This window comes from Pseudomonas sp. FSL W7-0098 (assembly GCF_005930585.1).
Classification (GTDB): Bacteria; Pseudomonadota; Gammaproteobacteria; order Pseudomonadales; family Pseudomonadaceae; genus Aquipseudomonas; species Aquipseudomonas bubulae.
Map to the genome: position 1 here is coordinate 1 of NZ_RXHW01000014.1, position 115,343 is coordinate 115,343.

Below are 115,343 nucleotides of genomic sequence, written 5' to 3' on the forward strand. Positions count from 1 at the left end.
CCATCCAACTCATTGAAACTCAAGGAGTTTTCCGTTTCGACTGCGCCGGAAGTGGGGCGAATTATAGACAGTTACAATTCCGAGTCAAGGGTTAATTGAACAAACCTATCAATTAACCCTAAACCCCAGCATTACTCGGCTTTCAGGGTGATTCGCGCGAAAGCCTTCTTACCTGCCTGACACACATGGGTGGAACCCAATGCATATATATAGGTGCGATCAACCACTTCACCATCTATACGCACACCACCCGACCCCAACAGGTCGCGCGCCACTGCAGAGTTCTTCACCAGGCCCGCTTTATTAAGGACAGCAGCAATAGGCATATCCTCAGTAGCAGTCAGTTCAACCTCCGGCAGATCATCAGGCAGCTCGCCATCCTTCATCCGGTTACCGGCGCCACGATGCGCATTGGCAGCAGCCTCCTCACCGTGGAAGCGGGCAACAATCTCTTCAGCCAGCTTGATCTTGATGTCTCGAGGATTGGCACCGGCTTCGACTTCAGCCTTGAATGCATTGATTTCGTCCATGGAACGAAAGCTCAGCAATTCAAAGTAACGCCACATCAGAGCATCAGGAATGGAAACCAGCTTGCTGTACATCACGCCTGGCGCTTCCTGGATACCGACATAGTTACCCAGGGACTTGGACATCTTCTTGACGCCATCCAGACCTTCGAGCAAAGGCATGGTCACAATACACTGAGCTTCCTGACCGTAGCCGCGCTGCAACTCACGACCCATCAGCAAGTTGAACTTCTGATCAGTACCGCCCAACTCAACGTCTGCCTTGAGCGCAACCGAGTCATAACCCTGCACAAGCGGATAAAGGAACTCGTGAATCGCGATAGGCTGATTGGTGGTGTAGCGCTTGTCGAAGTCATCGCGCTCAAGCATGCGAGCAACGGTGTATTGAGAGGTAAGCCGAATGAAGTCGGCAGGCCCCATTTGATCCATCCAGGTGGAGTTGAATGCCACCTCGGTTTTTGCCGGATCAAGGATCTTGAACACCTGAGTCTTGTAGGTCTCGGCGTTCTCGAGCACCTGCTCACGCGTCAGCGGTGGACGGGTTGCGCTTTTGCCACTTGGATCACCGATCATCCCGGTGAAATCACCAATCAGGAAGATCACCTGATGACCCAGTTCCTGGAACTGGCGCAGCTTGTTAATAAGCACGGTATGACCCAAGTGCAGATCGGGCGCCGTAGGGTCGAAGCCGGCCTTGATTCGCAACGGCTGACCGCGCTTGAGTTTCTCAACCAATTCAGACTCGACCAGTACCTCTTCGGCACCCCGCTTGATTAGCGCTAGCTGCTCTTCTACCGACTTCATATCAGACCCGTAAGGCTCAAATTCAAAGGGAACCAACGATACAAGATCAGGGACTAATTACAAGTTCCGGCAGGCATACGGCCGACTATCCGCGCGCGAATGGTTCGCAGACTTGCTTCAAGGGCGATTTGGTTATATTTTATACAGTTATTTCATATTCATTGTGTCAGTCATCTTTTCCAATTCATCCTTATCTCAAAGTCAAAATCATCTATGACCAGTCAACCGCCTAAAGCGCCACCGCTTTATCCGAAGACCCACCTGCTTGCCGCAAGTGGTATCGCCGCCCTCTTAAGTCTGGCCTTGCTGGTCTTTCCCTCCAGCGAAGTAGAAGCCAAAAGAACGACCCTGAATCTGGAGCTGGAAAGCCCGGCAGAACAACTGACACAAGATCAAGACGCCGCAGATCTCGTTCAAGCCACAAATGAAGCGAATCCATCGCCATTTGCCCAGATCGAACAGCAGGACAGCGCCCCGGTAGCGACCGCCAAAGTCGAGCCAGAAGCTGCCCCTGCCCCAAGCCACCGCGAAGTGATCGTCAGCAAGGGCGATACGCTTTCAACCCTGTTCCAGAAGGTCGGCCTGCCTGCGACCTCCGTGCATGAAGTACTGGCAAGCGACAAGCAAGCCAAGCAGTTCAGCCAGCTCAAGCACGGCCAGAAACTCGAATTTGAAATGAGCCCCGACGGTCAGCAGCTGAACAAGCTGCACAGCCAGGTCAGCGACCTGGAGACCATCACCCTCAACAAAACCGCCAAAGGCTATACCTTTCGCCGCGTGACCACCCAGCCGACCATGCGTTCGGCGTATGCACACGGCGTGATCAGCAGCTCCCTGTCTGTTTCGGGTCAGCGCGCAGGCTTGCCACACAGCACCACGATGGATATGGCCAAAGTATTCGGTTACGACATCGACTTCGCCCAGGACATTCGCCCTGGCGACCAGTTTGAAGTGATCTATGAGCAGAAAGTGATCAACGGCAAAACCGTTGGCACCGGCAATATCCTCTCTGCACGCTTTACCAACCGCGGCAAAACCTTCACCGCAGTGCGCTATACCAATAAACAGGGGATCAGCAATTACTACACCGCTGATGGCAGCAGCATGCGCAAGGCATTCATCCGCACACCGGTGGACTTTGCCCGTATCAGCTCGCGCTTTTCCTCAGGCCGCAAGCACCCGATCCTGAACAAGATCCGCGCCCACAAAGGTGTGGATTACGCAGCGCCACGCGGTACTCCAATCAAGGCTACCGGTGACGGCAAAGTGCTTCTAGCCGGCCGTCGGGGAGGCTATGGCAACACCGTGATCATTCAACACGGCAACACCTACCGTACCCTTTACGGGCACATGCAAGGCTTCGCCAAGGGCGTGAAAACCGGCGGTTCGGTCAAGCAGGGCCAGGTGATTGGCTATATCGGCACTACCGGCCTTTCGACCGGCCCGCACTTGCACTACGAATTCCAGGTTAACGGCGTACACGTTGACCCGCTGGGCCAGAAACTGCCGATGGCCGACCCGATCGCCAAGGCCGAACGCACCCGCTTCCTGCAGCAGAGCCAGCCGTTGATGGCGCGCATGAACCAGGAAAAGGCCACTCTTCTGGCCTCGAGCAAGCGCTAAGCCATGGCCCTCTATATAGGCGTGATGTCCGGAACCAGCCTGGACGGTATGGACATTGCCCTTATAGAGCTGGAGGCAGGCATCAGGTTGCTCGCCACCCATTACACCCCCATGCCGAAGGCCTTGCGCAGCGAGTTGCTTGGCTTGTGCGCCAGCGGCGCAGATGAAGTGGCCCGCTGTGCAATTGCCGAAAACCACTGGGTCGAGCTGGCGGCTCAGGGCGTCAACACCCTTCTCGCACAGCAACAACTCTCCCCTGCTGATATCCGCGCAATCGGCAGTCATGGTCAGACCATTCGCCACGAGCCCGCCCGGGGCTTTACCGTGCAGATCGGCAATCCGGCACTGCTGGCCGAACTGACTGACATCTGCGTCGTCGGTGATTTCCGTCGTCGCGATGTGGCTGCCGGGGGCCAGGGCGCGCCCTTGGTTCCTGCGTTCCACGAGGCCTTGTTCACAGGTGAAGGCGGCAACCGCGCGGTACTGAACGTAGGCGGCTTCAGTAATCTGAGCCTGATAACCCCCGCCCTTCCCGTTGCAGGATTCGACTGCGGCCCCGGAAACGTCTTGCTGGATGCCTGGATACAGGAAAAACGTGGCGAACTCTATGACCGCAACGGCGACTGGGCAGCCAGCGGCAAGGTTGAACCGCTGCTGCTCAACGCCCTGCTCAGCGACCCGTTCTTCCAGACCCAGGGCCCAAAAAGCACAGGCCGTGAGGTATTCAACCTCGCATGGCTGAAGCAGCACCTGTTCAATCTGCCGACCTTTCCTGCCGAAGACGTTCAAGCAACCTTGCTGGAACTCACCGCACAGACCATCGTGCAGTCGCTGCAAACAGCCCAGCCACACACGGACGAGCTGCTGGTATGCGGTGGTGGCGCCCATAACGCAGCCTTGATGGCCCGCCTTGGCGATTTGCTTGCACCCGCTCGAGTGAGCAGCACCCAGGCCAAGGGGGTTGACCCTGACTGGGTTGAAGCCATGGCCTTTGCCTGGCTTGCCCACTGCTGCCTGGAAGGCATCCCCACCAACCGCCCCAGCGTTACCGGCGCACGCGGCCTTCGCGTGCTGGGCGCCATCTACCCCGCCTGACTCCTCCGCCAAACGCCAGACAGCAAAACGCCGCGAATCGACGCGGCGTTGAGTTTAAAGCCTGTTAATGCAATCAGATCGAGAACGACGAGCCGCAACCACAGGTGGTGGTGGCATTCGGGTTCTTGATTACAAAGCGCGAGCCTTCCAGACCTTCCTGATAATCCACCTCGGCACCCGCCAGGTACTGGAAGCTCATGGGATCGACCACCAGGCTAACGCCTTCGCGCTCAACCAGGGTGTCGTCATCGGCCACTTCTTCATCGAAGGTGAAGCCATACTGAAAACCGGAACAACCGCCGCCCGTAACGAATACGCGCAACTTCAAACGATCATTACCCTCTTCATCGACCAGGCTCTTCACCTTGTGCGCAGCACCTTCGGTGAATTGCAAAGCCATGGGGGTGAAGGATTCGACGCTCATGCTGACTATCTCCCGGCGTTATGCCGCCATAATGCGTGATGACGCGCATTATCCGCTTCTCCTAGAAAAGCGGTCAACTATTCATAAGTAGCAACGGCAAGCGAAGCACTGCCCGCTTGCCGTTTGAAGCCGCAAATCTACGCTGCAGTCAAGGCAACATCCCAGCATGGGACAAGCCCAGACGCTCATCCAGACCGAACATGATGTTCATGTTCTGCACGGCCTGGCCAGACGCGCCCTTGACCAGGTTGTCGATCACCGACAACACCACCACCAGGTCGCCATCCTGCGGACGATGCACCGCAATACGGCATACGTTGGCACCGCGAACGCTACGGGTTTCAGGGTGGCTGCCAGCCGGCATCACATCGACGAAAGGTTCGTTGGCATAGCGCTTCTCGTACAAGGCCTGCAGATCAACGGAGCGATCAACCACGGTTGCGTACAGCGTGGAATGGATACCACGGATCATCGGCGTCAAATGCGGAACGAAGGTCAGCCCCACATCCTTGCCCGCTGCGCGGCGCAGACCCTGACGAATTTCTGGCAAATGACGATGACCTTTAACGGCATACGCCTTCATGCTTTCTGACGTTTCGGCATACAGCGCGCCCACACTGGCACCCCGACCGGCACCGCTCACACCTGACTTGCAGTCAGCAATCAACTGCGTCGTCTCTGCAAGACCGGCCTCCAATAGCGGCAGGAAACCCAACTGCGCCGAGGTCGGATAGCAACCTGGCACAGCGATCAAGCGGGCCTTTTTGATTTGCTCGCGGTTCACTTCCGGCAGGCCGTATACGGCTTCGTCCAGTAATTCTGGCGCACCGTGGGGCTGACCGTACCACTTGGCCCACTCTTCGGCATCCTGCAGACGGAAGTCAGCAGAGAGGTCGATAACTTTGGTGCCTGCGGCCAGCAGTTCACCCGCCAGGGCATGGGCTACGCCGTGAGGTGTAGCGAAGAACACCACATCGCACGCGCCCAGGGTTTGCGTGTCCGGCACGCTGAAGGCCAGGCCGTCATAGTGGCCGCGCAGGTTGGGATACATATCGGCAACCGGCAGGCCCGCCTCGGATCGAGAAGTGATGACTACCACTTCTGCCTGCGGATGCTGTGCCAGCAAACGCAGCAATTCGACCCCGGTGTAACCCGTGCCGCCGACAATACCGACCTTGACCATAACCTGCCCTCAACGAAACCACTGGAAAGCCTTTGATAATAGGGTCAGCGCGCCCCTGCGACAACCGCCAAGGTGACTCACAGACGCTCTACTACTACTATTTGATCTACCGTGAACCTGGGAATAACTAAAAATGCTTTATCTATGGCTAAAAGCCTTCCACATCATCAGCATTGTCTGCTGGTTTGCAGGCCTTTTTTACTTGCCCCGCCTCTTTGTTTACCACGCACAAAGCGAAGATTCCGTCAGCAAAGAACGCTTCAGCATCATGGAACGCAAGCTGTATCGCGGCATCATGGGGCCTGCAATGATTGCGACCCTGATCTTCGGCGGCTGGCTATTGTGGCTAAGCCCAGGCTTTCTCAGCCAAGGCTGGATGCACGCCAAGTTGACACTGGTGTTTCTGCTGATTGGTTATCACCATATGTGCGGCGCACAGGTAAAGCGTTTTGCCCGTGGTGAAAACAAACGCACTCACGTGTTCTACCGTTGGTTCAACGAAGTGCCGGTGGTGTTCTTGCTGGCTATCGTAATTCTGGTGGTGGTCAAACCGTTTTAAACTCACATCCTGACTAGCCGAGGTTATCCAATGTCGCTGCCCGCCCTGCTTGAACAACGCTTGCGCCTGCCGGTAGTTGCTGCGCCCATGTTTCTGATTTCCAACCCGCAACTGGTGCTGGCCTGCTGTCGCAACGGGGTAGTGGGCAGCTTCCCTGCACTCAACCAGCGTGAAAGCAGCGGGTTCAAGGCCTGGCTGGAAGAGATCGAAGCCGGGCTCGCCACATTGGATAACCCTGCGCCCTACGCCGTGAACCTGATCGTGCACAACAGCAACCCACGGCTACAGGCCGACCTGGCGATCTGCATCGAGCACAAGGTGCCCATCGTCATTACCAGCCTGGGCGCAGTCAAAGAGGTGGTGGATGCCGTCCACAGTTATGGCGGGCTGGTGTTCCACGATGTCACCACCCGTCGTCATGCCGAAAAAGCCGCAGAAGCCGGGGTCGACGGGCTGATTGCCGTCGCCGCCGGAGCCGGTGGCCATGCGGGCACCTGGAGCCCGTTTGCATTGCTGGCCGAAATTCGCCAGTTCTTCGACAAAACCGTATTGCTCTCGGGTTGCCTGAACCACGGCCACGAGATCCTGGCCGCGCAGATTATGGGCGCAGACCTTGCCTACCTCGGCACGCGCTTTATCGCTACACAAGAGAGCCAAGCGCCTGATGCCTACAAAGAGATGCTGCTGGCATCCCGCGCTGCCGATATCATCCACACCCCGGCAGTGTCAGGGGTACCCGCCAGCTTTATGCGCCAAAGCCTTGAAAATGCAGGTTTCGACCTTGCGGCACTCCAGGGCAAAAGCGAAGCCAGGCTCAAACCGCTGACCGATGAAGCCAAAGCATGGAAAACGGTCTGGTCTGCGGGCCAAGGCGTAGGAGAAATCCACGATCTACCCACCACCGATCAATTGATTGCACGCCTCGATGAGGAATACCGCAAGGCGCATAACCTCACTTCGACGCTGGCCCGACATTGGCCGCATCACTGACAGCACCAAGCCCGCCAATCCCGGCGGGCTTTTGTTAAACACATCCGGACAAGGAAGCCACCATGCCCGAGCTGAGCCTGGACAAAACCCCTCAAGAACACTACGCACCGCTTGACCCTTTGGGATTCAGCGGCCGGATCGGGCGTTTACGGCTACTGGCCTGGAGCATGATCATCAGCATCATCGCCATGATCACGTCACTGCTGGTGCTGCTTGCCGTCAAGGTTTCCCCCACGCTTGGCATTACCTGTGGTGCAACGCTCACATTGGCCTACTTCATCATCAGCCTGAGAATCAGCGCCCAGCGTTTACACGACATAAACTGGTCTGCCTGGATGCTGTTGCTGCATCTGGTGCCAGTGGCCAATCTGGTTCTGTCCCTCATGATGCTGCTGATGCCCGGCACGCCCGGCCCAAATAAATATGGCCCGCCGCCACCGCCCAACAGCCGGGCCGTCAACGTGCTGGCGGCAATCACGATCTTTTTGATTGGATTGGGCATTTGCGCAATGGTTGCCGTGCTGGCTTTGGGCCTGATGACTGCGGTGATCAACGCAGTGAACAGCAACAGCCTGTAGACTGCGTGCCTTAATGAACGCGTTAACGCCAGGGACATCATTGTCACCGGACTGTACCGTTGCAATGGAGAACAGCATGACCCGTTACGCTTTAATCACTGGCGCCACCAGCGGCATTGGCCTGGCCCTGGCTGAAGCCCTTGCCCGACGTGGGCGCAGCCTGATTTTGGTGGCCCGCCAACGGGATGCGCTGGAAACCATTGCCCTTGAGCTGACCCAGCGTTTCGGTATCGAGGTGTTGTTCCGCGCCTGTGATCTTGGCGAGCCCCTGCGCCTGTCCGGTTTTTTGCTCGAACTCGAAGAAGGCGATCGTCAGATCGATCTGCTGGTCAACTGCGCGGGCATAGGCACCTGCGGGCCGTTCCTGGCCCACGACTGGAGTGCCGAACAAGATCTGATCGAGCTCAATGTGCTGGCGCTCACCCGCTTGTGCCACGCCGTCGGCAATATGATGGCCGTCCAGGGCGGCGGGCAAATTCTCAATGTAGCTTCGATCGCCGCCTTCCAGCCCGGGCCCTGGCTCAGTACCTACTTTGCGAGCAAGGCCTATGTGCTGCATTTTTCCGAAGGTTTGCGCGAGGAAGTGAAAAAAACCGGCATCAAGGTTTCAGTCCTTTGCCCCGGCATCACCCGCACCCGCTTTTTTGATGCAGCCAACATGAATACCGACGCCATCAAGCAAAGTACCAGCGCCATGACCCCAGAAGAAGTTGCGCTCTACACTGTGCGCGCACTCGACAAAAACAGGGCGATCATCATTCCCGGGCGGCGCAATCGCTGGATAACTCGCTTGCCACGCCTGCTCTCACGCTGGATGACGCGAAAAATAGCCGCCTCAGTCAACAAATCCTACTGCCCTCGTTAACGAGGCTGGGCGTAACTGACTGCCCTGAGTACACTCAGACCGGACTTCACTCACGGAGACACAGCTTTGGATACTCTGTTCACCAAGATCATCAACCGCGAAATACCCGCCAAGATCATCTATGAAGACGATCAAGTGTTGGCTTTTCACGATATCGCCCCACAAGCACCGGTCCACTTTCTGGTTATCCCGAAAAAACCGATCCGCACGCTCAACGACCTGACCGAAGAAGACAAGCCGCTGGCAGGCCATATCCTGTTCACGGCACAGCGTCTGGCCAAAGAGCTGGGCTGCGAAGACGGCTTTCGCGTGGTGATGAACTGCAATGAAAAGGGCGGTCAGACCGTCTACCACATTCATATGCATGTTCTGGGTCAGCGCCAGATGAACTGGCCGCCGGGTTGATTGATCAATAACTATGACGCGTGAGCCCGATGGCTCTCGCGTTCACCCGTGATCCAACGCAAACCCCGGCTGCGGGATTGGGGTAAACTGACCGCCGTGATTTTTTCCGGAGGTAAGCATGACTACCCAACGTCACTACTCGCCGATTGACCGTCTTCTGTTACAAGCCGATACCGCCTTGCGAACACTGCTGCCGTTCAGCGGTCAGCCGCATCGGCCGTCGCCTGCCATCGTCAAACCTGAACACCCTTTGGACCCACAGGCCAAGCGTCATGTTGCCGGTCTGATGCGTATCAACCATACCGGCGAAGTCTGTGCTCAAGCCTTGTATCAAGGCCAGGCGCTGACAGCCAAGCTTCCCCATGTGCGTGAGGCGATGGAACATGCCGCGGAAGAAGAAATCGATCATCTGGCCTGGTGTGAACAACGCATCCGTCAACTGGATAGCCACCCCAGCGTGCTGAACCCGTTATTTTACGGCATGTCCTTCGGGATAGGCGCCGCTGCCGGCTTGATTAGCGACAAAGTCAGCCTGGGGTTCGTGGCAGCGACTGAAGATCAGGTGTGCAAGCATCTGAACGAGCATCTTGAGCAACTGCCGCCTGAGGATGAAAAGTCCCGGGCAATTCTTGAGCAAATGCGTATCGACGAAGAACAGCACGCAGAGTCCGCGCTCAATGCCGGCGGTTTTCGCTTCCCTGCCCCGGTGAAGTTCGGCATGAGCCTGATGGCCAAGGTCATGACCAAAAGCACCTACCGGATCTGACAGCACAGTCTTTGTGCAAGCAGGCCAGTTTGCGATTCAAGCGCCGCGGCCTTTCTGTCTAACCGTGGTCAGGCCATCGCGAGCAAGCCCGCTCCCACAGGGGTTCTGCGAAGCACAAAAAAAGGCGGCTACCGTGAGGTAGCCGCCTTTTTATATGCCGAGAATTTACGCCATGTTGCGCGCGTAGAAAATCTCGAGCATTTCGTGTTTCACCCGTTCAGTGACCTGGGCGCGCTGTTCAACCGACAGATTGCTGGTGGCATCGCCGAACAGGTAGTTATCCAGTTCGAACTCCTTGAGCAGCATCTTGGTGTGGAACAGGTTTTCCTGGTACACATTTACGTCGGTCATCTGGTAACCGTCGCGGGTGTCTTCGGAGAGGTAGTTCTGGATCGAGTTGATCTCGTGATCGATAAAGTGCTTTTTGCCTTCCACGTCACGGGTGAAACCCCGTACACGGTAATCGACAGTCACGATATCCGAATCAAACTGATGGATCAGATAGTTGAGAGCTTTAAGCGGTGAAATAACGCCGCACGTCGACACGTCAATATCCACACGGAATGTTGCAATCCCATCAACCGGATGAATTTCCGGGTAGGTATGCACCGTGATATGGCTTTTGTCGAGGTGAGCCAGGATGGTCTCGGGCAGCGGGCCTGGGGACTCTTCGATCTGGCTTTCGGTAGGTATTACCGGCTGCTCGGAGATCAGAATAGTCACGCTGGCGCCTTGGGGGTCGTAATCCTGACGGGCAATGTTCAGGATGTTGGCACCAATGATATCAACCACATCTGTAAGGATCTGCGTCAGGCGCTCTGCGTCGTACTCTTGATTGATGTACTCAACATATGCCTGCTGGTCTTGCGGGGTTTCCGCATAACAGATGTCATAGATGTTGAAGCTCAAGGTCTTTGTCAGGTTATTGAACCCGTGGAGCTTGAGTTTGCTTTTCACCGTTATAAAACTCTCTATGTCGATGCGGCTCGGCCGCGTGATCCAGCATGCCCGTCAAGTGCGTGGGACGCACCTGCGTAGGACGGTTAACACCTCTTCGCGATGGCGATTTTGGTTATCTGTTCGGACATGCGGCCGGGAATCAACCCCGCCACTACCCTGAAAAAAGTGGCGCATTATGCAGACGTCAGCGACTGATCGCCAGAGTCTGCATCGCTTTTATGAAAATTGAATGTCCGCTCAGGCCAGTTCAATAATTTCATAGTCATGGCTGATGGCAACACCCGCAGCGCCGAGCATGATCGAAGCCGAACAATACTTCTCGGCCGACAGCTCGATGGCGCGCTTGACCTGGGCTTCTTTCAAACCACGACCCTTGACCACAAAGTGCAGGTGTATTTTGGTGAACACCTTTGGATCTTCGGTGGCGCGCTCAGCCTCCAGAAACGCTTCACAGCTCTCAACCGCCTGACGCGACTTCTTGAGAATGCTGACCACGTCAAAGTTGCTGCAGCCGCCGAGGCCCAACAGCAGCATTTCCATCGGACGCACGCCCAGGTTGCGACCGCCACTCTCAGGCGGGCCATCCATTACAACAACGTGGCCACTACCGGATTCGCCCAAAAACATGGCTTCGCCAGCCCATTGAATGCGTGCCTTCATCGCCCAGACTCCACTGTTTTAAAAGGGGCGCCAGCTTAGCACAGGGCCAGAAACTCATAACTCGCCGCACTGAAGCGTTTCTCCGATAAGCCACTCTGAAAATTCTACTAACCACACAGAACCTGTCTGGTAAGCTGGCGCCAAATAGCCGGCGCCAGCCAGCTAGCACTCTATATAAAAATAGATCTGACCCTTACTGTGCCAGCTTTCCGGGAAACAACCATGGTTGCTCTTACTCCCATACCCAAGATCAAAAACCTCGACAAGTTTTTGACTTTTTGCCAGCGCAAACGCTACCCCGCCAAGAGCAATATCATCTGCGCTGGCGAATCTTCACACACCCTGTTTTTCATCATCAAAGGCTCGGTAACGGTTTTGATTGAAGACGAGGAAGGTCGTGAAATGATCATTGCCTACCTCAATAGCGGCGACTTTATCGGCGAGCTGGGTCTGTTTGAACAGGCAGGCCAGGAGCAGACGCGCAGTGCATGGGTTCGAGCCAAGACCGAGTACGAAGTTGCTGAAATCAGCTACCCAAAATTCCGAGAGTACACCCAGCAAGAACCAGAAATTCTTTACGCGATGAGTGGCCAAATCGCACAGCGCCTGCGCAACACCACACGCAAGGTCGGTGATCTTGCGTTCTTTGATGTCACCGGAAGAGTGGCTCGCTGCCTGCTGGAACTGTGCAAGCAACCGGACGCCATGACCCATCCCGATGGCATGCAAATCAAGATCACTCGGCAGGAAATCGGCAGGATTGTCGGCTGTTCGCGAGAGATGGTAGGACGCGTACTCAAAAGCCTGGAAGAACAGAACCTGGTAAGCGTCAAAGGCAAGACCATGGTGGTGTTCGGTACGCGCTAAACCTTGAGCAAGGGCGCCAGGAGCTGTTGATAACTGGCACTCAGGCGCTCAAAGAAATCGGGAGCGGCAAAGGCCTCGTGCAGCGCAATATGGCTGTCGGCCATGCAATGTTGCTCCAGATCGCATAACCGATTGAATCGATTGACTGCAGCCACCATCGACTCACGTTCGTTATCCACCAGCAAGGCACCGTGCACAAGACCGACAGGGCGCTGCCCGCCTTTGCTCTGGCGCCAGCGCTGGGCGGTGCCTACCAGTTTTCGGGCATTGAGATTGACGTTGAAGCGACCATCACAAAACGCGCCTTCAACCTCCCCCAAAGACGCCTCCCCACCCAATTGCGTCAACAAATCACAGATGGGCTCGCACAAACGGCGATAAGCCGTTTCGATACGCCCATGATCGCCTTCACTGGGTAAAGGTGCGTAAACCAGGGCAATATTGACGGTCGATGCCGATTGCGGAACGGGTTCGCCACCGGTTTCACGCAGCAGGATTGGCCAGCCACTGGCAGCCAGTTCGACACTGGCCTGCTCAAAACCGGGCAGGCGACTCAAGCGCCGTGGCATGACCAGCGCCCGGTCGGTGGGCTGCCAGAACAGCACACCCGCCTCGCACTCACCGGCACACACAGATGCCAATAAATCCTGTTCGGCCTTGAGGCCGGCTTCGACGGTGAGTTGCTGAATGGGTGTCATGGGATTCCTTATCAGACACTGAGCCCTTGTGGGAGCGGGCTTGCCCGCGATTCATGCGCCGTGGCCTGACAGGCAAATCGCACTGATGCTATCGCGAGCAAGCCCGCTCCCACAGGGGGGGATTGGGTCAATCCAGGGTCGAGCCCGTCACTGCAGTAGCACGCTCAGGGAAGAACAAGCGCTGCAGTTCATTGCCTGGGTTTTCGGCACGCATAAAGGCTTCGCCCACCAGGAACGAATACACTTCGCTGATTTCCATCAACTCCACATCCGCCCGGTTGAGAATGCCGCTTTCGGTAATCACCAAACGGTCACGGGGAACGCGCGGCAACAGGTCCAGCGTGGTTTCCAGGCTGACTTCAAAGGTGTGCAGGTTGCGGTTGTTGATACCCACCAGCGGTGTGTCGAGGGTTTTAAGCGCACGTTCAAGCTCATCGCCATCATGCACTTCAACCAGCACATCCAGCCCGACGCTTTTGGCAACAGCCGCCAGCTCGGCCATTTTTACGTCGTCCAGGGCAGAGACGATCAACAGCACACAGTCGGCGCCCAACGCCCGGGCTTCGACGACCTGGTAAGGGTCGATCATGAAGTCCTTGCGGATAACCGGCAAAGTACTCGCGGCACGTGCCTGCTGCAGGTACGCATCGGCACCCTGGAAGTAGTCGATATCGGTCAGCACTGACAGGCAGGTAGCGCCACCTGCCTGATAGCTTTTAGCAATCTCGGCAGGCACGAAGTGCTCGCGAATCACACCCTTGCTCGGCGATGCCTTTTTGATTTCAGCAATCACCGCGGGCTGTTTTTTCCTGGCCTGCGCCAGCAAGGCACTGGCAAAACCACGAACAGGATCAGCCTGAGCGGCCAAACGCTCAAGTTCAGCCAGGCTTACCCGCGCACTGCGCTCGGCAACCTCCTGAACTTTACGCGCCAGAATATTTTCCAGAACGGTTGGCACACTCATGCTTCATTCTCCTGCTTGAAAATCGCGGTAAAGGCGCCGAGCTCTTCGAGCTTTTCCCGGGCCAGCCCGGTATGCAGCGCGTCGTGGGCCAATTCCACACCTTCTTTGAGTGTGTAGGCAAGGTCCGCGGCGTACAGAGCAGCACCTGCATTGAGTACAATCATTTCAGCCGCTTTCTGGCCTGCTTCGGTTTTGCGCCGCCCCAAGGCATCACGGATCAGCTCCAGCGATTGCTCCGGGCTGTCGACCACCAGGCCAAACAGGCTTTGGCTCTTGATGCCAAGGTCTTCAGGCTGAACCCAATACTCCTTGATTTCACCTTTATGCAATTCCGCTACAAAGGTCGGTGCTGCCAGGCTGAACTCATCCAGGCCATCCTGCGAGTGCACCACCAGCACGTGCTTGCTGCCCAGACGCTGCAACACTTCAGCCAGGGGCCGGCACAGCGCCTGATTGAACACGCCGACCACTTGATGCAATACACCAGCCGGATTCGTAAGCGGGCCAAGCATATTGAACAGGGTACGCAGGCCAAGATCGCGACGAGGGATGGCCGCATGCTTCATGGCGCCATGATGGCATTGTGCGAACATAAAACCGATGCCCACGCTGTCAATGCAGCGGGCAACTTGAACCGGGGTCAGGTTCAGGTACACACCGGCCGCTTCCAGCAGGTCGGCACTGCCGCTTTTACCGGACACCGCGCGGTTGCCATGCTTGGCCACCGTGCAGCCAGCGGCCGAAATCACCAACGCCGAAGCGGTGGACACGTTGAAAATATTCGCGCCGTCGCCGCCGGTACCAACGATATCGACCACGCCGTCCAGGGTCTTGAGTTCAACCTTGTCTGCCAGCTCGCGCATCACGGTCACGGCACCGACGATTTCGTCGATGCTTTCGCTCTTCATGCGCATGCCCATCATGAACGCGCCAATCTGCGCCTCGGTGCATTGACCGGTCATGATGTCGCGCATCACATCACGCATTTCATCGGTGGTCAGGTCGAGGTGACCGACGATACGGTTCAGGGCTGTCTTGATATCCATTTGAAGTCCTTAGCGCGTGCCGCCGGTTTGTTTAAGAAAGTTGGCAAACAGTTCATGACCCTGTTCGGTCAGGATCGACTCAGGGTGAAATTGCACCCCTTCGATGTTCAGCGTCTTGTGGCGCAGGCCCATGATCTCGTCGACCGAGCCATCTTCAAGCTGGGTCCAGGCCGTCAGCTCCAGGCAATCCGGCAGGGTGTCGCGCTTGACCACCAACGAGTGGTAACGGGTCACGGTCAGCGGATTGTTCAGACCCTGGAACACTCCGGTATCGAGGTGATAAACCGGACTGGTCTTGCCGTGCATCACCTGGCGCGCGCGTACCACATCGCCGCCAAAGGCCTGGCCGATGGACTGATGGCCCAGGCACACGCCCAGGATCGGTAGTTTGCCCGCAAAGTGCTTGATGGCTTCAAGAGAGATGCCCGCCTCATTCGGCGTGCATGGACCGGGCGAGACCACAATGCGCTCGGGCTGGAGCGCTTCGATCTGGGCCACGGTCAACTCATCGTTGCGCACCACCTTGACCTCGGCACCCAACTCGCCGAGGTACTGCACAACGTTGTAAGTAAAAGAGTCGTAATTATCGATCATCAGCAACATGTTGCTAAACCTCTGAATTCACTGACATTCAAAACTGTTTTCAGAATGCATTACCCGCAGTTTCGATTGCTGGATTGAACACACCAACCGAGGGGTAGCCATTCAGGAAAACGCAGGGGGCAGGTCCGGCGAGGCCGGCAGAGAAATATTAGGCGCGCCAACGCCAACGGCCATGGGCCTTGAGAACTCGCATAAAGAGTTTGCTGATGATCAACACAGGAAGGGTCTCATTTCTACGTCATGGCACAGTAACGTAGCCTTGCAACAGGTGCAACACGGGGCAGCACATACGGGGAAAAACACCTGTTAAGTACTTTGTGACTTTGTTTTTCATGAAACATTTAATACAGATTGTCTTGCTAAGGTCTGTAACCCAAATAATAAAAACAGGTCGTCACATGCGCAGGTTTTCCCTAATTATCCCCCTGGCGGGATGTATCTTGTCCATCGTCAGTGAACGAGCAGTTGCAGCACCCTCCCCGTACTCCACCATGATTGTGTTCGGCGACAGCCTGAGCGACTCGGGGCATTATCCAGGGGTAGGCAGTGGCATGCGTTTCACCAATCTCACCGGACCGACATACAAGGAATACCGGGGTGAGGAATATGCTGGCGTTGCGCCCACTCGGCTGGGCATAAAACTGGGTATCGCACCCGCAGATCTGCGCCCGTCCACATCGCCGGGTAACTTTCTTACCGGGGAACCCGACGGCAACAACTGGGCGGTGGGCGGCTATCGCACAGACCAGATACTCAATTCCATCAAGACCGAGTCAAAGGTCGCCTTCCCGGATGACTGGGCCTTGGTAGGCGGCTACGTCCTGCGCAGCAAGCCTGGTTACCTTGTGCAGAACAGCTTCACGGCTGACCCCAAGGCGTTGTATTTCATTTCAGGTGGCGGCAATGACTTTCTCCAAGGCAAGGTCACCAACCCCGCCGAAGCAGGCCAAGCCGCACAAAGGCTGGCGGCAAGCGCCCACACCCTGCAACAGGCAGGGGCACGCTACATCATGGTCTGGCTGCTGCCCGATCTGGGCCTCACGCCAGCCGTTTACGGTACACCCACACAGGCTGGCACCAGCGCCCTGAGCGCTCTGTTCAATCATGAGCTAACCCAGCAACTGGCGCAGATTGACGCCGAGGTGATCCCCCTCAATATCCCGCTGCTGCTGCGTGAAGCCATCGCAGACCCCACCCGTTATGGCCTGGCACTGGGGCAGGACCTTGTCGCGACCTGTTTCAACGGCGAAGAGTGTACGGAAAACCCGCAGTACGGCCTCAACAGCGCAACCCCCAACCCGGCCAAACTGCTGTTCAACGACTCGGTACACCCCACCGAGACAGGGCAACAGCTGATTGCCGACTATGCCTACTCATTGCTGGCCACCCCATGGGAGCTGACCTTGTTACCCGTCATGGCCCAAGGCTCGCTAAACGCCCATCAAGACCAACTGCGTCACCAATGGGCTGGCGATAACGGCCATTGGCAAGCCGTTGGCCAATGGAGACCCCTGCTCGCCGGTGGCGGGCAACGCCTGGAAATCGACAAGCAGGCCACGTCCGTGAGTGCCGATGGCAAAGGCTACAACCTGAACATCGGCACCAGCTACAGGCTGGATGAAACCTGGCGATTTGGCGTTGCAGGCGGGTTTTACCGGCAACGCCTGGAGACCGGAGCCAATGAATCGGACTACAAGCTCAACAGCTATATGGGCAGCGTGTTTGCCCAATACCAGCACAGTCACTGGTGGGGTGATGCCGCACTGACTTTGGGCAGGTTGGATTACGACAGCCTAAAGCGTAAATTCGCGCTTGGTGTGGGTGAAGGCATGGAGCAAGGCCAGGCCGACGGACATCTGCGGGCATTAAGTACACGCCTGGGGTATGAAATCGCACAGGCTGCAGATCTGTGGCAGCTGTCGCCTTTTATCAGCGCCGACTACTCGCGGGTGGAAGTTAACCGCTATGAAGAAAAGGGCCGACGTTCGACTGCATTGAACTACGAAGAGCAGACACTGGTTTCAAAGCGCCTGGGCGCGGGTTTGCTTGCCAGTTACCAGTTGACCCCGCAGATCCGCGTGTTTGCTGAAGCCGCCCATGAGCATGAGTTCCAGGCCCGCACCCAGCGCCTGGACATCGCGCTCAACAGCCTGCCCAACAACCGCTTCAAGCTCGAAGGCTATACGCCACCAAGCAGCCTTGACCGCATAAGCCTGGGGTTCACCCGCACGCTGACCGCCGACCTTGTGCTGCAGGCGACTTATCACGTGAGAAAGAGTGATGGCGTGACGCAACAGGGCGCCAATATCGGGCTAAGCCTGAATTACTAAAACCTGTGGGAGCGAGCCTGCTCGCTCCCACGAAGTCTGCAGCAGGCTTTAATCCCGCGGGGTTTGTTCGGCCAGGGCCACGGCACGGAACATTGCTCGGCGCTTGTTCAGCGTTTCTTCCCATTCCAGGGCCGGGACCGAATCAGCAACAATGCCGCCACCGGCCTGCACATGCAGCTCTCCGTCCTTGATCACTGCAGTACGGATCGCAATCGCTGTATCCATATTGCCGTTCCAGGCGAAGTAACCCACAGCCCCGCCATACACACCGCGCTTGACCGGTTCCAGTTCGTCGATGATTTCCATCGCACGAATTTTCGGTGCGCCAGACAACGTACCCGCCGGCAGAATCGCCCGCAGTGCATCCATCGCTGTCAGCCCGCTTTTAAGCTGGCCGGTGACGTTGGACACAATGTGCATGACGTTGGAATAACGCTCGATCACCATTTTCTCGGTGAGCTTGACCGAACCGACTTCAGATACACGACCCGTGTCATTACGGCCCAGGTCGATCAGCATCAGGTGCTCGGCGATTTCCTTGTCATCACTGAGCAGGTCTTCTTCAAGCGCCAGATCAGCCTCTTCGGTTGCGCCACGCGGACGCGTGCCGGCAATCGGGCGTACGGTAATCAGATTGTCTTCAACCCGTACCAGCACTTCCGGCGAGCTGCCCACAACATGGAAGTCGCCAAAGTTGAAGAAGTACATATACGGCGTAGGGTTGAAGCAGCGCAGAGCGCGATACAGGTCGATGGGCGCAGCCTTGAAGTCGATGGACATTCGCTGCGAGGGCACTACCTGCATGCAATCGCCCGCAAGGATGTAGTCCTTGATGGTATCGACGGCTTTCTCGTAATCGCCCTGGGTGAAGCTGGAGCGAAACACCGGGTCAGCCGACTGCTGCGCTGTAAAGTCCAGGCCGCGACGCGGGGTAATCGGTTGACGCAGTTGTTCAAGCAGCGCCTCAAGCCGGGCCTGGCCTTCTTCATAAGCCTCAGGCTGAGCCGGGTCGACCAGCACAATCGCGTGCATCTTGCCCGCCAGGTTGTCGAACACCACCACGGCGTCCGATACCATCAGCAAAATATCCGGCACACCCAGAGGATCGGGGTTCGGGCACTTGCCCAGGCGTTTCTCCACATAACGTACGCAGTCATAGCCGAAATAGCCCACCAGGCCACCGTTGAAACGCGGTAAGCCGGCGATGGTCGGCACGTTGTAACGGGCCTTGAACTGCTCGACGAAGGTCAGTGGATCCTCAACCTCACAGGCTTCGATCTCGACACCGTCATGGGTCACGCTGACCTGATGATCATGCACACGCAACACAGTGCGGCATGGCAAGCCAATAATCGAATAACGCCCCCACTTCTCGCCGCCCTGCACCGACTCCAGCAAATAGGAGTTGGGCTGATCGGCCAGTTTCAGGTAGATCGACAACGGCGTGTCGAAGTCAGCCAGGGTTTCGCGTGCAAGGGGGATACGGTTATAGCCGGCAGCGGCCAAACGCAGGAATTCTTCGCGGATCATGAGGTGCCTCGTGGTCTGAGGGTAAAACGGTCAGGTATGCAAACGTGCCGACTGCGCGGCCAGATTCAAGTCAGGCGCGCCAACGCCAGCGGGCCAGGGCCTTGATGACTTTCATCCAGAGTTTGCGGGTGACCACCACGATGGAATCTCTTCGAGAGGGGGAAACAGAATTGCCCAACGTTATCTCAGGCGCAGATTCTAAGCAACCGGCTATCAGCTCTTGCAGGTTACCAATCACCATATCCGGTGACTCTTCTTCAATCGGGCGACCGTGGTTGTAGCCGTAACTCAGCGCTACGCAACGAACACCGGCAGCCTTGGCGGCCAGCACGTCATTTCGCGAATCGCCGACAAATATCGATTGCGCGGGAGTGGCGCCAGCCATTTTCATTACAAACAGTAAGGCGGCAGGGTCGGGTTTTGTCTGTGGCAGGGTGTCGCCACCGATAATCCAGCGAAAAAACCGTCCCAGTTTCAACTCATCCAGTAATGGCGCCACGAAGCGTTCGGGCTTGTTGGTGATCAGGGCCATTTCAACACCCTGCTTTTGCAGCCACTTGAGGCTTTCACGCACACCGGGGTAGACCTTGGTGTGTGCATGGCCACCATCGTAGGCTTCCATGAAAATTTCCAGTGCCTGTTCGGCCTCTGTGTCATCAACACCACTGCCGTCCATATTCCCGGCCAGGGCACGGCGCACCAGCATGGGCGCGCCGTTACCGATCCACAGCCGTACGTTTTCAATCCCGGCGGGCGGACGACCGAGCTTGAGCAGCATGGCCTCCACGGCAACGGCCAAATCCGGTACCGAATCAATCAGGGTGCCATCCAGATCGAACATCACCAATTTTGGCAGCTGCCCCTGGAGTAGCTGCTCAAAGCGGCTCATGGGCGGGCCAACGCAAGCTCGGCACGCATTTTCTGAATCACTTCTTCATAGTTTGGCGTGTTGAAAATGGCGGAGCCGGCGACAAAGGTATCGGCACCGGCTTCAGCGATTTCACGGATATTGCCAACGTTTACGCCGCCGTCGATTTCCAGGCGAATCTCGCGACCGCTGGCATCGATCAGGGCACGGGCTTCGCGCAGTTTGTTGAGCGTGCCGGGAATGAATTTTTGCCCGCCAAAGCCCGGGTTCACGCTCATCAGCAAGATCATGTCGACCTTGTCCATCACGTACTTGAGCACATCCAGCGGGGTGGCCGGGTTGAACACCAGACCTGCCTTGCAGCCGCCTTCGCGGATCAGTTGCAGGGAGCGGTCGATGTGCTGGGTCGCTTCGGGGTGGAAGGTGATATAGGTGGCGCCGGCTTCGATAAAGTCGCCGATGATGCGATCGACCGGGCTGACCATCAGATGCGCATCAATCGGTGCGGTGACGCCGTACTTGCGCAGGGCGGCGCAGACCATCGGGCCGATGGTCAGGTTGGGTACGTAATGGTTGTCCATGACATCGAAGTGAACGATATCAGCACCCGCGGCGAGTACGTTGTCCACTTCTTCGCCGAGACGGGCGAAATCGGCGGAAAGAATCGATGGGGCAATAGCGAAGGGCTGCATGACGCACCTTTTAGTGGGCTAAACACGGTGGCGCGCATTGTATACCGCTGGCTATGTGCCGCACACCGTAGCAGCGATGATTGGCCATTTGTAGCAGCTGCCGAAGGAACGAGGCTGCGTTCGGTTGCGCAGCGACCGTAAACCCTCAACCCCGGTTTTAGATGACACACCGTGTTGCCTTTTTTTACGACGGCTTCGCCGCCGAACGCAGCCTCGTTCCTTCGGCAGCTGCTACGCAAAGTGCAATATCCGGTTAAGTGTTCACTTTGATACTTGCCGATGGCTGATCTAGCGTTAGAAAAAAACAGACCGAGGGCAAAGGATTGCCAATTTCAAACAACGCTTGTCACCTGCGCACCGGGCGCTACTCCGAACCCGGCCACATATACCTGCTCACCGCCGTCACCGAGCTACGGCGACCCGTATTTACCGACTTCCATCTAGGCCGTCTTGTGGTGAACCAACTCCGGCATGCTCACGACGACGGCATCGTCAGGTCCATCGCCTGGGTGGTCATGCCTGACCACTGCCACTGGCTCGTAGAGTTACGTACCAAAACCCTGGGCGAGTTGATGTGCCGATTCAAGTCACGCAGCAGCATTACGGTCAATAAAGCATGCCGATCCAGTGAGCGAATCTGGCAAAGGGGCTATCACGACAGGGCTGTCAGACAGGAAGAGGACATTAAAAACATCGCCCGCTACATCATCAAAAACCCGATCCGCTCTCAACTGACCTCGCGGATCGGTGATTACCCCCTGTGGGATGCCTGCTGGATCTAGACCCGAGCCGTACGCATTTTCTCGCTACGCCCACGCAACCACACCAGGAGCCGATAACTCACAGAGAGCAAAAACATTTCATCTCAACCGTCATACCCTGACAAATACTGATCAACCCATTACGCTGCCGGTACTACTTCTGGCCTGGAATAACCGATGTTTTCTTATCGTCTGGCACTACCGGCTTTGTGCCTGTCGCTGATATTGCCGTTCGCCCTGCCAGTGCTTGCAGCCGATACCAAGCCCCAAGTCGAGCCAGAACCCGCAGTTCGCGCGCCCCTGCCCGAGCGCAGTCTGGAAGATGCGGCGGCCCTTGAGCGGCAATTGCCGCAACATGAGCAACAACAACTGCAAGCACCCAATGACAGTTTTCTCGCCCTGTGGAAGCCCGCAAACAGCAGCGCCCCCGAGGGTGCGGTCATCATCATCCCCGGAGCCGGTGAAACCGCTGACTGGCCACTGACCGTCAGCCCTCTGCGCAACAAGCTGCCGGACGCCAACTGGGCCAGCCTGAGCCTGAGTCTGCCGGACATGCAAAGCGAAGCCAGCCAGCCGCGCGAAGCCGAACCAGAGAAACCTCCTGCTGCAATTGCGACAGACAGTAGCAGCAAGGCAGCCACCACCACGGCCAAACCCATCGAGCAGGCCGCCAGTGACGGCACCGAAAGCACGGAATCCGAAGCGGCTCAAACCGGGCAAGACCTGGACAAGGCCGATGCCGAGCGCATCTTCGCCCGTATTGATGCAGCGATTGCCTTTGCCCAGCACCAGAACATGCGCACTATCGTTCTGCTCGGCCATGGTTCCGGGGCCTACTGGGCGTCGCGTTATATCAGTACCAAGCATCCTGCCCAGATCCAGAAACTGATCATGGTGTCTGCCCGCAAACCTGTGTTGGCAGAGCCGGACCTGAGCCAGTTGACCCCGGCCCTCAACGTGGCGCTGCTGGATATCTTCTATAAAGACCAACCCCTGGCCCGCGAAGCCGCCCTGCAAAGATTGCAGGCCAGCAAGCGAGCCAACGGGTCGAATTTCAAGCAGGTCGGATTGTTCGCCACCCCGGGCAACCGGGATGGTGAACAGGAGCAGTTGTTTCGCCGTGTACGCGGCTGGCTCAGCCCGCAACCTGTGGATAAGTAAACTGCGCTAAAAACCACGCCGTTCACGGATCGAGGCGTAGGCCTGGTGCAGTTCACGGGTTTTTTCCGTGGCCTCGCGCACCTGCGCCGGGCCCGCACCGCTGCCGGCAACCTTGTCCGGGTGATGACGACTGAGCAGGCGGCGATAGGCTCGCTTGATTTGCTCAGGATCACTGGCCTCGGTCACCCCCAGCAGAAGCAGCGCTTGCCGGTAGGTACCGCCACGGGTCGCCAGCGGTTTGGGCTGAGGCTCATGTTCGCCACCCAACACCAGAACCTGTTGGCGGGTCCAGCCCAGCCAGCCCCCCCAAAGCACTATCAGCTCACGTTCCTGGGGAGCCACCCGGCCATCGGCCAGGATCATTCGCCAGCAGGCACGCAATACACCTTCTGCCGCATGAGGCTGAGCCTTGAGCCGTTTCAGGTAACCGCGCAGCGAATCAGTACCGGATTTGCCACGGTTGAACGCGGCAATGGCACGCTTTTGCGCTGCAGGCTCCATATCGAGCTGACGCATTTCCAGCCGCGCCTGCTCGATATGCTTGCCCACCACCTGTCCGCCGCTTTTGGCCAGACGACCGAGCAACACAAACAACAACTCATCGTTGCGCAGAACCGGCCGGGCACCAAAACGCTCAAGCAGATCGGCCCAACTGTGCAGTTGCAAGCGCCGGTCGAGCGCCTGCCCCAGTAAAGCACCGAGCATGGCCCCCGGAATACTGGCTATGAAAAAGCCTGCTCCGGCTCCGATCAGAGTCCCTGGCCACAACATGCTAGCGCGCGTCCTTGATCAACGACTCGACCTCGGCCAGGCGCTCGTGCGTCCCTACATCCACCCAATGCCCTTGCAATCGCTCACCTGTCACTTGCCCTGCCGCCATGGCGTTACGTAATAGCGGTGCCAGTTTGAATGCACCCGCCGTACAGCCCCTGAACAGATCGGGGTGAAGCACGGCGATACCGCTGTAGGTCAGCGTATCGGCACCCGACATGCCATCTTGAACCTGTCCGCCGCTCAAGCTGAAATCACCGCTCGTGTGGTGTGCCGGGTTATCCACAAGAACCAGATGAGCCAGCCCGGTCAACGGCTGACGCAAGGCAGCAAACTCGTAATCGGTCCAGATATCACCGTTCACCACGGCAAAGGGGTCATCGCCAAGCAACGCCAGCGCCTGGAAAATTCCGCCACCGGTCTCTAGCGGTTCGCCTTCCGGGGAGTACTGGATGCTGACACCAAACTGCGAACCGTCGCCCAGATGATCTTCAATTTGCTGACCCAGCCAGGCATGGTTGATCACAATGTCGGTAAAACCTGCCGCGGCCAGCGCCCGCAAGTGGTACTCGATCAACGGCACGCCACCCACACGCACCAAGGGCTTTGGTGTATGCAGGGTCAGTGGCCGCAAGCGCTCGCCCTTACCGGCGGCCAGAATCATCGCCTTCATGCATCGACCTCGCTGACCAGCCCCAGACTGCTGAACAACTCACCCAGCTCTGCCAGCTCGGGACGTCGCGCCAGCACAGCTTCTATATAAGAGAAGAAGCGCGGTACATCGGCCAGATAGCGTGGTTTGCCATCGCGATGACAAATGCGGGCAAAAATGCCGATCACTTTCAAATGCCGCTGCACACCCATCAGGTCGCTGGCGCGCAAGAATTCTTCAAAATCGCGCTGCACCGGGATGCCCAACGGCAGCGCCAGCTTCCAGTAATCCTGCAGCCAGTTGCGCACACGCTCTTCAGGCCAGCTCAAGAAGGCGTCCTTGAACAGGCACGTAATGTCGTACGTCACCGGGCCATACACTGCGTCCTGGAAATCCAGCACCCCAGGATTGGGAATGCTGAGCATCAGGTTGCGCGGCATAAAGTCGCGGTGCACCAGCACTTTGGGCTGCGCCAGGGCACTGTCGATCAGCAGCGTACTGACTCGTTGCCAGACGGCCTGTTGCTGCTCATTGAAATCCACCCCCAGGTGAGCTCGCACGTACCACTCGGGGAACAGCTCCAGCTCGCGGCGCAACAAGGCCACGTCATAGCTGGGCAAAGGCTCGGTCATCGGCAATTGCTGAAAGGCCAGCAAGGCTTCAATGGCATCCTTGAACAACTCGTCGGCGTTGCTGCTGTTGATCACGTCCAGGAAGGTCTTGTTGCCCAGATCGTTGAGCAATAGAAAGCCGCGATCAAGATCCTGAGCGTAAATTTTCGGTACGTTAATCAGGCAAGTTCGCAAAAAATCAGCAATATCGACGAAAGGTTTGCAGTTTTCCTGGGGCGGCGGCGCGTCCATGACAACAAAACTGCGGCCCTCGCCCTCCCAGCGAAAATAGCGTCTGAAGCTCGCATCGCTACTGGCAGCAGTCAACGTGGCCGGGGGCACAGCTCCCCAACCCTCATTCTCGAACACGGTTGCCAGCTGCTCATCCAGCCAAACTTTCAGGTGTTGCAGGCGTACATCTTGGTCAGGCATTACAAGGGTCTCCGACGGCGCTAGCCGTCAAGCGGGTCATGCTTTATTATCCAGAATCTTTTCCAGACCATCGATAGGCGTGCGGTCCCCCACCGCGGGCTGATGGCACGCAGGAAGCCCGGACTAATAAGATGGCATTGAAATCCCCCGCGTTTCGTAAAAAATTTCCGTTGCTGGTAACCGGCAGTTTGCTGGCCATGCAACCTCTCGCCACGCCGTTCGCGTTTGCCGAGGAGCAGTATGACTGTTCCGTGTCGGCTACGGGGGGCTGGGATTGCGCACCAAAAACCAACGTGGCGCAACTGCCACCGCGTCCTGCGCACGGTGACGGGTCTGTGGGTGCCAGCGGTGAAACCAGCGAGCAGGCCAAACAGGCCCCGCTGGTCACCGAGGCCAAAGGCCGTGGGCTCAAGGCGCGCAGTGACGATTACAGTCACCTCGACTGGGTGCCCCGGGACAAGCTGACCGCTGCCCAGTTGGCCGAAACCGGCCCGTACTGCTCCGGTTCGTACGTAGAGCCCATCCGTCCGGGCATGAACGACCCCACCAGCAAAAGCGACGCCCCGACCTTTATCGGCGCCAAAGCCTCCCGCTATGAGCAGGAAGAGCAGGTTGCGACCCTGGCCGGTGACGTAGTCATGCGCCAGGGCAGCATGCAGATCGAAGCCGACGAAGCCAGCCTGTACCAGGCTGAAAGCCGTGGCGAGCTCAACGGCAAGGTGCGCCTGCGTGACAACGGCGCACTGATCGTCGGCGACCACGCCGATGTGCAACTGGACACGGGTGCGGCCAAGGTCGACAACGCCGAATATGTGCTGCACAAGTCGCGCATCCGCGGCAGTGCGCTGTATGCCAAGCGTGCGGAAGACTCGATCATCCGCCTCAAGGATGGTACCTACACCACCTGCGAGCCAAACAGCAACGCCTGGCAGCTCAAGGGCAATAACATCACGTTGAACCCGGCCACCGGTTTCGGTACGGCCACCAACGTAACGCTGCGGGTCAAGGACATTCCGGTGTTCTACACCCCGTACATCTATTTCCCGATCGACGATCGCCGCCAGTCCGGTTTCCTGCCGCCGTCCTTCAGCAGCAGCACCGACACCGGCTTTATGCTCGTGACCCCGTACTACTTCAACCTGGCACCCAACTACGATGCCACGTTGTACCCGCGCTACATGACCAAGCGCGGCCTGTTGATGGAAGGCGAGTTCCGCTACCTGACCGAATCGAGCGAAGGCCAGTTAGGTGCCGCGTACCTCAACGACGACAACGACGACCGCAAGCGCCAGACCGACTACACCGACAAGCGCTACATGCTTAACTGGCAGCACAAGGGTGGTCTCGACTCCCGTGTACTGACCGAAGTCGACTACACCAAAATCAGCGATCCGTATTACTTCCAGGACCTGGAAAGTGACCAGATCGGCGTTGAAAGCCGTGACTACCTGAACCAGCAGGGCGCCGTCAGCTACCGTGGCGATGACTACACCGCCAAGCTGAACGTGCAGGCCTATCAACTGGCTACCGTTACCCAGATCACGCCTTACGACATGTTGCCGCAGCTCACCCTCAACGGGATGCTGCCAACTCACCCAGGTGGCCTGAACTTCGCCTACAACACCGAACTGGTGCGATTCGATCGCGACTTGGAAACCGGTAAGTACACCAACGAAGACGGCACCACAGCAGATCGTCTGGACACCAACGTGAAAGGCCTGGCCCGTGCCAACGGTACGCGCATGAATCTTGCACCTAGTGTCAGCCTGCCGCTGAACTGGAGCTATGGCTTCCTGACGCCGTCCCTGAAGTACATGTACACCCAGTACGACCTGGACTTGGATGGCACCGGAAAGTCTGAGCTGCCCACTGGCCAGAAATTCGATAGCTCGGTCAACCGCAGCGTGCCAATCGCCAGCGTCGACAGCGGCCTGTACTTCGACCGCAACACCAACTGGTTCGGTACCAACTACCGCCAGACCCTCGAGCCGCGTGCGTTTTATCTGTATGTCCCAGAGAAAAATCAGGATGACATCCCGATCTTCGACACCAGCGAAAGCACCTTCAGCTATTCCTCGCTGTGGCGTGACAACCGCTTTACCGGTACTGACCGTGTAGGCGACGAGAACAAGCTGTCGCTGGGTCTGACCAGCCGCCTGATCGAAGACAACGGCTTTGAGCGTCAACGCATCAGCGTGGGCCAGGCCTACTACTTCAAGGACCGCAAAGTTCAGTTACCGGGCATTGACGCAGACCGCAAGGATGCTACATCCAGCGTGTCCCCTTATGCCCTTGAATACGCCTATCGCTTCAACCGCGACTGGCGTGCGACTGCTGACTACAACTGGGATCCGGAAACCCGCAGCCCGCGCTCAGGCAGTGCGATGATGCACTACCAGCCTGAAGACAACCCGAACAAGGTGGTCAACGCAGGCTTCCGCTACCGCAACGACCAGGTGCGCTACGACCAGTACACCGGCAAGTGGACTGTGGGCGGTGGCGACTATCTGTCCCCGGGTGATCCTGGCTACATCAAGGATTACTACAAGATCAAGCAGCACGACTTCTCGGTTATCTGGCCGATCGTGCCGCAATGGAACGCCATCAGCCGCTGGCAGTACGACTACAACCGCAACCGTACCCTGGAAGCCTTCGGTGGCTTCGAGTACGACAACTGCTGCTGGAAGCTTCGTCTGATCAGCCGTTACTGGGTATCCAACGACGAGTACACCCAGGAAGCCCCTCAAAACGAGAAGGGCGACCATGGTCTCTTCCTCCAAGTTGTGCTGAAAGGTCTCGGTGGCGTTGTTGGCACCAAAGTAGAGAGCTTCCTCGACAAAGGCATCCAAGGTTATCGTGAACGTGAAGATCAAGCTTTCTGAGTGTCTGCGCCCGCTAATGCTGGGCGCGTTGTTCCTGGGTACTGCAGCCAGCGCTGCAGTACAGCCCCTGGATAAAGTGGTGGCCATCGTCGACAACGACGTGATCATGCAGAGCCAACTGGACCAGCGTGTCCACGAAGTTCAGCAAACCATCGCCAAGCGTGGCCAGGGTGTACCGCCTGCCAGTGTTCTGGATCAGCAAGTGCTTGAGCGCCTGATCGTCGAAAACCTGCAACTGCAGATCGGCGAGCGTTCAGGCATTCGCATCACGGACGAAGAACTGAACCAGGCTATCGGCACCATTGCCCAGCGCAACAACATGACCATCGAGCAATTCCGTCAGGCCCTGGCCCACGACGGTCTGTCGTATGAAGATGCCCGTGAACAGGTGCGTCGCGAGATGATCATCAGCCGTGTGCGTCAACGCCGCGTGGCTGAGCGCATTCAGGTCACGGATCAGGAAGTGAAAAACTTCCTGGCCTCGGACCTTGGCAAAATGCAGATGTCCGAAGAATTCCACCTGGCCAATATCCTGATCCCGACGCCTGAAAGCGCGAGCTCGGAAGCCATCCAGAACGCGGCAAAGCAAGCTGAAGAGGTCTACAACAAGCTCAAGCAGGGCGCTGACTTTGCCCAAATGGCCATCGCCCGCTCCGGCAGCGACACGGCACTGGAAGGTGGCGACATGGGCTGGCGTAAAGCTGCTCAACTGCCTCCCCCTTTCGACCGCATGCTCAGTGAGATGCCTGTAGGCGACGTTACACCTCCAGTACGCACGCCAGGCGGCTTCATCATCCTCAAGCTGAACGCGAAACGCGGCGGTGGATCAGTGGTGGTGGACGAAGTCCATGTCCGTCATATCCTGATCAAGCCAAGCGAAATTCGTACTGAAGCGCAAACCAAAGAACTGGCAGCCAAAATCTACGACCGCATTACGTCGGGCGAAGACTTTGCCACCCTGGCCAAGACTTACTCGGAAGACCCGGGCTCCGCCCTCAACGGCGGCGACCTGAACTGGGTTGACCCGAATTCGCTGGTGCCCGAGTTCCGCGAAGCCATGGCCGACACTCCGCAAGGTGTGCTGTCCAAGCCGTTCAAGACCCAATACGGCTGGCATGTTCTGGAAGTCCTTGGCCGTCGTGCCACTGACAGCACCACCCAAGCGCGCGAGCAACAGGCTATGAACGCTCTACGTAACCGCAAATACGATGAAGAGCTGCAATCCTGGCTGCGTCAGATCCGCGACGAAGCCTATGTTGAAATCAAGCTGCCAGGCGCAACCGGTACTGACAGCGCAGGCCAGGCCGCGCAGTGAACACACAGCGTTTTGCCCTGACACCCGGCGAACCGGCAGGCATAGGTCCCGACCTGTGCCTGCTTCTCGCCTCGCAGCACCAGCCACACCCCCTGATCGCCATCACCAGCTGCGACCTGCTCCTTGAGCGGGCCGCGCAGCTCGGTGTGGCTGTCAGCCTGCTACCGGTCGAGCCGGGCAACTGGCCCGATCAGCCGGCTCCGGCAGGCAGCCTGTACGTGTGGGACACCCCGTTGAACGCCACGGTTACCGCCGGCAAGCTGGACAAGGCCAACGCAGCCTTTGTGCTGCAAACCCTCACACGCGCCGCCCAGGGCTGCGTGGATGGCGACTTTGCCGGCATGATCACCGCCCCGGTGCACAAGGGCGTGATCAACGAAGCGGGCATCCCGTTCTCCGGGCATACCGAATTCCTCGCCGACCTGACCCATACACCGCAGGTCGTGATGATGCTTGCCACCCGCGGACTGCGCGTGGCATTGGTCACCACTCACCTGCCCCTGCGTCAGGTCAGCGATGCAATCACCCCCGAGCGACTGATGCGGGTCACCCGCATTCTGCACGCCGACCTAAAACAAAAATTTGGCATCGCCCGGCCGCGCATCCTGGTTTGCGGGCTCAACCCCCATGCAGGTGAAGGCGGCCATTTGGGCCACGAAGAAACAGACATCATCGAACCAACCCTGGAGCGCCTGCGCAGCGAGGGCATGGACCTGCGTGGCCCGCTGCCTGCCGACACTCTGTTTACCCCCAAATATCTGGAACACTGCGACGCAGTGCTGGCGATGTACCACGACCAAGGCCTGCCCGTACTCAAGTACAAAGGGTTTGGTGCCGCAGTCAACATCACCCTGGGCTTGCCGATTATCCGCACCTCTGTCGACCACGGCACCGCCCTGGATCTGGCGGGTAGTGGCAAGATCGATACCGGCAGCCTGCAAGTCGCCCTGGAAACCGCCTACCAGATGGCCGAGACCCGTATATGAACGAGCAATACCAACACAAGGCGCGCAAGCGCTTTGGTCAGAACTTCCTGCACGATGCCGGGGTTATCGACCGCATCCTGCGCGCCATCAACGCCAAGGCTGGCGAACGCCTGCTGGAAATCGGCCCGGGCCAGGGCGCCCTCACCGAAGGCATTCTCAACAGCGGTGGCCAGCTCGACGTTGTGGAGCTCGACAAGGATCTGGTGCCGATCCTCAACCGCCAGTTTGCCGGCATGAGCAACTTCACCCTGCACCAGGGTGATGCCCTGAAGTTCGACTTCAAGAGCCTCAATGCTGCCCCTCGCACCCTGCGCGTGGTTGGTAACCTGCCGTACAACATCTCCACGCCGTTGATTTTTCACCTGCTGAAAAACGCCGAGCTGATCCGCGACATGCACTTCATGCTGCAAAAAGAAGTGGTTGAGCGCATGGCCGCCGGGCCTGGCGGTGGTGATTGGGGTCGTCTGTCGATCATGGTTCAGTACCACTGCCGCGTCGAACACCTGTTCAACGTAGGCCCGGGTGCATTCAACCCGCCGCCGAAAGTTGATTCAGCGATTGTCCGTCTGGTGCCCCACGAAGTGCTGCCGCATCCGGCCAAAGACCACCGCCTGCTTGAGCGCGTGGTTCGCGAAGCCTTCAACCAGCGCCGCAAGACCCTGCGCAACACCCTCAAAGCCTTGCTCAGCAACGCTGAAATCGAAGCCGCAGGCGTCGATGGCAGCAAACGCCCGGAGCAACTCGACCTGGCCGCCTTCGTGCGCCTGGCCGACAAGCTCAGCGAGCAACCGGTCGTGGCGCCCGCCGCCGACTGATCGCCGAGAAAAAACGGGTACCCGGCCAGACGCCACGTCTAGCCGGGTACCCGCTGTTTGGCCTAGACTCAGGCATCAGTTTTATCCCGAACTGTGTCTTCGCTTTCAAGTAAGGCCTCTCGCATGCACGATCCCCGCTATCTGGTCGACGTCAGCGTCGTCACACGTTACCTGCCAGAACAATCACAGCCCGAGCATCAGCGCTTTGCCTTTGCGTACACCATCACGGTACGCAACAACGGTTCAATACCTGCCAAGCTGTTGTCACGGCACTGGGTAATCACCGACGGCGATGGTCATGTAGAAGAAGTCCGTGGCGCCGGTGTTGTAGGACTGCAACCCAAGATTGATCCCGGCAGCGAGCACACCTACAGCAGTGGGTCGGTCATCACAACCAAAGTCGGCACCATGCAGGGCAGCTACCTGATGCATGCCGATGACGGTCATGAGTTCAAAGCCATTATTGCGCCCTTTCGCCTGGCGGTACCCGGAGCCCTGCACTGATGGCGGTGTATGCCGTTGGCGACTTGCAAGGCTGCCTGAAACCGCTCAAGCGCCTGCTCGAACGCGTGGCCTTCGACCCCACCAAAGACAAGCTCTGGCTGGTGGGCGACCTGGTCAACCGCGGTCCCGAATCACTGGAAACCCTGCGCTTTCTGTATCGCATGCGCGAGTCGCTGGTGTGTGTACTGGGCAACCATGACCTGCACCTGCTGGCCGTGGGGCGCAATATCGAACGCCTGAAAAAAGGCGACACTTTGCGCGAAATTCTCCAGGCCCCCGATTGCGATGAGTTGTTGAACTGGCTGCGTCAGCAACCGCTGCTGCATTACGATGCCGAGCGTGAGGTTGCACTGGTGCATGCCGGAATACCGCCCCAGTGGACGCTGAAAAAAGCCCTCAAATGCGCCAGCGAAGTCGAACAGGCGCTGCGCGATGACAACCTTGTCGGCCCCTATCTCGACGGCATGTACGGCAACGACCCGGCCAAATGGGATAACGGACTGACCGGCGTTACCCGGTTGCGGGTTATTACCAACTATTTCACCCGTATGCGGTTCTGCACCCGGGACGGCAAGCTCGACCTGAAAAGCAAAGAAGGCGTAGGTACTGCACCGCCCGGCTTCGCTCCATGGTTCAGCTACAAAGAACGCAAAACCCAAGGCCTCAAGATCATCTTCGGGCATTGGGCAGCACTGGAAGGCAACTGCAAGGAACCCGGCATCTTCGCACTCGATACCGGCTGTGTCTGGGGCGGCGCCATGACCCTGCTCAATGTCGACACCGGCCAACGCCTGCTCTGCGATTGCGACGATCCAACACTTGCCGTACCCGGCATTGCCCCACACTCCGCACCAACTTCCCAACCCTTGGGCGCCAGCCAGCCGCGCCCGCTTTCAGGCCACAGGAATTTCCCATGACCGAATTCAAACGCATCCCGCCAGAACAGGCTCAGGCCCTGCGCGAACAAGGCGCCGTAGTCGTCGACGTGCGTGACCCGCAAGCTTTCGCCGCCAATCACATCAGCGGTTCAAAACATCTGGACAACCACTCGCTGCACGATTTCATCGCCAACGCCGACCTCGACGCCCCTCTGATCGTGGCCTGCTACCACGGCAACTCCAGCCAGAGCGCTGCGGCGTATCTTGTCGGCCAGGGCTTTAGCGAGGTCTACAGCCTGGATGGCGGCTTCGAGTTGTGGCGTACCACTTACCCGGACGAAACCGCCCAAAGCCCGGGCGAATAATATTTTTATCAGCCCCAGCCCCCGTGATCAGAGGGCTTGGGGCCTGCCTGACCAACGGTCTAAGGCAACAATTCACGCATCTGACCTTGACCTCCCGTATTACCAACTATCCTTTACCTCAGGCCATCCAAATCTGGGGAGAGCCGGTACACCGGCGAATGGATCATCGGTAGTAACTTCAAGGGGTTAGCCACCTTGATGGTGTCCTGGGGGGTACACAGCAGCTGAAATGCTGCTGCATGCCAGCACTCGAACTGACCGATCTATCGCCGACTCCACGTATCGAGCGAGGTGACGTCATGAGTATTTTTAGCCACTTCCAACAACGCTTCGAGTCCACACGCCAGGAAGAGCTTACGCTCCAGGAATATCTTGAGCTGTGCAAACAGGACAAAAGCACTTACGCCTCAGCCGCGGAACGGCTACTGCTGGCCATTGGCGAGCCGGAACTGCTGGACACCTCAACCGACTCCCGGCTGTCGAGGATTTTCTCCAACAAGGTGATTCGCCGCTACCCGGCCTTTGAAGACTTCCACGGAATGGAAGAATGCATCGACCAGATAGTTTCCTACTTCCGCCATGCCGCACAGGGCCTGGAAGAGAAAAAACAAATCCTTTACCTGCTGGGCCCGGTAGGGGGCGGCAAGTCATCCCTTGCCGAAAAGCTCAAACAGTTGATTGAAAAAGTCCCCTTCTATGCAATCAAGGGCTCACCGGTTTTCGAGTCGCCTTTGGGCCTGTTCAACGCCACCGAAGATGGCGCGATCCTCGAAGAAGACTTCGGCATTCCCAAACGCTACCTGAGCACCATCATGTCGCCGTGGGCCACCAAGCGCCTTGCCGAGTTTGGCGGTGATATCAGCCAGTTCCGCGTTGTAAAACTGTACCCGTCGATCCTCAACCAGATCGGTGTAGCCAAAACCGAACCCGGTGACGAAAACAACCAGGACATTTCGGCCCTTGTAGGTAAGGTCGATATCCGCAAACTGGAAGAATTCCCGCAGAACGATGCCGACGCCTACAGCTACTCGGGCGCTCTGTGCCGGTCCAACCAGGGCCTGATGGAGTTCGTGGAGATGTTCAAGGCACCCATCAAGGTGCTGCACCCACTGCTGACGGCTACCCAGGAAGGTAACTACAACAGTACCGAAGGCTTGGGCGCGATTCCGTTTACCGGCATCCTGCTTGCCCACTCCAACGAATCGGAATGGCATACCTTCCGCAACAACAAGAACAACGAAGCGTTTATCGACCGGATCTACATCGTCAAAGTACCGTACTGCCTGCGTGTCAGTGACGAAGTGAAAATCTACGACAAACTGCTGTTCAACAGCTCACTGGCCAAAGCCCATTGCGCACCCGACACCCTGAAGATGCTGGCCCAGTTCACCGTACTGTCGCGCCTCAAAGAACCGGAAAACTCCAACATCTATTCCAAGATGCGGGTTTATGACGGCGAGAACCTCAAGGACACCGACCCGAAAGCCAAGTCCATCCAGGAGTACCGTGACAACGCGGGTGTGGACGAAGGCATGAATGGCCTTTCGACCCGTTTTGCGTTCAAGATCCTGTCCAAGGTATTCAACTTCGACCCCCACGAAATTGCCGCCAACCCGGTGCACCTGCTTTATGTGCTCGAACAGCAGATCGAACAGGAACAATTCCAGGCCGAAACCCGCGAGCGCTACCTGCGTTTCCTCAAGGAATACCTGGCGCCGCGCTACATCGAATTTATCGGCAAGGAAATCCAGACCGCTTACCTGGAGTCCTACAGCGAATACGGGCAAAACATCTTCGACCGTTATGTGCTCTACGCCGACTTCTGGATTCAGGACCAGGAATACCGGGATCCGGAAACCGGCGAAATCCTCAACCGCGTGGCCCTCAACGAAGAGTTGGAAAAAATCGAGAAACCGGCCGGCATCAGCAATCCGAAAGATTTCCGCAACGAAATCGTCAACTTCGTACTGCGTGCCCGGGCGAACAACAACGGTAAGAATCCAACCTGGCTCAGTTACGAGAAACTGCGGGTGGTGATCGAGAAAAAAATGTTCTCCAACACCGAAGACCTGCTGCCGGTTATCAGTTTCAACGCCAAGGCAAGCAAAGAGGACCAGCAAAAACACAACGACTTTGTTACTCGAATGGTCGAACGTGGCTATACCGACAAACAAGTGCGGCTGCTCTCCGAGTGGTACCTGCGGGTCCGCAAGTCGCAGTGAGGCAGTTGTAAGCCTCAAGCCTCAAGCTGCAGGAAAAGGCATGGGTAAATGCCTGGACTTGCAGCTTGCAGCTCACAACTTGAAGCTGCCCGGAGGGCCTAATGAGCTATGTGATCGACCGACGCCTCAATGGCAAGAACAAGAGCACGGTTAACCGTCAGCGTTTTCTGCGTCGCTACCGTGACCACATTAAAAAGGCCGTAGAAGAGGCCGTGGGCCGCCGCTCCATTACGGATATGGAACATGGCGAGCAAATCAGCATCCCTGGCCGCGATATCGATGAACCGGTGATGCATCACGGGCGTGGTGGCAAGCAAACCGTGGTTCACCCCGGCAACAAGGAGTTTACCAGCGGCGAACATATCCCCCGACCCCAAGGTGGATCGGGAGGTGGCGGCGGCCCTGGCAAAGCGGGGAATTCCGGCGAAGGCATGGACGAATTCGTGTTCCAGATCACTCAGGAAGAGTTCCTCGAATTCATGTTCGAAGACCTCGAACTGCCCAATCTGGTCAAACGCAACCTGACCGGCACCGACACGTTCAAAACCGTACGTGCCGGTATCAGCAACGAGGGCAACCCGTCTCGTATCAACATCATTCGTACCTTGCGCTCAGCTCACGCTCGACGCATCGCGCTGTCCGGCAGCAGCCGGGCGAAACTGCGGGAAGCCAAGGCCGAACTGGAGCGATTAAAACGCGAGGAGCCCGATAACTTCGGCGATATCAAGACCATCGAGGCCGAAATCGAGAAACTCAGCGCCCGCATTCATCGCGTGCCATTTCTCGACACCTTTGACCTCAAGTACAACCTGTTGATCAAACAGCCCAACCCCAGCTCCAAAGCCGTCATGTTCTGCCTCATGGACGTTTCAGGCTCCATGACCCAAGCCACCAAAGACATTGCCAAACGCTTTTTCATCCTTCTGTACCTGTTCCTGAAGCGTAACTACGACAAGATTGACGTAGTGTTTATTCGCCATCACACCAGCGCACGAGAGGTGGACGAAGAGGAGTTTTTCTATTCCCGGGAAACCGGCGGCACTATCGTCTCCAGCGCACTCAAACTGATGCAGGAGATCATGGCCGAACGCTACCCCACCAACGAATGGAACATCTACGCAGCCCAAGCCTCTGACGGAGACAACTGGAACGACGACTCACCCATCTGCCGCGACATTCTGATCAACCAGATCATGCCATTTGTGCAGTACTACACTTATGTAGAGATCACCCCGCGCGAACACCAGGCGCTCTGGTATGAGTACGAACGCATCAGCGAGGCGTTTTCCGACACCTTCGCTCAACAGCAACTGGTCTCGGCCGGCGATATTTATCCGGTCTTCCGTGAACTCTTCCAGCGCAGGTTAGTGACATGACCGCCAAAGAGAATAAGCGCCAACCCATCTCCACCGGCTCAGAGTGGACCTTTGACCTGATCCAGGCGTATGACCGCGAAATCGGCCGCCTGGCTGGCCGCTATGCGCTGGACACTTACCCCAACCAGATTGAAGTCATCACCGCCGAACAAATGATGGATGCCTACGCATCAGTGGGCATGCCGCTGGGTTATCACCACTGGTCCTACGGCAAACACTTCCTTAGTACTGAAAAATCCTACACTCGGGGCCAGATGGGTCTGGCCTACGAAATCGTTATCAACTCAGACCCCTGCATTGCCTATCTGATGGAAGAAAACACCATCTGCATGCAGGCACTGGTAGTAGCCCACGCCTGCTATGGCCACAACAGCTTCTTCAAGGGCAATTACCTGTTCCGCACCTGGACTGACGCCAGTTCGATCATCGATTACCTGGTATTCGCCAAGCAATACATCATGCAATGTGAGGAACGCCACGGTATCGATGCGGTGGAAGACCTGCTCGATTCCTGCCACGCCTTGATGAACTACGGTGTGGACCGCTACAAAAGGCCTGACCCGATCTCTGCCGAGGAGGAGCGCCGTCGACAAAAGGAACGCGAAGAGCACCTGCAAAAACAGATCAACGACCTGTGGCGCACCATCCCCAAAAGCGCAGACAAGCTCAGCGAGAAGGACAACGCCCGTTTCCCCGAAGAGCCTCAGGAAAACATCCTCTACTTCCTGGAAAAACACGCCCCGCTTCTGGAACCCTGGCAGCGCGAAGTTGTACGTATCGTGCGCAAAATAGCCCAGTACTTTTATCCGCAGCGGCAAACACAAGTGATGAACGAGGGGTGGGCGACTTTCTGGCATTACACCTTGATGAACGACCTGTACGACGAAGGCCTGGTGACCGAGGGCTTTATGATGGAGTTCCTCATTTCCCACACCAGCGTGGTGTTCCAGCCCGGCTTTGACAGCCCTTACTACAGCGGTATCAACCCCTACGCGCTTGGGTTTGCGATGTATTGCGATATCCGGCGCATATGCGAACACCCGACCGAGGAGGATCGTTACTGGTTCCCGGACCTTGCGGGCAGCGACTGGCTGTCGAGCATCAAATTCGCCATGAGCAGCTTCAAGGACGAGAGTTTTATCCTGCAATACCTCTCACCCAAAGTGATCCGTGACCTGAAGCTGTTCAGCATCATGGACGACGATCAAAAAGACGACCTGCTGGTGCCAGCCATCCACGACGAAAATGGCTACCGCATCATTCGCGAAACCTTGGCCGCGCAATACAACCTGGGCAATCGCGAACCCAATATCCAGATCTGGAGCATCGACCGCCGGGGCGACCGTTCACTGACCCTGCGTCACCAGCAACATGACCGCAAACCCCTGGGCGACTCCACCGAAGAAGTTCTCAAGCACTTGCACCGCTTGTGGGGCTTCGACATCCACCTGGAAACACTGCAAGGCGACCAGGTCATGAAGGTCCACCATGTCCCGCCAAAAGGCGACCACGGTGAGATTGACCGCGGCCGCCTGGATATGGGAGCCATTCACCTGTAAAGCAGGCCTCCGTTAGCACGGCACACGCGCTATCCTGTCGCGCTAACGGAGGTTTTTTATGAAGATCTATAAAGTTGGCGGCGCAGTGCGCGATCGCCTGCTGGGCAAGCCTGTCACCGATATTGACTGGGTGGTGGTGGGCGCAACGGCCGAACAAATGCAGGCCTTGGGCTATCGCCCTGTTGGCTCTGACTTCCCGGTATTTCTTCACCCCAAGACGGGTGACGAATATGCACTGGCCCGCACCGAACGCAAAAGCGGGCATGGTTATGGGGGCTTTGTTTTTCACGCCAGCCCCGACGTCACCCTCGAAGAAGACCTGATCCGTCGCGACCTGACCATCAATGCGATGGCAGAGGACGAGGCTGGCAACGTAACCGACCCTTACCATGGCCAGCGCGACCTTGAAGCCAGTATTTTGCGCCACGTTTCCCCCGCATTCGCCGAAGATCCCCTAAGAGTACTGCGCGTAGCCCGATTCGCTGCGCGCTACGCCAGCCTGGGCTTCAGCATCGCTCCCGAGACTCTGGAGCTGATGCGCCAACTATCCCGGTCCGGCGAATTGCAAGCCTTGACCCCGGAACGCTGCTGGAAGGAAATTTCCCGCGCCCTGATGGAAGATCAGCCTCAGGTTTTTATCGAAGTGCTGCGCAGCTGCGACGCTCTTGAAGTACTGCTACCCGAAGTGAACGCCCTGTTCGGCGTCCCTCAGCCCCCCGCCCATCACCCGGAAATCGACAGTGGTGTACATACCCTCAGCGTGCTGGAGCAATCGGCGCTGCACAAGCAACCGCTGACGGTTCGCTGGGCTTGTTTACTGCACGATCTGGGCAAGGGGCTTACGCCAGAGAAAGACTGGCCAAGGCATATTGCCCACGAACACAAGGGACTGCGCCTGATCAAGGCGGTCAATGAACGCTATAAGGTGCCGAGGGACTGTCAGGAGCTGGCATTGCTGGTAGGCGAATACCACACCCACGGCCATCGCGCCCTTGAGCTCAAGGCTTCGACGCTACTGGAATTGCTGCAGCGCTTCGACGTATACCGTCGGCCACAGCGGTTCGAGGAGTTTATCGTAGCGTGCGAGATGGACGCCAAAGGCCGCCTGGGCCTGGAAGACCGACCCTACCCGCAGGCCGACTACCTGCGCGGCGCGGCGCGGGCCGCCCTTTCGGTAGCGGTGCAGCCGTTACTGGAGCAGGGTTACAAGGGCCCCGAACTGGGCGAAGCACTCAAGCGCGAACGGCTCAAGGCACTACAAGCTTACAAGGATGCGGCGTAGTGCAAACCTTGTGGGAGCGGGCTTGCTCGTGATTAGGGCACCACGGTCTTTCACTCAGACCGCATCGACGCCATCGCGAGCAAGCCCGCTCCCACAAAAAAGCAGCAACCTGCAGCCCATTCAATCGACTCTCAGCCCGCCAGCATCTCCAGCGGCGTCAAGGACTCCCCCCGCCACTCGAAGGCTGCAGGCGCAAGCACCTGCTCGATCTGCGCCTCGGCCCAAATCTGCGCAAGCGTCTTGCCCACACCGGGATGAACTTTGTCTGGGGCAATCAAAGACAGCGGCCACAACACAAAAGCGTTCTTGAGGATTTCGGCACGGGGCAAGGTCAAACCGTCAAAGTTGCCCACCAGATCGCCAAAGAACAACACGTCGATATCCAGCGGCAAACCTTTGCGATCTTGAGCGTAACGCCCGTTATCAGCTTCGATCAGCTTCAAACGACGACTTAACTCAACCAGTGGCAAATCGGTTTTTGCCGACACCACGAGGTTGAAAAACGGCCCGCTCTTGATACCCACCGGCTGGCTTTCAAACACCGCCGAACAGCGCATCTCCTGCAAGAATCCGCTCAGCGCTTCCAGCCCTGCCAGCAAGTGCTTTTCACGCTCGACATTACTGCCCAGCCCGAGATAAACCTGAGTTAGCGACATCCGCGCTCAATCTCCACGCCCACCCCAGTGGCCGCCGCAACTGCGCCGGGCTTGGTCAGCTTGAGGTGCAGCCAGGGGATAGTGAACTCACTCATCAACACTTCGGCCAGTCGCTCTGCAAAGGTCTCCACCAGCTGGAATTGAGCCTGCTCGGCGAACGCCTGAATTCGCGACGAAACGCTCGCATAATCCAGCGCCAACGTCAGATCATCGCCAGCCGCAGCTGGACGGTTATCCCACGCAAAACTCAGATCAAGGCGCAGACACTGACGGATGCCACGTTCCCAGTCATAAGCACCGATTACGGTGTCAACTTCCAGGCCTTCGATAAACACTCTGTCCAAGCACTCTTCTCCGCAGCACGACAAGGGCGCAAAGCGCCGTTAGAATCAGGGCGTCCTCGCCCGGAATAGTTAGCATGTTTTGGTTACTGGCGATCCTCGCCTACCTGCTCGGCTCTCTGTCCTTTGCCATTTTGCTCAGCCGCCTGACGGGAACCCCCGACCCGCGAATGAGTGGCTCCGGCAATGCCGGCGCAACCAACATGTTGCGTCTGGCCGGCAAAAAACTTGCCGTCCTGACCTTGCTCGGTGACCTGTGCAAGGGGCTTTTGCCCGTCCTGCTGGCCAACCAACTGGATCTCTCGCTCCAGGACCAGGCCTGGATCGGCGGCTGCGCCGTTGTAGGTCACATGTACCCTGCCTACTTCCGCTTTCGCGGCGGCAAGGGTGTCGCCACGGCGGCCGGCATGCTGCTGGGACTGTATCCCCCTGCTGCACTGTTGGCAGTCGCCGCATGGCTGCTGACCTTCCAGCTGACCCGTACCAGCTCACTGGCGGCGTTGATCGCCACTCCCCTGACCCTGCCATTGCTGGCCTGGCAAGAGCCTGCCGCGCTACTGCCAATGAGCGCCTTGACGGCGCTGATTGTATGGCGCCATCGCGGCAATTTACGCGACCTGATGGCCGGGCGCGAACGGCATTTCTGAATCTTGCCCGTGAAAAATCTTCACGCCGGCTCCAGCCCCCATTCTCACAGGGGCTGCAGTTGCTCCATCGGCCAGCGTGCCTGCACGCTGATCGCCAATGATTCGTGCTGACCGGCCTGCAAGCGCTGACAACCCGCAAACGCAATCATCGCGCCATTATCCGTACAAAATTCCGGACGGGCGTAATACACATTGCCCTTCATCTCACCGAGCATTTTCTCAAGGGAAACGCGCAGCGCCTTGTTGGCACTCACCCCGCCTGCAATCACCAGGCGCTTCATGCCTGCATGCTTCAAGGCACGCTTGCACTTGATGGTCAGCGTTTCAACCACGGCCTGCTGGAACGCCAGGGAGATATCGCAACGGGTCTGCTCAGTGTCGTCGCCCTCTGCCACACAACGCTGCCAGGTGTTCAAGGCAAACGTCTTGAGGCCGCTGAAGCTGAATTGCAGGCCCGGACGGTCTGTCATGGGCCTGGGGAAGACAAAGCGTCCTGCAACGCCCTGGGCGGCCAAGCGCGCGATCTCAGGGCCACCCGGATAGTTAAGCCCCATCATCTTCGCGGTCTTGTCGAACGCTTCACCCGCGGCGTCATCCAGAGTCTCGCCCAGCAACTCGTATTGGCCGATGCCATCAACACGAACCAGCTGCGTATGACCGCCCGAGACCAACAAAGCGACGAACGGAAATTCCGGAGGCTGTTCTTCCAGCATAGGGGCCAGTAAATGGCCTTCCATGTGATGCACGCCAAGGGCCGGAATGCCCCAGGCAAACGCCAGCGCCTGAGCGCAAGAAGCCCCAACCAGCAGGGCTCCAACCAATCCCGGGCCCGCCGTATAGGCAATTGCGTCGATCTCGGTAGGCACACAGTCGGCCTCGGCCAGCACCTGACGAATCAACGGCAGCATTCGCTTGACGTGATCTCTGGAAGCCAGCTCCGGTACCACACCGCCATAGGCGCGGTGAAGGTCGATCTGACTGAACAGTGCATCGGCCAAAAGCCCGCGTTCACTGTCGTATAGCGCGACGCCGGTTTCGTCGCAGGAGGTTTCTAATCCCAGTACTAGCATGGGTTTACGCCTTGTAGAGGCTAAATTCGAAGGCGCGCATAATAGTCGCCACTCCCGCCCCCGGCCAGCGGTTTTCGATCAGAGGCTTTGCATTCCGGGCGATGAGGGGTTAACATCCGCAACCCTTAAAAACCGACGTCTTCCAACGCGATTTTGCCTTGAGACGTTGACCCCGGTAATGAATGAAGGTAGCTCTGGATGCCAGCCGTCAAAGTAAAAGAGAACGAACCCTTCGACGTAGCTCTGCGTCGTTTCAAGCGCTCCTGCGAAAAAGCCGGTGTTCTGGCTGAAGTTCGCAGCCGCGAATTTTACGAGAAGCCGACTTCTGAGCGTAAGCGTAAAGCAGCAGCTGCTGTTAAGCGTCACGCGAAGAAAGTTCAGCGCGAGCAGCGCCGCGCCGTTCGTCTGTACTAATACACAGACGTTCGTTGCACGCTTCTGCCAAGCCCGGCCTAAAGCCGGGCCGTAGGCAGTTGTTGCAAGTTACATGCTTTATCGTCAAGGCCGCAGATGCGACCGCGACAAGCGTTACAACACGTCAGACCTGGCCTAATAGCCAGCGGTGCACGTCTTTACTGACGAGCCTTCCAAGGCTACCGACGAGCACACCTCTCTGATTATCCTTAAAGACGATCAGCCCAAGGCACCTCTCCAGTGCCTGCTTATGAGCTATCCGAGACCAGCCATTGGTCAGTGCCGGACTCAGAGCGTGACATTTATCGATCCCGTCGACTCTGATTAATATGAGTAGAGCGGATTTCGACAGATACACTTCCCCGAGATAATTGAGCAGACACCCCACGATCGAGCAGAGCTTTTGCCTGCACGCACGATGACCAAGCTCTTTATTCGGACCCAATTCTGCGCAGTGATGACGAGAACGCCATGGCCGGGTTAATCCCCCAGAGCTTTATTGACGACCTTCTGAACCGTACCGATATCGTCGATGTCGTCAGCTCGCGCGTGCAAATGAAGAAAGCTGGCAAGAACTACACCGCCTGCTGCCCCTTCCACAAAGAAAAAACCCCGTCGTTCAGCGTCAGCCCGGACAAGCAGTTCTATTACTGCTTTGGCTGCGGCGCTGGCGGTAACGCCCTCGGCTTCATCATGGATCATGACAACCTGGACTTCCCCCAGGCTGTCGAAGAACTGGCCAAAGCTGCCGGGATGGAAATCCCACGGGAAGAAAGCGGCCGGGCGCACAAACCTCGGCAACCGACTGACTCCCCGCTATACCCGCTTCTTACTGCAGCTGCTGACTTTTATCGCCAGGCCTTGAAAAGCCATCCGGCACGAAAAGCAGCGGTGGACTACCTGAAAGGCCGAGGCCTGACCGGCGAAATCGCTCGCGACTTCGGCTTGGGCTTTGCGCCACCAGGCTGGGACAACCTCTATAAACACCTGAGCAGTGACACGCTGCAACAAAAAGCCATGATCGACGCTGGCCTTCTGGTCGAAAACGCCGAGACCGGCAAGCGTTACGACCGCTTTCGCGACCGGGTAATGTTTCCGATCCGCGACAGCCGTGGCCGCATCATCGCTTTTGGTGGCCGGGTGCTGGGCGACGATAAGCCCAAATACCTGAACTCCCCGGAAACCCCGGTCTTTCACAAAGGCCAGGAACTGTACGGGCTGTTCGAAGCACGCAAATTCAATCGCAGCCTCGACGAAATCATCGTGGTTGAAGGCTATATGGACGTCATTGCCCTGGCCCAGCAAGGCCTGCGCAATGCCGTCGCGACGCTGGGCACCGCTACCAGCGAAGAGCACATGAAGCGCCTGTTTCGCGTGGTACCCAGCGTGCTGTTCTGTTTTGACGGCGACCAGGCCGGCCGCAATGCGGCATGGCGCGCACTTGAAGCCACGCTGCCCTGCCTGCAGGACGGGCGCCGCGCACGCTTTCTGTTTTTGCCCGAAGGTGAAGACCCGGACACCCTGGTGCGCTCTGAAGGCACCGATGCCTTCAAGGCCCGTATCAACCAGCATGCCCAGCCGTTGGCAGACTACTTCTTCCAGCAATTGACCGAAGAAGCCGACCCTCGCTCGCTCGAAGGCAAGGCCCATATGGCCACGCTGGCAGCACCGCTGATCGACAAAGTCCCGGGCGCCAACCTGCGGACCCTGATGCGTCAGCGCCTGAGCGAAATAACCGGCCTTACCAGCGAAACCGTCAGCCAGTTGGCACAAAATACGCCCGCAAAAATCCAGGCACAGCCAACCTATGACCCGGGCATTGATTACGATGCAATGCCCGACTACAGCGACTTCCAGCAACCGGACATGTACATCCCCCAACAGGAATGGACCCCGAAAAAGACCGGCACTGGCGGCAAAAAGTGGGAAAACAAACCCTGGGACAAAAAAGGCAAGCGCGGCGGCGAACGCGAGCAGGCCTGGATCCCGGTAGGTGTTGAACCCCCGACCCTGACAGCCTTGCGCACCCTGCTGCATCACCCGCAACTGGCCAAAAAAGTTGAGGACGCCGGGCACTTTGCTGCAGAAGACCAGACTAATAATCAACTACTGATTGCTCTGGTCGAGGCTGTACAGAAAAATCCTAAGCTAAGCTCTATTCAGCTACTGTCCCGCTGGCACGGCACTGAACAGGGCCGTTTGCTGCAAAGACTGCTGGAAAAGGAATGGCTAATTGATGCCGATAACCTTGAACAACAGTTTTTCGACACCATAACTAGCCTGTCAGCTCGCCAACGCGAGCGAAATCTAGAGCAACTTCTTCGAAAAGCACGTCAAGGCGAGCTAAGTAGCGAGGAAAAAAATCAGTTACGCGACCTTTTAAGTCGCAATAATCCTGCATCAAACCCGACCTCAACTGGCGCGTGAGGTCATAGCTAAGGTATAATCCTCGGCTTGTTTTTTGCCCGCCAAGACCTTCAGTGGATAGGGTGTTATGTCCGGAAAAGCGCAACAGCAGTCTCGTATCAAAGAGTTGATCACCCTCGGCCGTGAGCAGAAGTATCTGACTTACGCAGAGGTCAACGACCACCTGCCCGAAGATATTTCAGATCCGGAGCAAGTGGAAGACATCATCCGCATGATTAATGACATGGGGATCCCCGTACACGAGAGTGCTCCGGATGCGGACGCCCTTATGTTGGCCGATGCCGACACCGACGAAGCAGCAGCTGAAGAAGCGGCTGCAGCGTTGGCGGCAGTAGAGACCGACATTGGTCGTACTACCGACCCTGTGCGCATGTATATGCGTGAAATGGGCACGGTAGAACTGCTGACACGTGAAGGCGAAATCGAAATCGCCAAGCGTATCGAAGAAGGCATCCGTGAAGTGATGGGCGCAATCGCGCACTTCCCTGGCACGGTTGACCATATTCTCTCCGAGTACACTCGCGTCACCACCGAAGGTGGCCGCCTGTCCGACGTCCTGAGCGGTTATATCGACCCGGACGACGGTATTGCGCCGCCCGCAGCCGAAGTACCTCCTCCTGTCGACACCAAGGTGAAAGCCGAAGGTGATGACGAAGAGGACGACAAGGAAGATTCCGGCGAAGACGAGGAAGAGGTCGAAAGCGGCCCTGATCCGATCATCGCGGCCCAGCGCTTTGGCGCTGTTTCCGATCAGATGGAAATCGCTCGCAAGGCCCTGAAAAAGCACGGTCGCGGCAGTAAGCAGGCAATTGCCGAGCTGGTTGCACTGGCTGAGCTGTTCATGCCGATCAAACTGGTTCCGAAGCAATTCGAAGGCCTGGTTGAGCGTGTTCGCAGCGCCCTGGAGCGTCTGCGTGCACAAGAGCGCGCAATCATGCAGCTGTGTGTACGTGATGCACGCATGCCGCGCACCGATTTCCTGCGCCTGTTCCCGGGCAACGAAGTCGACGAAAGCTGGAGCGATGCGCTGGCCAAAGGCAAAAGCAAATATGCTGAAGCCATTGGTCGCCTGCAACCGGACATCATCCGTTGCCAGCAAAAGCTCTCTGCTCTGGAAGCAGAAACCGGCTTGAAGATTGCCGAGATCAAGGACATCAACCGTCGCATGTCGATCGGCGAGGCCAAGGCCCGCCGCGCGAAGAAAGAAATGGTTGAAGCCAACTTGCGTCTGGTGATCTCCATCGCCAAGAAGTACACCAACCGTGGCCTGCAGTTCCTCGATCTGATCCAGGAAGGCAACATCGGCTTGATGAAAGCGGTAGACAAGTTTGAATACCGCCGCGGCTACAAATTCTCGACTTATGCCACCTGGTGGATCCGTCAGGCGATCACTCGCTCGATCGCCGACCAGGCCCGCACCATCCGTATTCCGGTGCACATGATCGAGACGATCAACAAGCTCAACCGTATTTCCCGTCAGATGTTGCAGGAAATGGGCCGTGAACCGACCCCGGAAGAGCTGGGCGAACGCATGGAAATGCCTGAGGATAAAATCCGCAAGGTATTGAAGATCGCTAAAGAGCCGATCTCCATGGAAACCCCGATCGGTGATGACGAAGACTCCCATCTGGGTGACTTCATCGAAGACTCGACCATGCAGTCGCCAATCGATGTTGCTACCGTTGAGAGCCTTAAAGAAGCGACACGCGACGTACTCGGCGGCCTCACAGCCCGTGAAGCCAAGGTACTGCGCATGCGTTTCGGTATCGACATGAATACCGACCACACCCTTGAGGAGGTTGGTAAACAGTTCGACGTTACCCGTGAGCGGATTCGTCAGATCGAAGCCAAGGCGCTGCGCAAGCTGCGCCACCCGACGAGAAGCGAGCATTTGCGCTCCTTCCTCGACGAGTGACAACAAAACCCCCGGCCCTGCCGGGGGTTTTGCTTTACAGCTAAAAACCTCCTGCTCCCTCCCCTCCGCCACAGCCCGACTACACTGGATGCATCCAGGTGTATTGAAGGGATGCGTATGTCACGCTTGCTGGCTACCCTGCTTCTGTCACTTCTCGTTTGGACCTCTGGCGCCCAAGCCCTGACGTTCACCGATGAAGAACAGCAATGGCTCAAGGAGCACCCCGAACTGCTCCTCGGCATCGATACCACATGGCCGCCTTTTGAGTTCCTCAACGCACAGGGCACCTATACAGGCCTCGCTGCCGACTATGTAAACCTGATCACCAACCAGTTGGGCGTAAGCGTCAAGCAAGTCGCTGCGTCAAGCTGGAGCGAAGTCCTGGAGCAAACCAAGGAAGGCAAACTCGACTGGTTACCCGGCGTCATGTCGACCCCCGAGCGCCAAAAACGCCTGGCATTTACCCGGCCCTATCTGGACTTCCCCATTGTCATCCTCGCCCACAAGGGCGGCGCGGCGCCTAAAAATATCCAGGAACTCTACGGCCTCAGAGTGGGTGTAATTGAAAACTACGCCCCCCACGAATTGCTGCGCGCTCAACACCCTGATCTCAACATCGTCGCCCTGCCCAACGTCAGCTCGGCGTTGCAGGCTCTGGCCACGGACCAGGTAGATGCCATGGTGGGTGATCTGGCTTCCAGCGTATGGAGCTTGCGCCAGCTCAAGCTCGATGGCCTGTACGTCAGCGGGGAAACCCCGTATCGCTTTCAACTGGCCATGGCCGTTCCTAAAAACCAGACCGTTCTGCTAGGACTGCTGGACAAGGTGCTGGCCAATATAAGCCCGAGTGAAACCCAGCGCATTCAGCAACACTGGGTAGGCGATATCAACGATTACCGACCCCTGTGGCGCACCCTGCTGCTCTATGTTCTGCCTGGCATACTGCTGCTGATCATCATTTTGTTCATAGTCATCCGCATCAACCGACGCCTGAGCTCCGAGATTTCCCGGCGAACAACCCTCGAACAGGAACTGCGCAGCAGCGAGGACCACTACAAGGGGTTGATTGAAAGCCTTTCGGCTATTGCCTGGGAAGCACAGCTGGACAACGACACCTATACCTATGTCTCCCCCCAGGCCGAAGCCTTGCTCGGCTACCCAGTCTCTGACTGGCTAAGCCCGGGGTTCTGGAAACGGGTCGTTCACCCCGATGACCTGCCCAGAATCCAGGCCTGGCGTAAAAAAGAGATCAGCGCAGGCCACGATCACAGTTTGGACTATCGTGTGATCACCGCAGAGGGCAACATCCTCTGGCTACGGGACATTGCCAGTATCACGACCCACAATCAGCAAGCCGTGGTTCGCGGCTTGCTGATCAATATCAGCGAAACCAAGCAGACTGAAGAAGCCTTGCTTCTTTCCGAAGAAAAGTTTGCCAAAGCTTTTCATGCATCGCTGGACGGCCTTTTGCTGAGCCGTCAAAGCGATGGCCTGATACTCGAGATAAACGAAGGTTTCAGCCGGGTCATCGGCTATGACAGTGCCAGTGCCTTGTACCACTCAACCCTGGAACTGCAATTGTGGGTCGACCCCCATGAGCGCCGTGAATTGCTTGCGGTCCTGGAAAAAAACGGCTTTGTGCGCGACTTCACCTGCCATATCCGACACAAGGACGGGCAAGTTCGCCTCTGTGAAATCTCCAGCTACCCGTTGCTGATCGGCGCCGACGACTGCATTTTGACCATCGTCCACGACATTACCGAACGGCATCAGATGCAGGAAAAACTTCTGCAAACAGCCACCGTGTTCGAGAGCACGGCCGAAGGCATCATCTTTACCGATCCCGAGCAAAAAATTACCGCGGTCAACCGGGCCTTCGGCGAAATCACCGGTTACTCCGAAAGTGAAGTCCTGGGCCAGACGCCGCGCATGCTGGGGTCTGGCCGACACGACAAACTGTTCTTTGCAACCATGTGGTACCAGCTATCGACCGCTGACAACTGGCAGGGCGAAATCTTCAACAGACGCAAAAACGGTGAAATCTACCCCAGCTGGATGACCATCAGCGCCGTGCGCAACAACAATGATGTGGTGACACATTTCGTCGCCGTATTTTCTGATATTTCCACCCTCAAACTGGCCCAGGAACGCCTTGATCACCAGGCCCACCACGACCCGCTGACCAACCTTCCCAACCGTTTGCTGTTTGAAAGCCGGGTGCGCCAGGTACTCTCCGATCAGCGGCGCAATGATCAACATAGCGCGGTGCTGTTTCTGGACCTTGATCGCTTCAAGAACATCAATGACAGCCTCGGGCACCCTGTGGGCGATCAGTTGCTGAGGGGCATCGCAGCCCGCCTCACCGAACAATTGCGCGACATCGACACGGTCGCCCGTCTTGGCGGCGATGAATTTATCGTCCTGCTGCCTGGGCTCAAACACCCGGAAGATGCACAGAAGATTGCCGAAAAGCTGCTGAACAGCTTCAACGAACCCTTTCTGACCGACGAAAGCGAACTGTTTATCAGCGCCAGCGTCGGTATCAGCATCTACCCGGATGATGGCGACGACGTGGCCACACTGATCAAAAATGCCGATATCGCGATGTACCACTCCAAACTCAAAGGGCGCAATCGCGTCGAACGTTACAGCCACGACCTTAACTCCCAGACCAGTGCCCGCATCCTTCTGGGCCAGGAACTGCGCCGCGCCCTGGAGCGAGGCCAGGTCTCACTGCTGTATCAGCCCAAAGTCCGGTTGCGCGACCATACGCTGGCTGGCGCCGAAGCACTGTTGCATTGGAACCACCCTCTACTCGGAGGAATCTCACATGAGCGCTTGATTCATCTGGCAGAAGAAAACGGCATGATCATTCAAATTGGTGACTGGATGCTCGAGCGTGCGTGCCAGCAACTGTGCTCATGGAATCAACTGTACAAGCCCTTTGGACCCATCTCGGTCAACCTTGCCAGCGCCCAATTACACCAGCCGGGGCTGATGGCGCACATTCAGCAACTGCTCGAAACCTGCAAGCTCAAACCCGAGAGCCTGAAACTGAAAATCACCGAAACTTTTCTCACCGGCCAGACCGAAGCGGCATTTGATGCCCTGCATCGGCTCAAACAACTGGGAGTAAAACTGTCCATCGACAATTTTGGTACTGGCAACTCGTCCCTCAGTTACCTGAAGCGCTTGCCGTTGGACACGTTGAAAATCGACCCGTCATTTGTACATGGCTTGCCCGACGACCCCCATGATGCTGCCATCGTGCATGCCATCATCGCGCTGGGGCACAGCATGCACTTCACCATCATTGCCGACGGTGTTCAAAACCGGGAACAACAGATTTTCCTGGCGCAGGCAGGTTGCGAACTGATCCAGGGCGAGATCGTCAGCCCGCCGTTACTTCCCGAAAAATTTGCAGCAACTTTCCTTCACCTGGCAATTTCAGATCTTTCGGATAGCACTACTTAGAAACCATCGTTATAATCCGCGACCTACTGAGGGCCTATAGCTCAGTTGGTTAGAGCAGGGGACTCATAATCCCTTGGTCGTAGGTTCGAGTCCTACTGGGCCCACCATGCAAAACAAAGGCTTACGCTTAACGGCGTAGGCCTTTTTTGTTTTCCAATGGAAAATCTTAACGAATTGCTAAACGAATGCGGTCTGTGCCTCCGCACCACCTGTTAGACGTGCGCTAAACAGTGGCCTTTCGATTTCATCCGAGCGTATGCTGTGAAAAATCACGTCATCAAGGATCGATATGAGAAAGGTACTGGCAGTACTGGCAATGAGCCTGACGCTTAGCGGTTGCGCTACCTCCCACTACACTAGCGGTAGAGATTTCCCATCTGAGAACGTAGCTAGCATCATCAAAGGAAAGACGACAACAAAAGAGCTTAAAGCCCTGTTTGGCGACCCCTTCAGTAAAAGCCCAGTCAACGACACCGATGAAAAGTGGGTCTACACCTACGCAAACGGCTCTGCTCACGCACAGAGCTATATCGTCACCATGAAAGTCACCACCACCGGCACCCAGAAAACTCTAGACGTGCTGATTCGTAACGACACAGTAATTAACTTTACGTTCAACGAGGGACAAAACCCTTACAACTCAACCACAAACTAATCAACAACCACATAGCCAAGGAAGCCTCTCATGCCCATAAAGAGAACAGGCAATTTCGACCTCGCAAAAGAAATGAAAATCCGAGCACGAAAAATGATTTCTCAGTTCCTCAGCGAAGAGGAGCTTTTGGAAGTGACCATCGAAATCAACAAAACCACATCCAAACTTTCCTTCCACGCCCCGGACGCAATTTCCGAGAAGATAACAATAAACCTAGCCAAACTTGACCAATAGCCGCAAAACCAGTTCCAAATGGAAAAACACAGCTGATGCCAGCATAAAAATGGAAACCCACAATGGTCTCTACAAGAACAATACTAGCTCTAACAACTGCATTACTCATAAGCATATTTCTGACAGGATGCGCTGAAAGCCCATTCCAAGCATACAGAGCGGCACCAGACAATTTCAATCCAGGCTCAGAGCACCTCTTTAGCTCACCAATTGATATACAGCCAAACACGTTTGGCGGCAACGGATCGGCGTGGTTCAGATTTAACACTTTCAAAAAAGGCACTAGCAACAGCTGGAACATAGAGACGTACTGGCTAGGAAAAGATTGGCTTTTCGTCAACAATATCGCATTCAATATTGACGGGAAAATAACCAACTCCCCTTCAACAAACAACAACAGAGAAATTGTCCATTCAGTCGGAGTATCTGAGCGCCAGTTTAGCCCAGCACCACAAGAACTGATCACCGCACTGACTCACGCGCAAACCGTCATAGTTCGATTATCTGGGCAAAACTACTACCTAGAAAAGCAGCTAACCGCTCAAGAAGTAACCAATATAAAGTGGTATATAAGCTTCATTAAGGAAGGAAAGTAACTTCTCATGCGTGCATCATCGACGCTGCACATCGGCAAGGATGCCTCTCTCCAAAATAATTACGATCAAGCCCACATCACTCCCGGATAAGGCGTGGCCTCCCGGTCTGGCACTGGTTTAGTGGCCTTCGCTATGCCCTTCACTAAATCGTTGTAGCGCTGCTTTGTCTTACCATTGCACCGGTACATGCGAGGAGTCAGGAAACCGCCCCAACGTGCCAGCCAGCGCCTTGGCGGCATTACTTCTGCCGCCTCGATAGCCCAGATAAGCAACTGCTCATCGCTCGGCTGATCGTCTTCAAATTCAAACTCATCGATTGCCTGCATCTCCCGCCCCCTTGGTATTGCCCGACCGGATTAGGATCGGGCGTCTAAATCAGATATGCCCAGCGGTTGCCAGCCCCATAGCTAGGGTCTGCCGAGTGCCAATCAGATTGTTTAGCGCGCTTACATTTCCCAATTCCAGATCCTGGATTTGCTCCAACGCAGAACGAACACCAGCAAGCGGGACATAGCGCCCGGCTGCCTGAGCTGAATTGAAAGCTAAGGTGAACTCATCGGTATGAGCCTCGATCAATGGCTTTAACTTGGCGACCAAAGCGGAAATAGCCTTGCGATGATTTACTAGCCGTTCGAGAGCTGCGATTGCATCAGCGGCTTGCTCATTGGCTTTATCGACTTTCGCTTGTTGCGCCTCGACCTCGGCTTGCAAATGCAGGGCTTCCAGGCGAAGGTTTAGGCGTTTGGTTAGCCGTGCTGTGCTATCAATTTGATCCTCTAGCGTCGCTACGTCTTCACCGGCTCGGCAAGCTGACTCCCATTGCTCATTGAGGGATGCTAGCAACAGTTCGGCGTCGATTAGTTGCTGTTCATGGCTGGCAATCAATTCGACAGTGCTCATGCGCGGGCCTCCAAGCGAACCATGATGATCCCCAGGCTGGCCTCGATTAGAGCCATACGGTGCAACAGGCTTTGCAGTAGGTTGCGGTTACTGGTGCCCACAGGACGCCCAGGCTTACGGATTTCGGCAGCCATTAGCGAGCGCTCCCAGCAAAGTACTCATTGAAGTCAGGGGTGAGCCTTTCAATGATTTGCGCAGGCTGGCTTGCAAGTTTGGCTAACGCTTTTGCGTTGTGCTCCATACCTTTAGCCACTATTTCACCGAACTTATCGCTAACAATTTTTCGATTAGCCGCCATGTTTTCTGACTTAAGAAAAGCCAGGTCTGCCTTGATAGATGCAACGTCTTTTGTCAAACCTTCAAGAAGTCCAACCAACGACTCCAGATCGCTCGGATTAAGCGAAGCGTTTACAAGCTGTCGAGCCATGTTGTTTTACCTGCATATAATTAATTAAGAGCGCTTATTATATCGCAAACAAAAACACACTCTCCCAGCAATGAAACACACGCAAAAATGCTTAGCAAGCTAAGCATTAGGCGACATATTGGTCAGTGCCTCCCATGCACAAAATAGGGGACATCCATACACACCTTTCTGAACAAAGGTGGTTATATGGGTTGTGGTGGTTGTTTTTTACTGATAGCCCTAAAGTGTCAACTGACAGTTTAAACATGCAGGGAATAAACAACCTTAACAACCACCACAACCACCTTTTTAAGCTACTTCACTTTTCTCTCTAGATACCAGAACACGCCATACAGCCGTACCACCGCTTTTTGCGCCTTGTTCCAATCGCAAACCTTCCACAATAACGCCTGCATTTCGTCTCAACCATGCTGCAAACGCCCGCGTGTTGAATCGCCCATTATGGAATGCTACTTCCTCAAGGATTGCGTTTAGTGCCTGTTCCTCTGTCGTCGCACTGGTGAAATGCCCAACATCAGCAAAACGCCCCATTGCCTCACAATTAGTTTGCAGCTCCTTTAGAAAAACACGGTTGCTTCCGTGCACAGAATGCCAAGCGCTCAGTAGCTGGGTTAGCTTCTGGTGCTCTGGATCTTCAGCCCGCGACAACTCCAGCACCCCAGCAGGATCAGCCATAGGCGCCGGACAAACGCCCTCACTGATTAGCCAGCATAAGCACTGCCGCACAAGAGATTCCCATTGCTCAAAGCTACCGAGGCCACCAGCCGCAACCACTGGCGCTCCTGCCCTTTGATAAGTCGAGAGAACACTCAATAGATCAGCTCTATATTCAGCTAACCGCGATCTAATCAGAGCACGCGGGTTAAATCCAAAGCGACGCCGCTCAGGGTTTTCCGGCGAGTCGAGGGATATAGGGAGCAAACGACGGAAAGTGTCACCCCCAGCCCCTACGTTATTACCATTCAATACCCACAGCGCCCGATTTTGTAATGTCACCACTTCAGAACGCCCCAGAATGCGAACCTCCGGGCTTGAACTGGTTAGCATCGAGCAAAGCGCCGCGTTATCGATTGACCCAACAAGGTTATCGAGGATTAGCCCGGAACAACCCGTCAGTAGTTTTGCTGCGAGGCGTTTCTCGATTTCTTCAGGGTTTTTCTCCGGTAGCGGCAGCGCAGCGGTGCTGGCTCCGGCAAGGATCATCAAGCATTCAGAAAGCAAAGTTTTGCCTGTACCAGGGGAGTGCGCTCGAACCAGAAAGCCCGGGGCAGTATCAAGCGCAGCTCGGCAAACCGTTGTCAGTAATGCCGACATGAACACTCCTCGCGCTAGATCATCAGCAAAAGGAAATTGCTCGAACGGCTCCCAGACCCTGCGCAAGGTATCTATCAGCGCATCACGGCCTAGAATGCGAACAGGCGGCAAACCGGGATCGTCGCTAAGATACAAAAGGCCCGTGGCATGATCGTGTCCCGGAACCTCCAGAATAGAGCCATCTGGACGCATAACTGGTGAATGAATAACGCCAGCGACTACCGGCACGCCCCATGCCCCTCGCGCAGCCATAATTCGCGCGGACAAATCTCCAGGACAGTCGGTTGCCACGTAATCACCAGTGCGACGATCAAACCGCTGGAACTGAAACTGTTCTTCTAGATGATTGCGTAACCATGCTGGTTCGACAGCCATAAGCTCACCACCTGCCACACGGACAAGCGCCCCCGCACGCTCAAAAATGACTCCATCAGCGCGCACTACCGCCAACGCATCATTCATTACACGCGGCAAATCTCCTGCCGCAGTTTTGAGGGTGCGAACGGCACGATGTAGCGTAAACCGCTGCCCGCCGTGCGCATGACTGTAAAGTGTAGGCTTGCCACCACTGCGCAGATTTACTTGTGCAATGCGATGGTCATTACTGCTGTACTCCGGCTCTAGAGGATCAGCAAAACGCTCGCCATGCCATTTATTCGGATTATCTAGTATCTGCCCAACAGTTACAGAATCACCGCTTGAGTGAGTTAACTCGAAGTCACCGAATAACTTGTGCTCGCAGACCGCCCGCTCGAAGGTTGCGCGCCTGACCTCACGCTCAGACTCCGGCAGTTGATTGAGTGCGTCCATGCGCTTGTCAATCCAAGCCACTTGCACATCGTGCAGTTCTTGGGCCATTTTTGAGGCCGCGTCGCTCATCAGATCCTTAAGCTGCATGCGCTCGCCGCTATTTAATGACGGAATTGCACTCAAGGTTATGACCGGATCAGCGCCACCATTCAGCACTAATGATGCTGGGCGACGGGCTTCAACCGGAACCACACACACAGGAGGTGCTGCAAAGTCGAGGCGGTGCGGTTGCCATACACTCGAATCAATCGGAGCACGCTTCAGCAAGGCGCCCGATTTGCTTATTGCAATATAACCAAAGCCAGCCAACCAAAGACGCTCAAACAGCACACGACCCGCACGCTCAATATCACGAGAGTCAGCGACTTGAATATACAGTCGCTGCCCACGGATGCCCGCCAGTTGCTGACCATCAGCAAACAACATACTTGAGGATGAGCAACCCCAAACCGATGGAGCATTGCGAAGTGCTGGTGCTGCCGAATAAATAGCCTCTCTGAACTGTTCAGGTGTAAGTGCCTCACCACTAAGTGCCGGATCGTAGTCGAGCATCAGCCAGCCTGCCGCGCGAGCCCATTCAAAATGCACGGCAGTACGGGAAATAGTCCCAGGAGCAGCTTTATCTAGATTGCAGGCAGTGGTAATTGGCGCAGACCCGGCGATAGGCAGACCGTAGCAAAGCGCCTGACTTTCTCGTAGCTCCGACAAAATCGCCACCAAAGCGTTAGGCGTTGCGGCCTCTATTACATTCGCGTGGCCTTCAACCATTTGTCCGGCGCCTTGCTTCACCAGTTTTCCATCTTCCACTAGGAATTGTTTAGTCAAACGAACAGGGTTAGAGCTTGTGATAAGGGTTAGATGCGCGTTCATACGGGTGAGCCCTCCCGGATCAACACATAACGTCCAACACCTCTATGAGGACGTCCAAACGCGTCTCGAACGGTTTCAGGAACTGTGGCAATTTCCCACCCCAGCTCATGTCGCAATGTGTAAATGCGCGCCGCCGGGGCCATGATATTCCAGTAATCACGCAACTCAACAGTAGTCGGCTTGTGTTCGCGCAAGATCTCCCCCACGCGACGCACTTGGGCCTCGGTGCTGGTGTCTAGAAGGGTGATGGCTTCAGACATAGCTAGTTACTCCCAGTAGAACTACGAACGCGATGTTTTCGATCATCGGAGCAAAATTCAGACAAGCCGGTGTCATCCCGCCAAGGAGGCGGGTTAATGTCTTCACCATGATTAAGCCCCCTCAGTTTTAGCTAAGAAGGCTTCCACGACCGACGATCTCCAGGCGATACGCCTAGGGCCCAACTGAATAGCTTTTGGAAAGTGCCCGGAACAAACCCAGCGCCAGAGGGTGACAGGCGAAACGCCCAACCGCCCGCAAACTTGTTTTTTTGACCACAGCTGAAGCGCCAGGTCTGGGTGCAGGTTATAATCAACCATATTGTTGTTGCTCCTTGCTCGGAGCTGGGCTAAGATCCCTTAAGAAATTTGTAGGACGCCCAGCGTGGGTGTTTGCCCCGTCCGATGGTTGCGAGCCATTGAGACAAAGCGTTTAACGAAACGGTCTAGAGCGAAATGTTCTAGACCTTTTTGTGCTTATATGATACCACATGAAATTTGGTCGATTTTAAAGTTAAGAAACATCCTTAACTTCAACCTATTAGTCCCTGATTTAGATACCCATTCTTCGCCATCCATTGGCTTTTTCGTTACCCGCGCCTCCCCGCATGATTCACAATTCAGCACGCCAAGAATCAGCAAGATCTCCCACGCGGTAGCGCACCAGACGACAAACCTTGAGATACGGCAGAGCATAGCCGCCAGTCGAACTGACCAGATGGTGAGGACGGACGCTTTCACATCAAGCGCATAGCCGAACTGATTGGCGATTCAACCCTGGCAGTTGCGGTCATGGTCATTCGGAAAGCCCCGTGTAGATTGATTCGACAGGGACATTCTCAATAAAGTGGCGGGAAATAGCGAAGGGGGGAAATCGGCGATTAATCCCCCACAAGCAGACGCTCCAAGTGGAGCTCCCAGCTCGCTTGCACATATAGGTGTCTCTTCCGATGCTTCCAAATATCGACATAAGCAGAGGTATCGCGCCCCAATGTTGCGGCTAGGATGTCGCAGCCTGATTGCACATCTTCGGTGGCTTCGTTGCGAGTGGGCTTTATGCCTGCACGGCTCAGCGCCTCCAGTCCCAGGCAGATTGCAAAGTTCCGGTTCGGGTCGGCTGGTTTTCCTCGGCGAGCTGGTCGTGGTCGCCCCCCGCGCAGTACCTCGGCAGTAAACACGCGCAGGAACTCAGGAACCGCCTCCCCCTTCTCAATATATTGAGCCGCGAATCGCGCAGCCTCATCCCATGCATTACGGTTGGTCGCGGCAGCGTCGATCAAATCCACGCCATCGACGTATGCACGCGTGACACCCTCAACTTTGCGCCACGAGATAGACCGGACATGCATCGGATAACCGTCCCAGTCCACGGGCTTACTGGGAAGAACACGGGAGAACATCGCCAGGACTCGAGCGGTAACTGCTACTGGATCAAACGGCTGTTCTAGCAGCTTCTGGCGCTCCTGCATGCGCGCCAACTCCTCAAATCGCCAGCTCATTGATTTACCACGCTGCGGGTCGGTAACTGCACCACTTCCGCACTCTGCGGCATTCCCGACAATTCATCCAGATAACGCGCCCACCTATCCAAATCCCCACGCTTCTCCGGTAGATAATTCCACCTATCGTAGTGTTTTGCCTGCACCCCTGACCGACCATGTGACAGTAACCATGCTCGGCGCTCCTGATTCACACCCAAGGACGCTAAGTGAGTCTCTATAGTTGCGCGCAACGTGCGCCAAGTGAAACGGCGAGTTTCCCCCTTTGTCGAAAGCTGATCCCCAAGCGCTGAGAAAATATCCAGTGCAGTACCGGGTGTGATGCTGACTTTTCCACGCAGAGAGAATGGCCCAGGTGCTTTGCCTGCCCCTTGAAGCGCTAGTAGCGGCGACAGGATCTCACGGAGTCGCTGAGTCATCGGCAACAGATGCTCACGTGACGGCGTACCTTTTCCGCCCTTGAGGTCGATTAACCGCATCACTTCCCCATGCTCACCATCGTCATAGATGTCTGCCCAAGTGACCCGACAAAGCATTTCTACACGCTGCCCAGCGAGATAAAGCATCGCCTTTGCAATTGCACTACGCCGAGCAGGTAGACCTTCAACGGCCAGAACAACCGCTTTCAGCTCTTCTTTTGTAAGCGCCCAGGTGTTCGCCTGATTGGCGCCTTCAATCGTTGGCACGTCACGCGCGGGGTTTGATTTGAGACCATATTGAACAGCGTCACCAGCACGGAGCGGGTTTAGATCGCTAGCAAGGCCAAACGAAAAAGCCGCCTGAAGGTAAGAGCGCAATTTATCTGCCTGTCGCTTTTTACCATTGGTTGCTGATGCCTTGGTCAAGCGGGCGCCCCGTCCTTTACTGGCGACTGATCGAGTTAGGCAGCGACGCAGGATGTTCGCAATATCGCTAGGTTCGACTTCCTTGGCCTTGCATTTCGACAGATCAGGGAATGGATCGAGAACATCCAGCTTTAGCGCACCACGCACGGCCCTGGCACTGGACTTGCCCCTACGCTCCATATCGTCAACGTAGGCATTCAGCATTTGAGCCAACGTTCCCTGCCTTGCCTCAACATCCGCAGCACGTTGGGTTGAGCGTTGACGCTCCTCTTCCGCTTTTTGATAGTCATCAATACTCGGGAAGGCTCGAATCTCTAACGACTTCGCAGCGGCATAGGCTCGCCACTCAACCAACGTTTTTTCGGAATAGTTCCCAAGTTTTAGACGCTCCTGCTTTTTCTCTCGGCGCAGACTCAGATAGACCAAAACGCCCGTAGCTCGGCGTTCAAAGAGAAGAGAACCCGTCCCTTTCCCTTCCAAGGCCTCAGAGAGCGTGGCTTTCAATGCTGTTATCTTGCTGTGAACCAGTTTCTGCGCCATTCCTAGCTCCAAGATCGCCTTAACGAATTGCTCAACGAATCATAGCAATATTGAGAGATAAGAAGAAACGTCACGAAACGCTAAATCAGCCTGAAAGCCTTGTTTTATCTGAAACCATCGTTTCATGAGCTGTCATTTAATTTCCAATCTTGTGACTCATAATCCCTTGGTCGTAGGTTCGAGTCCTACTGGGCCCACCATACTCAAAGCCGCGCACTGCGCGGCTTTTGTGTTTCCGGGGTTTGGGATTTTGCTTTTCAAAACGCCCAGAAAACCGGTTTGCGTCCACAAAACGTCCACAGGCCAGCTCTATAGTCCTTTCGTCGGCTTACCCTGCATCCCAGGTTAGACAGTGAGCCGATTAGCCGGCATTATCGGCTCACTATATGAGCCGAATATATTCGTTAATCGGCTCATAGACGAGTAAAGCCCATGAACGATTCCCCCTGGATCTGGCAACAGCCCGGCTGGCCAAACTTTAGCTGGCAAGCTGAGATGCTTAACCCGCTATTGCGTGCCTGTACCCAGGCTCAGGGCCGTTTGCTGGGGATGATTGTCGCTGTCGGAAGTGATAATGAAGCGCTCAACAGCCTGGACACCATGCTGCAAAACATCGTTACCTCATCAGCCATTGAGGGCGAACAGCTGAATGCAGGCTCTGTACGTTCATCCCTGGCTCGCCGCATGGGGCTGACCGGAACAGGTCGCACAACTGCACGCTCCGAAGGCTTGGCACAATTGTTGTTCGATGCCACAAGTGCGCATCAACGCTTGCTGGATCTTGAACGCCTCTATAAGTGGCACTGCTGGCTGTTCCCCGGCGAGGACAAGCTGTTGGCCCGCCCACTGCACACTGGCACGCTGCGCGGCGAAGAACCCATGCAGGTAGTATCCGGGCCCCTCCACCACCCCACCGTGCATTTTGAAGCACCACCACGTGCCGGGCTGGAAGAACAACTGGGCGATTTCCTCACTTGGTTCGAGAGCAGCAGAATCGATGTAAGCCTTGATCCTTTACTACGTGCAGGCATTGCCCACTTTTGGTTCGTTACCTTGCATCCGTTCGATGACGGCAACGGCCGCCTCACTCGCACGCTCACCGATTTGGCATTGGCCCAGAGTGAGCAGCAATCCATCCGCTTCTATGCCATGTCAGCCAGCATTCTTGATGACCGCACCGGTTATTACCGAATTCTGGAGTCCAGCCAGAAAGGCACACTGGATATCACTCCTTGGTTGCAGTGGTTTCTAGCCACGCTGCTTAAAAGCCTGGAGCAAGCCCTTGCCCGGATTGAACGAGTATTGAGCAAGGCCCGTTTCTGGCAACTACACCGCGACCAGGCCCTGCTAGCCGAACAGCTCAAGGTGCTGAACCACCTGCTCGACGGTGGCGAACGCGGCTTCGAGAACGGTATAAACGCCGCTCAATACCAAGCCGTGACCAAAGTCTCCAAGGCTACCGCGACCCGCCACCTGGGTGACCTGCTTGCGAAAGGCTGCATCACTCGCCTGCCTGGCAGTGGGCGCAGCACACGCTACCAAATTCAGTACGGCGTCAGCCTCCAAGGTGACCAGACACTGAGTAGCAAACTCGACTAAGACCAACAATCACGCAGCCCCTGGAGCCACCCTTGCCTGACACCCGCCCCCCTGCACTGGATGAAATCGACCGTCAATTGATCGCGGCCTTGCAGCTCAATGCCCGGGAAAGCGTGGCAATGCTGGCACGCCAATTGGGGATTGCCCGCACCACCGTGACATCACGCCTGGCGCGGCTGGAGAAAACCGGGGTGATTACCGGCTACGGGGTTCGCTTGGGCCAGCGCCTGATTGATGGCGGCCTGCAGGCCTATGTCGGGATTACCGTGCAGCCACGCTCCGGCAAGGACGTGGTGCGACGCTTGAGTGCGATGGTCCAGGTGCAGCAACTGTGCGCAGTCAGTGGCGAATTCGATTACGTGGCTTGGCTGCGCAGCGATTCACCCGAGCAGCTGGACCAGTTGCTCGATCAGATCGGCAGTGTCGAAGGCGTCGAGAAAACCACCACCTCAATCATCCTCAGCAGCAAAGTTGATCGCGGATAAGTCATATCGACTAGCCGCTTCGTCATATTGACTAAATAAAAGTCATAACGACGACAGTTTGCGTCTTATTTACGTGTTCTGCGCTGCCTATCATGGTGCCTGTCTTTTTCTATACTCAAGGTAAAGCTTGGGTCGCCAGCAAGGTCAGCCATGAACAAGAATAATCGTCACCCTGTCGACGGTAAAAAACCCGTCACCATCTTCGGCCCGGACTTCCCGTTTGCCTTCGATGACTGGATCGAACACCCCGCTGGCCTGGGCAGTATTCCCACACATAAACTTGGCGCTGAGGTAGCGATTGTCGGTGCTGGCATGGCCGGGATGGTGGCGGCCTACGAGTTGATGAAGCTGGGCCTCAAACCCGTGGTATATGAAGCCTCGAAAATGGGTGGGCGCCTGCGCTCGCAAGCCTTTGAGGGCAGTGAAGGGGTGATTGCCGAGCTCGGCGGCATGCGCTTTCCAGTGTCTTCAACAGCGTTTTACCACTATGTCGACAAGCTGGGGCTGGAGACCAAACCCTTCCCCAACCCGCTGACCCCAGCTTCCGGCAGTACGGTTATCGACCTCGAAGGCCAAACCTTCTACGCACAAAAACTGGCGGATCTGCCTGCCCTGTTTCAGGAAGTGGCCGACGCCTGGGCCGATGCGCTGGAGGAAGGTTCGCGCTTTGGCGATATTCAGCAAGCCATCCGTGACCGCGACGTCCCTCGCCTCAAAGAGCTGTGGAACACGCTGGTTCCTCTGTGGGACGACCGCACGTTCTACGACTTCGTCGCGACCTCCAAGGCCTTTGCCAAACTGTCATTCCAGCACCGCGAAGTGTTTGGCCAGGTGGGTTTCGGTACTGGCGGATGGGATTCGGACTTCCCCAACTCGATGCTGGAAATCTTCCGGGTGGTGATGACCAACTGCGACGACCATCAGCATCTGGTCGTTGGAGGTGTCGAGCAAGTGCCACTGGGAATCTGGCGCCACGCCCCCGAACGCTGTGCCCATTGGCCTGCAGGCACCAGCCTGAGTTCGCTGCACAACGGCGCGCCTCGCACCGGGGTCAAGGCGATCTCACGCACACAGGATGGGATGTTTTCCGTCACTGACATTCTCGGTGTCACACGCCCCTACGAAGCCGTGCTGGTCACATGTCAAAGCTGGCTACTGACCACCCAGATCGAATGCGAAGAGTCGCTGTTCTCACAGAAGCTGTGGATGGCCCTTGACCGTACGCGCTACATGCAATCATCGAAAACCTTTGTCATGGTCGACCGCCCGTTCTGGAAGGACAAAGACCCGGAAACCGGCCGCGACCTGATGAGCATGACCCTGACCGACCGCCTGACCCGTGGCACCTACCTGTTCGACAACGGCGACGACAAGCCGGGGGTGATATGCCTGTCGTACTCGTGGATGAGCGATGCGCTGAAAATGCTCCCGCACCCTGTGGAAAAGCGCGTGAAGCTGGCCCTCGACTCGCTGAAAAAGATTTATCCGAAGGTGGATATCGCCAGCCGCATCATCGGCGACCCGATCACCATTTCATGGGAGGCAGACCCGCATTTCCTGGGCGCCTTCAAGGGTGCACTGCCGGGGCATTACCGCTACAACCAGCGGATGTATGCGCACTTCATGCAACAGGACATGCCCGCAGAACAACGCGGGATCTTTATTGCCGGCGATGACGTGTCGTGGACCCCGGCCTGGGTTGAGGGCGCGGTGCAGACTTCATTGAACGCGGTCTGGGGCATCATGCATCACTTTGGCGGCAGCACCCATGCGGCCAACCCGGGGCCGGGAGATGTGTTCCACGACATTGGCCCGATTGCGCTGCCGGATTGACCCCGCAGGGTGAATTGATTCCAGTGGGAGCGCGCTTGCTCGCGATTCAGGCAACGCGGTGCATCAGGCATATCGGGTGGATGCCATCGCGAGCAAGCCCGCTCCCACACCAACAGTCAACACCAGGAGAACCCCATGCGCATTGCCCTTTACCAATGCCCGCCTCTGCCCTTGGATGTTGCGGGCAATCTGCAGCGTTTGCGTGAAACAGCCCAGCAAGCCGATAACATTGACCTGCTGGTGTTGCCCGAAATGTTCCTCACCGGCTACAACATCGGCGCGCAAGCCGTAGCCGAACTCGCACAAGCCCACGACGGCGACGCCGCACAGCAAATTGCCAAACTGGCCAAAGCCACGGGCATGGCCATTGTGTACGGCTACCCCGAGCGCGGTGCAGACGGACATATCTACAACAGTGCACAGTTGATCGACGCACACGGCAAAAGTCTGTGCAACTACCGCAAGACTCACCTGTTCGGCGAACTCGATCACTCGATGTTCAGCCAGGGCCCCGACTCATTCCCGGTCATTGAACTCAACGGCTGGAAGCTCGGCCTGCTGATCTGCTACGACCTCGAGTTTCCGGAAAACACCCGCAGGCTGGCCCTGGCCGGAGCTGAAGTGATTGTGGTACCCACCGCGAATATGGTGCCCTTCGAGTTCATCGCCGATGTCACCGTGCGTTGCCGGGCTTTCGAAAACCACTGCTATGTAGCCTACGCCAACTACTGTGGCCATGAAGGCGAGATCCATTACTGCGGCCAAAGCAGCATCGCCGCACCCAACGGCAAGCAGATTGCCCTGGCCGAACAGGATGAGACCCTGCTGGTGGCAACGTTGCAACGCCAACAGCTGACTGATGCAAAAAGCGGCAACTTTTACCTCGCAGACCGTCGGCCCGAGCTATATGGCGAGCTGAGCAAGGGCTAAATCCGCTAGCATGAGCGCTTCTCTGTTCCGGAAGTGCCCATGCCTGCGCTGAACCACCCTCACACCCAACGTCTGACCCTTGAAAACGGCCTGACCCTCTGCGTACGCCACGAGCCGCGCCTCAAGCGCTGCGCGGCCGTTTTAAGGGTCGCCGCAGGCAGCCATGATGTGCCTGCGGCCTGGCCGGGCCTGGCGCACTTCCTTGAACACTTGCTGTTTCTGGGCACCGCACGCTTCCCGGCGGCAGACAACCTGATGGCCTGGGTACAGCGCCACGGCGGTCAGGTCAATGCCAGAACCTGCGAGCGACATACCGACTTTTTTTTCGAACTGCCCATGGGTGCTTTCGAAGGGGGTCTTGAACGCTTGTGCGACATGCTCGCCCATCCGCGCATGACTCTGCCTGACCAACTGCGTGAACGTGAAGTGCTACATGCCGAATTTATTGCCTGGGCCCGTGAGCCTTCGGCACAGCGTGAGATCAAACTGTTCCAGCCATTGAACCCGGCCCATCCACTGCGCGCATTCCATGCCGGTAACCGTTATAGCTTGCCAGTACCTCGCGCGGGTTTTCAGCAAGCCCTGAAAGGTTTCTACCAGACCTTTTATCAGGCCGGACAAATGACCTTGAGCCTGAGCGGCCCGTCGGCAATCCGTGAACTGAGCACCCTGGCCGAGCGCTGCAGCGCTGTGTTGCGCCCCGGCAAAGCCGTGCAACAGGCCGATGCACCCGCCTTGATGACCGGTCAGCAGCGACATTATCAACACATTGACGGCTCGCGCCTGAGCCTGATGTTTGCCCTGGAACAGCTGCCGCCGGAGTCTGACAAGGCGCTGGAGTTCCTGTGCAACTGGATCAATGCCGACAAAGCCGGCGGTCTGTTCGCACAGTTACGCCAGCAGCAACTGATCGACACCCTTAAGGCCACGTCGCTCTACTGCTTCAAAGACCAGGCACTGCTACAGATTGAGTTCACTGCAACCAACGCCATTGCCCAACATGCCACGCTAATCAGCGACACCTTCCATGACTGGCTGGGGTTCTTCCGCGCACAACAGGACTGGCCAGCGTTACGTGAAGAGTTCTGTCTGCTGCAACAACGCCAGCAAGACATCAGTGGCGCACTGGAGCTTGCTCGAAGTGACTGCAAGCAACATGTGCCCGGCTTATCGGATCAAGGCGTAACAACCCTCAAGGTCGTGCTGGGGCAGCTGCAGCCAGGGGCAATGCAGTTATCGCACCATGCCTGGCAACTGCCAGCGCCCAATCCATTTCTGCAAGCAGCGAAGGAGCCGGTGAGTGCCGGCCTGATTCGCGGGCAAACCAGCGCTCACCGTGGTTTGCGCACCTTTGCCCAGGATCGTTTGCGCAGTCGCCGCGACGTGTCTGCCATGAGTTTCAGCACGGCAATACCCAACCTCAGCGGCGAAGCAGCGATTTACCTGCGCTGGCGTTTGCCCGCTACACCTGCCGACAACCCGATGCCTGCGCTGCAGAACAGCCTGCGCCCGTTGATCCAGGATGCTCGTGACGCTGGTGTCGAACTTTCGCTCAACGCTTTGGGCAATGACTGGCTGCTGAAGATGTACGGTTACCACGAGCCGATGCCCGCCATTCTGGAAAGCGCCCTGCGTACGCTCGCCAGCCCGTGCACCGGGCAATCAGCCGGCACGCCCCCTGAGGCGACGTTGATGCCCATTCGCCAACTGCTCAAGCGCCTGCCCGAACTGTGCCCGCCCGCTGGCGAAAGTGACGGGTCCCACAATTGGTCAGAAACACGCTGGGACGGGCTGGCAGTCGGCCTGCCATCTGCCACACAGGCCTTGATTGGCCCCGTGCTGAACAAGGTGCCTGGTACCCCGGATGCGCAACTGACGCTTCAGTCCGGGCATCCTGTCGAGCGCCATTGGCACACAGTACCCTGTGATTCCAGCGAACACGCACTGCTGCTGTTTTGCCCGGCCGCCGAGGCCACAGTGGCGGGCGAAGCTGCCTGGCGTCTGCTTGCCCAAGTGGCGCAAACCCCTTTCTATCAACGCCTGCGGGTTGAACTGCAATTGGGATACGCGGTGTTCAGTGGCTTGCGCCAAATCAATGGCCAAACCGGCCTGCTGTTTGGTGTGCAATCGCCCCACGCGAGCACGGCACAAATCTTTGAGCACATCCGTAACTTCCTCGTAGATTTGCCAAATCTGGTCTCGGCACTGGATGAAACATCTTTCACCCAGGCCCGCGCCGCCCTGGCACAGCAATTCTCAAGTGAGGCCCTGGGCGTGTCACAGGCCAGCGAATTGCTATGGCAAAGCAAGCTGGCAGGCCACCCGTCGGATTACCTGGCAGCCCTCTACACTGCGCTTATGGCGCTGGATCAAGACACTACACTCAAGGCTGCACAGCAAACCACACAACCTGACAGCCGCTGGTTATGTGTGGCTACCGGTCCTGTAACTGAAACGTTTTATCCAGGAAGAAGCTGATAATTACCAACCCTGCAAAGGGCTTTCTTCGACATTGGGCGTTCAAAAAGCGTCAAATTTAGTAACATAGCCACCTAAGCTTTTGAACATCTCCTTCGGGAGCTGGACTAATCAAGAGACACTACTCACCCACCCGCTGAAGGAGTCATGTTATGGCTTGGACTAAACCTGCTTACACCGACCTGCGTATTGGCTTTGAAGTCACCATGTACTTCGCTAGCCGTTGATCTGCTTCTTCACTGAGCAGAGCAACCCAACGCCTCGGTTCGCCGGGGCGTTTTTATTTCCAGATTTGCAAGAGAACACGCCATGTTTGTCCAGATTCTAGGTTCCGCCGCTGGCGGTGGTTTCCCGCAGTGGAACTGCAACTGCGTCAACTGCGCGGGTTTTCGTGATGGTTCGTTAAACGCCAAGGCGCGTACCCAATCGTCGATTGCGATCTCCGACGACGGCGTGAACTGGGTGCTGTGCAACACCTCGCCCGACATTCGCGCGCAACTCCAGGACTTCGCCCCGATGCAACCGGGCCGTGCCCTGCGTGATACCGGGATCAGCGCCATCATTCTGATGGACAGCCAGATCGACCACACCACCGGCCTGCTGAGCCTGCGCGAAGGCTGCCCCCACGAAGTCTGGTGCACTGACATGGTCCACGAAGACCTGAGCACCGGTTTCCCGCTGTTCACCATGCTCAAGCACTGGAATGGTGGCTTGAACTGGAACCGCATCGAGCTGGAAGGTTCGTTCACAATCCCGGCCTGCCCCAACCTGCGTTTCAGCCCGCTGCCCCTGCGCAGTGCCGCGCCGCCGTATTCGCCGCATCGCTTCGACCCGCACCCGGGCGACAATATCGGCCTGATCGTTGAAGACCTGCGCACGGGCGGTAAATTGTTCTATGCCCCAGGCCTGGGCAAGGTTGACGCGCCGTTGCTGGAAATCATGGCGGGCAGCGACTGCCTGCTGGTGGATGGCACCATGTGGGACGACGACGAAATGCAGCGCCGCGGCGTAGGCACCCGTACCGGCCGGGAAATGGGCCATCTGGCGCAAAACGGCCCCGGTGGCATGCTCGAAGTGCTTGAGCAACTGCCCGAGCAGCGCAAAGTGCTTATCCACATCAACAACACCAACCCGATTCTCGACGAAGACTCCGCCGAGCGTGCCGAACTGGTACGCCGGGGGGTTGAAGTGGCCTTTGATGGCATGAGCATCGAATTGTAAAAGCTGAATCTGTAGCAGCTGCCGAACGCAGCCTTCGGCAGCTGCTACAAAGGCATCACATTTTTTGGAGGCACCAGATGACCCAAGCCCCACTCTCTACCGCCGAATTCGAGGCCGCCTTGCGGGCCAAAGGCGCGTATTACCACATCTACCACCCCTATCAGGTGGCAATGTACGAAGGCCGCGCGACTCGCGAGCAGATCCAGGGCTGGGTCGCCAACCGTTACTACTACCAGGTCAATATCCCGCTTAAGGATGCCGCGATCCTGGCCAACTGCCCTGACCGTGAAGTGCGCCGCGAGTGGATTCAACGCATGATCGACCACGACGGCGCGCCCGGTGAAGACGGCGGCATCGAAGCCTGGCTGCGCCTCGGTCAAGCGGTTGGCCTGGACCCGGATCAACTGCGCTCTCAAGAGCTGGTCCTGCCCGGCGTTCGTTTTGCCGTGGATGCCTACGTCAACTTCGCCCGCCGCGCTACATGGGAAGAAGCCGCCAGCAGCTCGCTGACCGAAATGTTTGCGCCGCAAATCCATCAGTCGCGCCTGGACAGCTGGCCCCAGCATTACCCGTGGATAGACCCCGCCGGCTACGAATACTTCCGCACCCGGTTGGGCCAGGCCCGACGCGACGTGGAGCACGGGCTGGCAATCACCCTGCAGCACTACACTACTTATGAAGGCCAGCAGCGCATGCTGGAAATCCTGCAGTTCAAACTCGATATCCTGTGGAGCATGCTCGATGCCATGACCATGGCCTACGAGCTGGACCGCCCGCCCTATCACAGCGTGACCAGCCAACGTGTCTGGCACAAAGGAATCACCCTATGAGCTTCGATCGCAGCAAAATCCCGACCTGGCGCACCGGCTATCGTTACCAGTACGAGCCCGCGCAAAAAGGCCATGTGTTGCTGTACCCCGAAGGCATGATCAAGCTCAATGACAGCGCGGCCCTGATCGGCGGCCTGATCGACGGCCAGCGCGACGTCGCGGCCATTATTGGCGAACTGGACAAACAGTTCCCCGGCGTACCCGAGCTCGGCGCAGATATCGAGCAATTTATGGAGGTCGCTCGTGCAGAGCACTGGATCGAACTTGCCTGACAGCCGTATCCCGCCCAAGCCTGAAGTCGGCCTGCCGCTGTGGCTGCTGGCTGAATTGACCTACCGCTGCCCGTTACAATGTCCGTATTGCTCCAACCCTCTGGACTTCGCCCAGCAGGGCAAAGAACTGAGCACCGAACAGTGGATCAAGGTGTTTCGCGAGGCGCGGGAGATGGGTGCAGCGCAACTGGGGTTCTCCGGTGGCGAGCCACTGGTGCGCCAGGATCTGGCCGAGTTGATTGGCGAAGCGCGCAAGCTGGGTTTCTATACCAACTTGATCACCTCGGGCATCGGCCTGACCGAGCAAAAGATCAGCGACTTCAAAAAAGCCGGGCTGGACCATATCCAGATCAGCTTCCAGGCCAGCGACGAGCAGGTCAACAACCTGCTGGCCGGTTCGAAAAAAGCCTTCGCGCAAAAGCTCGAAATGGCCAGGGCAGTCAAGGCCCACGGCTACCCGATGGTGCTGAACTTCGTCACCCATCGGCACAACATCGACAAAATCGACCGCATCATCGAGCTGTGCATCGCCCTTGAAGCCGACTTTGTTGAGCTGGCCACCTGTCAGTTCTACGGCTGGGCCCAGCTCAACCGTGTCGGCCTGCTGCCGACCAAGGAGCAACTGGTACGGGCTGAGCGCATCACCAACGAATACCGGGCCAAACTGGAAGCAGAGGGTCACCCCTGCAAGCTGATCTTCGTGACGCCGGACTATTACGAAGAACGCCCAAAAGCCTGCATGAACGGCTGGGGCAGCATCTTTTTGACCGTTACACCTGACGGCACGGCCCTGCCGTGTCATGGTGCCCGACAAATGCCGGTCGAGTTCCCCAATGTGCGTGACCACAGCATGCAGCACATCTGGTACGACTCGTTTGGCTTCAACCGTTTTCGCGGTTATGACTGGATGCCCGAGCCCTGCCGCTCGTGCGACGAGAAAGAAAAGGACTTCGGCGGCTGCCGTTGCCAGGCCTTTATGCTCACCGGGGACGCCAGCAATGCGGACCCGGTGTGCAGCAAATCGCCCCAACACAACCTGATTCTCAAGGCGCGCGAAGAAGCCGAGCACGCCACCCAGACCATCGAACAATTGGCCTTCCGAAATGAACGAAACTCACGTCTTATCGCCAAAAGCTGAGCCCTTCAGCGCCGCACTCGCCGTAGCCGCCGGGGTTGATTTCGCAGAATTGCGGGTCGGCCCGCAAGGCCTGTTCTGGAACGAATATCGTCCACAGGATGCGGCCTCGCGCATCTGGCACTGGCGCGATGGCCAGGCCCACTGCCTGACGCCCGCCGGTTTCAGCGCACGCAGCCGGGTCTATGAGTACGGCGGTGGCGGGTTTTGCCTGAGCGATAACGCCGTGGTGTTCGTCAACGAAACCGATCAGCAGCTGTATCTGCAACCTCTGGAAGGTAGCGCCCCGCAGGCACTGACCCAGGGCGAATGCCGCTACGGCGGCGTGCAGTTTGCCGGCGGGCAGGTGCTGGCAGTCGAAGAGACCGGCGACCAACACCGACTGGTCAGCATCGACCTGGACACCCTTGAACGTCAGATCCTGGCTGAAGGTGCCGACTTCTACGGCGCACCGGCGCTGAGCCCTGACGGCCAGCGCCTGGCCTGGGTTGAATGGAGCCGTCCACACCAGCCGTGGACCTCTACCCGTCTGATGCTGGCCGAAGGCCAAACCGCCGGGCGCTGGAACACCGCGCAATGCCTGGCCGGTGATCTTGATGAGGAATCGCTGCAACAGCCGCGTTTCGACGAACATAACCGGCTCCATTGCCTGACCGACCGCGCAGGTTTCTGGCAGCCCTGGGCCGAGTCTGGCGAAGGCCTGGTACCCGCGCCCAGCGCGCGCGCCGATCACGCCCCGGCCCCTTGGCAACTGGGCACCAGCACCTTTGTGCCGCTGGGAGAGCAGGCCTATCTGGCCAGTTGGACCGAGGACGGCTTCGGGCGACTGGGCATCCGCACAGCTGACGGCAACCTCGAAGACTTCACCGGTGACTACAGCCATTTTCGCAGCCTGGCATTGGATGAGGCATTTATCTACTGCATCGCAGCATCGCCGATACGCCCTTCAGCCGTGATCCGTATCTGCCGCACCGAGCATAAGGTCGAGGTACTGGCGGGTGGCATTGCACCGCTGCCCCCCGAGCGTATCAGCCGCCCGAGAACTCTGCGTTATCCCTCTGGAACAGGCCATGCCCACGGTTTTTTCTACCCGGCTATGAACGGCGAGAAAAAACCGCCCCTGCTGGTATTTATCCACGGCGGTCCGACTTCGGCCTGTTACCCGATGCTCGACCCGCGCATTCAATACTGGACCCAGCGCGGCTTTGCCGTGGCTGACCTCAACTATCGCGGCAGCACCGGCTATGGCCGTGAGTATCGTCAAGCCTTGCATTTGAATTGGGGCGTGGTGGATGTCGAAGATGCCTGCGCGGTGGTCAGTTATCTCACCGAACAAGATCTGATTGCTCCCCGCCGTGCGTTTATTCGTGGCGGCAGCGCGGGGGGTTACACCACCTTGTGCGCGCTGGCATTCCATAAAGTGTTCCGGGCGGGTGCCAGCCTGTACGGGGTCAGCGACCCGATTGCGCTGACGCGGTCCACCCACAAGTTTGAAGGTGACTACCTTGACTGGCTGATTGGCGATCCGGAGCGCGACGCTGAACGCTATGCAGCGCGCACTCCGTTGCTGTACGCCAACCAGATCAGCGTGCCGGTTATTTTCTTCCAGGGTGAGCTGGACGCTGTAGTGGTGCCGCAACAAACCCGCGACATGCTCCAGGCCCTGCAATACAACGGCATCCCGGCCCAGGCCCATTACTACCCGGACGAACGCCACGGCTTTCGCAAGGCCAGTAACCAGGCCCATGCACTGGAACAGGAATGGTTGTTTTATAGCCAGGTGATGCAGGCCGATACATAACTGTAGTCGCTGCCTGTTTACCGCTTGGCGATAATCCACACCGCATGCACGATGCCCGGGATATAGCCGCACAGGGTCAGCAGAATATTCAGCCAGAACGCACCGGCAAAACCCACCTGCATAAACACACCCAGCGGTGGAAGCAGAATGGCAAAGATGATTTTAATAAGATCCATATGCGCAGCTCCCTGATAGTGGCGGGCCAGAAATGGCCCTGCTTCTAATCGACTCCAGGCGCAAGCCAAAGGTTCAGACTGAACTTATCCACAGACAAAAAAAAACGCCCCGTACCGAAGAAATCAGGCACGGGGCGATGCGTTATACCGCGAGACGGTTCTTTAAATTCTGTGTAACGGCTGCAATCAGACGGCAACCCCGCGACGGCACTGCAATTGCGCCGTTCGAACCCGGGAAAACGCCCGGGCCAGACGCAGCAGCATTTCATCGATATTGCCCTTGCTCACACACAGGGCCGGGGTAAAACGCAGGCAGTCGGGCTGCGGGGCGCTGATCAGCAAGCCCTCATACAACGCCGCCTTGACCACAGCGTCTGCCGAGTTATCCGACAAGGTCAGACCCCAAAGCAGACCCTGGCCGCGCAATTCGCCCTGTGCATAACTATTTGCCAACCTGCCCAGCCCCTCGCGCAGATGTTGCCCCGCGTCGCGAACCTGCTGCAGAAAGCCCTTGTCCAGCACCGTGTCCAGCACCGCCAACCCCGCTGCGCTCATCAAGGCATTGCCATGATGGGTACCGCCCAGCTCGCCGGGCTCCAGGCAACAGGCCTTGCCCCGAGCCAGCAATGCGGCCAATGGCACACCACCGCCCAAACCCTTGCCCAGAGTGATGATGTCGGCGCGAATGCCGTAATTCTGCTCTGCCAGCAAGGTGCCGCAACGCCCCACGCCGGTCTGCACTTCATCCAGGATCAGCAAAATGCCCAGCTCGCGACACAAGCGCTCAACACCCTTGAGGTAGTGCTCAGTCGCAGGAATCACCCCGGCTTCGCTTTGTACCGGCTCCAGCATGATGGCCACGGTCTGCGCATCGACTGCCGCATGCAGCGCCGGCAAATCGTTGAACGGTACATTGATAAAGCCCGGCAACTGTGGCTCGAAGCGGTTATCCACAGAAGCGCCGCCCGAAGCCGACATCGCGCCAAAGCTGCGACCGTGGCAGCTGCGGCTGGCCGTGATGATCCGATGGGCGCCACCGCGATGCAGCTGGCCCCATTTGCGTGCCAGCTTGATCGCACCTTCATTGGCCTCAGCGCCGGTGTTGAGCAAATGCACCTGATCACTACCGGTGCTTTCACACAAGCGCTGCGCCAGGTTCAACATCCCGCGGTTTAAAAAACCTGCACCCGGGTTTAGCAACGATTGCGCCTGCTCGGTCATTGCCTTGACCAGCACCGCCGGGCTGTGGCCCAGGCTGTTGGCCGCACTGCCCTGGGTAAAATCCAGATAGGCACGGCTGTCGCTGTCCCACATCCATGAGCCCTGGCCGCGCACAAACACTTGGGCTTCACGCTCAACGCAGGGCATCAGGCAGTCTCGGGACGGGTGGTTGCCAGCTTTGGATGGCGCAGAGTGGGCGGCCATTTCTTCGAGGCTGGGGGAATGGCGACGCAGGTTAAACAGGTTCATGCACGCGGACCTTGTGACCATAAACAGATTCGATTTGCAACCGCCGACGCTTCATGGGAAAGGTAAACCTCTGCTCGGGTTTATTGTCCTGCCTATGTAAAACGCCGTTGCCTATCAGCATCTCTGGCTCGATGAGCCTTGTGGAATGGGCGTAGACTAGGCGCCGGCAGGCCGTTGAGCCATTTCGTTTTTTAAGCATTTTCGATAAGTATTACTTATGGATTTCAAGCAACTGCGTTATTTCGTCGCGGTCTATGAAGAAGGCCATGTGGGCCGTGCCGCCGAGCGGCTTTGCATCTCGCAGCCAGCCCTCTCCCAGCAGATCCGTCAGCTCGAACACAACCTTGATGTGAGCCTGTTCGAGCGCAGCAGCAAGCGCCTGCTGCCTACTTTGGCAGCACACACGCTGTACAACCACGCGCTGCCCTTGCTCGACGGATTGCAGCGGGCCAAAGAGGCTCTGCACAACTTTCAGGGCCAGGCCCTGCGCACCATTGCCATCGGTGTATTGCAAACTGTGCATACCAGCCTGGTGCCGCAGATGCTGGAGCGTGTACGTCAGGCCCAACCCCATTTGGTGGTACAGATCTACGAGCTCACGGGCATAGAGATCGAACGGCGCCTGCTGAATGGTTCACTCGACATTGGCATCAGTTACCTGCCGCCACGCCAGCCTGGGCTGCACGCCATGATGCTTTACGAAGACGAACTGCAACTGGTGATCCCGGCGGATCATCCGTTGCGCGAATTCAAGAAAGTGTCCTTGAGCCAGGCGGCAGAGCTGCCAATGTTGCTGCTGGGGGAGGAGTTTCAGGTGCGCCAGATCTGGCAAGCCCAGCTTGCCAATCTGGGCCGTCGCCCGCAGGTGCAGGCCGAGCTCAACACCATGGCGGGGATCCTCGACAGCCTGCCCCATAGCAAGCTGGCCACTGTCTTGCCAGGGCGCTCGCGTCATCAACACGACGACAAGGCGCTGCTGTGGAAGCCGCTGAGCGAGCCACGGGTACCGCTGCAAGTGGGGCTGGTGTGTCGCGATGTGCAACGCCAGCAAGCCACTTTGGGACTGCTGCGCACGTTGCTTGAAGATGTGATGCAGGGCGATGAAGGGGCGCTGTAGCTGGCCACCTTGTGGGAGCGGGCTTGCTCGCGATTCAGGCGACTCGGTGCTCCAGGAAGACCGTGGTGATGCGATCGCGAGCGAGCCCGCTCCCACAGGAACTGGGAAATCGAGAAAATTCTGACGCACAAAAAAGAAAACCCCGCCGAGGCGGGGTTTTGCAGACTGTTTCCCTGACATCCTTTTCACTCCGCCATCCTGGCAGAATCCTACGTGTCCGTGTTGTTGCTTTGAGCTTCCTGCTCTACGTCCATGGAAAGTAGATTACCCCTGGATCCAATCTGCCGATATGGGAGATTGTCAGCATGTAATGTAAGCAAATGCTTACAAAACACTAAACAGGTTAAAAGTGTGCTTCGTCCAGCAGGTAAAGCGACTCGCTACCCGCCTTGACCGACGCGCTCAGCGAGTGGATACGCGGCAGCAAACGGGCGAAATAGAAGCGTGCCGTGCCCAGCTTGCTGGCATAGAAGGCTTCATCGGCCTCTTTACCCAACGCGGCCCTGGCCATCAACGCCCACATGTACGCATACGTTGTGTAACCAAAAACCTGCAGGTACTCAACGGAGGCTGCGCCGATCTCGTTCGGGTTGTTTTGCGAACGGTCCAGTACCCAGGCTGTCAACTGGTCAAGTGTGTCCAAAGCCGCCGCCAGTGGCTGGGTAAACTCGTTCAGGTCGCTGTTGGCGGTGGCGATGAACTGTCGGATTTCATCAGCAAACTGGCGGTAGTAAGCCCCGTGGTTGCCAACGATCTTGCGCCCCACCAGATCCAGCGCCTGGATACCGTTGGTGCCTTCGTAAATTTGCGTGATGCGCACATCACGCACCAGTTGCTCCTGGCCCCATTCGCGAATGTAACCGTGGCCGCCGAACACCTGTTGGCCATGCACGGTGGTTTCCAGGCCCAGATCGGTCAGGAAGGCCTTGGCCACCGGGGTCAGCAAGGCCACCAGGCCATCGGCGCGCTCACGGGCTGCCGGGTCTTCACTGAACTTGGCGATATCCAGCTGGTTGGCAACATAAGTAGAAAAGGCCCGACCGCCTTCGTTCGAGGCCTTCATGGTCAGCAGCATGCGTCGGACGTCGGCGTGAACGATGATCGGGTCCGCCACTTTATCCTTGGCCACTGCGCCTGTTGCAGCGCGCCCCTGCAAGCGATCGCGGGCATATTCCACGGCGTTCTGATACGAACGCTCACCCGAAGCCAGGCCTTGGATGCCAACCCCCAGACGCTCATAGTTCATCATGGTGAACATGGCGGCCAAGCCACGGTTGGGCTCTCCCACCAGGTAGCCGACAGCTTCATCGAAGTTCATCACACAGGTGGCCGAAGCCTGAATACCCATCTTGTGCTCGATAGAGCCGCAGGTCACCGGGTTGCGCTCACCCAGGCTGCCATCAGCATTGACCATGAACTTGGGCACCAGAAACAGCGAGATGCCTTTAGGCCCCGCAGGCGCGTCCGGCAATTTGGCCAGTACCAGATGGATAATGTTTTCGGTCAGGTCGTGCTCACCACCGGTGATGAAAATCTTGGTGCCGCTGACTTTGTAGGAACCATCAACCTGAGGCTCGGCTTTTGTCCGAATAATCCCCAGATCAGTACCCGCATGGGGCTCGGTCAAACACATGGAACCCGCCCACACACCCGAGTACATATTCGGCAAATAGGTCGTTTTCAATGCTTCGCTGGCGTGCGCGTTGATCGACACACAGGCGCCGGCGGTCAACATCGGGTACAGGCCGAACGACAGGCTGGAGGAGTTGATCATCTCTTCGACCTGGGCCGACACAGCCTTGGGCATGCCCATGCCGCCGAACTGCGGGTCGCCGCCCACACCCACCCAACCGCCTTCGGCGTAGGTGCGATAGGCATCGACAAAACCGGCCGGGGTGGTCACTGCACCATTGTCCCAGTGGCAGCCTTCCTCATCACCACTGCGGCTCAGCGGCGCGATGCTTTTCGCGGTGACCTTACCCGCTTCTTCGAGAATGGCTTCAACCGTTTCAGCATCTACGGTCTCTGCCAACGCAGGCAATTGCGCCCAGAGCTTGGCGACCTCAAAGACTTCATTGAGGACGAAGCGCATATCGCGCAGGGGCGCTTTGTAGTCAGCCATGGCAAACCTCGTAATCTGTAAACGGCGATTATTAATGTAGGACCCAGTCTAGCTTAACGACGATAGCGATACATAGGGTCATGCTGTGACTAATGTATATGTTTTGGTCGAGAGCATATCTGATGTGGGAGCGAGCCTGCTCGCGAGGGCTTTCGCGAGCAGGCTCGCTCCCACAGAAAGTTAAGGCGCACCAAAACTAAAAAAGCCGCCTCCCCAAAAGGAGAAGCGGCTTTGCAAGATGACCCGCCGAGGCTTAGTAGCCCAGGTCGAAGTCTTCTTCTTTCATGTCCATCAGGTTGGCAGCGCCCGACAGCATGGTGGCAACGTGCGCGCGGGTGCGCGGCAGGATGCGCTGGAAGTAGAAGCGGGCCGTTTGCAGCTTGGCTTTGTAGAACGCTTCTTCGGACGTGCCGGCCGCCAGCTTTTCAGCTGCCAGGCGCGCCATGTCAGCCCAGAAGTAGGCCAGGCAGGCATAACCGGAATACATCAGGTAGTCGACCGAGGCCGCACCCACTTCTTCACGGTCTTTCATCGCGGCCATACCGACCTTCATGGTCAGCTCGCCCCATTCCTTGTTCAGCGCAGCCAGTGGCGTGACGAACTCGTTGAGTACGTCGTTGCCTTCGTTGCTCTGGCAGAACTTGTGCACGATCTTGGTGAAGCCCTTGAGCGCCTCGCCCTGGGTCATCAGCACTTTACGGCCCAGCAGATCGAGTGCCTGGATGCCGGTGGTGCCTTCGTACAGCATCGAAATGCGGCTGTCGCGAACGTTCTGCTCCATGCCCCACTCGGCGATAAAGCCGTGGCCGCCGTAGATTTGCACGCCGTGGTTGGCGGACTCAAAACCGACTTCAGTCATAAAGGCTTTGGCGATCGGTGTCATGAAGGCCAGCAGTGCGTCAGCTTTCTTCTTCTCTTCTTCATCAACGCCGTATTTGACGATGTCGACTTGCTTGGCGGTGAAGTACACCATCGCACGGTTGCCTTCGGCGAATGCCTTGGTGGTCAACAGCATGCGACGTACGTCCGGGTGAACGATGATCGGGTCAGCCGCCTTTTCAGGCGCCTTCGGGCCGGTCAACGAACGCATCTGCAGACGGTCACGAGCGTATTTCAGGCCGCCCTGGAAGGCGATTTCAGCGTGGGACAGGCCTTGCAGCGCGGTGCCCAGACGTGCGGTGTTCATAAAGGTGAACATGCAGTTCAGGCCTTTGTTCGGCGGGCCGATCAGGTAGCCGGTGGCGCCGTCGAAGTTCATCACGCAGGTGGCGTTACCGTGGATGCCCATTTTGTGCTCAAGCGAGCCACAGGACACGGCGTTGCGCTCACCGATGCTGCCATCGGCGTTGGCGTTGAACTTGGGTACGATAAACAGCGAAATGCCTTTGGTGCCAGCCGGTGCATCCGGCAGGCGAGCCAGCACGATGTGCACGATGTTATCGGCCATATCGTGTTCACCGGCCGAGATAAAGATCTTGGTGCCGGAAATCTTGTAGGAACCGTCAGCCTGAGGTTCAGCCTTGGTGCGCAGCAGGCCCAGGTCAGTACCGCAGTGCGATTCGGTCAGGCACATGGTGCCGGTCCATTCGCCGGTCACCAGCTTGGTCAGGTAGGTCTCTTGCTGCTCGGGGGTGCCGTGCTCGGAGATGGTGTTCATCGCACCATGGGACAGGCCAGGGTACATGCCCCACGACCAGTTGGCTGCACCGACCATTTCGCTCACGGCCAGGCCCAGCGATTCCGGCAGGCCTTGACCACCGTGCTCTACGTCGTGAGCCAGGCTCGGCCAGCCGCCTTCAACGAATTGTTTGTAGGCTTCTTTGAAGCCTGTAGGGGTTTTAACCCCGGTTTCGCTCCAGGTGCAGCCTTCGATGTCACCCACGCGGTTCAGAGGTGCCAGCACCTGCTCACAAAACTTGGCGCCTTCTTCAAGAATGGCGTCAACCATATCTGGAGTGGCGTCCTGGCAAGCCGGCAGGCTCTGATAGTGCGCTTCGTAACCGAGCAGTTCGTCACGAACGAAGCGAATATCACGCAAGGGGGCCTTGTAGTCAGGCATAGCGATAAACCTCTGCTGATGAAACCGGGGATGAACAACCGCGTGGATTTGTTATGGCGGTCAAACAGGTGTTTGAAACATACGTTTACGCCTATTTATTGTCAAGCAGCGCGAAGCCGCCGTTCGTCTTGGGTCGGATTTGTCTGATCAAGGGAGGGGATATTTTTGGGGTGGGCTTGCTCGCGATACAGCCGGTTCGGACAGTCAGGCAGACCGAGGCGAGGCCATCGCGAGCAAGCCCGCTCCCACAGGTTCAAGCGGTGTATCAGTCCAGCAAATCCAGTTGCAGGTATTCAGCCACGGACTGCGCCGACGCTGATTTGAGTTTAGGCACACGCCCAAGGCAAGGCGCGGGCAATCGCTCCGCCAGGGTGGCGAGGTTTTCTTCCAGGCGTGAGGTTTTCGGGCCAATGATATTGGCGACCCAGCCAGCCAGCTGCAGGCCATCACGGGCAATCGCCTCGGCGGTCAACAGTGCATGGCTGATACAGCCCAGACGCACGCCCACCACCAGGATTACCGGCAGGTCCAGCGCCTGTGCCAACTCCGACAAACTGTCCTGACCGGACAACGGCACGCGCCAGCCGCCGGCGCCTTCAATCAGGGTGAAGTCGGCCTTTTGACCCAGAATGTGCTGCATCGGCTCCAGCAGCGAGCGCACCGTCAGTACCACCCCGGCTTCACGCGCCGCGATATGCGGGGCGATGGCCGGCTCGAACGCCACCGGGTTGACCTCGTCATAACTCAACTTGATCGAGCTCTCGGCCATCAATGCCAGTGCGTCAGCATTGCGCAATCCCTGGGGAGTGACTTCACAACCCGAGGCAACCGGCTTGCCCGCGGCCGTACTCAGCCCGGCCGTGCGCGCGGCATACAGAAAACCTGCCGCCACCGTGGTTTTGCCTACATCTGTGTCCGTACCGGTGATGAAGTACGCTGGGCTCATCGCGCTTTCTCCAGAATGCCGTAGACCACCTGATAAGTCGCCGGTAACCCCAGCGGCTGACGAAACTGCTCGTAGGCGCCAACCAGCCCCTGAACCCGCGCCCTGCCGGTCAGCCCCTCAGGACGTCCCGGGTTGAGATTATGTGCACCGAGCGCTTTTAGCTCATGGGTCAGCTGGCGTACTTGCGGGTAGTGCAGCACATGCGGCTGATTCTGCAAGCCGAGCACCTGCAGACCGCTGTCGGCGCAAAGCTGCTGATAGGCCGTGAACTCACGAAAACGATTGACGTGAGCCTGGCCGTCGACTGCCCGCCAGCTATCACGCAGCTCATTCAAGGTGCCCACGCACAAACTGGTGAAGGCCAGGACCCCACCGGGTTTGAGCACACGCTGGGCCTCATTCAGCACCGCGCGAAAATCAGCACACCATTGCAGCGCCAGGCTGGAGAAAATCAGATCACAACTGTTTGCTTGCAGCGGCAGGCTTTCGGCATCGCCAGCGATAAAATGCTGTGCCCCGCCCAAAGGCCGGGCATACGCCAGCATGCCTTGGGCGATATCCAGTGCCACCCCCTGACTATGGGTAAAGCGCTGACCCAGCACGCGGCTGAAATAACCTGTGCCACTGCCCAGATCCAGCCAGCGCTGCGGGCTCAAATCCTGCGGTAAACGGGCCATCAGCTCATGGCCAACGTCACGCTGCAATTGGGCGACGCTGTCGTAACTGGCGGCCGCACGGGAAAACGAGACAGCCACTTGACGCTTGTTCGGCAAGCTGGCCGCAAGCATCGCAATACTCAAATCATTCATCGCCCGACTCGTGTAAAAAAGCCTGAATCGCCGCCGCCAGTTCGTGCGGGGCTTCCAGTAAAAATGCATGACAGGCCTGTTCAATCAGACCCACTTCGACATCGGGTAACAGCGCCAGCACATCACTTGCCGCCTGCTCCGGAACCAGCGCATCAAGCCCCGCGAACAGGTGCAATTGCGGCCCGTTGAAACGCTGCAAGGCTGCCCGCGTATCCAGCCTGCCGAGCAATTCAAGGCCGGCCGACAAGGCATCGGGCTGAGCATTGGGTGCGCCGGCCAGCAGCAGGCTGGCAAGCGCCCGCGGCTCCTCCGAGCCCTGGCTGCACAGCAGGCAAAAACGTTTGAGCGTGGTATTCGGCGCATCACCAAAACCGCTCAGGAACGGCTCGAACGTGGAGACAGGCATGGCGCCTGGCCAATCCGCGCGACTGACAAAGCTCGGGTTGCTGGCCAAGGTAACCAGCCCGCAGCAGCGATCGCCGCGACGCGCAGCCAGCTCGCTGGCAAGCATCCCGCCCAGCGACCATCCACCCAGCCAGACGTTGTCGGGCAGGGTCGCGTCGAGTTCATCGAGCCAGTCGTCAAGAGCGGTGGACAGCAGCACCGGTAACGGTTCGATTTCGACCCGCAAGTGCTCGTCCAGCCCGCGCAAGGCCTCGGCCAGAGGCTCCAGAGGTGAAACCCCCAGGCCCCAGCCCGGCAGCAGAATCAAACGATCACGCATGAGCAGGCTCCAACGTACGCCAACAGTCGTCGAGTGCCGTTAACAATAGCTGTACCTGTGCTTCTGTGTGGGCGGCCGACAGTGTCACGCGCAAACGGGCGCTGCCTGCGGGGACAGTGGGCGGGCGGATTGCAGTCACCAGCAAGCCGCGCTCGCGCAGCCTCTGCGACAGGCGAAGGGCTTGGCCACTGTCACCGATCATGATCGGCTGGATCGGCGTAAAGCTGTCCATCAACTGCAGGCCAATTTGCTCGGCACCAAGGCGAAACTGAGCAATCAACTTGTTCAGATGCTCACGGCGCCAATGCTCGGTGCGCAGCAGCTCAAGGCTTTTGAGCGTCGCACAGGCCAGCGCCGGAGGCTGGCTGGTGGTGTAGATGTAAGGTCGGGCGAACTGGATCAGGCTTTCGATCAGTTCTTCGCTGCCCGCGACAAATGCACCGCTGGTGCCAAATGCCTTGCCCAGCGTTCCTACCAGTACCGGCACATCGTCAGCACTCAGGCCAAAATGTTCGGCAATCCCGCCGCCATTGGCGCCCAACGGACCAAAACCGTGGGCATCGTCTACCATCAACCAGGCACCCTTGGCCCTGGTTTCACGGGCCAGAGCGGGGAGGTCGGCCAGATCGCCGTCCATGCTGAATACGCCATCGGTGACCACCAGCGTACTGCCGCTGGCTTTTTCCAGACGCTTGGCAAGGCTACTTGCATCGTTATGCAGGTAGCGGTTGAAGCGCGCCCCGCTCAACAAACCGGCATCCAGCAGGGAGGCATGGTTGAGGCGGTCTTCCAGCACCGTATCGCCTTGCCCGACCAGCGCGGTGACGGCACCCATGTTGGCCATGTATCCGTTACTGAACAGCAGCGCACGCGGGCGACCGGTGAACTCGGCCAGGGCCTCCTCCAGTGCGTGGTGCGGGGTGCTGTGACCGATGACCAGATGCGACGCACCGCCGCCTACGCCCCAGCGCGATGCTCCCGCTTGCCAGGCTTCAATCACTTGCGGGTGACTGGCCAGGCCCAGGTAGTCGTTATTGCAGAAGGCGAGCAGAGGCTTGCCATCGACCACCACCTGCGGCCCTTGCGGGCTTTCTAGCAGCGGGCGCTGGCGATACAGGTTATCGGCGCGGCGTGCGGCCAGCCGGGAGCGTAGATCGAATGACATGCTGACTATAATCCCTTGTAGCCGCTGGCGCAGGCTGCGATGGGCAGCGAAGCGGCCCCGGCTTCGGTATTGAAAGCGAAGGTCCTGCGGACCTTATCGCAGCCTGCGGCAACGACTACAGGCCTGCACGGTGGTTAAACCACAGCGTTATAGAACTGCTCGCTGGACTTCTGATCCCTAAGCGCGTGCTCTATCGCCGCCTGATGCACCTCGTCGGCGTGATCTTTACCCTCCTCCGGCAGAATGCCCAAACGGCTGAACAGCCGCATGTCCTTGTCTGCCTGCGGGTTGGCCGTGGTCAGCAGTTTGTCGCCGTAAAAGATAGAGTTGGCCCCGGCAAAGAACGCCAGCGCCTGCATTTGTTCGTTCATTGCCTCACGACCTGCGGACAGGCGTACATGGCTCAGAGGCATCATGATTCGCGCTACTGCCAGCATGCGGATGAAATCAAAGGGGTCGATGTCTTCGGCGTTCTCCATCGGCGTGCCGGCCACTTTCACCAGCATGTTGATGGGCACCGATTCCGGGTGCTCAGGCAGATTGGCCAGCTGGATCAGCAGGTTGGCGCGGTCGTCCAGCGACTCGCCCATGCCCAGGATGCCGCCGGAGCAGATTTTCATCCCGCTGTCGCGCACGTAACTCAGGGTTTGCAGGCGTTCGCTGTAGGTCCGCGTGGTGATGATGCTGGTGTAGAACTCGGGCGAGGTGTCGAGGTTGTGGTTGTAGTAGTCAAGACCGGCATGGGCCAGTGCAGCGGTCTGCTCCTGATCTAGCTTGCCCAGGGTCATGCAGGTTTCCAGGCCCATGGCCTTCACCCCTTTGACCATTTCCAGCACGTAGGGCATGTCTTTGGCCGAAGGGTGCTTCCAGGCTGCGCCCATGCAAAAACGGGTGGCACCGATGTCCTTGGCCCGCTGTGCTTCTTCAAGCACCTTCTGCACCTGCATCAGCTTCTCTTTGGCCAGGCCGGTGTTGTAGTGGCCCGACTGCGGACAATATTTGCAATCTTCCGGGCAGGCCCCGGTCTTGATCGATAACAGCGTCGAAACTTGAACCCGGTTGGCATTGAAATGCTTGCGGTGAACGGTCTGCGCCTCGAAAAGCAGGTCGTTGAAAGGCTGGGTGAACATCGCCCGGACTTCGGCTAATGACCAATCATGTCGCAAGTTGGCAAGGCTGCTGGCGCTCATCGGCGTTTCTCTTGTTTATGCTTTGACTAGAACCCGAGGCAAAAAACCCAGGCACGGCACGGATATCGGCATGTTTAAGGATGTGACATGAACTGTCAACCACTATGGATTCGATTGGTTTACAATTGGTTAATAAACAACCAGTCATGTTTGTTGTGTGACGAGCGCGCCCGTACAGAGCAGGCCCTGTGCGTCGCCTGCGAACTGGAACTGCCCTGGCTGGGTGACCGCTGCCAGCGCTGCGCTTTGCCGCTGCCCATGGCGGGGCTGGTTTGCGGCCAGTGCATCAGACAGCCACCCGCCTTCGAACGAGTTCATGCACCTTGGGTGTATGGCTTTCCGATCGACAGCCTGATCGTGCGCTTCAAGCACCACAGCAAATGGCCCTACGGCCGCCTTTTGGCCGAAATTCTTGGGCAATCACTGCTTGATAGCTTCAACATGGGTGAACCTCGACCTGACGCCCTGCTGCCGGTACCCCTGTCCACCAAACGCTTGCGTGAGCGTGGCTATAACCAGGCCGGGATGCTGGGGGATTGGCTCGGCAAGCAGTTGTGCATCCCCTGCCAGCCGCACTGGCTGCTGCGTTCGCGGAACACCGCTGCGCAACAGGATCTGGACGCCAAAACCCGCAAACGCAACCTGCGCCACGCATTCAGCCTCGCGCCAGGGGTGCAGGTGAATGGCTTGCATCTGGCCCTGATCGATGACGTGCTGACCACCGGCGCCACGGCAGAAAGCCTGGCGCGCCTGTTGCTCAAGGGTGGGGCGCGGCGGGTCGATGTGTATTGTCTGGCGCGCACGCCAAAACCTGATGGGCTTGCTTGACGTCTCCCCGTGGAGCAGGCACTTTTCAGGCACTCCCCGTCTTGCGAACCTGCCTTCATGCACCTGCCTGCCCTGCTTGCCCAGCATATTGTCCACCGCCCGCAACGTATTGCCCTGTTGCAACACATCGCCGAGCAGGGCTCGATCACGGCTGCCGCCAAAAGTGCGGGCATCAGCTACAAGGCTGCGTGGGATGCCATCGATGAGCTGAACAACCTGGCGCAAACCCCCTTGGTGCAGCGCAGCATTGGCGGCAAGGGCGGAGGCGGCGCCCGGTTGTCCGTGGCCGGAGAGCGGGTGCTGCGCCTTTATCAGCGCTTGCAGGCGTTACAGGCTCAGGTGCTGGACGCCGCCGAAGACGCCCGGGATCTCGACCTGCTCGGCCGCCTGATGTTGCGTACCAGCGCCCGTAACCAGTTGCACGGTACCGTGATTGCCATCCACAGGCATGGTCACAACGATCTGATTGACCTTGAGTTGCCCGGTGGCCTGACCTTGCAGGCGCAAATCACCCACGACAGTACCCAGCACCTGGAACTGGCGATCAATAGCCCGGCGGTGGCACTGATTAAAGCGGGCTGGCTGCAGTTGATCGACGTCGCACAAGTGCCCAGCCCCGAACACAATCACCTGCATGGGCAGATCCAACAGATTCTGCACATCGCCGACGGCCCCAGTGAAGTACGCATCAGCCTGCCTGGCGGCCAGACGCTGTGTGCGCTGACCGAACCGCAACACCTTGAAACACTTGGACTGGCCGTGGGCAGTACGGCACAGGTGCAGTTTGCGCCGACGCTGGTGTTGCTGGGCACAGCGCTCTAAACCGCTGCCCTCATCCCAATCTTCTCCAGGAGGGAGAGGGGCTTTTCAAACAAAAACTGAAACATCCCTGTCATACCCGCTGCTTATGGTGTCTGCCAAAACCGTTGCCAGACGAGCCAGCCATGAGCCTATTAGAAGAAAACCAATCCACCGACCTTGAGCAGATCATCGGCCTGAGCCGTCGGGGCTTTATCAGTGCGGGCGCCTTGTGTGGTGCGGCGATGTTCCTCGGCGGCGGCCTGCTTGGTCGCAGCGCCCTGGCAGCCGGGGTCAGCGCCGCCAACAGCAACCTGCTGGGGTTCGACAGCATCAACGCAGCCACCACCGACACCATCAGCCTGCCGCCCGGCTACCGTTCCTCGGTGCTCATCAGCTGGGGTCAGCCGTTGCAGGCCAAAGGCCCGGCGTTTGACCCTTCCGGTAAAGGCACCGCCAGCGAGCAGGAAGTGCAATTTGGCGACAACAATGACGGCATGAGCCTGTTCGCCTTCCCCGATGACCCGAACCGGGCCCTCATGGCGATCAACAACGAATACACCAACTACCGCTACCTCTACCCTCACGGTGGCTCGCCCACTTCCCTTGAAGAAGTGCGCAAGGCCCTGGCCAGTGAAGGCGTGTCGGTGATCGAAATCCAGCGCAAGGGCGACAGCTGGCAGTTTGTTCAGGGCTCACCCTTTAACCGGCGCATCCACGGCAACACGCCGATCCGCCTCAGCGGTCCCGCGGCGGGCCACGAACTGCTGCGCACCCGGGCCGATGCCACCGGCAGCCGTGCCCTGGGCACGTTCCAGAACTGCGCCAACGGCAAAACCCCGTGGGGCACTTATCTGACGTGCGAAGAAAACTTCACTGATTGTTTCGGCAGCTCTGATGCCAAGCAAACCTTCGACACCGCGCAAAAGCGCTATGGTGCCGTGGCGGCCAGCAAGGATATCAACTGGCACCAACACGACCCGCGCTTCGACCTGGCACTCAACCCCAACGAACTCAACCGTCATGGCTGGGTAGTGGAAATCGACCCGTTCGACCCGCTTTCAACACCGGTCAAACGCACCGCCCTGGGCCGTTTCAAACACGAAAACGCCGCCCTGGCCGAAACCGGCGACGGTCGTGCCGTGGTCTATATGGGCGACGATGAACGCGGCGAGTTCATCTACAAATTTATCAGCCGCGACAAGATCGACCACCAGAACCCCAAGGCCAATCGCGACCTGCTCGACCACGGCACGCTTTATGTGGCGCGCTTTGACAATGGCGACAGCAACCCTGATCGCCCCAAGGGCCAGGGCCAGTGGCTTGAACTGAGTCACGGCAAAAACGGCATTGATGCCGACCATGGTTTCGCCAGCCAGGCCGATACCCTGATCCATGCCCGCCTGGCAGGCAGCACAGTCGGCGCCACACGCATGGACCGCCCGGAATGGATAGTGGTCAGCCCCAAAGACGGCCAGGTTTATTGCACCCTGACCAACAACGTCAAACGTGGCGAGAATGGACAACCGGCTGGCGGACCCAACCCGCGTGAGAAAAACGTCTACGGACAAATCCTGCGCTGGAACGCCCATAAGGGTGATCACGGCTCGGACACCTTTGACTGGGACCTGTTCGTGGTGGCCGGCAACCCGGCAGTGCACGGCAAAACGGCCAAAGGTGGCTCGGCCAACATTACCCCGCAAAACATGTTCAACAGCCCCGACGGCCTGGGTTTCGACGACGCAGGGCGCTTGTGGATCCTCACCGACGGCGACGCCAGCAACAGCGGCGACTTTGCCGGCATGGGCAATAACCAGATGCTCTGCGCCGACCCGGCCAGCGGTGAAATCCGCCGCTTCATGGTCGGACCGATTGGCTGTGAAGTCACCGGCATCAGCTTCTCGCCCGACCACAAAACCCTGTTCGTTGGTATTCAGCACCCCGGCGAAAACGGCGGATCCACCTTCCCCGAGCATCTGCCCAACGGCAAACCGCGTTCTTCGGTCATGGCCATCAGCCGTGAAGACGGCGGTATCGTCGGCGCCTGACCCTTTCGGTGTGGGAGCGGTCTTGCTCGCGATCGGGTTGGTGCGATTTAACTGATAGACCGCAGCGCCAGCATCGTGAGCAAGCCCGCTCCCACAGCGGATTAAGTCGCCTTCCGGGCCCCGGTCTGCGCTAACATGCATGGCCGGACGCGGCAGCCTGCTGCGCGCAGGAGTCAGCATGTCTCATCCGTTTGCAACACTTACCCCTGATCTGGTCCTCGACGCCGTCGAGAGCATCGGTTTCCTGAGCGATGCCCGCGTGTTGGCGCTCAACAGCTACGAAAACCGCGTGTATCAGGTCGGCATCGAAGACTCGCAGCCGCTGATCGCCAAGTTCTATCGCCCTCAGCGCTGGACCAACGAAGCGATCCTCGAAGAGCACCGCTTCACCTTCGAACTGGCCGACTGCGAAGTCCCGGTCGTGGCCCCGATGATTCACAACGGCCAAAGCCTGTTCGAGCACCAGGGCTTTCGCTTTACCTTGTTCCCACGCCGTGGTGGCCGTGCGCCAGAGCCGGGAAACCTCGACCAGCTGTATCGTCTCGGGCAACTGCTCGGCCGCCTGCATGCCGTAGGCGCAACCAAGCCGTTCGAACACCGCGAAGCTCTGGGCGTGAAAAACTTCGGTCACGACTCGCTGACCACCCTGCTCGAAGGCAACTTCATACCGCGCAGCTTGCTCCCGGCCTACGAGTCCGTCGCCCGCGACCTGCTCAAGCGCGTTGAAGACGTCTACGCCGCCACCCCGCACACCAACATCCGCATGCATGGCGATTGCCACCCCGGCAACATGATGTGCCGCGACGAAGTGTTCCATATCGTCGACCTCGATGACTGCAGCATGGGCCCTGCGGTGCAGGATTTGTGGATGATGCTGGCCGGTGATCGCCAGGAATGCCTGGGCCAGCTGTCAGAGTTAATGGACGGCTACAGCGAATTCCATGACTTCAACCCCCGCGAACTAGCGTTGATCGAGCCGCTGCGCGCTTTGCGCCTGATGCACTACAGTGCCTGGCTGGCGCGACGCTGGGACGACCCGGCCTTCCCCCACAGCTTCCCGTGGTTTGGTACCGAACGCTACTGGGGCGACCAGATCCTGGCATTGCGTGAACAGCTTTCAGCACTCAATGAGGAGCCGCTGAAATTGTTCTGACGCCATGTATGTGGCTCTTGCAGGAGCGGGCTTGCTCGCGATTGGCTCGATGCGGTTTAACTGTCAGACCGCAGCGCCCGCATCGCGAGCAAGCCCGCTCCCACAGAAAATCCGGGACCGCTGCTGGTGCAAAAACAACTGTCTGCCTTGCAAATCTCCTGCACGACACGCCTGCAAAACCTGCTTACAATCCTGACTTCTTCCGTGTCTGTTAGTTGCCTAAGCAAGGATTCTGCATGCAAGCCGCCAACCCGCGCCGCGGGTATATTTTAGGCCTCACGGCCTATGTCATCTGGGGCATCTTCCCGCTCTACTTCAAACTGCTGGCCAGCGTTCCGGCGGCCGAAATCATCGTCAACCGGGTGCTTTGGTCGGCCTTGTTCGGCTCGTTGCTGCTGCTGGTGTGGAAGCACCCCGGCTGGTGGCAGGAACTGCGCGACAACCCCAAACGCCTGGGCGTGCTGACCATCAGCGGCCTGCTGATTGCCGCCAACTGGCTGACCTATGTATGGGCCGTAAATAACGACCGCATGGTCGAAGCCAGCCTGGGCTATTACATCAACCCGCTGGTAAACGTATTGCTCGGCATGTTGCTGCTGGGCGAACGCCTGCGCCGCTTGCAGTGGATTGCCGTAGGCCTGGCAGCTGCGGGCGTGGCACAACAAGTGTGGCAAGTGGGCAGCCTGCCGTGGGTATCGCTGGTGCTGGCGCTGACGTTTGGCTTTTACGGGCTGATTCGCAAGCAAGCACCGGTCAAGGCGCTGCCGGGGCTGGTGGTAGAAACCTGGATCCTGGTCCCGGTTGCCATCGGCTGGCTGTTGCTGCATCCGGAAGCCAACAGCGCCCACGTTGACTTCTGGAGTACCTCAGAGGCCTGGCTGCTGGTATTTGCCGGCCCGGCCACGCTGATACCCCTGGTCAGTTTCAACGCCGCCGCACGACATCTGCCCTACACGACCCTGGGCTTTATGCAGTACATCGCGCCGACGCTGGTGCTGATCCTGGCGGTCTGGGTGTATGGCGAACACCTGTCCGAAAGCACCTTGATCGCCTTTGCGTTTATCTGGGCCGGGCTGGTGGTGTACAGCCTCGATGCCTGGTTCAGCCTGCGCCAGCGCAGCTGAACCGGCGCAGTTACTCTTCGGTGCTGAACTTGAGGTCTACCAGCAGTTCATCGGCCAGGGTTTCCAGACGCTTTTGCAGCACGTCCAGCGACAGGGTCAGGGGCACAGCCAGAATGGCCTCGGCATGAAACAGCGGCTCGTTGCTCATGGGCGCGGGCCGCACATCGGTCACCAGCCGCTCCAGGCTCACCCCCTGCTCCGTCAGCACCCGGGTGATATCGCGCACAATGCCGGGGCGGTCGTTGCCCACCAGCTCCATGGCGATGGGCTTCCAGGTGCAGGACTGCTCGATCCCGCTTTCAGCGATCAATACCCGAATCCCTTCCTTGCCCAACCGCTGCAGCGCATCGACCAGCTCATCGTGGGCTTCGGCAGGCACGCCGACACGCAGGATCCCGGCAAATTGCCCGGCCATACGCGACATGCGACTCTCCAGCCAGTTACCTCCATGCTCGGCGATGCACTGGGCAATACGCTCGACCTGCCCGGCCTTGTCCTGGGCAAAGACGGTGATAACAAGATGATTCATGGCGGGACTCTCTTATTAGGGGGTCGATTGAGTATAGGCAACACCCTTCCCTGTGGGAGCGGGCTTGCTCGCGATGGTCTCGCCACGGTTTGCCTGACAGACCGCGTCGCCCGAATCACGAGCAAGCCTGCTCCACAGATGCCTTCAAAATCACAAATTGTGTACTGTTTTTAGAATTATCTGGAACAACCTGCCTGTTTCTTGAGAACATCCCGTTCTTCTGAGTGACCGTTCGCGTAAAAATGGTCGCAGAACGACGTGATCAGTCTGATTTTCACATCTGCAATTGATCATGTAGTATGCCTCGGCGACCACTACATAACTTGCAACATGGTCTGCCAAAGCGTCTGCAATCCCCGTACAAACCCGCTCTGGCGGTGTTTTGAGAAGCGCTCCAGGCTTTAAATAAAAATGAGTGAGGCAAGCAATGACTGAACACGTTCACGTCGGTGGCCTGCAGGTCGCCAAAGTCCTGTTCGACTTCGTCAACAACGAAGCTATCCCCGGTACCGGCCTCACCGCCGATCAGTTCTGGGCCGGTGCCGACAAGGTCATCAACGACCTGGCACCCAAGAACAAAGCACTGCTCGCCAAACGCGATGATTTGCAGGCGCGCATCGACGCCTGGCACCAGGCGCAGGCCGGCAAGGCCCATGACGCCGTGGCTTATAAGGCCTTCCTCCAGGATATCGGGTATCTGCAGCCAGAAGCTGCGGATTTCCAGGCAACGACGCAAAACGTCGATGACGAAATCGCCCGCATGGCCGGCCCGCAATTGGTGGTGCCGGTGATGAATGCGCGCTTTGCCCTCAACGCCTCTAACGCCCGTTGGGGCTCGCTGTACGACGCGCTTTACGGCACCGACGCCATCAGCGAAGCCGACGGCGCCGAAAAGGGCAAAGGCTACAACAAGGTTCGCGGCGACAAGGTCATCGCCTTCGCCCGCGCCTTCCTCGACGAAGCTGCACCTCTGGCCAGCGGCTCCCACGTTGATTCCAGCGGCTACGCCATTGTTGACGGCGCCTTGCAGGTCACCCTCAAGGGCGGCGCCAGCACCGGCCTGCGCGACACCGCGCAGTTGATCGGTTACCACGGCACGGCCGCAGCGCCGACGGCCGTGCTGCTCAAGCACAACGGCCTGCATTTCGAAATCCAGGTCGACGCGGCCAGCCCCGTCGGCCAGACCGATGCTGCAGGCGTCAAAGACGTGCTGATGGAAGCCGCCCTGACCACCATCATGGACTGCGAAGACTCGGTCGCTGCGGTCGATGCCGATGACAAGGTGGTGATCTACCGCAACTGGCTCGGCCTGATGAAGGGTGACCTCAGCGAGCAAGTATCCAAGGGCGGCCAGACCTTTACCCGCACCATGAACCCCGATCGCGAGTACACCGCGCCAAACGGCGGCACCGTCAGCCTCCACGGCCGCTCGCTGTTGTTCGTGCGCAACGTCGGCCACCTGATGACCATCGATGCGATCCTCGACAAAGACGGCAACGAAGTGCCCGAAGGCATCCTCGACGGCCTGCTCACCAGCCTGGCGGCTATCCACAGCCTCAATGGCCAGACCACGCGCAGCAACAGCCGCACCGGCTCGGTGTATATCGTCAAGCCGAAGATGCACGGGGCTGAAGAAGCCGCGTTCACCAACGAGCTGTTCGGCCGCATCGAAGACGTGCTCAAGCTGCCACGCAACACGCTCAAGGTCGGAATCATGGACGAAGAGCGCCGTACCACGATCAACCTCAAGGCCTGCATCAAGGCCGCCAGCGAGCGAGTGGTGTTTATCAACACCGGCTTCCTGGACCGTACCGGCGACGAGATTCACACGTCGATGGAAGCCGGCCCGGTCGTGCGCAAGGCCGACATGAAAGCCCAGAAGTGGATTTCGGCCTACGAAAACAACAACGTCGATGTCGGCTTGAGCACTGGCCTGCAAGGTCGTGCACAAATCGGTAAAGGCATGTGGGCCATGCCCGATCTGATGGCCGCCATGCTGGAGCAGAAAATCGCTCACCCGCTGGCCGGCGCCAACACTGCCTGGGTGCCGTCACCGACCGCCGCCGCCCTGCACGCGCTGCATTACCACAAGGTTGACGTGTTCGCCCGTCAGGCCGAACTGGCCAAGCGCGCTCCGGCTTCGGTGGACGACATCCTGACCATCCCGCTGGCGGTGAACCCGCAGTGGACCCCGGAACAGATCCAGAACGAACTGGACAACAACTCCCAGGGCATCCTGGGCTACGTTGTGCGCTGGATCGACCAGGGCGTGGGGTGCTCCAAGGTGCCGGACATCAACGACATCGGCCTGATGGAAGACCGTGCCACGCTGCGCATCTCCAGCCAGCACATCGCCAACTGGCTGCGTCACGGCATCGTCAACGAAGAGCAGGTCATGGCAAGCCTCAAGCGCATGGCACCGGTGGTTGACCGCCAGAACGCCAACGACGCGCTGTACCGTCCGCTGGCGCCGGACTTCGACAGCAATATCGCCTTCCAGGCGGCGGTCGAACTGGTCATCGAAGGCACCAAACAGCCTAACGGCTACACCGAGCCGGTACTGCACCGTCGTCGGCGCGAGTTCAAGGCCAGAAACGGCCTGTAACCCGCAGCAATAAAAAAAGCCCCGATCATTCGGGGCTTTTTTTTGACACGGTGGGAGACCAACCTTACATCCCCAACTCCTCACGGATCAGCTTGAGCAACCTGTCGGTATCAATCGGCTTGAGCAAAAAGTCCACCACGCTCAAATGCATGGCATCGATGGCATCCCGTACATTCGCATCCCCCGACATGATGATAACCGGCAAGGCCGCCCGCTCGGATTCACGCACTTTGCGGATCAGATGCAAGCCATCGTGGGGCAGCATGCGCAAATCGGTGAGCATCAGGTTGATCGGCTGGCCCGATGCCAATAGCGCCAGCGCTTCTTCTTCATTGCTGGCCTGGAGGCACTCAATGGCATTGAGTTCAAGAAACTCCGCCAACAACTCCCGAGCCAAAACATCATCTTCGACAATCAACACACATGACGAGACCGAAGCAGGTGTCTGCATGACCTCTTGTAAGGCCTCTCTTTCGGCGTCAGTCAAAATGTCGTGTTCGGTCATAGGCTTCTCGGAAGCTGACTTGCAGGCGAAATATCCTAATAGCGTAGTCGGTTATCCATTACTGGGTGTAAATGTGCGCTCACATTCCGGTATTTCCAAGCCTGCCAGCACAAGAAATATCTGAAACCAATGTGCGATGTTTTTAAAACAGCAGCACAACGCTGCCCCATAGACTTACGTCCAATGGGCACCCGCGCGCAGACCACCGAGCATGAGGGATAGAAATACACCTTGGGGCGATGCCCTGTCCGGTCATAACAACAACGGCTCACAACCAACGACGCGGTATCAGTAATGAGTAAATCGGATGCGTTTCTCCAGGCAGGGAAAACCGCGGTGTTGCAGAACATTCACGGCACCATGCAATTCTTGCAGCGATTCCCGCCCTTCAACCAAATGGAAAACACTCACCTGGCGTACCTGGTCGAGCAGTGCCAACTGCGCTTCTATGCCCCGGGCGAAAGCATCATCCGACCCACCGACGGGCCGGTGGAGCACTTCTATATCGTCAAGCAGGGCCGAGTGGTGGGCGAGCGCACCCACGCCGGTCGCGAAGAAGCCCAGACCACCTTCGAGATCACCGCCGGCGAATGCTTCCCCCTGGCCGCGCTGCTGGGCGAGCGCGCCACCCGCACCGAACACCGGGCCGCCGAAGATACGTTCTGCCTGCAACTGAACAAAACCGCGTTTATCAAACTGTTTGGCCTGTCCGACGAATTTCGCGACTTTGCCTTGCGCGGCGTCAGCAGCCTGCTGGACAAGGTCAATCAGCAGGTGCAGCAAAAAGCCGCTGAAACCCTCGGCACCCAGTACTCGCTCAACACCCGCCTGGGTGAACTGGCCATGCGTCATCCCGTGACCTGCGCGCCTCAGGTTGCACTGCGTGAAGCCGTGCGTCTGATGCACGAACAGCAGGTGGGCAGCATTGTGGTGGTCGACGAATTCAAGGCCCCGCTGGGGATTTTCACCCTGCGCGACCTGCGTCAGGTCGTTGCCAATGGCATTGAGGATTTCGACCAGGCCATCGACCTGCACATGACCCCCGGGCCGTTCTACCTGAGCCCCGATCACAGCGCTTTCGACGCTGCAATCGCCATGACCCAGCGGCATATTGCCCACGTGTGCCTGGTTAAAGATCAACGCCTGTGTGGGGTTGTTTCCGAGCGTGACCTGTTTTCGCTGCAACGGGTCGACCTGGTGCATCTGGCACGTACCATTCGCCATGCTCCACGGCTGGAAACCCTGATCAGCCTGCGCGGCGAAATCGGCCAGCTGGTTGAGCGCATGCTGGCCCACGGCGCATCTTCCACGCAAATCACCCATATCATCACCCAACTGAACGATCACACCGTCTGCCGGGTGATTGAACTGGTGCTGGCCGACAAGGGTGACCCCGGCGTGCCGTTTACCTGGCTGTGTTTTGGCAGCGAAGGACGGAGCGAACAAACCCTGCACACCGACCAGGACAACGGCATCCTGTTCGAGGCCAGGGACGCTGCCGAGGCCGCCGACATTCGCCAGCGCCTGCTGCCCATCGCCCAGCAGATCAACCAGCACCTGGCGGCCTGCGGCTTTACCCTGTGCAAGGGCAATATCATGGCCGGCAACCCCGACCTGTGCTTGTCCCGTACCGAATGGGCGCGGCGCTTTGCGGCGTTTATTCGTGAAGCCACCCCGGAAAACCTGCTGGCCTCCACCATCTACTTCGACCTGCGCGTGGTCTGGGGCGATGAACAGGGCTGCGCGCAACTACGTCGCGGCATCCTTGAGCAAGTGGCCGACAACCGCCTGTTCCAGCGCATGATGGCCGACAACGCCCTGCGTCACCGGCCGCCGGTGGGGCGCTTTCGCGAGTTTGTGCTGGAGCGCAAAGGCAGTGACAAGGCCACCCTCGACCTCAAGGTGCAGGGCCTTACGCCCTTTGTCGACGGGGCTCGCTTGCTGGCACTGGCCAACGGTGTAGAAGCCAACAATACCCTTGAGCGCTTGCGCCAACTGGTTGCTCTCGACGTGATCGAACCGCTGGACGGCGGTGCCTACGAAGAGGCTTACCACTTTATCCAGCAAACCCGCATGCAGCAGCACCAGTTGCAAACCCGGGGAAATCGCCCGTACTCCAATCGCGTCGACCCGGACAACCTCAACCAGCTGGATCGCCGTATCCTGCGTGAAGCCCTGCGCCAGGCCCAGCGCCTGCAAAGCAGCCTGGCCCTGCGGTATCAGCTATGAGCCTGTTGTCCTGGCTGTTACCCCGCAAAAAACCGCTGCTAAGCCTTGAGCAACAGCAACGCCTGCTGCAATTGCCGTCCGCCACCGCCTTGAGCAATGTGCCCTTGCGCAGTCAGCGTTGGGTGGTGGTAGACCTGGAAACCAGCGGTCTTAATCTCAACCGCGATCAAGTGTTGTCGATTGGCGCAGTAGTGATTGAAGACGGCGCCATTGACTTGAGCCAGGCCTTTGAGCGCACCCTGCTGCGCCCCGACCACCCCCTGAGCCCCAGCATGCTGCTGCATGAACTGGGACCTGCCGCCATTGCCGCCGGCAGCGACCCGGTGGATGCGCTGCTGGATTTCATGGACTTTGTCGGCGATAGCCCGGTACTGGCCTTCCATGCACCATTTGACCAGCACATGCTCACCCGAGCCCTCAAGGACAGCCTGGGCTATCGGTTGCAGCATCCGTTTATGGATGTGGCCGCATTGGCACCGATGCTCTGCCCGCAGTTCAACCCGCGCCAGGCAGGGCTGGATCACTGGATCAACCACTTCAACCTGCAGGTTGAAGACCGTCACAACGCCAGTGCAGACGCGCTGGCCACGGCCGAGCTGGCACTGATCCTGTTCAGCCGTGCCAGCGTCCAGGGCATCGACAGCCCCCTGGCCTTGCAACAGCGGCTTAACCAGTGGCAGCGACGCAAGCAGATTCACGGCTTTTAATCTGTGGGAGGGGTCTTGCTCGCGATTCATGCGACGCGGCTCATCAGGCGAAACGCGGCGATCCCATCGCGAGCAAGCCCGCTCCCACAATAACGACCCTCCCCCGCTTATATGTCATCCGATGAGCGTCAATTGCGTAGGATCACTCCCTCTGCCACAATCGCGAATAATTATCGTTAGTTAAAACTTGCAGTCGGTGATGCTCTTGTCGTCAGTCCAAACCCCCCACAGTGAGCTGGTTGGAGCGCTTTATCGCGACCATCGCGGCTGGCTGCTGGCGTGGTTACGGCGCAACGTGGCCTGCCCGCAGCGGGCAGAGGACCTCAGCCAGGACACCTTTGTACGCCTGCTTGGCCGTACCGAACTGCAAGCCCCGCGCGAACCCCGGGCCTTTTTGGCGGCCATCGCCAAGGGCCTGCTGTTCGACTATTTTCGCCGCGCCGCCCTGGAGCAGGCCTGGCTCAACGAGTTGATGCTGATCCCCGAAGCCGAGCACCCCTCGCCCGAGGCCCAGCAGTTGATCCTCGAAGACCTGCGAGCCATCGACCGCATGTTGGCCAAACTGTCGAGCAAGTCGCGTGCGGCCTTCCTGCACAGTCGGCTCGACGGCATGACCCACGGCGAAATCGCCGAACGCCTGGGCGTGTCGGTGCCCCGTGTACGTCAATACCTGGCCCAGGGCATCCGCCAGTGCTACATCGCCCTGTATGGTGAGCCGACATGAGCCAGGCCAACGGCAAACCTGTCTCGGCCCAGGTGCTGGACGCCGCCATCGCCTGGCAACTGTGCCTGGATTGCGGCAACGGCAGCGCCGTGGAACAGGCCGAGTTCGCCAAGTGGTACAGCGCCAGCGAAGAACACGCCCGGGCCTGGTTACAACTGGGCATGCTCGACCAGCGCTTCAGCAATACCGGCATCCCGGCACGCAACGCCCTGCTCAATGCGCGCAATGGCGTGCAGCAGCAGGCGCGCAAGATCGGCAGCGGCCTGGCGAGTATCGCCCTGGTGTGCGGGCTGGCCCTGTTTGCCGGCAAGAACTACTTGCCCATCGATTACTGGATGGCCGACCAGCGCACTGCCACCGGTGAACAGCGCCAGATGCGCCTGGCCGACGGCACGTTGCTCAACCTCAATACCCACAGTGCAGTTGATGTACGTTTTGACAACAGCACCCGGCGCATCATCCTGCAAGAAGGCGAGATCATGGTCGAAACCGGCCACGGCGACCCTCGCCCGTTTATCGTACAAACCCGCGATGGCAGCTTGCTGGCCCTTGGCACCCGGTTCATGGTCAAACGCGAAGACGACGGCACGCGCCTGAGCGTGCTGCAATCGCGTGTCCAGGCCCATCCAGAAGATAGCGTCGAACAGACCATCTACAGCGAAGGGCAGCAAGTGCTGATGCACCGCGACCGTCTGGGCCAGATGTATGCAGTGAGCCCCGGGGCCGACGCCTGGACACGGGGCATGCTGGTACTGGACAACGTGCGCCTGGGCGACATGGTTGGCGAACTCAACCGCTATCACCGTGGCCACCTGGGTGTAGCCCCCGAAGTGGCCGACCTGCGCATCACTGGCAGCTTCCCGCTGAACAACGTCGAACTGGCGCTCAACGCCCTGTTGCCGACCTTGCCGGTGCAAATCGAACAGCGCACCCCGTGGTGGGTCACTGTCAGCGCCAGGCCTGCGGCGAACTGAATCTAAATTATTTTCAATAAGCCCTATCACTTTTCAAATCTCGTGCGGCAGATAGGCATTGAGAAACATTTCCATTCAGGAACCCGCCGAATGTCCCGCACCCTCGACACGTTTTTGCGCCCCAGCCTGCTGGCTGTTGCCATTGCCCTTGGCGCTCCGCTGGCCAGCACCACGCTGATTGCCGCCGAACAGGCATCCTCTGCGCGCAGCTACAACTTGCCCGCCGGCCCATTGGCGGCCACCCTGAACCAGATCGCCAGCCAGGCTGGCATCACCCTGGCCATCGACTCGTCCTTGCTGGCAGGCAAAACCTCGGCGCCGGTCAACGGCACATTTGAAGCCACGACTGCGTTGCGTGAGGCGTTGCAGGGGAGCGGCTTGCAGCTGCAAAGCAGTGGTAACGGTGCTTTCACCCTGATGCCTGTCGTTGAAGGCGCCCTGACTCTGGGCGACGTCAATATCAACGGCGCTGCTGTTGCCGAGGGCTCTGAAGCGGCGGGTTACGTCAGCGAAAATTTGAATAATGTCGGTGCACTGGGCGGGATGAAACTGCAAGACACGCCCTACTCCATGAGCGTTACCTCTCAGGCATTGCTCAAAAACATCCAGGCCACCTCACTGGATGACGTGTTCAAGCGCAACCCGTTCACCCAGATGTTCTCGCCGACCGGCGCGGGATATGCCAGCGCAGTCAACATTCGCGGTTTCAGCGGCGCGGGCAACCTGAATATCGCGAATGACGGGTTGCGTTTCAGCACCCTGGCCGATGCGGGCAACTTTCTGGAAGAAACCGAGCAACTGGAAGTCATCACCGGTCTCACCGGCTTTCTGTATGGCCCCGCTACGCCCGGAGGCCTGGCCAACTATGTTCTGAAGCGGCCAACTTACGAGAACTATCGCAGCGTTACTTTGGGCAATGCGGGTGGCGAAAACTATTACCTGCACGGCGACTTTGGCGGCAAGATCGACGACGAAGGCAAATTTGCCTATCGCCTGAACCTGCTCACCCAGGATGGCGAAACTGCCATCGACATGCAGAAACGCCGTCGCGAGCTGATCAGCCTGGCCGTGGACTGGAATGTCAGCGACGACCTGCAAATCCAGTTCGATGCATCGCACAAGAAAACCGAAATCCGCGGGTTGACCAGCTACTGGTACTTCGGAGATCAGGCCCTGCGGCCACGCGCCTCGCAGCTCGACAACGACAAGCTGTACAGCCAGAAGTGGTCATTTTCGGATAACGAAACCGACAAGGGTGGCGTGCGGGCCAAGTGGCGCCTGAACGACACCTTCACCCTGCGCGGTGCCTTTGCTACCCAGAAGTTCACCGAAGAAAACACCTACACCGGTCCAACCGTGTATAGCCCGGGGGTATACACCCAACCGCTGTACGCCTTTGCTCCCATTGAGCACGTAGAAAACTCGGCCTACCTGTTTCTGGATGCCGCGTTCGCGACCGGTTCAATTGGCCACAAGATGACCATGGGTTATCAGGGTAATGACTCGCGCATCCGTCAGTACGAAGACCATGTACCCAGCTCTCCGCCGCAATACGTCGACGTAGGCGGCGGCGCATTGCCGTTTGGCAGCAGCGAACAGGTCGGCAAACCCAGCTACTCGATTGGCAATGGCAACCAGCGCTTGGCAAGTACCTCCCAGTCCAATAATTTCCTGATCGGCGATGTCATCACCTTCAACGATCAATGGTCGAGCATCCTCGGTGTGACCCGCACCCAGATCAAGTCTTACGCCAATGACTTCATCTACTCCAACCCGGCTAAGAAAACCCGCTACGACGAGAGTAAAACCTCGCCCAGCGTTTCGCTTATCTACAAGCCCGTACCTTGGCTGACCACCTATGCCACTTACATCGAAGGCCTGCAAGCAGGCGGAACGGCGCCGTACAACGCAGTCAACGCCGGGCAAATCTTCGCGCCGCAAGTCAGCAAGCAATATGAAATCGGCGCCAAAGCCACTGTAGGCGACGCGCTGCTGACCCTGGCCCTGTTCAACATTGAAAAACCTAACGGCTTTCTCAGCGAGGGATTGATTTACACCGAGAGTGGCAAACAGGTTAACAACGGCCTGGAGTTCAGCGTGACCGGCAAAGTCACACCGGAGCTGACCGTAGTGGGCGGTTTCACCCTGCTTGATCCAAAGGTCAAAGACGCCGACAACAAGGCCAACGACGGCAATGCCCCGGTCGACGTTGCCAAGCAACTGGCCAAGGTTTACGCCGAGTACGACATAAATGCCTTGCCTGGTTTGGCCCTGACCGGCGGGGCGTTCTACACCGGCAGACAGTACACCGACGTGAGCAACGACTACGAATTGCCATCGTTTACCACCTTTGATGCCGGTGCGCGCTACCGCATGAAAGTGTCGGAAAACGACCTGACCCTGCGCATGAACGTCAGCAACCTGGCCAACAAGGATTACTGGCTCAACAGCCACTATCTGGGCGATCCGCGCACCGTGCAGTTCTCGGCGCAGCTGGAGTTCTAACCCGCTTGTATTGAAAAATACTCCCCCTGTGGGAGCGGGCTTGCCCGCGATGCAGACAACTCGGTGCAACTGCAAAAACGAGTTGATGCCATCGCGAGCAAGCCCGCTCCCACAGGGGGTTTACGCATTCAGGATTTTCATGAAAAGCAAAACCATCCGCCGCTGGTCCTTTATCCACACCTGGACCAGCCTGATTTGCACTGCGTTCTTGCTGATGCTGGCACTGACCGGCCTGCCGTTGATTTTTCATCATGAAATCGACCATCTGCTAGGCGATGCGCCGCAGGTCAAAACCCTGCCTGCCGATACCCCAACCCTCGACCTGCAACAACTGGTGCGCGCCGCCGAAGCTCATCGCCCGGGCGAGGTCATGCAGTATTTCGGCTGGGACGAAGACGAACCCAATGCCGTCCTGACCATCATGGCACCCACCGCCGGCACCGAACCCAATTCCTCCCACACCTTTATGCTCGATGCGCGCACGGGCGAAGCCATAGAGGTGCCGTCAGCCAATGGCGGACTCATGATGGTCATGCTGCGCCTGCATGTGGACATGTTCGCCGGGCTGCCCGGCAAGCTGCTACTGGCCTTTATGGGCCTGCTGTTTGTATTGGCCATCATCTCCGGCACAGTGCTGTACCTGCCTTTTATGCGCCGCCATGAATTCGCTACCGTGCGCACCGACAAATCCAAACGCCTGCGCTGGCTCGACCTGCACAACCTGATTGGCGCCGTGACCCTGACCTGGGCCCTGGTGGTAGGGGTGACCGGCGTTATCAGTGCCTGTGCTGACCTGATCATTGCCGCATGGCGCAATGACAGCCTCAGCGCCATGATCGAACCCTACCGCGATGCTCCGCCACTGACCCGTCTTGCCCCGGCCAGCCAGTTGCTGGAGATCGCAGCCAAAGCCGCGCCCGGCATGCGCCCGGACTTTATCGCCTTCCCCGGTACACGGTTCTCCAGCGAGCACCATTACGCGGTCTTTATGAAAGGCAGCACGCACCTGACTTCTCACCTGCTGACCCCGGTATTGATCGATGCCAGTACCCTGGAGGTCACCGCAGTGGCCGGGCGCCCGTGGTACATGGACGCTATGGGCATGTCGCAACCGCTGCACTTCGGCGATTACGGCGGCATGCCGATGAAAATTCTCTGGGCGGCTCTCGACGTGCTGACCATTGTGGTGCTCGGCAGCGGACTCTACCTGTGGTGGGTGCGCCGCCGAGCGGCCAGGGAGAGCGCACGATGAGGCCCCGTCAGTCGAACTTCTGGAAAGTGTTTTCCATCCCGCTGGCGATTGGCCTGGTCAGCGTGATGGGCTTGTTCAGTGCGCTATTGGGTGACGAGGCGTGGGATGTATTGAGCTGGATTGGCTTGGGTATTCCTGTGTGGATCAGTGTGCGCGGGTTGCTCAAGTGACCCTCACCCTAGCCCTCTCCCGGAGGGAGAGGGCTGCAACTGACACCCACAAAAAAGCCCGCATCGCTGCGGGCTTTTTAGTACGCGCCGGTCTTAGTTGACCTTGGCGTTCAGCTCACCTTTGAGGTAACGCTGGTACATGGCTTCGAGGGAGATCGGCTTGATCTTCGAAGCATTACCGGCAGTACCGAAGGCTTCGTAACGGGCAATACACACGTCACGCATGGCCGTTACAGTGGCGCCGAAGAACTTGCGCGGGTCAAACTCGCTCGGGTTGGTTGCCATCAGGCGACGCATCGCGCCAGTCGATGCCAGACGCAGGTCGGTGTCGATGTTGACCTTGCGCACGCCGTGCTTGATGCCTTCAACGATTTCTTCTACCGGCACACCGTAGGTTTCTTTGATGTCGCCGCCGAACTCGTTGATGATCGCCAGCCACTCTTGTGGAACAGAGGACGAACCGTGCATCACCAGGTGAGTGTTCGGAATGCGCTTGTGGATCTCTTTGATACGGTCGATTGCCAGTACGTCGCCAGTCGGTGGCTTGGTGAACTTGTAAGCGCCGTGGGAAGTACCGATGGCAATTGCCAGGGCATCTACCTGGGTGCGCTTGACGAAGTCAGCCGCTTCTTCCGGGTCGGTCAGCATCTGGCTGTGATCCAGAACGCCTTCTGCACCGATGCCGTCTTCTTCGCCAGCCATACCGGTTTCCAGCGAACCCAGGCAGCCCAGCTCGCCTTCAACCGATACGCCGCAAGCGTGCGCCAGGGCAACGGTTTGCTGAGTCACGCGAACGTTGTAGTCGTAGTCGGTCGGGGTCTTGCCGTCTTCACCCAGCGAGCCGTCCATCATCACCGAGCTGAAGCCCAGCTGGATCGAGCGCTGGCACACGTCAGGGCTGGTGCCGTGGTCCTGGTGCATGCACACCGGGATATGCGGAAATTCTTCGATTGCAGCCAGGATCAGGTGACGCAGGAAAGGAGCACCCGCGTACTTGCGCGCACCGGCCGAGGCCTGAACGATCACCGGGGAGTCGGTCTTGTCAGCGGCTTCCATAATGGCGCGCATCTGCTCAAGGTTGTTTACGTTGAAGGCTGGAACGCCGTAGCCGAATTCGGCGGCGTGGTCCAACATCTGGCGCATGCTGATAAGTGCCATTGTGTGTGTCTCTCCCGGACAAGGGTCGTTAATCGTGCAAGCCTGCCGTAGCGGCGGCTGCTATTCAAGTTATTGCAGATCGGGGGTTTGCCCCGATATGGCCAATGCGATTTAGCTGAAACGTTACAGCTTCAGCTATAGCTATGCGGCCCATTGGGTGGGCCGCATTTCAAATCATGGGCACCCGCGCTCTTGTGAAGGCTTGGGCGACTCGTATTTTTCCAGCGCCTCGGGCCCTGAGCGTTTATTGACCAGCGGCACGCTTTGCGCCTGCCAGTCAGCCTGGTAACAACCACTCTCTTCAGGGGTTGCAGCCTCGGGCACCGACTCGCTCGAGCCGGCGCAACCGGCCAAAAAGCCCGCGATCATCAACAGCGGTAACAACTTGACCATGTCCATGCTTCCTTTCAGGGCCTGAAACACCTTCAGGCTTTGGCGCGGCTTTCCAGGATTTCAACGGCAGGCAGTACCTTGCCTTCGACGAACTCCAGGAATGCACCACCGCCGGTGGAGATGTAGGAGATTTGATCAGCAATGCCGTATTTGTCGATCGCCGCCAGAGTGTCGCCGCCACCCGCAATCGAGAACGCTGCGCTGTCGGCAATGGCCCGGGCCAGAACCTTGGTGCCGTTGCCGAACTGGTCGAACTCGAACACGCCAACCGGACCGTTCCACAGGATAGTCTTCGAAGACTTGAGCAGCTCGGCGAAATGCGCAGCAGTTTGCGGGCCGATATCCAGGATCATGTCGTCAGCAGCCACGTCGGCAATCAGCTTGACGGTGGCAGCGGCACTTTCAGCGAACTCCTTGGCCACGACTACGTCGGTAGGCAGGGGCACGTTGACCTTGGCAGCGATGGCGCGGGCAGTTTCCAGCAGGTCGGGCTCGTACAGCGACTTGCCCACCGGGTGACCGGCAGCGGCCAGGAAAGTGTTGGCGATACCGCCACCCACGATCAGCAGATCGCAGATCTGGCTCAGGCTGTTGAGCACTTCAAGCTTGGTCGACACCTTGGAGCCGGCAACAATGGCCGCCATTGGCTTGGCCGGGGCGCCCAGGGCCTTGCCCAGTGCTTCCAGTTCAGCAGCCAGCAGAGGGCCTGCCGCAGCAACCTTGGCAAACTTGGCCACGCCGTGGGTCGAACCTTCGGCGCGGTGAGCGGTGCCGAAAGCGTCCATCACAAACACGTCGCACAGGGCGGCGTATTGCTTGGCCAGTTCGTCGGCGTTTTTCTTTTCGCCCTTGTTGAAGCGCACGTTCTCGAACAGCACGATGTCGCCGGCTTTGACGTCGACACCATTGAGGTAATCGCTGACCAGCGGCACTTCACGGCCCAGGGCCTTGCTCAGGTACTCGGCTACAGGCTTGAGGCTGTTTTCAGCCGAGAACTCGCCTTCAGTCGGACGTCCCAGGTGCGAGCAGACCATAACCGCCGCGCCTTTTTCCAACGCCAGCTTGATGGTCGGCAGCGAAGCGAGGATACGCGCATCGCTGGTGACTACACCGTCCTTGACTGGGACGTTGAGGTCTTCGCGGATCAGTACGCGTTTACCTTGCAGATCGAGGTCGGTCATCTTCAACACGGTCATGGGTCGCAATTCCTGAGTTTCTAATGTTAGAGAACGGATTTTGGGTGGGTAACGTGCAAGTAGTGCTCTGCCACATCGATCATTCGATTGGCAAAACCCCATTCGTTGTCGAACCAGGCCAGCAGGTTCACCAGCCGGGGGCCGGAAACGCGGGTTTGGCTGGCATCGACAATGGCCGAATGAGGGTCATGATTGAAATCACAGCTGGCGTGCGGCAGCTCGGTGTAGGCCAGCAAGCCTTTGAGCGGGCCGCTGGTGGCAGCCTCGCGCAGCAGGCGGTTCACTTCTGCGGCATCGGTATCCCGGGCCGTGGTCAGGGTGATGTCCAGGCACGACACGTTCAAGGTCGGCACCCGTACTGCTTTGGCCTGAATTCGGCCGGCAAGTTCCGGCAACAGGCGCTCAATGCCTTTGGCCAGGCCGGTCGATACCGGAATCACCGACTGAAAGGCCGAGCGAGTACGTCGCAGGTCTTCATGATGGTAGGCATCGATGACCGGCTGATCGTTCATCGCCGAGTGAATCGTGGTGATCGACACGTACTCCAGGCCAAGCGCCTGATCCAGCAGACGCAACAGCGGTACGCCGCAATTGGTGGTGCAGGAAGCGTTGGACACCAGGCGCTCTTCGCCCGTCAGGCTGTGCTGGTTGACGCCGTAGACAATGGTGGCGTCGACATCGGCGTCGCTGGCCATCGGTTGCGAAAAAAGTACGCCGGGAGCCCCGGCATCCAGAAAGCGCTGGCCGTCGGCACGGGTGTTGTAGACACCGGAGCATTCCAGCACCAGGTCAATGCCCAGCGCGGCCCAGTCGATCCCTTCGGGGGTGGCACTGCGGAACACTTCCACGCAGTCGCCATTGATATGCAGGCAGTCGCCTTCGATCCGTATCTCGCCGGGAAACCGGCCATGGGTGGAGTCGAAGCGCGTCAAATATTCGAGACTGGCCATATCGGCCAAATCATTGAGTGCAACAATTTCAAACCCGGCAGAAGCCCCTCGCTCGAACAACGCACGCAAGACACAACGACCAATCCGGCCGTAGCCGTTGAGTGCAACTTTGTAGGGACGCGGTTGAGGCATGGGGTTCTCGATTACCAAGGTGAATCCTTCACCACTACTATTTCGCGAGCAGGCTCGCTGCCACAGGGATCTACATAGCCCATGTGGGAGCGAGCCTGCTCGCGAATAAGGCAGCCACTTTGTTACTTAGTCTTCCAGCAGCTCGTCAGCCTGACCCAGGATGTTTTCCAGGGTGAAGCCGAACTCCTCGAACAAGGCAGGCGCAGGCGCCGACTCGCCGTAGGTGGTCATGCCGATCACGCGGCCTTCCAGGCCCACGTACTTGTACCAGTAGTCAGCGTGGGAGGCTTCAATGGCGATACGGGCGCTCACCTGCAGCGGCAGAACCGACTGCTTGTAGCCCGCATCTTGAGCTTCGTACACGCTGGTGCATGGCATCGACACCACACGAACCTTGCGGCCCTGTTCGGTCAGTTTTTCCCAGGCCTGAACAGCCAGGCCCACTTCGGAACCGGCCGAGATCAGGATCAGCTCAGGCTCGCCTGCGCAGTCCTTGAGCACGTAGCCACCACGGTTGATATCGGCAATCTGGCCGGCATCACGGTTCTGGTGGTTGAGGTTCTGACGCGAGAAGATCAACGCGGACGGGCCGTCGTTGCGCTCCAGGGCGTATTTCCAGGCAGCTGCGGATTCCACCGCATCGGCCGGGCGCCAGGTGTCCAGGTTCGGCGTAGTACGCAGGCTGGTCAGCTGTTCGATCGGCTGGTGAGTCGGGCCGTCTTCGCCCAGACCGATGGAGTCGTGGGTGAACACATAGATCACGCGCTGTTTCATCAGGGCCGACATGCGGATGGCGTTGCGGGCGTATTCCATGAACATCAGGAAGGTTGCACCGTAAGGCACCAGGCCGCCGTGCAGGGCAACGCCGTTCATGATGGCGCTCATGCCGAACTCACGTACACCGTAGTACACGTAGTTGCCGCTGGCGTCTTCAGCCGAAACACCTTTGCAACCTTTCCACAGGGTCAGGTTGGAGCCGGCCAGGTCAGCGGAGCCGCCCAGCAGTTCAGGCAGCAACGGGCCGAAGGCATTCAGCGCGTTCTGGCTGGCTTTACGGCTGGCGATGGTTTCGCCTTTGGCCGCGACTTCAGCGATGTAGGCGTTGGCCTTGGCATCGAAGTCAGCTGGCAGCTTGCCGCTCAGGCGACGGGACAGCTCGGCGGCCAGCTCAGGGAACTCGGCAGCGTAGGCAGCGAAGCGCTTGTCCCACTCGGACTCAACCGCAGCACCGACTTCCTTGGCATCCCATTCGGCGTAGATATCAGCCGGGATTTCAAATGGACCGTGGTTCCAGTTCAGGGCCTTGCGGGTCAGGGCGATTTCATCGTTGCCCAGTGGAGCACCGTGGCAGTCTTCCTTGCCCTGCTTGTTCGGCGAACCGAAACCGATGGTGGTCTTGCAGCAGATCAGCGTTGGCTGGTCGCTTTTGCGTGCGGTTTCGATCGCGGTCTTGATTTCTTCCGGGTCGTGACCGTCAACGTTACGGATCACTTGCCAGTTGTAGGCTTCGAAACGCTTTGGCGTGTCGTCGGTAAACCAGCCTTCAACTTCGCCATCGATGGAGATGCCGTTGTCATCGTAGAAAGCGATCAGTTTGCTCAGGCCCAGGGTGCCGGCCAGCGAGCCAACTTCGTGGGAAATGCCTTCCATCATGCAGCCATCACCCAGGAACACGTAGGTGTGGTGATCGACAACGTTATGGCCAGGACGGTTGAACTGCGCGCCCATGACTTTTTCGGCCAGGGCAAAGCCCACAGCGTTGGCCAGGCCCTGACCCAACGGGCCAGTGGTGGTTTCAACGCCCGGCGTGTAGCCCAGCTCCGGGTGGCCCGGGGTGCGGCTGTGCAGCTGGCGGAAGTTTTTCAGGTCGTCGATCGACAGGTCATAGCCGGTCAGGTGCAACAACGAGTAGATCAGCATCGAACCGTGGCCGTTGGACAGCACGAAGCGGTCACGGTCAGCGAACGAAGGATTGCTCGGGTTGTGCTTCAGATAATCGCGCCACAGTACTTCGGCGATATCCGCCATACCCATAGGGGCACCTGGATGACCGCTGTTGGCTTTTTGCACGGCATCCATGCTGAGTGCACGAATGGCGTTGGCACGCTCACGACGGCTGGGCATCGCTGTTCTCCTGGGTATTGGAAGTTAAATCGAAACGGAAAAAAGGCGAGCATTTTCCCTCACCCACCCCCTCGGGGCAATGACAGATAGTCAGCTGAAACGTTTTTCCTTTGTTCAGGCAGGCAATCTGTTAAGGATCGGACATTTCATTTCGTTAATAAGCACACTCCACCCGACAAACGTGCCATTTATCGACCAATATCAAAAAGTTTTGATATTGAACTTGCGGGGGCTTGAGCGGGTAACTAGACTGCGGCCCCATGAACTTACGCGTGCCTTCAATCCGCCATGACGATTGCGACGAGCTCTCCGCCCTGTGCAAGGCTGGAGGCGATCCGCTGCGACTCAATGTGCTGCGCGCGTTGGCCAACGATTCGTTTGGTGTGCTGGAACTGACACAGATCTTCGCCACCGGGCAGTCCGGCATGAGCCACCACCTCAAGGTGCTGTCCCAGGCACGGCTGGTTGCAACCCGGCGTGAAGGCAACGCGATTTTTTATCGCCGCGCCCTGCCCCATACCGAACAACTGGGCGGCAAATTGCATGCAGCACTGCTGGAAGAGGTCGATAACCTGGCCTTGCCCGCCGATGTACAGGCGCGCATCAGCGCCGTACACGGACAACGTGCAGCCGCCAGTCAGGACTTTTTCTCACGCATAGCCGAGAAATTTCGCGCTCAACAGGATTTGATCGCCGGCTTGCCGCAATACCGTGACAGTGTTTTAACCCTGCTCGACAAACTGAGCTTCGGCCCGGGGGCCACAGCCCTGGAAGTCGGCCCCGGCGATGGCAGCTTCTTGCCCGACCTGGCCCGTCGTTTCCATCAGGTCACGGCGCTGGACAACAGCCCGGTGATGCTGGAGCTGGCCCGCCAGTTGTGTGAACGCGAGTCACTGAACAACGTCAGCCTGATCCTGGCCGACGCGCTGCATGAAGCACCGATCCAGGTCGATTGCGTGGTCGTGAACATGGTCTTGCACCATTTCGCTGCACCGGCCGAAGCACTCAGGCAACTGGCGACCTTGCTGCAACCGGGCGGTAGCCTGCTGGTAACAGAGTTGTGCAGCCATAATCAGGCGTGGGCCCGCGAGGCCTGCGGTGATTTATGGCTGGGTTTTGAACAAGATGATCTGGCCCGTTGGGCCACCGCTGCGGGACTCGTTCCCGGGGAAAGCCTCTATGTAGGCTTACGTAATGGTTTCCAGCTTCAGGTCCGCCACTTTCAGCGGCCAGCTGGCGACACTCACCATCGGTAAATATTAGGAAACCGTCGAGATGAGCGAATACTCCCTTTTCACCTCCGAGTCCGTGTCTGAAGGGCATCCGGACAAAATCGCCGACCAGATTTCTGACGCGGTGCTGGACGCCATCATTGCTGAAGACAAGTTCGCCCGTGTGGCGTGCGAGACTCTGGTGAAAACCGGCGTAGCAATCATCGCCGGCGAAGTCACCACTTCGGCCTGGGTTGACCTGGAGCAGATCGTTCGTGACGTGATCACCGACATCGGTTACACCAGCTCCGACGTCGGCTTCGACGGTGCTACCTGCGGCGTGATGAACATCATCGGCAAGCAGTCTCCTGACATCAACCAGGGTGTAGACCGCGCCAAGCCTGAAGATCAGGGCGCCGGCGACCAGGGCCTGATGTTCGGCTACGCCAGCAACGAAACCGACGTGCTAATGCCGGCACCGATCACCTTCTCTCACCAGTTGGTACAGCGCCAGGCAGAAGCCCGCAAATCCGGCCTGCTGCCGTGGCTGCGCCCGGACGCCAAGTCCCAGGTCACTTGCCGTTACGAAGGCGGAAAGGTTGTGGCCATCGACGCCATCGTGCTGTCGACCCAGCACAACCCGGAAGTGTCGAACAAAGACCTGCGCGAAGGCGTCATGGAGCTGATCGTCAAGCACGTGCTGCCTGCTGATCTGTTGCACAAAGACACCCAGTTCCACATCAACCCTACTGGCCAGTTCATCATCGGTGGCCCGGTTGGCGACTGCGGCCTGACCGGTCGCAAGATCATCGTTGACACCTACGGCGGCATGGCCCGTCACGGCGGCGGCGCGTTCTCGGGTAAAGATCCATCCAAGGTTGACCGTTCGGCGGCCTACGCCGGTCGTTACGTGGCCAAGAACATCGTGGCTGCCGGCCTGGCTGAGCGTTGCGAGATCCAGGTTTCCTACGCAATCGGCGTCGCTCAACCGACTTCGATTTCGTTGAATACTTTCGGCACTGGCAAAATTTCCGACGACAAGATCATCAAGCTGGTGCGTGAGGTGTTCGACTTGCGTCCATACGCCATCACCAAGATGCTTGATCTGCTGCACCCGATGTACCAGGAAACTGCAGCATACGGTCACTTCGGCCGTATCCCGCAGACCAAAACGGTTGGCGACGATACCTTCACCACGTTCACGTGGGAGCGTACCGACCGCGCTGAAGAACTGCGTACTGCCGCTGGTTTGTAAGTAAGCCTGCTGCACCAAAAGCCCCGGACAGGCGACTGTTCGGGGCTTTTTGCTGCTGGCGGGCATCGCGCAACGGATTGCTTGCGTACGGATGCTGCTAACATCCACGGTTTCGAACCGCCGAACGACGCTTGTGCAGCGTTCTTTCGACCTTATTTAATTGTCATCTTTGGTCATGGAGCTATTTATGAAATTACTTTCACCGCTCGCCCTGTTTACTGTCTGCGGCCTGTTGGCTGCCCCGCTGATGGCCGCCGACACAGCGCCTGAACTGACCGGCTGTGCTGCCAAGAAGCAGGCCATCACCCTGCAACTTGAGCAAGCGCGTGCCCACGGCAACAGCAACCAGGTAGCAGGCCTGGAAAAAGCCCTGAGCGAAGTTGAAGCCCATTGCACCGACGCGGGCCTGCGCAAGGAACGCGAAAACAAGGTGCTGGAAGCCAAGCACGAAGTCAGCAAGCGCCAGGCAGATCTGGACAAGGCCATGAAGAAAGGCGATCCGGAGAAAATCGACAAGCGCAAAAACAAGCTGGCCGAATCGCGCAAAGAGTTGCAGGAAGCGCTGGATCAGCTGGACAAGTAATTCGCCCTGTGGGAGCGGGCTTGCTCGCGATGGGATCGCTGCGGTCTGCCTGACAGATCGCGTCGCCTGCATCGCGAGCAAGCCCGCTCCCACAGCAGGTGGGTACCGGCTCAACTTTACTCAGTGATTCCTGAATGCCTTGTGGCACGCACTGCAGGTGTCTTCGACCTTCTGCACCGCAGGCATCAGGTTACTGGCCTTGTAGGGTTGCACCTGGCTGGCGATAACCAGCTCACCCGTAGCAGCCTCCAACTGCCGCGCCAACTCCTGAAAACGTGCCTGCTTTTGCCAGACGTCATCAGTAGCGCTGGTTTGATCGCTCTCCTTTACTTGAGGGAAATGCTTCCACGGCTCGTAAGCCAACGCATCCAACTTGATAGCGCCTGCGGTAAAGCGCGGACCATCGAACGGAATTCGACCCCGCAACATGCCGCCCAGATCTTCACTGGTCTTTAGCATTTGCTTGAAAATCGCTTTACGCTGGCCCAGCGGCGAATCGGGATCAACCCCGCCACACGCCGTCAGCGTCAGGCAGGCCAGCACTACAACAGTCAATCGTTTAAGAATCATGGTGGCTTCAGGTCACGGAAATCGGCCGCCAGTATCCTCGTGTCACCCGTAAAGACCAATACCCTTATTAAATATACGGGTTGCCTTGAAGGCCATCAGACCTCGGCAGCCGTTAAGGAACAGCGTCAATGAACATATTTTTCAAACCACTGGCCTGGGCGCTGCCCGTTGTCATGCTCCTGGCCGGGTGCAACGGCACCGACAAGGACGCGGACAAAAATGCCGCAAAACCTGAACCTCACACGACCTACAGCAAAGCCGACTGGAGTGCGCTGCCGGAAGTGACAGGCAATGACCTGCAAAGCGGCTTCGCTTCATGGCGCAGCGCCTGCACCCGTCTCAAGGCCGACGCCAACTGGGGGCCGGTATGCAGCGACGCTGCGGCCCTGCCTGCCAGCCCCAGCGTGGCTGAAATCAGCAATTTCCTGCAAACCCACCTCGACGTCTACAGCTTGCGTTCGGCCGAAGGCAGCAGCGACGGCCTGATCACCGGTTACTACGAACCCGTTTACCCGGGCAGCCTCAAGCCCACCCAGGCGGCCAATGTGCCGATCTACGGCGTACCGTCTGATCTGATCGTGGTCAACCTGGACAGCATTTACCCCGAGCTCAAAGGCAAACGCCTGCGCGGTCGCCTCGAAGGCCGTGTACTCAAGCCTTATGACACAGCCGAAACCATCAACAGCAACGGCCTGAATGCTCCGGTACTGGCGTGGCTGACCGATCCGATGGATCTGCAATTCCTGCAGATCCAGGGCTCTGGCCGGGTCCAGCTCGACAATGGCCGTCAACTGCGCATTGGCTATGCCGACCAGAACGGCCACCCGTACAAACCGATTGGCCGCTGGCTGGTCGAGCAAGGCGAGCTGAAAAAAGAAGACGTGACCATGGGCACCATTCACGCCTGGGCCATGGCCAACCCGCAGCGTGTCCACGAGATGCTTGCCAGCAACCCGAGCTATGTATTTTTCACCCAGAACGCCGACAGCAACGAAGGCCCGCGCGGCTCGCTGAACGTGCCGCTGACGGCCGGTTACAGCGTGGCAGTGGACCGCAAGGTAATCCCGCTGGGCAGCCTGTTGTGGTTATCGACCACCCAGGCCGACGGCCAGCCCATCGTGCGCCCGGTTGCCGCCCAGGACACCGGCGGCGCCATTGCCGGCGAAGTGCGGGCCGACTTCTTTGTCGGTACGGGCCCCGAGGCAGGGCAAATTGCAGGCGACATGAAACAGAAGGGCAATATCTGGCTGCTGTGGCCTAAAGGGGCGGCGTTGCCGTTGTAACTGCCCTTGTGGGAGCGAGCCTGCTCGCGATGGCATCACTGCGGCGCATCAGGTAAACCGCATCGCCGACATCGCGAGCAAGCCCGCTCCCACAGGCAGTGTGGTGATTGCGTTACATCGACACAAAAAAGAAGCTGACCACCAGCCCCATGCCGATAAACCACACGATGGAACGCAGCATCGCCCAGTCAGCCAGGTAGCAGATGATGTAGAGCATGCGACTGGTAATAAACAGCACCGCCAGCACGTCAATGGTCACCGGCTGGGCGTTGCCGACGATATCGGCAATGATCACCGCCGCGGCAAACGCCGGGGTCACTTCAAAGCTGTTGAGCTGGGCACTGTGGGCACGCTTGGCAAACCCTTGCAGGCCGTCAAGAAACGTACGCGGATCATGGTTTTGCCTGGGCCCGAACTTGCCGTCACTGAACTTGGCAAAGGCGGTACACACATAGGTCAAACAGAAGGCAATCAGCACACACCAGAAAGCAACCGTCATTGGAATTTCCTTTTTAGAGTTTCATCACGAGCATGCCGATCAGCACCAGCCCACAGGCTAAGAGCCTCGGTCCGCCGAAAGGTTCTTTGAGGTAACGCATACCGAACAGCACCACCAGAATCACACTGACTTCACGCAGCGCCGCCGCCTCGGCAATCGAGCCCAGTTGCATGGCCCACAGCACCAGCGCATAGCTGGCCAGCACGCAAACCCCCACCGCCACGCCCAATCGCCATTGTGTACGCCAGAACAGCGCAAACGCGGCACGCTTGCGGGTAACCGCCAGCAACGGAAACGGCCAGGCGCTGAGCAGCGTGACCCAAACCAGGTAATCCAGCGGGTGCGACCAGCGGCGGATAGCCTGGCCATCCAGGAAGGTATAGCAACCAATGCACAGGCCGATCAGCGCCACGACCGGCAGCATCGACCAGGGCAGGCGATCACCGCCACCGCCCTGCCACAACAGGCAGGCCATGCCGCACGGGATCAGCAAAATACCGATAATCTGCTGCCCGGTCAGCACTTCTCCGGCAAAGGTCAGGGTCAGCGCCAGCACCACCAATGGCGACAGCCCGCGCATCAGCGGGTACACCAGACCCAGATCCCCCACCCGATACGCGCGGATCAGCAGCACCCGGTACACCAGCTCGAAAAATACCGACGCCAGGATCCACGGCCAGATATCCGCCGGTGGCCATTGCGCAAACCCCACCAGCGCCGCCACCACCACCAGCGCCACCGTGTCCATGCAGGCGATCACCAGCAAGCGCTCACCGCTGAACTTGATCAGGGTGTTCCAGATCGCGTGCAATACCGCCGCGACCAACACCAACACCGTTGCCAGCACCGCAGACTCCTTATTGTTATCAACCTGCGACTGCCGCAAGCGCCACCATGCAACCTCAGTGCAGCACTGTGGTCAATGACCTCGCACTTCGCGTCCGTTTGCCACACCTCCGGGATGTGCCCCTGACGCCCGTTTTTGCATCCAAACATGACCCGAACCCATCGGATTTCCATTCACTCTCGCCACCACAGGATCCCGGATGCTTGAGCTTGTTGCTGCGTTTATCTGCCTGACCTCACTACTGACTTATGTGAACTTCCGCTTTATCGGCCTGCCGCCGACGATTGGCGTGATGGTCACCGCCCTGATGTTTTCCCTGCTGTTGCAAGGCTTGAGCTTTCTCGGTTACCCCGGGCTGGAAGAGCGCGTGCAAGAGCTGATCGGCCAGATCGACTTCGGCGACCTGCTGATGAACTGGATGCTGTCGTTCCTGCTATTTGCCGGCGCCCTGCATGTGAATTTCAACGACGTGCGCAGCTATCGCTGGCCCATTGGTTTACTGGCCACGGTCGGCGTATTGATTGCCACTACGGTGATCGGCAGCCTGGCGTACTGGATTTTCGGCCTGTTCGGCTGGCATATCAGCTTCCTGTACTGCCTGCTGTTTGGTGCACTGATCTCCCCCACCGATCCGATTGCCGTGCTCGGCGTGCTGCGTACGGCCAATGCCTCCAAGCCACTGAAAACCACCATCGTCGGTGAGTCGCTGTTCAATGACGGCACCGCCGTTGTGGTGTTCACCGTGCTGTTGGGCATCGTGCAACTGGGCGAAACACCTAGCCTGAGCGCCACGGCCATGCTGTTCGCCCACGAAGCCATTGGCGGCGTGGTGTTCGGCGGCCTGATCGGTTACCTGGTGTACCGCATGATCAAGAGCATCGAGCAATACCAGATCGAAGTGATGCTGACCCTGGCCCTGGTGATTGGCGGCTCGGCCATGGCCAGTGAGCTGCATGTATCGGCGCCGATTGCGATGGTGGTCGCCGGTTTGATCATCGGCAACCTGGGCCGCAACAAGGCCATGAACGAGATGACCCGTCGCTACATGGACGGTTTTTGGGAGCTGCTGGATGACATGCTCAATGCGCTGCTGTTTGCGCTGATCGGCATGGAACTCTTGCTGCTGCCG

107 protein-coding genes and 1 tRNA gene (1 of these 108 running past the window's edge) are annotated in these 115,343 nt (G+C 58.1%); 62 read left to right on the forward strand and 46 right to left on the reverse strand.

Annotated elements, in window-relative coordinates:
• Positions 1–131: 131 nt before the first annotated feature.
• Positions 132–1,331, reverse strand: coding sequence for a tyrosine--tRNA ligase (gene tyrS / locus FHL07_RS21440; RefSeq protein WP_094999963.1), 1,200 nt, complete (start codon positions 1,329–1,331; stop codon positions 132–134).
• 213 nt (positions 1,332–1,544) lie between these two features.
• Between tyrS and FHL07_RS21445 the strand changes: the two genes are divergently transcribed.
• Complete coding sequence (locus tag FHL07_RS21445) at positions 1,545–2,954, forward strand: peptidoglycan DD-metalloendopeptidase family protein (RefSeq protein ID WP_138738898.1); 1,410 nt, start codon at positions 1,545–1,547, stop codon at positions 2,952–2,954.
• 3 nt (positions 2,955–2,957) lie between these two features.
• Positions 2,958–4,049 carry an anhydro-N-acetylmuramic acid kinase gene (locus FHL07_RS21450; RefSeq protein ID WP_095019510.1) on the forward strand — a complete coding sequence of 364 codons (1,092 nt, stop codon included), beginning with the start codon at positions 2,958–2,960 and terminating at the stop codon, positions 4,047–4,049.
• A gap of 73 nt (positions 4,050–4,122) precedes the next feature.
• On the opposite strand, the gene erpA is transcribed toward FHL07_RS21450, so the two are convergent.
• A complete protein-coding gene (gene erpA / locus FHL07_RS21455) occupies positions 4,123–4,473 on the reverse strand; it encodes an iron-sulfur cluster insertion protein ErpA (RefSeq protein ID WP_016782396.1) in 351 nt (116 codons plus the stop codon).
• A 148-nt stretch (positions 4,474–4,621) separates the two neighbouring features.
• Entirely contained in the window at positions 4,622–5,656 is a 1,035-nt protein-coding gene (gene argC / locus FHL07_RS21460) for an N-acetyl-gamma-glutamyl-phosphate reductase (protein ID WP_095020428.1), read from the reverse strand.
• Between the two features lie 133 nt (positions 5,657–5,789).
• Between argC and hemJ the strand changes: the two genes are divergently transcribed.
• From hemJ to coq7, 6 genes are all read left to right on the forward strand, one after another.
• The gene (gene hemJ / locus FHL07_RS21465; RefSeq protein ID WP_088378834.1) at positions 5,790–6,215 is read left to right on the forward strand and encodes a protoporphyrinogen oxidase HemJ; all 426 of its coding nucleotides are present in this window, start codon (positions 5,790–5,792) and stop codon (positions 6,213–6,215) included.
• Between the two features lie 30 nt (positions 6,216–6,245).
• Positions 6,246–7,205: an NAD(P)H-dependent flavin oxidoreductase gene (locus FHL07_RS21470; protein ID WP_094999958.1), complete on the forward strand. Its 960-nt coding sequence runs from the start codon at positions 6,246–6,248 to the stop codon at positions 7,203–7,205.
• A gap of 62 nt (positions 7,206–7,267) precedes the next feature.
• Positions 7,268–7,783: a DUF805 domain-containing protein gene (locus FHL07_RS21475; protein WP_094999957.1), complete on the forward strand. Its 516-nt coding sequence runs from the start codon at positions 7,268–7,270 to the stop codon at positions 7,781–7,783.
• Positions 7,784–7,859: 76 nt separating this feature from the next.
• Positions 7,860–8,648 carry an SDR family NAD(P)-dependent oxidoreductase gene (locus FHL07_RS21480; RefSeq protein WP_095019508.1) on the forward strand — a complete coding sequence of 263 codons (789 nt, stop codon included), beginning with the start codon at positions 7,860–7,862 and terminating at the stop codon, positions 8,646–8,648.
• A 66-nt stretch (positions 8,649–8,714) separates the two neighbouring features.
• On the forward strand, positions 8,715–9,053 hold the full coding sequence (locus tag FHL07_RS21485) for a histidine triad nucleotide-binding protein (RefSeq protein ID WP_094999955.1): 339 nt from the start codon (positions 8,715–8,717) through the stop codon (positions 9,051–9,053).
• A 118-nt stretch (positions 9,054–9,171) separates the two neighbouring features.
• Positions 9,172–9,819, forward strand: coding sequence for a 2-polyprenyl-3-methyl-6-methoxy-1,4-benzoquinone monooxygenase (coq7, locus tag FHL07_RS21490; protein ID WP_094999954.1), 648 nt, complete (start codon positions 9,172–9,174; stop codon positions 9,817–9,819).
• Positions 9,820–9,984: 165 nt separating this feature from the next.
• Here the strand turns inward: coq7 and speD are convergent, their stop codons facing one another.
• On the reverse strand, positions 9,985–10,776 hold the full coding sequence (gene speD, locus FHL07_RS21495; protein ID WP_016782404.1) for an adenosylmethionine decarboxylase: 792 nt from the start codon (positions 10,774–10,776) through the stop codon (positions 9,985–9,987).
• Positions 10,777–11,016: 240 nt separating this feature from the next.
• Positions 11,017–11,439 carry an OsmC family protein gene (locus FHL07_RS21500; protein WP_016782405.1) on the reverse strand — a complete coding sequence of 141 codons (423 nt, stop codon included), beginning with the start codon at positions 11,437–11,439 and terminating at the stop codon, positions 11,017–11,019.
• Between the two features lie 222 nt (positions 11,440–11,661).
• On the opposite strand from FHL07_RS21500, the gene crp reads away from it, so the two are divergent.
• Positions 11,662–12,306: a cAMP-activated global transcriptional regulator CRP gene (gene crp, locus FHL07_RS21505; protein WP_138738899.1), complete on the forward strand. Its 645-nt coding sequence runs from the start codon at positions 11,662–11,664 to the stop codon at positions 12,304–12,306.
• Here crp and FHL07_RS21510 read toward each other — a convergent pair.
• The 4 genes from FHL07_RS21510 to FHL07_RS21525 all read right to left on the reverse strand — a co-directional run bounded on the left by FHL07_RS21510 (position 12,303) and on the right by FHL07_RS21525 (position 15,617).
• Positions 12,303–13,004 carry a lipoate--protein ligase family protein gene (locus FHL07_RS21510; RefSeq protein WP_095019507.1) on the reverse strand — a complete coding sequence of 234 codons (702 nt, stop codon included), beginning with the start codon at positions 13,002–13,004 and terminating at the stop codon, positions 12,303–12,305. The genes crp and FHL07_RS21510 overlap by 4 nt on opposite strands.
• 127 nt (positions 13,005–13,131) lie before the next feature.
• On the reverse strand, positions 13,132–13,968 hold the full coding sequence (trpC, locus tag FHL07_RS21515; RefSeq protein WP_095019506.1) for an indole-3-glycerol phosphate synthase TrpC: 837 nt from the start codon (positions 13,966–13,968) through the stop codon (positions 13,132–13,134).
• Positions 13,965–15,014 carry an anthranilate phosphoribosyltransferase gene (gene trpD, locus FHL07_RS21520; protein WP_094999950.1) on the reverse strand — a complete coding sequence of 350 codons (1,050 nt, stop codon included), beginning with the start codon at positions 15,012–15,014 and terminating at the stop codon, positions 13,965–13,967. The genes trpC and trpD overlap by 4 nt, the downstream gene beginning before the upstream one ends.
• A gap of 9 nt (positions 15,015–15,023) precedes the next feature.
• Positions 15,024–15,617, reverse strand: coding sequence for an aminodeoxychorismate/anthranilate synthase component II (locus FHL07_RS21525; protein ID WP_094999949.1), 594 nt, complete (start codon positions 15,615–15,617; stop codon positions 15,024–15,026).
• Between the two features lie 398 nt (positions 15,618–16,015).
• On the opposite strand from FHL07_RS21525, the gene estP reads away from it, so the two are divergent.
• Positions 16,016–17,947, forward strand: a complete 1,932-nt coding sequence (gene estP / locus FHL07_RS21530) for an esterase EstP (protein WP_138738900.1) — start codon at positions 16,016–16,018, stop codon at positions 17,945–17,947.
• Between the two features lie 48 nt (positions 17,948–17,995).
• Here the strand turns inward: estP and trpE are convergent, their stop codons facing one another.
• The 3 genes from trpE to rpe all read right to left on the reverse strand — a co-directional run bounded on the left by trpE (position 17,996) and on the right by rpe (position 21,037).
• Positions 17,996–19,477: an anthranilate synthase component I gene (trpE, locus tag FHL07_RS21535; protein WP_095031835.1), complete on the reverse strand. Its 1,482-nt coding sequence runs from the start codon at positions 19,475–19,477 to the stop codon at positions 17,996–17,998.
• 70 nt (positions 19,478–19,547) lie between these two features.
• Positions 19,548–20,366 carry a phosphoglycolate phosphatase gene (locus tag FHL07_RS21540; RefSeq protein ID WP_094999946.1) on the reverse strand — a complete coding sequence of 273 codons (819 nt, stop codon included), beginning with the start codon at positions 20,364–20,366 and terminating at the stop codon, positions 19,548–19,550.
• Positions 20,363–21,037, reverse strand: a complete 675-nt coding sequence (rpe, locus tag FHL07_RS21545; RefSeq protein WP_016782414.1) for a ribulose-phosphate 3-epimerase — start codon at positions 21,035–21,037, stop codon at positions 20,363–20,365. The genes FHL07_RS21540 and rpe overlap by 4 nt, the downstream gene beginning before the upstream one ends.
• Before the next feature lie 323 nt (positions 21,038–21,360).
• On the opposite strand from rpe, the gene FHL07_RS21550 reads away from it, so the two are divergent.
• Entirely contained in the window at positions 21,361–21,819 is a 459-nt protein-coding gene (locus FHL07_RS21550; RefSeq protein ID WP_095020431.1) for an REP-associated tyrosine transposase, read from the forward strand.
• Between the two features lie 156 nt (positions 21,820–21,975).
• The gene (locus tag FHL07_RS21555; RefSeq protein WP_095031834.1) at positions 21,976–22,959 is read left to right on the forward strand and encodes an alpha/beta hydrolase family protein; all 984 of its coding nucleotides are present in this window, start codon (positions 21,976–21,978) and stop codon (positions 22,957–22,959) included.
• Positions 22,960–22,965: 6 nt separating this feature from the next.
• Here FHL07_RS21555 and FHL07_RS21560 read toward each other — a convergent pair whose 3' ends face one another.
• The 3 genes from FHL07_RS21560 to FHL07_RS21570 are packed head-to-tail and all read right to left on the reverse strand — an operon-like array spanning position 22,966 to position 25,425.
• On the reverse strand, positions 22,966–23,730 hold the full coding sequence (locus FHL07_RS21560) for a DnaJ domain-containing protein (RefSeq protein WP_094999942.1): 765 nt from the start codon (positions 23,728–23,730) through the stop codon (positions 22,966–22,968).
• Position 23,731: 1 nt separating this feature from the next.
• Positions 23,732–24,403 (reverse strand): N-acetylmuramate alpha-1-phosphate uridylyltransferase MurU, encoded by a 672-nt coding sequence (gene murU / locus FHL07_RS21565; protein WP_095023275.1) that lies wholly within the window; start codon positions 24,401–24,403, stop codon positions 23,732–23,734.
• Positions 24,400–25,425 carry an aminoglycoside phosphotransferase family protein gene (locus FHL07_RS21570; protein WP_094999940.1) on the reverse strand — a complete coding sequence of 342 codons (1,026 nt, stop codon included), beginning with the start codon at positions 25,423–25,425 and terminating at the stop codon, positions 24,400–24,402. The genes murU and FHL07_RS21570 overlap by 4 nt, the downstream gene beginning before the upstream one ends.
• A gap of 131 nt (positions 25,426–25,556) precedes the next feature.
• Between FHL07_RS21570 and FHL07_RS21575 the strand changes: the two genes are divergently transcribed.
• The 11 genes from FHL07_RS21575 to FHL07_RS21625 all read left to right on the forward strand — a co-directional run bounded on the left by FHL07_RS21575 (position 25,557) and on the right by FHL07_RS21625 (position 39,609).
• Entirely contained in the window at positions 25,557–28,307 is a 2,751-nt protein-coding gene (locus tag FHL07_RS21575; RefSeq protein ID WP_095019499.1) for an LPS-assembly protein LptD, read from the forward strand.
• A complete protein-coding gene (surA, locus tag FHL07_RS21580) occupies positions 28,282–29,622 on the forward strand; it encodes a peptidylprolyl isomerase SurA (protein WP_178084404.1) in 1,341 nt (446 codons plus the stop codon). The genes FHL07_RS21575 and surA overlap by 26 nt, the downstream gene beginning before the upstream one ends.
• The gene (gene pdxA / locus FHL07_RS21585) at positions 29,619–30,608 is read left to right on the forward strand and encodes a 4-hydroxythreonine-4-phosphate dehydrogenase PdxA (protein ID WP_094999937.1); all 990 of its coding nucleotides are present in this window, start codon (positions 29,619–29,621) and stop codon (positions 30,606–30,608) included. Before surA ends, pdxA begins: the two co-directional genes overlap by 4 nt.
• Positions 30,605–31,423 carry a 16S rRNA (adenine(1518)-N(6)/adenine(1519)-N(6))-dimethyltransferase RsmA gene (gene rsmA, locus FHL07_RS21590; RefSeq protein WP_094999936.1) on the forward strand — a complete coding sequence of 273 codons (819 nt, stop codon included), beginning with the start codon at positions 30,605–30,607 and terminating at the stop codon, positions 31,421–31,423. The genes pdxA and rsmA overlap by 4 nt, the downstream gene beginning before the upstream one ends.
• Before the next feature lie 123 nt (positions 31,424–31,546).
• Positions 31,547–31,927, forward strand: a complete 381-nt coding sequence (gene apaG / locus FHL07_RS21595) for a Co2+/Mg2+ efflux protein ApaG (RefSeq protein ID WP_094999935.1) — start codon at positions 31,547–31,549, stop codon at positions 31,925–31,927.
• Positions 31,927–32,844: a symmetrical bis(5'-nucleosyl)-tetraphosphatase gene (locus FHL07_RS21600; protein ID WP_094999934.1), complete on the forward strand. Its 918-nt coding sequence runs from the start codon at positions 31,927–31,929 to the stop codon at positions 32,842–32,844. The genes apaG and FHL07_RS21600 overlap by 1 nt, the downstream gene beginning before the upstream one ends.
• A complete protein-coding gene (gene glpE, locus FHL07_RS21605) occupies positions 32,841–33,170 on the forward strand; it encodes a thiosulfate sulfurtransferase GlpE (protein WP_094999933.1) in 330 nt (109 codons plus the stop codon). The genes FHL07_RS21600 and glpE overlap by 4 nt, the downstream gene beginning before the upstream one ends.
• A 299-nt stretch (positions 33,171–33,469) precedes the next feature.
• Entirely contained in the window at positions 33,470–35,392 is a 1,923-nt protein-coding gene (locus FHL07_RS21610; RefSeq protein ID WP_016782433.1) for a PrkA family serine protein kinase, read from the forward strand.
• Positions 35,393–35,493: 101 nt separating this feature from the next.
• Positions 35,494–36,768, forward strand: coding sequence for a YeaH/YhbH family protein (locus FHL07_RS21615; protein WP_094999932.1), 1,275 nt, complete (start codon positions 35,494–35,496; stop codon positions 36,766–36,768).
• Entirely contained in the window at positions 36,765–38,327 is a 1,563-nt protein-coding gene (locus tag FHL07_RS21620; RefSeq protein WP_094999931.1) for a SpoVR family protein, read from the forward strand. The genes FHL07_RS21615 and FHL07_RS21620 overlap by 4 nt, the downstream gene beginning before the upstream one ends.
• 58 nt (positions 38,328–38,385) lie before the next feature.
• Positions 38,386–39,609, forward strand: coding sequence for a multifunctional CCA addition/repair protein (locus tag FHL07_RS21625; protein ID WP_138738901.1), 1,224 nt, complete (start codon positions 38,386–38,388; stop codon positions 39,607–39,609).
• Between the two features lie 131 nt (positions 39,610–39,740).
• Here the strand turns inward: FHL07_RS21625 and folK are convergent, their stop codons facing one another.
• On the reverse strand, positions 39,741–40,265 hold the full coding sequence (gene folK / locus FHL07_RS21630; protein WP_095020439.1) for a 2-amino-4-hydroxy-6-hydroxymethyldihydropteridine diphosphokinase: 525 nt from the start codon (positions 40,263–40,265) through the stop codon (positions 39,741–39,743).
• Positions 40,256–40,609 (reverse strand): dihydroneopterin aldolase, encoded by a 354-nt coding sequence (gene folB / locus FHL07_RS21635; RefSeq protein ID WP_094999928.1) that lies wholly within the window; start codon positions 40,607–40,609, stop codon positions 40,256–40,258. The genes folK and folB overlap by 10 nt, the downstream gene beginning before the upstream one ends.
• Before the next feature lie 74 nt (positions 40,610–40,683).
• Here folB and plsY point away from each other — a divergent pair, with 74 nt between their 5' ends.
• The gene (gene plsY, locus FHL07_RS21640) at positions 40,684–41,253 is read left to right on the forward strand and encodes a glycerol-3-phosphate 1-O-acyltransferase PlsY (RefSeq protein WP_094999927.1); all 570 of its coding nucleotides are present in this window, start codon (positions 40,684–40,686) and stop codon (positions 41,251–41,253) included.
• A gap of 44 nt (positions 41,254–41,297) precedes the next feature.
• Here plsY and tsaD read toward each other — a convergent pair whose 3' ends face one another.
• On the reverse strand, positions 41,298–42,323 hold the full coding sequence (gene tsaD / locus FHL07_RS21645; protein WP_094999926.1) for a tRNA (adenosine(37)-N6)-threonylcarbamoyltransferase complex transferase subunit TsaD: 1,026 nt from the start codon (positions 42,321–42,323) through the stop codon (positions 41,298–41,300).
• Between the two features lie 198 nt (positions 42,324–42,521).
• On the opposite strand from tsaD, the gene rpsU reads away from it, so the two are divergent.
• The 8 genes from rpsU (at position 42,522) to FHL07_RS21685 (ending at position 52,038) form a co-directional block, all read left to right on the forward strand.
• Positions 42,522–42,737 (forward strand): 30S ribosomal protein S21, encoded by a 216-nt coding sequence (gene rpsU, locus FHL07_RS21650; protein ID WP_002551877.1) that lies wholly within the window; start codon positions 42,522–42,524, stop codon positions 42,735–42,737.
• A 471-nt stretch (positions 42,738–43,208) separates the two neighbouring features.
• The gene (gene dnaG / locus FHL07_RS21655; RefSeq protein WP_095025316.1) at positions 43,209–45,164 is read left to right on the forward strand and encodes a DNA primase; all 1,956 of its coding nucleotides are present in this window, start codon (positions 43,209–43,211) and stop codon (positions 45,162–45,164) included.
• 67 nt (positions 45,165–45,231) lie between these two features.
• On the forward strand, positions 45,232–47,079 hold the full coding sequence (gene rpoD, locus FHL07_RS21660; protein WP_094999924.1) for an RNA polymerase sigma factor RpoD: 1,848 nt from the start codon (positions 45,232–45,234) through the stop codon (positions 47,077–47,079).
• A gap of 117 nt (positions 47,080–47,196) precedes the next feature.
• The gene (locus FHL07_RS21665; RefSeq protein WP_095019495.1) at positions 47,197–50,553 is read left to right on the forward strand and encodes a bifunctional diguanylate cyclase/phosphodiesterase; all 3,357 of its coding nucleotides are present in this window, start codon (positions 47,197–47,199) and stop codon (positions 50,551–50,553) included.
• Positions 50,554–50,583: 30 nt separating this feature from the next.
• A tRNA-Ile gene (locus FHL07_RS21670) sits at positions 50,584–50,660 on the forward strand.
• Positions 50,661–50,842: 182 nt separating this feature from the next.
• A complete protein-coding gene (locus FHL07_RS21675) occupies positions 50,843–51,208 on the forward strand; it encodes a hypothetical protein (RefSeq protein ID WP_094992826.1) in 366 nt (121 codons plus the stop codon).
• Between the two features lie 30 nt (positions 51,209–51,238).
• Positions 51,239–51,442 carry a hypothetical protein gene (locus tag FHL07_RS21680; protein WP_094992825.1) on the forward strand — a complete coding sequence of 68 codons (204 nt, stop codon included), beginning with the start codon at positions 51,239–51,241 and terminating at the stop codon, positions 51,440–51,442.
• 62 nt (positions 51,443–51,504) lie between these two features.
• Complete coding sequence (locus FHL07_RS21685) at positions 51,505–52,038, forward strand: hypothetical protein (protein WP_094992824.1); 534 nt, start codon at positions 51,505–51,507, stop codon at positions 52,036–52,038.
• Positions 52,039–52,103: 65 nt separating this feature from the next.
• On the opposite strand, the gene FHL07_RS21690 is transcribed toward FHL07_RS21685, so the two are convergent.
• The 9 genes from FHL07_RS21690 to FHL07_RS21725 all read right to left on the reverse strand — a co-directional run bounded on the left by FHL07_RS21690 (position 52,104) and on the right by FHL07_RS21725 (position 59,500).
• A complete protein-coding gene (locus FHL07_RS21690; protein WP_094992823.1) occupies positions 52,104–52,364 on the reverse strand; it encodes a hypothetical protein in 261 nt (86 codons plus the stop codon).
• A 49-nt stretch (positions 52,365–52,413) separates the two neighbouring features.
• Complete coding sequence (locus FHL07_RS21695; protein WP_094992822.1) at positions 52,414–52,938, reverse strand: hypothetical protein; 525 nt, start codon at positions 52,936–52,938, stop codon at positions 52,414–52,416.
• Positions 52,935–53,072: a hypothetical protein gene (locus tag FHL07_RS23720; protein WP_169997964.1), complete on the reverse strand. Its 138-nt coding sequence runs from the start codon at positions 53,070–53,072 to the stop codon at positions 52,935–52,937. The genes FHL07_RS21695 and FHL07_RS23720 overlap by 4 nt, the downstream gene beginning before the upstream one ends.
• Positions 53,072–53,365, reverse strand: coding sequence for a hypothetical protein (locus FHL07_RS21700; RefSeq protein WP_094992821.1), 294 nt, complete (start codon positions 53,363–53,365; stop codon positions 53,072–53,074). Before FHL07_RS21700 ends, FHL07_RS23720 begins: the two co-directional genes overlap by 1 nt.
• Before the next feature lie 288 nt (positions 53,366–53,653).
• Positions 53,654–56,359 carry a hypothetical protein gene (locus FHL07_RS21705; RefSeq protein WP_138738902.1) on the reverse strand — a complete coding sequence of 902 codons (2,706 nt, stop codon included), beginning with the start codon at positions 56,357–56,359 and terminating at the stop codon, positions 53,654–53,656.
• Positions 56,356–56,619, reverse strand: coding sequence for a helix-turn-helix domain-containing protein (locus FHL07_RS21710; protein WP_094992819.1), 264 nt, complete (start codon positions 56,617–56,619; stop codon positions 56,356–56,358). The genes FHL07_RS21705 and FHL07_RS21710 overlap by 4 nt, the downstream gene beginning before the upstream one ends.
• A gap of 111 nt (positions 56,620–56,730) precedes the next feature.
• A complete protein-coding gene (locus tag FHL07_RS24100) occupies positions 56,731–56,937 on the reverse strand; it encodes a helix-turn-helix transcriptional regulator (RefSeq protein ID WP_094992818.1) in 207 nt (68 codons plus the stop codon).
• A gap of 560 nt (positions 56,938–57,497) precedes the next feature.
• Positions 57,498–58,115 (reverse strand): hypothetical protein, encoded by a 618-nt coding sequence (locus FHL07_RS21720; protein WP_138738903.1) that lies wholly within the window; start codon positions 58,113–58,115, stop codon positions 57,498–57,500.
• Complete coding sequence (locus FHL07_RS21725; protein WP_094992816.1) at positions 58,112–59,500, reverse strand: tyrosine-type recombinase/integrase; 1,389 nt, start codon at positions 59,498–59,500, stop codon at positions 58,112–58,114. Before FHL07_RS21725 ends, FHL07_RS21720 begins: the two co-directional genes overlap by 4 nt.
• Before the next feature lie 432 nt (positions 59,501–59,932).
• Between FHL07_RS21725 and FHL07_RS21730 the strand changes: the two genes are divergently transcribed.
• The 11 genes from FHL07_RS21730 to FHL07_RS21780 all read left to right on the forward strand — a co-directional run bounded on the left by FHL07_RS21730 (position 59,933) and on the right by FHL07_RS21780 (position 72,084).
• Complete coding sequence (locus FHL07_RS21730) at positions 59,933–61,099, forward strand: Fic family protein (protein WP_138738904.1); 1,167 nt, start codon at positions 59,933–59,935, stop codon at positions 61,097–61,099.
• A gap of 32 nt (positions 61,100–61,131) precedes the next feature.
• Positions 61,132–61,584: an Lrp/AsnC family transcriptional regulator gene (locus FHL07_RS21735; protein WP_095031829.1), complete on the forward strand. Its 453-nt coding sequence runs from the start codon at positions 61,132–61,134 to the stop codon at positions 61,582–61,584.
• 150 nt (positions 61,585–61,734) lie between these two features.
• Complete coding sequence (locus FHL07_RS21740; RefSeq protein ID WP_130872136.1) at positions 61,735–63,417, forward strand: flavin monoamine oxidase family protein; 1,683 nt, start codon at positions 61,735–61,737, stop codon at positions 63,415–63,417.
• Between the two features lie 135 nt (positions 63,418–63,552).
• Positions 63,553–64,347, forward strand: a complete 795-nt coding sequence (locus tag FHL07_RS21745; RefSeq protein ID WP_094999921.1) for a carbon-nitrogen hydrolase family protein — start codon at positions 63,553–63,555, stop codon at positions 64,345–64,347.
• Positions 64,348–64,386: 39 nt separating this feature from the next.
• Positions 64,387–66,825, forward strand: a complete 2,439-nt coding sequence (gene pqqF / locus FHL07_RS21750) for a pyrroloquinoline quinone biosynthesis protein PqqF (protein WP_138738905.1) — start codon at positions 64,387–64,389, stop codon at positions 66,823–66,825.
• 152 nt (positions 66,826–66,977) lie between these two features.
• Entirely contained in the window at positions 66,978–67,052 is a 75-nt protein-coding gene (gene pqqA / locus FHL07_RS21755; RefSeq protein ID WP_003444522.1) for a pyrroloquinoline quinone precursor peptide PqqA, read from the forward strand.
• An 82-nt stretch (positions 67,053–67,134) separates the two neighbouring features.
• Positions 67,135–68,046: a pyrroloquinoline quinone biosynthesis protein PqqB gene (gene pqqB, locus FHL07_RS21760; RefSeq protein ID WP_048361138.1), complete on the forward strand. Its 912-nt coding sequence runs from the start codon at positions 67,135–67,137 to the stop codon at positions 68,044–68,046.
• Between the two features lie 77 nt (positions 68,047–68,123).
• The gene (pqqC, locus tag FHL07_RS21765; protein WP_016782463.1) at positions 68,124–68,876 is read left to right on the forward strand and encodes a pyrroloquinoline-quinone synthase PqqC; all 753 of its coding nucleotides are present in this window, start codon (positions 68,124–68,126) and stop codon (positions 68,874–68,876) included.
• Positions 68,873–69,148: a pyrroloquinoline quinone biosynthesis peptide chaperone PqqD gene (gene pqqD, locus FHL07_RS21770; protein WP_094999919.1), complete on the forward strand. Its 276-nt coding sequence runs from the start codon at positions 68,873–68,875 to the stop codon at positions 69,146–69,148. The genes pqqC and pqqD overlap by 4 nt, the downstream gene beginning before the upstream one ends.
• Positions 69,141–70,286, forward strand: a complete 1,146-nt coding sequence (pqqE, locus tag FHL07_RS21775; RefSeq protein ID WP_153327691.1) for a pyrroloquinoline quinone biosynthesis protein PqqE — start codon at positions 69,141–69,143, stop codon at positions 70,284–70,286. Before pqqD ends, pqqE begins: the two co-directional genes overlap by 8 nt.
• Entirely contained in the window at positions 70,252–72,084 is a 1,833-nt protein-coding gene (locus tag FHL07_RS21780; RefSeq protein WP_095025309.1) for a S9 family peptidase, read from the forward strand. Before pqqE ends, FHL07_RS21780 begins: the two co-directional genes overlap by 35 nt.
• Before the next feature lie 17 nt (positions 72,085–72,101).
• Here the strand turns inward: FHL07_RS21780 and FHL07_RS21785 are convergent, their stop codons facing one another.
• On the reverse strand, positions 72,102–72,260 hold the full coding sequence (locus FHL07_RS21785) for a YqaE/Pmp3 family membrane protein (RefSeq protein ID WP_004419451.1): 159 nt from the start codon (positions 72,258–72,260) through the stop codon (positions 72,102–72,104).
• Positions 72,261–72,446: 186 nt separating this feature from the next.
• Entirely contained in the window at positions 72,447–73,730 is a 1,284-nt protein-coding gene (locus FHL07_RS21790; RefSeq protein ID WP_095025308.1) for an aspartate aminotransferase family protein, read from the reverse strand.
• A 217-nt stretch (positions 73,731–73,947) separates the two neighbouring features.
• Here FHL07_RS21790 and FHL07_RS21795 point away from each other — a divergent pair, with 217 nt between their 5' ends.
• Positions 73,948–74,847 (forward strand): LysR family transcriptional regulator, encoded by a 900-nt coding sequence (locus FHL07_RS21795; RefSeq protein ID WP_094999915.1) that lies wholly within the window; start codon positions 73,948–73,950, stop codon positions 74,845–74,847.
• A 343-nt stretch (positions 74,848–75,190) separates the two neighbouring features.
• On the opposite strand, the gene FHL07_RS21800 is transcribed toward FHL07_RS21795, so the two are convergent.
• From FHL07_RS21800 to bioB, 7 genes are all read right to left on the reverse strand, one after another.
• The gene (locus FHL07_RS21800) at positions 75,191–76,969 is read right to left on the reverse strand and encodes an acyl-CoA dehydrogenase C-terminal domain-containing protein (protein ID WP_094999914.1); all 1,779 of its coding nucleotides are present in this window, start codon (positions 76,967–76,969) and stop codon (positions 75,191–75,193) included.
• Between the two features lie 253 nt (positions 76,970–77,222).
• The gene (locus FHL07_RS21805) at positions 77,223–79,028 is read right to left on the reverse strand and encodes a phenylacyl-CoA dehydrogenase (protein ID WP_094999913.1); all 1,806 of its coding nucleotides are present in this window, start codon (positions 79,026–79,028) and stop codon (positions 77,223–77,225) included.
• Positions 79,029–79,293: 265 nt separating this feature from the next.
• Positions 79,294–79,974, reverse strand: a complete 681-nt coding sequence (bioD, locus tag FHL07_RS21810; protein ID WP_094999912.1) for a dethiobiotin synthase — start codon at positions 79,972–79,974, stop codon at positions 79,294–79,296.
• The gene (gene bioC / locus FHL07_RS21815; protein ID WP_095019487.1) at positions 79,971–80,783 is read right to left on the reverse strand and encodes a malonyl-ACP O-methyltransferase BioC; all 813 of its coding nucleotides are present in this window, start codon (positions 80,781–80,783) and stop codon (positions 79,971–79,973) included. Before bioC ends, bioD begins: the two co-directional genes overlap by 4 nt.
• Positions 80,776–81,507 (reverse strand): alpha/beta fold hydrolase, encoded by a 732-nt coding sequence (locus FHL07_RS21820; RefSeq protein ID WP_130872140.1) that lies wholly within the window; start codon positions 81,505–81,507, stop codon positions 80,776–80,778. The genes bioC and FHL07_RS21820 overlap by 8 nt, the downstream gene beginning before the upstream one ends.
• Complete coding sequence (gene bioF, locus FHL07_RS21825; protein ID WP_095026652.1) at positions 81,500–82,672, reverse strand: 8-amino-7-oxononanoate synthase; 1,173 nt, start codon at positions 82,670–82,672, stop codon at positions 81,500–81,502. The genes FHL07_RS21820 and bioF overlap by 8 nt, the downstream gene beginning before the upstream one ends.
• Positions 82,673–82,806: 134 nt before the next feature.
• Positions 82,807–83,862, reverse strand: a complete 1,056-nt coding sequence (gene bioB / locus FHL07_RS21830; RefSeq protein ID WP_094999908.1) for a biotin synthase BioB — start codon at positions 83,860–83,862, stop codon at positions 82,807–82,809.
• Between the two features lie 87 nt (positions 83,863–83,949).
• Here bioB and FHL07_RS21835 point away from each other — a divergent pair, with 87 nt between their 5' ends.
• The 5 genes from FHL07_RS21835 to rarD all read left to right on the forward strand — a co-directional run bounded on the left by FHL07_RS21835 (position 83,950) and on the right by rarD (position 89,813).
• Positions 83,950–84,690: a ComF family protein gene (locus tag FHL07_RS21835; protein ID WP_138738906.1), complete on the forward strand. Its 741-nt coding sequence runs from the start codon at positions 83,950–83,952 to the stop codon at positions 84,688–84,690.
• Positions 84,691–84,747: 57 nt separating this feature from the next.
• Positions 84,748–85,512: a TOBE domain-containing protein gene (locus FHL07_RS21840; protein WP_094999906.1), complete on the forward strand. Its 765-nt coding sequence runs from the start codon at positions 84,748–84,750 to the stop codon at positions 85,510–85,512.
• A gap of 122 nt (positions 85,513–85,634) precedes the next feature.
• Entirely contained in the window at positions 85,635–87,536 is a 1,902-nt protein-coding gene (locus tag FHL07_RS21845) for a PhoX family protein (RefSeq protein ID WP_095026650.1), read from the forward strand.
• 178 nt (positions 87,537–87,714) lie between these two features.
• Positions 87,715–88,689 carry a serine/threonine protein kinase gene (locus FHL07_RS21850; protein WP_138738907.1) on the forward strand — a complete coding sequence of 325 codons (975 nt, stop codon included), beginning with the start codon at positions 87,715–87,717 and terminating at the stop codon, positions 88,687–88,689.
• A gap of 236 nt (positions 88,690–88,925) precedes the next feature.
• Positions 88,926–89,813, forward strand: coding sequence for an EamA family transporter RarD (gene rarD / locus FHL07_RS21860; RefSeq protein WP_094999903.1), 888 nt, complete (start codon positions 88,926–88,928; stop codon positions 89,811–89,813).
• A 10-nt stretch (positions 89,814–89,823) separates the two neighbouring features.
• Here the strand turns inward: rarD and FHL07_RS21865 are convergent, their stop codons facing one another.
• On the reverse strand, positions 89,824–90,342 hold the full coding sequence (locus FHL07_RS21865; protein WP_016782481.1) for a glycine cleavage system protein R: 519 nt from the start codon (positions 90,340–90,342) through the stop codon (positions 89,824–89,826).
• Between the two features lie 427 nt (positions 90,343–90,769).
• Between FHL07_RS21865 and FHL07_RS21870 the strand changes: the two genes are divergently transcribed.
• Positions 90,770–92,947, forward strand: a complete 2,178-nt coding sequence (locus tag FHL07_RS21870; protein ID WP_094999902.1) for a malate synthase G — start codon at positions 90,770–90,772, stop codon at positions 92,945–92,947.
• 64 nt (positions 92,948–93,011) lie between these two features.
• On the opposite strand, the gene FHL07_RS21875 is transcribed toward FHL07_RS21870, so the two are convergent.
• A complete protein-coding gene (locus FHL07_RS21875; RefSeq protein ID WP_094999901.1) occupies positions 93,012–93,452 on the reverse strand; it encodes a response regulator in 441 nt (146 codons plus the stop codon).
• A gap of 294 nt (positions 93,453–93,746) precedes the next feature.
• On the opposite strand from FHL07_RS21875, the gene FHL07_RS21880 reads away from it, so the two are divergent.
• From FHL07_RS21880 to FHL07_RS23725, 7 genes are all read left to right on the forward strand, one after another.
• Positions 93,747–95,681 carry a putative nucleotidyltransferase substrate binding domain-containing protein gene (locus FHL07_RS21880; RefSeq protein ID WP_138738909.1) on the forward strand — a complete coding sequence of 645 codons (1,935 nt, stop codon included), beginning with the start codon at positions 93,747–93,749 and terminating at the stop codon, positions 95,679–95,681.
• Complete coding sequence (locus FHL07_RS21885) at positions 95,678–96,388, forward strand: 3'-5' exonuclease (protein ID WP_094999899.1); 711 nt, start codon at positions 95,678–95,680, stop codon at positions 96,386–96,388. The genes FHL07_RS21880 and FHL07_RS21885 overlap by 4 nt, the downstream gene beginning before the upstream one ends.
• Positions 96,389–96,587: 199 nt before the next feature.
• Complete coding sequence (locus FHL07_RS21890) at positions 96,588–97,112, forward strand: RNA polymerase sigma factor (RefSeq protein WP_165446525.1); 525 nt, start codon at positions 96,588–96,590, stop codon at positions 97,110–97,112.
• Positions 97,109–98,086, forward strand: coding sequence for a FecR domain-containing protein (locus tag FHL07_RS21895; RefSeq protein WP_094999898.1), 978 nt, complete (start codon positions 97,109–97,111; stop codon positions 98,084–98,086). The genes FHL07_RS21890 and FHL07_RS21895 overlap by 4 nt, the downstream gene beginning before the upstream one ends.
• 90 nt (positions 98,087–98,176) lie before the next feature.
• On the forward strand, positions 98,177–100,591 hold the full coding sequence (locus tag FHL07_RS21900) for a TonB-dependent receptor (protein WP_095023261.1): 2,415 nt from the start codon (positions 98,177–98,179) through the stop codon (positions 100,589–100,591).
• Positions 100,592–100,730: 139 nt separating this feature from the next.
• Entirely contained in the window at positions 100,731–101,843 is a 1,113-nt protein-coding gene (locus FHL07_RS21905; protein ID WP_095020452.1) for a PepSY-associated TM helix domain-containing protein, read from the forward strand.
• Positions 101,840–102,013 (forward strand): hypothetical protein, encoded by a 174-nt coding sequence (locus FHL07_RS23725; RefSeq protein WP_094999895.1) that lies wholly within the window; start codon positions 101,840–101,842, stop codon positions 102,011–102,013. The genes FHL07_RS21905 and FHL07_RS23725 overlap by 4 nt, the downstream gene beginning before the upstream one ends.
• 93 nt (positions 102,014–102,106) lie before the next feature.
• On the opposite strand, the gene fba is transcribed toward FHL07_RS23725, so the two are convergent.
• The 5 genes from fba to tkt form a co-directional block, all read right to left on the reverse strand.
• Positions 102,107–103,171 carry a class II fructose-bisphosphate aldolase gene (gene fba / locus FHL07_RS21910; protein ID WP_004419605.1) on the reverse strand — a complete coding sequence of 355 codons (1,065 nt, stop codon included), beginning with the start codon at positions 103,169–103,171 and terminating at the stop codon, positions 102,107–102,109.
• A gap of 174 nt (positions 103,172–103,345) precedes the next feature.
• Positions 103,346–103,564: a hypothetical protein gene (locus FHL07_RS21915; RefSeq protein WP_094999894.1), complete on the reverse strand. Its 219-nt coding sequence runs from the start codon at positions 103,562–103,564 to the stop codon at positions 103,346–103,348.
• Positions 103,565–103,596: 32 nt separating this feature from the next.
• The gene (locus FHL07_RS21920) at positions 103,597–104,760 is read right to left on the reverse strand and encodes a phosphoglycerate kinase (protein ID WP_094999893.1); all 1,164 of its coding nucleotides are present in this window, start codon (positions 104,758–104,760) and stop codon (positions 103,597–103,599) included.
• A gap of 26 nt (positions 104,761–104,786) precedes the next feature.
• A complete protein-coding gene (epd, locus tag FHL07_RS21925; RefSeq protein ID WP_138738910.1) occupies positions 104,787–105,842 on the reverse strand; it encodes an erythrose-4-phosphate dehydrogenase in 1,056 nt (351 codons plus the stop codon).
• A 126-nt stretch (positions 105,843–105,968) separates the two neighbouring features.
• Positions 105,969–107,966 (reverse strand): transketolase, encoded by a 1,998-nt coding sequence (gene tkt / locus FHL07_RS21930; RefSeq protein ID WP_095025301.1) that lies wholly within the window; start codon positions 107,964–107,966, stop codon positions 105,969–105,971.
• 260 nt (positions 107,967–108,226) lie between these two features.
• Here tkt and FHL07_RS21935 point away from each other — a divergent pair, with 260 nt between their 5' ends.
• From FHL07_RS21935 to FHL07_RS21945, 3 genes are all read left to right on the forward strand, one after another.
• Entirely contained in the window at positions 108,227–109,222 is a 996-nt protein-coding gene (locus tag FHL07_RS21935) for an ArsR/SmtB family transcription factor (RefSeq protein ID WP_094999890.1), read from the forward strand.
• A 19-nt stretch (positions 109,223–109,241) separates the two neighbouring features.
• A complete protein-coding gene (metK, locus tag FHL07_RS21940) occupies positions 109,242–110,432 on the forward strand; it encodes a methionine adenosyltransferase (protein WP_094999889.1) in 1,191 nt (396 codons plus the stop codon).
• A gap of 187 nt (positions 110,433–110,619) precedes the next feature.
• Positions 110,620–111,015 carry a DUF1090 domain-containing protein gene (locus tag FHL07_RS21945; RefSeq protein WP_094999888.1) on the forward strand — a complete coding sequence of 132 codons (396 nt, stop codon included), beginning with the start codon at positions 110,620–110,622 and terminating at the stop codon, positions 111,013–111,015.
• 120 nt (positions 111,016–111,135) lie between these two features.
• Here FHL07_RS21945 and FHL07_RS21950 read toward each other — a convergent pair whose 3' ends face one another.
• Complete coding sequence (locus FHL07_RS21950) at positions 111,136–111,585, reverse strand: c-type cytochrome (protein ID WP_094999887.1); 450 nt, start codon at positions 111,583–111,585, stop codon at positions 111,136–111,138.
• 128 nt (positions 111,586–111,713) lie between these two features.
• On the opposite strand from FHL07_RS21950, the gene mltA reads away from it, so the two are divergent.
• Positions 111,714–112,868 (forward strand): murein transglycosylase A, encoded by a 1,155-nt coding sequence (mltA, locus tag FHL07_RS21955; protein ID WP_095019478.1) that lies wholly within the window; start codon positions 111,714–111,716, stop codon positions 112,866–112,868.
• Between the two features lie 112 nt (positions 112,869–112,980).
• Here mltA and FHL07_RS21960 read toward each other — a convergent pair whose 3' ends face one another.
• Together FHL07_RS21960 and FHL07_RS21965 are read right to left on the reverse strand one after the other, a co-directional pair.
• Positions 112,981–113,367, reverse strand: a complete 387-nt coding sequence (locus FHL07_RS21960) for an MAPEG family protein (RefSeq protein ID WP_095019477.1) — start codon at positions 113,365–113,367, stop codon at positions 112,981–112,983.
• 13 nt (positions 113,368–113,380) lie between these two features.
• Positions 113,381–114,214, reverse strand: a complete 834-nt coding sequence (locus FHL07_RS21965) for a DMT family transporter (RefSeq protein WP_094999884.1) — start codon at positions 114,212–114,214, stop codon at positions 113,381–113,383.
• Positions 114,215–114,413: 199 nt separating this feature from the next.
• On the opposite strand from FHL07_RS21965, the gene FHL07_RS21970 reads away from it, so the two are divergent.
• Positions 114,414–115,343, forward strand: the 5' portion of a protein-coding gene (locus tag FHL07_RS21970) for a cation:proton antiporter (RefSeq protein WP_083369739.1). It continues 330 nt past the right edge of the window; 930 of the gene's 1,260 nt are visible here — the first part of the coding sequence; it begins with the start codon at positions 114,414–114,416; the stop codon falls past the right edge of the window.

Bases quoted from the DNA above. Each gene is read 5' to 3' on its own strand.
- FHL07_RS21725 (WP_094992816.1), bottom strand. From the start codon at position 59,500: ATGGCGCAGAAACTGGTTCACAGCAAGATAACAGCATTGAAAGCCACG.
- FHL07_RS21745 (WP_094999921.1), top strand. From the start codon at position 63,553: ATGCGCATTGCCCTTTACCAATGCCCGCCTCTGCCCTTGGATGTTGCG.
- FHL07_RS21950 (WP_094999887.1), bottom strand. From the start codon at position 111,585: ATGATTCTTAAACGATTGACTGTTGTAGTGCTGGCCTGCCTGACGCTG.
- FHL07_RS21720 (WP_138738903.1), bottom strand. From the start codon at position 58,115: ATGAGCTGGCGATTTGAGGAGTTGGCGCGCATGCAGGAGCGCCAGAAG.
- FHL07_RS21555 (WP_095031834.1), top strand. From the start codon at position 21,976: ATGTTTTCTTATCGTCTGGCACTACCGGCTTTGTGCCTGTCGCTGATA.
- FHL07_RS21700 (WP_094992821.1), bottom strand. From the start codon at position 53,365: ATGGCTCGACAGCTTGTAAACGCTTCGCTTAATCCGAGCGATCTGGAG.
- bioC (WP_095019487.1), bottom strand. From the start codon at position 80,783: ATGAATGATTTGAGTATTGCGATGCTTGCGGCCAGCTTGCCGAACAAG.
- FHL07_RS21730 (WP_138738904.1), top strand. From the start codon at position 59,933: ATGAACGATTCCCCCTGGATCTGGCAACAGCCCGGCTGGCCAAACTTT.
- FHL07_RS21685 (WP_094992824.1), top strand. From the start codon at position 51,505: ATGGTCTCTACAAGAACAATACTAGCTCTAACAACTGCATTACTCATA.
- FHL07_RS21625 (WP_138738901.1), top strand. From the start codon at position 38,386: ATGAAGATCTATAAAGTTGGCGGCGCAGTGCGCGATCGCCTGCTGGGC.
- FHL07_RS21620 (WP_094999931.1), top strand. From the start codon at position 36,765: ATGACCGCCAAAGAGAATAAGCGCCAACCCATCTCCACCGGCTCAGAG.
- bioD (WP_094999912.1), bottom strand. From the start codon at position 79,974: ATGAGCCCAGCGTACTTCATCACCGGTACGGACACAGATGTAGGCAAA.
- tyrS (WP_094999963.1), bottom strand. From the start codon at position 1,331: ATGAAGTCGGTAGAAGAGCAGCTAGCGCTAATCAAGCGGGGTGCCGAA.
- pqqC (WP_016782463.1), top strand. From the start codon at position 68,124: ATGACCCAAGCCCCACTCTCTACCGCCGAATTCGAGGCCGCCTTGCGG.
- FHL07_RS21865 (WP_016782481.1), bottom strand. From the start codon at position 90,342: ATGAATCATCTTGTTATCACCGTCTTTGCCCAGGACAAGGCCGGGCAG.
- crp (WP_138738899.1), top strand. From the start codon at position 11,662: ATGGTTGCTCTTACTCCCATACCCAAGATCAAAAACCTCGACAAGTTT.
- FHL07_RS21795 (WP_094999915.1), top strand. From the start codon at position 73,948: ATGGATTTCAAGCAACTGCGTTATTTCGTCGCGGTCTATGAAGAAGGC.
- FHL07_RS21740 (WP_130872136.1), top strand. From the start codon at position 61,735: ATGAACAAGAATAATCGTCACCCTGTCGACGGTAAAAAACCCGTCACC.
- FHL07_RS21890 (WP_165446525.1), top strand. From the start codon at position 96,588: ATGCTCTTGTCGTCAGTCCAAACCCCCCACAGTGAGCTGGTTGGAGCG.
- FHL07_RS21920 (WP_094999893.1), bottom strand. From the start codon at position 104,760: ATGACCGTGTTGAAGATGACCGACCTCGATCTGCAAGGTAAACGCGTA.
- trpE (WP_095031835.1), bottom strand. From the start codon at position 19,477: ATGATCCGCGAAGAATTCCTGCGTTTGGCCGCTGCCGGCTATAACCGT.
- FHL07_RS21575 (WP_095019499.1), top strand. From the start codon at position 25,557: ATGGCATTGAAATCCCCCGCGTTTCGTAAAAAATTTCCGTTGCTGGTA.
- FHL07_RS21870 (WP_094999902.1), top strand. From the start codon at position 90,770: ATGACTGAACACGTTCACGTCGGTGGCCTGCAGGTCGCCAAAGTCCTG.
- rarD (WP_094999903.1), top strand. From the start codon at position 88,926: ATGCAAGCCGCCAACCCGCGCCGCGGGTATATTTTAGGCCTCACGGCC.
- FHL07_RS21900 (WP_095023261.1), top strand. From the start codon at position 98,177: ATGTCCCGCACCCTCGACACGTTTTTGCGCCCCAGCCTGCTGGCTGTT.
- rpoD (WP_094999924.1), top strand. From the start codon at position 45,232: ATGTCCGGAAAAGCGCAACAGCAGTCTCGTATCAAAGAGTTGATCACC.
- argC (WP_095020428.1), bottom strand. From the start codon at position 5,656: ATGGTCAAGGTCGGTATTGTCGGCGGCACGGGTTACACCGGGGTCGAA.
- FHL07_RS21690 (WP_094992823.1), bottom strand. From the start codon at position 52,364: ATGCAGGCAATCGATGAGTTTGAATTTGAAGACGATCAGCCGAGCGAT.
- epd (WP_138738910.1), bottom strand. From the start codon at position 105,842: ATGCCTCAACCGCGTCCCTACAAAGTTGCACTCAACGGCTACGGCCGG.
- dnaG (WP_095025316.1), top strand. From the start codon at position 43,209: ATGGCCGGGTTAATCCCCCAGAGCTTTATTGACGACCTTCTGAACCGT.
- FHL07_RS21610 (WP_016782433.1), top strand. From the start codon at position 33,470: ATGAGTATTTTTAGCCACTTCCAACAACGCTTCGAGTCCACACGCCAG.
- FHL07_RS21665 (WP_095019495.1), top strand. From the start codon at position 47,197: ATGTCACGCTTGCTGGCTACCCTGCTTCTGTCACTTCTCGTTTGGACC.
- FHL07_RS23725 (WP_094999895.1), top strand. From the start codon at position 101,840: ATGAGGCCCCGTCAGTCGAACTTCTGGAAAGTGTTTTCCATCCCGCTG.
- FHL07_RS21560 (WP_094999942.1), bottom strand. From the start codon at position 23,730: ATGTTGTGGCCAGGGACTCTGATCGGAGCCGGAGCAGGCTTTTTCATA.
- FHL07_RS21960 (WP_095019477.1), bottom strand. From the start codon at position 113,367: ATGACGGTTGCTTTCTGGTGTGTGCTGATTGCCTTCTGTTTGACCTAT.
- FHL07_RS21525 (WP_094999949.1), bottom strand. From the start codon at position 15,617: ATGTTGCTGATGATCGATAATTACGACTCTTTTACTTACAACGTTGTG.
- bioF (WP_095026652.1), bottom strand. From the start codon at position 82,672: ATGTCATTCGATCTACGCTCCCGGCTGGCCGCACGCCGCGCCGATAAC.
- FHL07_RS21880 (WP_138738909.1), top strand. From the start codon at position 93,747: ATGAGTAAATCGGATGCGTTTCTCCAGGCAGGGAAAACCGCGGTGTTG.
- tkt (WP_095025301.1), bottom strand. From the start codon at position 107,966: ATGCCCAGCCGTCGTGAGCGTGCCAACGCCATTCGTGCACTCAGCATG.
- FHL07_RS21540 (WP_094999946.1), bottom strand. From the start codon at position 20,366: ATGAGCCGCTTTGAGCAGCTACTCCAGGGGCAGCTGCCAAAATTGGTG.
- FHL07_RS21450 (WP_095019510.1), top strand. From the start codon at position 2,958: ATGGCCCTCTATATAGGCGTGATGTCCGGAACCAGCCTGGACGGTATG.
- FHL07_RS21785 (WP_004419451.1), bottom strand. From the start codon at position 72,260: ATGGATCTTATTAAAATCATCTTTGCCATTCTGCTTCCACCGCTGGGT.
- FHL07_RS21615 (WP_094999932.1), top strand. From the start codon at position 35,494: ATGAGCTATGTGATCGACCGACGCCTCAATGGCAAGAACAAGAGCACG.
- folK (WP_095020439.1), bottom strand. From the start codon at position 40,265: ATGTCGCTAACTCAGGTTTATCTCGGGCTGGGCAGTAATGTCGAGCGT.
- FHL07_RS21510 (WP_095019507.1), bottom strand. From the start codon at position 13,004: ATGACACCCATTCAGCAACTCACCGTCGAAGCCGGCCTCAAGGCCGAA.
- FHL07_RS24100 (WP_094992818.1), bottom strand. From the start codon at position 56,937: ATGGTTGATTATAACCTGCACCCAGACCTGGCGCTTCAGCTGTGGTCA.
- glpE (WP_094999933.1), top strand. From the start codon at position 32,841: ATGACCGAATTCAAACGCATCCCGCCAGAACAGGCTCAGGCCCTGCGC.
- FHL07_RS21705 (WP_138738902.1), bottom strand. From the start codon at position 56,359: ATGAACGCGCATCTAACCCTTATCACAAGCTCTAACCCTGTTCGTTTG.
- pqqB (WP_048361138.1), top strand. From the start codon at position 67,135: ATGTTTGTCCAGATTCTAGGTTCCGCCGCTGGCGGTGGTTTCCCGCAG.
- tsaD (WP_094999926.1), bottom strand. From the start codon at position 42,323: ATGCTAGTACTGGGATTAGAAACCTCCTGCGACGAAACCGGCGTCGCG.
- apaG (WP_094999935.1), top strand. From the start codon at position 31,547: ATGCACGATCCCCGCTATCTGGTCGACGTCAGCGTCGTCACACGTTAC.
- FHL07_RS21480 (WP_095019508.1), top strand. From the start codon at position 7,860: ATGACCCGTTACGCTTTAATCACTGGCGCCACCAGCGGCATTGGCCTG.
- pqqD (WP_094999919.1), top strand. From the start codon at position 68,873: ATGAGCTTCGATCGCAGCAAAATCCCGACCTGGCGCACCGGCTATCGT.
- FHL07_RS21845 (WP_095026650.1), top strand. From the start codon at position 85,635: ATGAGCCTATTAGAAGAAAACCAATCCACCGACCTTGAGCAGATCATC.
- trpC (WP_095019506.1), bottom strand. From the start codon at position 13,968: ATGAGTGTGCCAACCGTTCTGGAAAATATTCTGGCGCGTAAAGTTCAG.
- hemJ (WP_088378834.1), top strand. From the start codon at position 5,790: ATGCTTTATCTATGGCTAAAAGCCTTCCACATCATCAGCATTGTCTGC.
- FHL07_RS21935 (WP_094999890.1), top strand. From the start codon at position 108,227: ATGAACTTACGCGTGCCTTCAATCCGCCATGACGATTGCGACGAGCTC.
- estP (WP_138738900.1), top strand. From the start codon at position 16,016: ATGCGCAGGTTTTCCCTAATTATCCCCCTGGCGGGATGTATCTTGTCC.
- FHL07_RS21675 (WP_094992826.1), top strand. From the start codon at position 50,843: ATGAGAAAGGTACTGGCAGTACTGGCAATGAGCCTGACGCTTAGCGGT.
- rpe (WP_016782414.1), bottom strand. From the start codon at position 21,037: ATGCAGCCCTTCGCTATTGCCCCATCGATTCTTTCCGCCGATTTCGCC.
- FHL07_RS21710 (WP_094992819.1), bottom strand. From the start codon at position 56,619: ATGTCTGAAGCCATCACCCTTCTAGACACCAGCACCGAGGCCCAAGTG.
- mltA (WP_095019478.1), top strand. From the start codon at position 111,714: ATGAACATATTTTTCAAACCACTGGCCTGGGCGCTGCCCGTTGTCATG.
- FHL07_RS21475 (WP_094999957.1), top strand. From the start codon at position 7,268: ATGCCCGAGCTGAGCCTGGACAAAACCCCTCAAGAACACTACGCACCG.
- FHL07_RS21695 (WP_094992822.1), bottom strand. From the start codon at position 52,938: ATGAGCACTGTCGAATTGATTGCCAGCCATGAACAGCAACTAATCGAC.
- FHL07_RS21895 (WP_094999898.1), top strand. From the start codon at position 97,109: ATGAGCCAGGCCAACGGCAAACCTGTCTCGGCCCAGGTGCTGGACGCC.
- FHL07_RS21570 (WP_094999940.1), bottom strand. From the start codon at position 25,425: ATGCCTGACCAAGATGTACGCCTGCAACACCTGAAAGTTTGGCTGGAT.
- FHL07_RS23720 (WP_169997964.1), bottom strand. From the start codon at position 53,072: ATGGCTGCCGAAATCCGTAAGCCTGGGCGTCCTGTGGGCACCAGTAAC.
- FHL07_RS21850 (WP_138738907.1), top strand. From the start codon at position 87,715: ATGTCTCATCCGTTTGCAACACTTACCCCTGATCTGGTCCTCGACGCC.
- metK (WP_094999889.1), top strand. From the start codon at position 109,242: ATGAGCGAATACTCCCTTTTCACCTCCGAGTCCGTGTCTGAAGGGCAT.
- FHL07_RS21805 (WP_094999913.1), bottom strand. From the start codon at position 79,028: ATGCCTGACTACAAGGCCCCCTTGCGTGATATTCGCTTCGTTCGTGAC.
- rpsU (WP_002551877.1), top strand. From the start codon at position 42,522: ATGCCAGCCGTCAAAGTAAAAGAGAACGAACCCTTCGACGTAGCTCTG.
- FHL07_RS21905 (WP_095020452.1), top strand. From the start codon at position 100,731: ATGAAAAGCAAAACCATCCGCCGCTGGTCCTTTATCCACACCTGGACC.
- FHL07_RS21470 (WP_094999958.1), top strand. From the start codon at position 6,246: ATGTCGCTGCCCGCCCTGCTTGAACAACGCTTGCGCCTGCCGGTAGTT.
- FHL07_RS21840 (WP_094999906.1), top strand. From the start codon at position 84,748: ATGCACCTGCCTGCCCTGCTTGCCCAGCATATTGTCCACCGCCCGCAA.
- FHL07_RS21885 (WP_094999899.1), top strand. From the start codon at position 95,678: ATGAGCCTGTTGTCCTGGCTGTTACCCCGCAAAAAACCGCTGCTAAGC.
- FHL07_RS21945 (WP_094999888.1), top strand. From the start codon at position 110,620: ATGAAATTACTTTCACCGCTCGCCCTGTTTACTGTCTGCGGCCTGTTG.
- FHL07_RS21680 (WP_094992825.1), top strand. From the start codon at position 51,239: ATGCCCATAAAGAGAACAGGCAATTTCGACCTCGCAAAAGAAATGAAA.
- bioB (WP_094999908.1), bottom strand. From the start codon at position 83,862: ATGAGCGCCAGCAGCCTTGCCAACTTGCGACATGATTGGTCATTAGCC.
- erpA (WP_016782396.1), bottom strand. From the start codon at position 4,473: ATGAGCGTCGAATCCTTCACCCCCATGGCTTTGCAATTCACCGAAGGT.
- rsmA (WP_094999936.1), top strand. From the start codon at position 30,605: ATGAACGAGCAATACCAACACAAGGCGCGCAAGCGCTTTGGTCAGAAC.
- FHL07_RS21835 (WP_138738906.1), top strand. From the start codon at position 83,950: ATGAACTGTCAACCACTATGGATTCGATTGGTTTACAATTGGTTAATA.
- fba (WP_004419605.1), bottom strand. From the start codon at position 103,171: ATGGCACTTATCAGCATGCGCCAGATGTTGGACCACGCCGCCGAATTC.
- FHL07_RS21600 (WP_094999934.1), top strand. From the start codon at position 31,927: ATGGCGGTGTATGCCGTTGGCGACTTGCAAGGCTGCCTGAAACCGCTC.
- plsY (WP_094999927.1), top strand. From the start codon at position 40,684: ATGTTTTGGTTACTGGCGATCCTCGCCTACCTGCTCGGCTCTCTGTCC.
- FHL07_RS21780 (WP_095025309.1), top strand. From the start codon at position 70,252: ATGAACGAAACTCACGTCTTATCGCCAAAAGCTGAGCCCTTCAGCGCC.
- pqqF (WP_138738905.1), top strand. From the start codon at position 64,387: ATGCCTGCGCTGAACCACCCTCACACCCAACGTCTGACCCTTGAAAAC.
- FHL07_RS21790 (WP_095025308.1), bottom strand. From the start codon at position 73,730: ATGAACCTGTTTAACCTGCGTCGCCATTCCCCCAGCCTCGAAGAAATG.
- FHL07_RS21500 (WP_016782405.1), bottom strand. From the start codon at position 11,439: ATGAAGGCACGCATTCAATGGGCTGGCGAAGCCATGTTTTTGGGCGAA.
- FHL07_RS21820 (WP_130872140.1), bottom strand. From the start codon at position 81,507: ATGCGTGATCGTTTGATTCTGCTGCCGGGCTGGGGCCTGGGGGTTTCA.
- FHL07_RS21915 (WP_094999894.1), bottom strand. From the start codon at position 103,564: ATGGTCAAGTTGTTACCGCTGTTGATGATCGCGGGCTTTTTGGCCGGT.
- FHL07_RS21445 (WP_138738898.1), top strand. From the start codon at position 1,545: ATGACCAGTCAACCGCCTAAAGCGCCACCGCTTTATCCGAAGACCCAC.
- murU (WP_095023275.1), bottom strand. From the start codon at position 24,403: ATGAAGGCGATGATTCTGGCCGCCGGTAAGGGCGAGCGCTTGCGGCCA.
- trpD (WP_094999950.1), bottom strand. From the start codon at position 15,014: ATGGATATCAAGACAGCCCTGAACCGTATCGTCGGTCACCTCGACCTG.
- FHL07_RS21800 (WP_094999914.1), bottom strand. From the start codon at position 76,969: ATGGCTGACTACAAAGCGCCCCTGCGCGATATGCGCTTCGTCCTCAAT.
- FHL07_RS21875 (WP_094999901.1), bottom strand. From the start codon at position 93,452: ATGACCGAACACGACATTTTGACTGACGCCGAAAGAGAGGCCTTACAA.
- coq7 (WP_094999954.1), top strand. From the start codon at position 9,172: ATGACTACCCAACGTCACTACTCGCCGATTGACCGTCTTCTGTTACAA.